Source organism: Paraburkholderia piptadeniae, from assembly GCF_900007165.1.
Taxonomy (GTDB): domain Bacteria; phylum Pseudomonadota; class Gammaproteobacteria; order Burkholderiales; family Burkholderiaceae; genus Paraburkholderia; species Paraburkholderia piptadeniae.
In genome coordinates, this window is sequence record NZ_CYGY02000002.1 from 57,122 (window position 1) to 137,992 (window position 80,871).

Annotated in this window: 71 protein-coding genes and 2 tRNA genes (1 of these 73 running past the window's edge); 25 read left to right on the top strand and 48 right to left on the bottom strand. The window is 61.8% G+C overall.

Annotated elements, in window-relative coordinates; genetic code table 11:
- From BN2476_RS00605 to gatC, 4 genes are all read right to left on the bottom strand, one after another.
- On the bottom strand, nt 1–68 hold the start of the coding sequence (locus BN2476_RS00605; RefSeq protein WP_087732285.1) for a PPK2 family polyphosphate kinase. The gene continues 769 nt to the left of window position 1, outside the view; only the first 68 of its 837 coding nucleotides appear in the window; its start codon is at nt 66–68; its stop codon lies off the left edge, out of view.
- A 159-nt stretch (nt 69–227) separates the two neighbouring features.
- Nucleotides 228–1,715, bottom strand: a complete 1,488-nt coding sequence (gatB, locus tag BN2476_RS00610) for an Asp-tRNA(Asn)/Glu-tRNA(Gln) amidotransferase subunit GatB (protein ID WP_087732225.1) — start codon at nt 1,713–1,715, stop codon at nt 228–230.
- Nucleotides 1,716–1,718: 3 nt separating this feature from the next.
- On the bottom strand, nt 1,719–3,221 hold the full coding sequence (gene gatA, locus BN2476_RS00615; RefSeq protein WP_087732286.1) for an Asp-tRNA(Asn)/Glu-tRNA(Gln) amidotransferase subunit GatA: 1,503 nt from the start codon (nt 3,219–3,221) through the stop codon (nt 1,719–1,721).
- Between the two features lie 156 nt (nt 3,222–3,377).
- Entirely contained in the window at nt 3,378–3,677 is a 300-nt protein-coding gene (gene gatC, locus BN2476_RS00620) for an Asp-tRNA(Asn)/Glu-tRNA(Gln) amidotransferase subunit GatC (protein WP_087732226.1), read from the bottom strand.
- Between the two features lie 377 nt (nt 3,678–4,054).
- Between gatC and BN2476_RS00625 the strand changes: the two genes are divergently transcribed.
- The 5 genes from BN2476_RS00625 (at nt 4,055) to rodA (ending at nt 10,588) form a co-directional block, all read left to right on the top strand.
- Entirely contained in the window at nt 4,055–5,098 is a 1,044-nt protein-coding gene (locus BN2476_RS00625) for a rod shape-determining protein (RefSeq protein WP_004189550.1), read from the top strand.
- Between the two features lie 119 nt (nt 5,099–5,217).
- Nucleotides 5,218–6,312 carry a rod shape-determining protein MreC gene (gene mreC, locus BN2476_RS00630; RefSeq protein ID WP_087732227.1) on the top strand — a complete coding sequence of 365 codons (1,095 nt, stop codon included), beginning with the start codon at nt 5,218–5,220 and terminating at the stop codon, nt 6,310–6,312.
- Nucleotides 6,309–6,821, top strand: a complete 513-nt coding sequence (gene mreD, locus BN2476_RS00635; RefSeq protein WP_087732228.1) for a rod shape-determining protein MreD — start codon at nt 6,309–6,311, stop codon at nt 6,819–6,821. The genes mreC and mreD overlap by 4 nt, the downstream gene beginning before the upstream one ends.
- Before the next feature lie 172 nt (nt 6,822–6,993).
- Nucleotides 6,994–9,429 carry a penicillin-binding protein 2 gene (gene mrdA / locus BN2476_RS00640; RefSeq protein ID WP_087732229.1) on the top strand — a complete coding sequence of 812 codons (2,436 nt, stop codon included), beginning with the start codon at nt 6,994–6,996 and terminating at the stop codon, nt 9,427–9,429.
- A 10-nt stretch (nt 9,430–9,439) separates the two neighbouring features.
- On the top strand, nt 9,440–10,588 hold the full coding sequence (gene rodA, locus BN2476_RS00645; RefSeq protein WP_087732230.1) for a rod shape-determining protein RodA: 1,149 nt from the start codon (nt 9,440–9,442) through the stop codon (nt 10,586–10,588).
- Between the two features lie 64 nt (nt 10,589–10,652).
- Here the strand turns inward: rodA and BN2476_RS00650 are convergent, their stop codons facing one another.
- From BN2476_RS00650 to def, 14 genes are all read right to left on the bottom strand, one after another.
- Nucleotides 10,653–11,372: a tetratricopeptide repeat protein gene (locus BN2476_RS00650; RefSeq protein WP_087732231.1), complete on the bottom strand. Its 720-nt coding sequence runs from the start codon at nt 11,370–11,372 to the stop codon at nt 10,653–10,655.
- Nucleotides 11,369–12,151, bottom strand: coding sequence for an HpcH/HpaI aldolase family protein (locus tag BN2476_RS00655; protein ID WP_087732232.1), 783 nt, complete (start codon nt 12,149–12,151; stop codon nt 11,369–11,371). Before BN2476_RS00655 ends, BN2476_RS00650 begins: the two co-directional genes overlap by 4 nt.
- 184 nt (nt 12,152–12,335) lie before the next feature.
- Nucleotides 12,336–12,779 (bottom strand): 6-carboxytetrahydropterin synthase QueD, encoded by a 444-nt coding sequence (queD, locus tag BN2476_RS00660; RefSeq protein ID WP_087732287.1) that lies wholly within the window; start codon nt 12,777–12,779, stop codon nt 12,336–12,338.
- Nucleotides 12,780–12,788: 9 nt separating this feature from the next.
- On the bottom strand, nt 12,789–13,421 hold the full coding sequence (queE, locus tag BN2476_RS00665; protein ID WP_087732233.1) for a 7-carboxy-7-deazaguanine synthase: 633 nt from the start codon (nt 13,419–13,421) through the stop codon (nt 12,789–12,791).
- 47 nt (nt 13,422–13,468) lie between these two features.
- A complete protein-coding gene (gene queC / locus BN2476_RS00670) occupies nt 13,469–14,200 on the bottom strand; it encodes a 7-cyano-7-deazaguanine synthase QueC (protein WP_087732288.1) in 732 nt (243 codons plus the stop codon).
- A 346-nt stretch (nt 14,201–14,546) separates the two neighbouring features.
- Nucleotides 14,547–14,622: transfer RNA gene (locus tag BN2476_RS00675), tRNA-Phe, on the bottom strand.
- Nucleotides 14,623–14,706: 84 nt separating this feature from the next.
- On the bottom strand, nt 14,707–15,396 hold the full coding sequence (gene esaR, locus BN2476_RS00680; RefSeq protein WP_087732234.1) for a response regulator transcription factor EsaR: 690 nt from the start codon (nt 15,394–15,396) through the stop codon (nt 14,707–14,709).
- The gene (locus BN2476_RS00685) at nt 15,397–17,811 is read right to left on the bottom strand and encodes a sensor histidine kinase (protein ID WP_087732235.1); all 2,415 of its coding nucleotides are present in this window, start codon (nt 17,809–17,811) and stop codon (nt 15,397–15,399) included.
- Complete coding sequence (locus BN2476_RS00690) at nt 17,801–18,391, bottom strand: DUF4390 domain-containing protein (RefSeq protein WP_087732236.1); 591 nt, start codon at nt 18,389–18,391, stop codon at nt 17,801–17,803. The genes BN2476_RS00685 and BN2476_RS00690 overlap by 11 nt, the downstream gene beginning before the upstream one ends.
- Nucleotides 18,388–19,812 (bottom strand): 16S rRNA (cytosine(967)-C(5))-methyltransferase RsmB, encoded by a 1,425-nt coding sequence (gene rsmB, locus BN2476_RS00695; protein ID WP_087732237.1) that lies wholly within the window; start codon nt 19,810–19,812, stop codon nt 18,388–18,390. Before rsmB ends, BN2476_RS00690 begins: the two co-directional genes overlap by 4 nt.
- 216 nt (nt 19,813–20,028) lie before the next feature.
- Nucleotides 20,029–20,886, bottom strand: coding sequence for a zinc metalloprotease HtpX (gene htpX / locus BN2476_RS00700; RefSeq protein ID WP_087732238.1), 858 nt, complete (start codon nt 20,884–20,886; stop codon nt 20,029–20,031).
- 104 nt (nt 20,887–20,990) lie between these two features.
- Entirely contained in the window at nt 20,991–21,632 is a 642-nt protein-coding gene (locus BN2476_RS00705; protein ID WP_087732239.1) for a LysE family translocator, read from the bottom strand.
- Nucleotides 21,633–21,734: 102 nt separating this feature from the next.
- Nucleotides 21,735–22,718, bottom strand: a complete 984-nt coding sequence (gene fmt / locus BN2476_RS00710) for a methionyl-tRNA formyltransferase (RefSeq protein ID WP_087732240.1) — start codon at nt 22,716–22,718, stop codon at nt 21,735–21,737.
- A gap of 4 nt (nt 22,719–22,722) precedes the next feature.
- Nucleotides 22,723–23,226 (bottom strand): peptide deformylase, encoded by a 504-nt coding sequence (gene def, locus BN2476_RS00715; RefSeq protein ID WP_087732241.1) that lies wholly within the window; start codon nt 23,224–23,226, stop codon nt 22,723–22,725.
- Nucleotides 23,227–23,471: 245 nt separating this feature from the next.
- Between def and dprA the strand changes: the two genes are divergently transcribed.
- From dprA to BN2476_RS00730, 3 genes are all read left to right on the top strand, one after another.
- Nucleotides 23,472–24,653 carry a DNA-processing protein DprA gene (dprA, locus tag BN2476_RS00720; RefSeq protein ID WP_087732242.1) on the top strand — a complete coding sequence of 394 codons (1,182 nt, stop codon included), beginning with the start codon at nt 23,472–23,474 and terminating at the stop codon, nt 24,651–24,653.
- A 52-nt stretch (nt 24,654–24,705) separates the two neighbouring features.
- On the top strand, nt 24,706–25,083 hold the full coding sequence (locus BN2476_RS00725) for a thioredoxin family protein (protein ID WP_087732243.1): 378 nt from the start codon (nt 24,706–24,708) through the stop codon (nt 25,081–25,083).
- Nucleotides 25,084–25,397: 314 nt separating this feature from the next.
- Entirely contained in the window at nt 25,398–28,052 is a 2,655-nt protein-coding gene (locus BN2476_RS00730; protein ID WP_087732244.1) for a DNA topoisomerase III, read from the top strand.
- Nucleotides 28,053–28,212: 160 nt separating this feature from the next.
- On the opposite strand, the gene BN2476_RS00735 is transcribed toward BN2476_RS00730, so the two are convergent.
- Both BN2476_RS00735 and BN2476_RS00740 read right to left on the bottom strand, forming a co-directional pair.
- The gene (locus BN2476_RS00735) at nt 28,213–29,304 is read right to left on the bottom strand and encodes a LysR family transcriptional regulator (RefSeq protein WP_087732245.1); all 1,092 of its coding nucleotides are present in this window, start codon (nt 29,302–29,304) and stop codon (nt 28,213–28,215) included.
- Nucleotides 29,305–29,637: 333 nt separating this feature from the next.
- Nucleotides 29,638–31,494, bottom strand: coding sequence for a phosphoenolpyruvate carboxykinase (GTP) (locus tag BN2476_RS00740; protein WP_087732289.1), 1,857 nt, complete (start codon nt 31,492–31,494; stop codon nt 29,638–29,640).
- Nucleotides 31,495–31,843: 349 nt separating this feature from the next.
- Here BN2476_RS00740 and BN2476_RS00745 point away from each other — a divergent pair, with 349 nt between their 5' ends.
- Nucleotides 31,844–32,857 (top strand): D-2-hydroxyacid dehydrogenase family protein, encoded by a 1,014-nt coding sequence (locus BN2476_RS00745; protein ID WP_087732246.1) that lies wholly within the window; start codon nt 31,844–31,846, stop codon nt 32,855–32,857.
- 45 nt (nt 32,858–32,902) lie between these two features.
- Here the strand turns inward: BN2476_RS00745 and BN2476_RS00750 are convergent, their stop codons facing one another.
- The gene (locus BN2476_RS00750; RefSeq protein WP_087732247.1) at nt 32,903–33,769 is read right to left on the bottom strand and encodes a patatin-like phospholipase family protein; all 867 of its coding nucleotides are present in this window, start codon (nt 33,767–33,769) and stop codon (nt 32,903–32,905) included.
- A gap of 56 nt (nt 33,770–33,825) precedes the next feature.
- Nucleotides 33,826–34,230, bottom strand: coding sequence for a PaaI family thioesterase (locus BN2476_RS00755; protein WP_087732290.1), 405 nt, complete (start codon nt 34,228–34,230; stop codon nt 33,826–33,828).
- 214 nt (nt 34,231–34,444) lie between these two features.
- Between BN2476_RS00755 and BN2476_RS00760 the strand changes: the two genes are divergently transcribed.
- Nucleotides 34,445–34,520: transfer RNA gene (locus tag BN2476_RS00760), tRNA-Lys, on the top strand.
- 87 nt (nt 34,521–34,607) lie between these two features.
- On the opposite strand, the gene BN2476_RS00765 is transcribed toward BN2476_RS00760, so the two are convergent.
- The 10 genes from BN2476_RS00765 to BN2476_RS00810 all read right to left on the bottom strand — a co-directional run bounded on the left by BN2476_RS00765 (nt 34,608) and on the right by BN2476_RS00810 (nt 43,468).
- Entirely contained in the window at nt 34,608–34,877 is a 270-nt protein-coding gene (locus tag BN2476_RS00765) for a DUF4148 domain-containing protein (RefSeq protein ID WP_087732248.1), read from the bottom strand.
- A gap of 192 nt (nt 34,878–35,069) precedes the next feature.
- Nucleotides 35,070–35,915 (bottom strand): anti-sigma factor family protein, encoded by an 846-nt coding sequence (locus tag BN2476_RS00770; RefSeq protein ID WP_087732249.1) that lies wholly within the window; start codon nt 35,913–35,915, stop codon nt 35,070–35,072.
- A complete protein-coding gene (locus tag BN2476_RS00775) occupies nt 35,912–36,430 on the bottom strand; it encodes an RNA polymerase sigma factor (protein ID WP_087732250.1) in 519 nt (172 codons plus the stop codon). Before BN2476_RS00775 ends, BN2476_RS00770 begins: the two co-directional genes overlap by 4 nt.
- Nucleotides 36,431–36,590: 160 nt before the next feature.
- Nucleotides 36,591–37,328 (bottom strand): anti-sigma factor family protein, encoded by a 738-nt coding sequence (locus BN2476_RS00780; protein WP_087732251.1) that lies wholly within the window; start codon nt 37,326–37,328, stop codon nt 36,591–36,593.
- A 186-nt stretch (nt 37,329–37,514) separates the two neighbouring features.
- Nucleotides 37,515–38,306: an ABC transporter substrate-binding protein gene (locus BN2476_RS00785; RefSeq protein WP_087732252.1), complete on the bottom strand. Its 792-nt coding sequence runs from the start codon at nt 38,304–38,306 to the stop codon at nt 37,515–37,517.
- Between the two features lie 23 nt (nt 38,307–38,329).
- A complete protein-coding gene (locus tag BN2476_RS00790; RefSeq protein WP_087732253.1) occupies nt 38,330–39,172 on the bottom strand; it encodes a carbon-nitrogen hydrolase family protein in 843 nt (280 codons plus the stop codon).
- A gap of 10 nt (nt 39,173–39,182) precedes the next feature.
- Nucleotides 39,183–40,337, bottom strand: coding sequence for a pyridoxal phosphate-dependent aminotransferase (locus BN2476_RS00795; protein ID WP_087732254.1), 1,155 nt, complete (start codon nt 40,335–40,337; stop codon nt 39,183–39,185).
- A 312-nt stretch (nt 40,338–40,649) separates the two neighbouring features.
- Nucleotides 40,650–42,041 carry an ATP-dependent RNA helicase DbpA gene (gene dbpA / locus BN2476_RS00800; protein WP_087732255.1) on the bottom strand — a complete coding sequence of 464 codons (1,392 nt, stop codon included), beginning with the start codon at nt 42,039–42,041 and terminating at the stop codon, nt 40,650–40,652.
- A gap of 15 nt (nt 42,042–42,056) precedes the next feature.
- Complete coding sequence (locus BN2476_RS00805; RefSeq protein WP_087732256.1) at nt 42,057–42,242, bottom strand: hypothetical protein; 186 nt, start codon at nt 42,240–42,242, stop codon at nt 42,057–42,059.
- Nucleotides 42,243–42,469: 227 nt separating this feature from the next.
- Entirely contained in the window at nt 42,470–43,468 is a 999-nt protein-coding gene (locus tag BN2476_RS00810; protein WP_087732291.1) for a helix-turn-helix domain-containing protein, read from the bottom strand.
- A 355-nt stretch (nt 43,469–43,823) separates the two neighbouring features.
- On the opposite strand from BN2476_RS00810, the gene adh reads away from it, so the two are divergent.
- Entirely contained in the window at nt 43,824–45,344 is a 1,521-nt protein-coding gene (adh, locus tag BN2476_RS00815) for an aldehyde dehydrogenase (protein ID WP_087732257.1), read from the top strand.
- An 80-nt stretch (nt 45,345–45,424) separates the two neighbouring features.
- Nucleotides 45,425–45,820 carry a DUF779 domain-containing protein gene (locus BN2476_RS00820; protein ID WP_087732258.1) on the top strand — a complete coding sequence of 132 codons (396 nt, stop codon included), beginning with the start codon at nt 45,425–45,427 and terminating at the stop codon, nt 45,818–45,820.
- Nucleotides 45,821–45,883: 63 nt separating this feature from the next.
- Here the strand turns inward: BN2476_RS00820 and eutC are convergent, their stop codons facing one another.
- The 3 genes from eutC to eat form a co-directional block, all read right to left on the bottom strand.
- Nucleotides 45,884–46,675, bottom strand: a complete 792-nt coding sequence (gene eutC / locus BN2476_RS00825) for an ethanolamine ammonia-lyase subunit EutC (RefSeq protein WP_087732259.1) — start codon at nt 46,673–46,675, stop codon at nt 45,884–45,886.
- Entirely contained in the window at nt 46,672–48,066 is a 1,395-nt protein-coding gene (locus BN2476_RS00830; protein WP_087732260.1) for an ethanolamine ammonia-lyase subunit EutB, read from the bottom strand. The genes eutC and BN2476_RS00830 overlap by 4 nt, the downstream gene beginning before the upstream one ends.
- Before the next feature lie 83 nt (nt 48,067–48,149).
- Nucleotides 48,150–49,553 carry an ethanolamine permease gene (gene eat, locus BN2476_RS00835; RefSeq protein WP_087732261.1) on the bottom strand — a complete coding sequence of 468 codons (1,404 nt, stop codon included), beginning with the start codon at nt 49,551–49,553 and terminating at the stop codon, nt 48,150–48,152.
- A gap of 391 nt (nt 49,554–49,944) precedes the next feature.
- Between eat and BN2476_RS00840 the strand changes: the two genes are divergently transcribed.
- Both BN2476_RS00840 and BN2476_RS00845 read left to right on the top strand, forming a co-directional pair.
- Complete coding sequence (locus BN2476_RS00840; RefSeq protein WP_235850647.1) at nt 49,945–50,499, top strand: AraC family transcriptional regulator; 555 nt, start codon at nt 49,945–49,947, stop codon at nt 50,497–50,499.
- Between the two features lie 95 nt (nt 50,500–50,594).
- Nucleotides 50,595–50,786 carry a hypothetical protein gene (locus BN2476_RS00845; protein WP_328590268.1) on the top strand — a complete coding sequence of 64 codons (192 nt, stop codon included), beginning with the start codon at nt 50,595–50,597 and terminating at the stop codon, nt 50,784–50,786.
- 79 nt (nt 50,787–50,865) lie between these two features.
- Here the strand turns inward: BN2476_RS00845 and BN2476_RS00850 are convergent, their stop codons facing one another.
- The 4 genes from BN2476_RS00850 to BN2476_RS45250 form a co-directional block, all read right to left on the bottom strand.
- The gene (locus tag BN2476_RS00850; RefSeq protein ID WP_087732292.1) at nt 50,866–51,768 is read right to left on the bottom strand and encodes an SDR family oxidoreductase; all 903 of its coding nucleotides are present in this window, start codon (nt 51,766–51,768) and stop codon (nt 50,866–50,868) included.
- Between the two features lie 151 nt (nt 51,769–51,919).
- Nucleotides 51,920–52,684, bottom strand: a complete 765-nt coding sequence (locus tag BN2476_RS00855; RefSeq protein WP_235850648.1) for a glucose 1-dehydrogenase — start codon at nt 52,682–52,684, stop codon at nt 51,920–51,922.
- A 235-nt stretch (nt 52,685–52,919) separates the two neighbouring features.
- Nucleotides 52,920–53,870 carry an AraC family transcriptional regulator gene (locus BN2476_RS00860; protein ID WP_218274491.1) on the bottom strand — a complete coding sequence of 317 codons (951 nt, stop codon included), beginning with the start codon at nt 53,868–53,870 and terminating at the stop codon, nt 52,920–52,922.
- Nucleotides 53,871–54,042: 172 nt separating this feature from the next.
- A complete protein-coding gene (locus tag BN2476_RS45250) occupies nt 54,043–54,288 on the bottom strand; it encodes a hypothetical protein (RefSeq protein WP_143810879.1) in 246 nt (81 codons plus the stop codon).
- Between the two features lie 77 nt (nt 54,289–54,365).
- On the opposite strand from BN2476_RS45250, the gene BN2476_RS00865 reads away from it, so the two are divergent.
- The 4 genes from BN2476_RS00865 (at nt 54,366) to BN2476_RS00880 (ending at nt 60,046) form a co-directional block, all read left to right on the top strand.
- Nucleotides 54,366–55,979, top strand: a complete 1,614-nt coding sequence (locus BN2476_RS00865; protein WP_087732266.1) for a flavin-containing monooxygenase — start codon at nt 54,366–54,368, stop codon at nt 55,977–55,979.
- A gap of 2 nt (nt 55,980–55,981) precedes the next feature.
- Nucleotides 55,982–56,914, top strand: coding sequence for a LipP1 family hormone-sensitive lipase (gene lipP1, locus BN2476_RS00870; protein WP_087732267.1), 933 nt, complete (start codon nt 55,982–55,984; stop codon nt 56,912–56,914).
- Nucleotides 56,915–57,090: 176 nt separating this feature from the next.
- Complete coding sequence (locus tag BN2476_RS00875; protein WP_235850649.1) at nt 57,091–58,506, top strand: DUF1254 domain-containing protein; 1,416 nt, start codon at nt 57,091–57,093, stop codon at nt 58,504–58,506.
- A gap of 148 nt (nt 58,507–58,654) precedes the next feature.
- Nucleotides 58,655–60,046 carry a DUF1254 domain-containing protein gene (locus tag BN2476_RS00880; RefSeq protein ID WP_235850650.1) on the top strand — a complete coding sequence of 464 codons (1,392 nt, stop codon included), beginning with the start codon at nt 58,655–58,657 and terminating at the stop codon, nt 60,044–60,046.
- 133 nt (nt 60,047–60,179) lie between these two features.
- Here the strand turns inward: BN2476_RS00880 and BN2476_RS00885 are convergent, their stop codons facing one another.
- The 5 genes from BN2476_RS00885 to BN2476_RS00905 all read right to left on the bottom strand — a co-directional run bounded on the left by BN2476_RS00885 (nt 60,180) and on the right by BN2476_RS00905 (nt 67,242).
- Nucleotides 60,180–61,622, bottom strand: a complete 1,443-nt coding sequence (locus BN2476_RS00885; protein WP_087732270.1) for an FAD-binding oxidoreductase — start codon at nt 61,620–61,622, stop codon at nt 60,180–60,182.
- Between the two features lie 17 nt (nt 61,623–61,639).
- A complete protein-coding gene (locus BN2476_RS00890) occupies nt 61,640–63,181 on the bottom strand; it encodes an acetolactate synthase large subunit (protein ID WP_087732293.1) in 1,542 nt (513 codons plus the stop codon).
- 238 nt (nt 63,182–63,419) lie between these two features.
- The gene (locus BN2476_RS00895; RefSeq protein ID WP_160111658.1) at nt 63,420–64,355 is read right to left on the bottom strand and encodes an alpha/beta fold hydrolase; all 936 of its coding nucleotides are present in this window, start codon (nt 64,353–64,355) and stop codon (nt 63,420–63,422) included.
- On the bottom strand, nt 64,345–65,664 hold the full coding sequence (locus BN2476_RS00900) for an MFS transporter (RefSeq protein WP_160111659.1): 1,320 nt from the start codon (nt 65,662–65,664) through the stop codon (nt 64,345–64,347). Before BN2476_RS00900 ends, BN2476_RS00895 begins: the two co-directional genes overlap by 11 nt.
- 114 nt (nt 65,665–65,778) lie before the next feature.
- Entirely contained in the window at nt 65,779–67,242 is a 1,464-nt protein-coding gene (locus BN2476_RS00905) for a sulfatase family protein (protein ID WP_087732273.1), read from the bottom strand.
- Nucleotides 67,243–67,352: 110 nt separating this feature from the next.
- On the opposite strand from BN2476_RS00905, the gene BN2476_RS00910 reads away from it, so the two are divergent.
- Nucleotides 67,353–68,276 (top strand): LysR family transcriptional regulator, encoded by a 924-nt coding sequence (locus BN2476_RS00910; protein WP_087732274.1) that lies wholly within the window; start codon nt 67,353–67,355, stop codon nt 68,274–68,276.
- Between the two features lie 210 nt (nt 68,277–68,486).
- Here the strand turns inward: BN2476_RS00910 and gyrB are convergent, their stop codons facing one another.
- The 3 genes from gyrB to dnaA form a co-directional block, all read right to left on the bottom strand.
- Nucleotides 68,487–70,958: a DNA topoisomerase (ATP-hydrolyzing) subunit B gene (gene gyrB, locus BN2476_RS00915; RefSeq protein WP_087732275.1), complete on the bottom strand. Its 2,472-nt coding sequence runs from the start codon at nt 70,956–70,958 to the stop codon at nt 68,487–68,489.
- A gap of 113 nt (nt 70,959–71,071) precedes the next feature.
- Nucleotides 71,072–72,175 (bottom strand): DNA polymerase III subunit beta, encoded by a 1,104-nt coding sequence (dnaN, locus tag BN2476_RS00920; RefSeq protein ID WP_087732276.1) that lies wholly within the window; start codon nt 72,173–72,175, stop codon nt 71,072–71,074.
- Nucleotides 72,176–72,430: 255 nt separating this feature from the next.
- Nucleotides 72,431–73,987 carry a chromosomal replication initiator protein DnaA gene (gene dnaA, locus BN2476_RS00925; protein ID WP_218274493.1) on the bottom strand — a complete coding sequence of 519 codons (1,557 nt, stop codon included), beginning with the start codon at nt 73,985–73,987 and terminating at the stop codon, nt 72,431–72,433.
- A gap of 385 nt (nt 73,988–74,372) precedes the next feature.
- Here dnaA and rpmH point away from each other — a divergent pair, with 385 nt between their 5' ends.
- The 4 genes from rpmH (at nt 74,373) to yidC (ending at nt 77,021) form a co-directional block, all read left to right on the top strand.
- Nucleotides 74,373–74,507 (top strand): 50S ribosomal protein L34, encoded by a 135-nt coding sequence (gene rpmH, locus BN2476_RS00930; RefSeq protein WP_004198824.1) that lies wholly within the window; start codon nt 74,373–74,375, stop codon nt 74,505–74,507.
- Nucleotides 74,508–74,533: 26 nt separating this feature from the next.
- Nucleotides 74,534–75,034 (top strand): ribonuclease P protein component, encoded by a 501-nt coding sequence (gene rnpA / locus BN2476_RS00935; protein ID WP_438942848.1) that lies wholly within the window; start codon nt 74,534–74,536, stop codon nt 75,032–75,034.
- Nucleotides 75,035–75,107: 73 nt separating this feature from the next.
- The gene (gene yidD / locus BN2476_RS00940; protein WP_087732277.1) at nt 75,108–75,338 is read left to right on the top strand and encodes a membrane protein insertion efficiency factor YidD; all 231 of its coding nucleotides are present in this window, start codon (nt 75,108–75,110) and stop codon (nt 75,336–75,338) included.
- A 30-nt stretch (nt 75,339–75,368) separates the two neighbouring features.
- Nucleotides 75,369–77,021 carry a membrane protein insertase YidC gene (yidC, locus tag BN2476_RS00945; protein ID WP_087732278.1) on the top strand — a complete coding sequence of 551 codons (1,653 nt, stop codon included), beginning with the start codon at nt 75,369–75,371 and terminating at the stop codon, nt 77,019–77,021.
- A 101-nt stretch (nt 77,022–77,122) separates the two neighbouring features.
- Here yidC and BN2476_RS00950 read toward each other — a convergent pair whose 3' ends face one another.
- On the bottom strand, nt 77,123–77,545 hold the full coding sequence (locus BN2476_RS00950) for a transcriptional regulator (RefSeq protein ID WP_087732279.1): 423 nt from the start codon (nt 77,543–77,545) through the stop codon (nt 77,123–77,125).
- A 358-nt stretch (nt 77,546–77,903) separates the two neighbouring features.
- Here BN2476_RS00950 and mnmE point away from each other — a divergent pair, with 358 nt between their 5' ends.
- Both mnmE and BN2476_RS00960 read left to right on the top strand, forming a co-directional pair.
- Nucleotides 77,904–79,304 carry a tRNA uridine-5-carboxymethylaminomethyl(34) synthesis GTPase MnmE gene (mnmE, locus tag BN2476_RS00955; RefSeq protein WP_087732280.1) on the top strand — a complete coding sequence of 467 codons (1,401 nt, stop codon included), beginning with the start codon at nt 77,904–77,906 and terminating at the stop codon, nt 79,302–79,304.
- Nucleotides 79,305–79,453: 149 nt separating this feature from the next.
- The gene (locus tag BN2476_RS00960; protein ID WP_087732281.1) at nt 79,454–80,680 is read left to right on the top strand and encodes a tyrosine-type recombinase/integrase; all 1,227 of its coding nucleotides are present in this window, start codon (nt 79,454–79,456) and stop codon (nt 80,678–80,680) included.
- The last annotated feature ends 191 nt before the right edge of the window (nt 80,681–80,871 follow it).

Genomic DNA, 80,871 nt, shown 5'->3' on the forward strand with positions numbered 1-80,871 from the left:
GACTTCGACTTGTTGCCGTCGTCGAAAAAGGGCACACGATATCCGTCGAGACCGTTCTTCTTTGCCATTGCTGTTTTCTCCTGTTTATCCTTCACGGGCGGCACGTCACGCCGATTGAAAAGCAAACGGGCCGTTGCGCCACTTTCGATGCGACAACAGCCCGTCATGGCCCGCGCGCGATACGCTGCGCGCAAGAGCCGATCCCGCTACCGATCCCAATGCAATGCTCAGCCCAGCTTCTTCCTCAACAGCTCGTTGACCTGCTGCGGATTCGCCTTGCCCTTGGTCGCCTTCATCGCCTGACCGATCAGCGCGTTAAACGCTTTCTCCTTGCCCGCGCGGAATTCTTCAACCGACTTCTGGTTAGCGGCGAGCACCTCGTCGATAATCGCTTCGAGCGCGCCTGTATCCGAAATCTGCTTGAGCCCCTTCGCTTCGATGATGCGGTCTGCGGCGGCTTCGTCGGTGGCCTTCTCTTCCCAGATCGAAAGGAAGATTTCCTTCGCGATCTTGTTCGAGATCGTGCCGTCGGCGATACGTTGCAGCACCAGCGCGAGTTGCGAGGCCGAAACGGGGCTGTCGGCGATGTCGAGGCCTTCGCGGTTCAGTTGCGACGACACTTCGCCCATCAGCCAGTTCGCCGCGACCTTCGCCTGGGCTTTGTCTTTATCTGCGCCGACTTTCGCCACCACGGCTTCGTAGTACTCGGCCATCGCCTTGCTCGACGTGACGACGCCGGCATCGTACGACGTCAGGCCGTACTGCTCGACGAAACGCTTCTGCATCGCAGCGGGCAGTTCCGGCAATTCGCCCTTCACGCGCTCGACCCACGACGCGTCGATCACGAGCGGCATCAGATCGGGATCGGGGAAATAGCGGTAGTCGTGGGCGTCTTCCTTGCTGCGCATCGAACGCGTTTCGCGCTTGTCCGGATCGTACAGACGCGTCTCCTGCACCACCGTGCCGCCGTCTTCGATCAGCTCGATCTGACGGCGCACTTCGTACTGGATCGCTTCTTCGAGGAAGCGGAACGAGTTCAGGTTCTTGATCTCGGCGCGCGTGCCGAATTCCTTCTGGCCGAACGGACGCACCGACACGTTCGCATCGCAGCGGAACGAGCCTTCCTGCATGTTGCCGTCGCAGATGCCGAGCCACACGACGAGACCATGCAACGCCTTCGCATACGCAACGGCTTCAGCGGCGCTGCGCATTTCCGGCTCGGTGACGATTTCGAGCAGCGGCGTGCCGGCGCGATTCAGGTCGATGCCCGTCATGCCGGCGAAGTCTTCGTGCAGCGACTTGCCCGCGTCCTCTTCGAGGTGAGCGCGCGTCAGGTTGATGGTCTTTTCGTACGCCGGGACACCGGCCTTTTCGTTCGCGGGCACCTGGATCGTGATCTGCCCGCCCTGCACGACGGGGATCTCGTACTGGCTGATCTGATAGCCCTTCGGCAGATCAGGGTAGAAGTAGTTCTTGCGCGCAAAGATGCTGCGCGGTGCGATCGTCGCGTCGATCGCGAGACCGAACTGGATCGCGCGCTCGACGGCGCCCTTGTTCATCACGGGCAGCACGCCCGGCAACGCCAGATCGACGGCGCAGGCCTGCGTGTTGGCCTCGGCGCCGAACTGCGTGGCCGCGCCCGAGAAAATCTTCGAGACCGTCGACAGTTGCGTGTGCGTCTCGAGACCGATGACGACTTCCCATTGTGTTGTCATAACTCAAACTCCCGCCGGCGCCTTGCGATGCCAGTCGGTGACGCGCTGGAACGCGTCCGCCACCTGGAGCATGCGTGCTTCGTTGAAATAGTTGCCGATGATCTGCAAGCCGACGGGACGCTGCGCATTCGCGCCCGCGCCGAAGCCGCACGGCACGCTCATGCCGGGCAGGCCAGCGAGGCTTACCGACAGCGTGTAGATGTCCGCGAGATACATCTGCACAGGGTCGTCGCCCTTCGCGCCGATATCCCACGCGACCGACGGCGCGACGGGGCCCATGATCACATCGCACTTCCTGAACGCTTCCTGGAAGTCCTGCGCGATGATGCGGCGGATCTTCTGCGCCTGCAGGTAATACGCATCGTAGTAGCCGTGCGACAGCACATACGTGCCGACCAGAATGCGGCGCTTCACTTCGGGACCGAAGCCTTCCGCGCGCGACTTCTTGTACATGTCGAGCAGATCGCGATACTCGGCCGCGCGATGGCCGTAACGCACGCCATCGAAACGCGACAGGTTCGACGACGCTTCCGCCGGCGCAATCACGTAGTAGACGGGAATCGACAGCTCCGTCTTCGGCAGCGACACTTCGACGAGCGTCGCGCCGAGCGCTTCGTATTGCTTCAATGCGGCGTCGATGGACGCGCGCACGTCGTCGGCGAGGCCCGCGCCGAAGTACTCCTTCGGCAGGCCGATGCGCAAGCCCGCGAGCGGCTTGCCGGCGGCATCGCCTGAGTTGTTCGCGCCCGACCACGCCTGGCCGAGGTAGCGCGTGTAGTCTTCGTGATCGTGCGTGAGGCTCGTCGAATCGCGCTCGTCGAAGCCCGCCATTGCGTTGAGCAGCAGCGCGCAGTCGGTGGCCGTGTGCGCCATCGGACCGCCCTGATCGAGCGACGATGCGAACGCGATCATCCCGTAACGCGACACGCGTCCGTACGTCGGCTTGATACCCGTGATGCCGGAGAACGAAGCGGGCTGACGGATCGAGCCGCCCGTATCCGTGCCCGTCGCGGCGGGCGCGAGGCGCGCGGCGACGGCCGCCGCCGATCCGCCCGACGAACCGCCCGGCACGGCCTTGCGATCCCACGGGTTCTGCACCGGGCCGAAGTGCGAATTCTCGTTCGACGAGCCCATCGCGAACTCGTCCATATTGGTCTTGCCAACGCACACCATGCCCGCGCGCGCGAGACGCTCGACGACGGTTGCATCGAACGGGCTCACGTAGTTTTCGAGCATCTTCGAGCCGGCCGTCGAACGCCAGTTGCGCGTGACGAACACGTCCTTGTGCGCGATGGGCAGGCCCGTCAGCGGGCCAGCGTTGCCCGCGGCGAGCTGGGCGTCGGCGGCTTGCGCCTGCGCGAGCGTCTGCTGCTCGTCGACGTGAACAAATGCGTTCAGCGCGCCATGGTCTGCGATGCGCTTCAGATACGTCTGCGCCAGTTCGACTGCGGAGCATTGCTTCGCGTCGAGCGCGGCACGCAGTTCGGTCAAGCTTTTCTCATGCATTGCGTTATTCCTGAAAAGCGCGACGGCGCGATGCGCCGCCGTGTTGGCATCCGGCCGCCCGCCGGCAGGCCGGGCCGAAAAAAGCGGGCCGTGTTGCGCGCGCAACGTCGCACGCGTGACACAGAACCCTGTGCTTAATCACGCCTGCTCGGGCGCTTACTCGATGACCTTCGGCACCAGATACAGGCCGTCCTGCACAGCAGGCGCCGGACGCTGGTATTCATCGCGATTCACGCTTTCGGTAACGGCGTCGTTGCGCAGACGCAGCGCCACGTCTTCGATCTGCTCGATGGGGTGGGCGAGTGGCGCGATGCCCGTCGTGTCGACCGCCTGCATCTGCTCGACAAGACCAAAGAAATCGTTGAGCTGCGCGAGCGTGTGCTGGGCGTCGGCATCGGGCAATTCGAGCCGTGCGAGATGGGCGATGCGTTTCACATCGGTCAGGGTCAAGGCCATGCAATCACCGGAATAGTGCGGTCTGCCGCAACGATGAAAAACGATGCTGCGACAGCAGGTTAGGTCATTGGAGCAGGCCCTCGAAATTGGGGCCGGCGACGGCAAAAAGTGCCGCTCGTTTCCTTTAAATCAAGCAAAATTATAAGGTATCATTACGCGTTCGACCCAAACCCGGACCGACTTACCAAGGCCTTTCTGGCATTTTCAGAGATCGCTGAACGACAGATCTGCTGCCTTGCTATAGCCTCCGGTGCGTTTTCCTCGCAGTTTCATGCTTTCCACGGCCGCAACGGCTGAACGTGAGGCTGCTAACTTTATTCCGCTGCCGCCCTATGCATACGATGCGAGGCCCGGCCCCCAGCGAGACAGGATTTTGAATGTTCGGTTTTTTGCGCAGCTATTTCTCCAACGATCTGGCCATTGACCTCGGCACTGCCAACACGCTCATCTATATGCGTGGCAAAGGTATCGTTCTCGACGAGCCGTCCGTCGTTTCGATTCGCCAGGAAGGCGGCCCGAATGGCAAGAAGACCATTCAGGCAGTCGGCAAGGAAGCAAAGCAGATGCTCGGCAAGGTGCCGGGCAACATCGAGGCGATCCGCCCGATGAAGGACGGCGTGATCGCCGACTTCACCGTGACGGAACAGATGATCAAGCAGTTCATCAAGACCGCGCACGAATCGCGCATGTTCTCGCCGTCGCCGCGCATCATCATCTGCGTGCCGTGCGGCTCGACGCAGGTCGAGCGCCGCGCAATCAAGGAAGCGGCACACGGCGCGGGCGCATCGCAGGTCTATCTGATCGAAGAGCCGATGGCGGCTGCAATCGGCGCGGGTCTGCCGGTGTCGGAAGCAACGGGCTCGATGGTCGTCGATATCGGCGGCGGCACGACGGAAGTCGGCGTGATCTCGCTGGGCGGCATCGTGTACAAGGGCTCGGTGCGCGTCGGCGGCGACAAGTTCGACGAAGCGATCGTCAACTACATTCGCCGCAACTACGGCATGCTGATCGGCGAACAGACGGCCGAAGCCATCAAGAAGGAAATCGGCTCCGCGTTCCCGGGCTCCGAAGTCAAGGAAATGGAAGTGAAGGGCCGCAACCTGTCGGAAGGCATTCCGCGCAGCTTCACCATTTCGAGCAACGAAATTCTCGAAGCGCTGACCGATCCGCTGAACCAGATCGTGTCGTCGGTGAAGATCGCGCTGGAACAGACGCCGCCGGAACTGGGCGCTGACATCGCCGAACGCGGCATGATGCTGACGGGTGGCGGCGCGCTGCTGCGCGACCTCGACCGTCTGCTGGCAGAAGAAACCGGCCTGCCCGTGCTGGTCGCCGAAGATCCGCTGACGTGCGTCGTGCGCGGCTCGGGCATGGCGCTCGAACGCATGGACAAGCTCGGCAGCATCTTCTCGTACGAGTAAGCTTGTCAGTCCCCATGTCGGCAACACGCACTGAAAGGCTGGCTCCGCCAGCCTTTGTGCGTTGTGCGCGCAATCTGGCGCGCTGAAGTCTCACCCATTTGCTCACGCTCCCGGCGACCATGGAATACAGTCCGCCGCCCCTATTCAAGCAAGGCCCCTCGGCTCTCGCACGACTGATTTTCTTCGTGCTGGTGGCGCTCGCCCTGCTCATTTCCGACGCGCGCTTCAATACGCTCGAGATCGTTCGCGGCGTGCTCGGCGCGGGCCTGTATCCGTTGCAGCGCGCGGCGCTCGTGCCGCGCGACATCTTCATGGGCGCCGCCGATCTCGCCGTCACGAGCGCGACGCTGCGCAATGAAAACGCGAAGCTGCGCACACGCAATCTGCAGTTGTCACAACAGGCCAATGAAGCCGCGCAGCTCGGCGCTGAAAATGCGCATCTGCGCAATCTATTGCAGCTGTCGCAAAAGATGACGACGCAATCGATTCCCGCCGAAATCCAGTACGACACGCGCGATCCGTTCACGCAGAAGGTCGTGATCGGTCGCGGCTCGCAGCAGGGCATCAAGGGCGGATCGCCCGTCGTCAACGAAGACGGCGTGATCGGCCAGGTGACACGCGTGTTCCCGATGCAATCGGAAGTCACGCTGCTCACCGACAAGGATCAGGCAGTTCCCGTGCAGATCGTCCGCACGGGCTTGCGCAGCGTGATCTACGGCACGCCCAAGGGCGACGCGCTCGATCTGCGTTTCGTGCCGATCAGCGCCGACGTGCTCGCGGGCGATGAACTCGTGACGAGCGGTCTCGACGGCGTGTATCCGCCGGGGCTACCCGTCGCGAAGGTCGTGCGCGTCGACAAGCAGGCGGATACGGCTTTCGCGCGCGTCGTCTGCCAGCCGATCGCCCCTGTGCGCGGTGCTCGCGATCTGCTTGTCCTGCACTACGAAAGCAACGTGCCGCCGCGTCCCGCCGACGAACCCGATCCAGCCGCCGCCGCGAAGGAAGCGAAAAAGAAGAACGCGAAAGCGCCGGAGAAGGGCAAGCCGGGCGAGAAAGACGCGAAGCCGGCGCAGGCCGCATCGACGCCCGCAGCGGCGGCAGTTCCGGCAAAACCCGCGTCGTCGGTCAAGCCCGCCGGCAAGGCAGCGACCGAGAAGAAGCCGTCCGCCGAAAGGAACGCGAAGCCGCAAGCCGCGCAAGGGGCCCAGCAATGAATCGCCCGCAGTACATCCTGCAGCCCGTCAATCCCTACTTCATCGCGTTCAGCCTGGCCGCCGCGTTCCTGCTGAACATGATGCCGTGGGGACGCCTGATCGGCGTACCCGATTTCGTCGCGCTCGTGCTGCTGTTCTGGAACGTGCATCAGCCGCGCAAGGTCGGCATGGGCATCGCGTTCATGCTCGGCCTGTTGATGGATGTCCACAACGCAAGCCTGCTGGGCGAACATGCACTCGCGTACACGCTGCTCTCGTATGGCGCGATCACGATCCATCGCCGCGTGCTGTGGATGCCGATCGGCGTGCAGATTTTCGCCGTGATGCCGTTGCTCGTCGTCGCGCAACTCGTGCCCTTCGTGATCCGCCTGCTGACGGGGGCATCGTTTCCGGGCTGGGGTTATCTGATCGACGGTTTCGTCGAGGCCGCGCTCTGGCCCATCGCGAGCATTCTGCTGTTGATGCCGCAGCGCCGTCCCGCCGATCCGGACGACACGCGGCCCATCTGACGGCGCGCCGCCCACTCGCTCATGAACGCGCATCTGTGTTGCCGCCTTCACGATCGTCAGGCGGCACAATACGCGTCGGGGCAAGACGAAGCGGCGCCAAAGCCGGCTGCGCATCGGCGCATGACCGTCGAACTGAATCAAACCGCATAACCGGCAGTCCCTGCCCAACCGCATGACCGAATTCAAGGACACCCAGCAGCAGCTCACGAAATTCCGCCTGCGCGTCGCGGCGGCGGGGCTGTTCGTGTTCGTCTGCTTCGGGCTGATTGCATTCCGCTTCCTGTTTCTGCAAGTCTGGCATTACAGCAAGTACTCGCTGCAAGCCGACGAGAACCGCATCTCCGTCGCGCCGATCGTGCCGAACCGCGGCATCATCACGGACCGCAACGGCGTTGTGCTCGCGCGGAACTACTCGGCGTACACGCTCGAAATCACGCCGTCGAAGCTGAACGACTCGCTCGACAACGTGATCGACAATCTGTCGACCGTGGTCAACATCGATGCGCGCGACCGCCGGCGCTTCCGCAAGCTGCAGGAGGACTCGAAGAACTTCGAGAGCCTGCCGATCCGCACGCGCCTCACCGATGACGAAGTCGCGCGCTTCACCGCGCAGCGCTTCCGCTTTCCGGGCGTCGAAGTGCGCGCGCGGCTGTTCCGCCAATATCCGCTCGGACCGACGGCGGCGCACGTGATCGGCTACATCGGCCGCATTTCGCAGCGCGACCAGGACCGCATCGACGATGCCAGCGATCAGAACGACAGCGATCCCGATCACTATGATCCGCGCCTCGATGCGAACAACTACAAGGGCACCGACTACATCGGCAAGATCGGCGTCGAGCAGAGCTATGAAACGGAGCTGCACGGCCTGACGGGTTTCGAGGAGGTCGAAGTCACGGCGGGTGGGCGGCCCGTGCGCACGCTCTCGCGCACACAGGCGACGCCGGGCAACAACCTCGTGCTGTCGCTCGATATCGGCTTGCAGCAGGTCGCCGAGCAGGCGTTTGCGGGACGCCGCGGCGCGCTGGTCGCGATCGAACCGTCGACGGGCGACGTGCTCGCGTTCGTGTCGGCACCGAGCTTCGATCCGAACGCATTCGTCGACGGCATCGACCAGCAGACCTGGGACGAGCTCAACAACTCGCCGGATCACCCGCTGCTCAACCGTCCGCTGCACGGCACCTATCCGCCCGGCTCGACGTACAAGCCATTCATGGCGCTCGCTGCGCTGACGCTGCACAAGCGCACGCCGCAATGGGGCTTCCAGGACCCAGGCTCGTACACGTTCGGCGGCCACACGTTCCGCAACGACGTGCCGCAGGGCCAAGGGTGGATCGACATGAACCGCGCGATCATGGTGTCGAACGACACGTACTTCTACATGCTCGCGCACGATCTCGGCGTCAATGCGATCGCGAACTTCATGAAGCCGTGGGGCTTCGGCCAGATAACGGGCATCGACATCGCCGGCGAAGCACGCGGCATCCTGCCTTCGACGGACTGGAAGCGCAAGGCATACCGCAAGCCCGAGCAGCAGAAATGGTACGAAGGCGAGACGATCAGCCTCGGCATCGGCCAGGGCTACAACTCGTACACGATCCTGCAACTCGCGCACGCGACGGCGACGCTCGCAAACAACGCCACCGTCATGAAGCCGCACCTCGTGAAGGAAATCGAGAATCCGATCACGCGTGCACTGCGCGCCACCGTGCCGAAGGACGACGGACGCATCGACGTGAAGCAGTCGGACATCGACGTCATCAAGCGCGGCATGGAAAACGTGACGATGAACCCGTCGGGCACCGCGTATCAGGTGTTCCGCAATGCCGCGTATCTGTCGGCGGGCAAGACGGGGACGGCGCAGGTGTTCTCGCTGCAAGGCCAGAAGTACCACGGTCACGCGCTCGCCGAAAATCTTCGCGACCACGCGCTCTTCATCGCGTTCGCGCCCGCCGACAATCCGAAAATCGCGCTCGCGCTGATCGTCGAAAACGGCGGCTGGGGTGCGCAAGCGGCGGGCCCAATCGCGCGTCGCGTGCTCGACTACTACCTCGTCGACCGCGCGAAGCCTGGCGTCGAGGCCGCAGCCGTCACGGCGGCTGCATCGGCGACGGAAGAAACGTCGGCGCCTGTCATCGGCAGCGCGCCGCCCGCGCCCAACGGCGAGATTCAGCCCGTGTCGGTCGCGGCCGGCTTCACGGCGCTGCCGCCGCCCGCGGGCGCATCGACGCCGCATGCCGCGCCTGCATCGGATGCGTCCGGCGCGAATGCGGCGGGCGTTGGGGCCTCAGGTGCGGTAGCGGCTTCGGCAGCGGCTGCGTCGGCTTCAGGTTCGGCCGCTGTACCCGTGCCCGCCTCGGCCGCCAAATCCGCGAAGTCCGCCAAGGCGCCGCGCGGCGCGTCGGCGACTGCCGCGCCATCGGCGGCGGCGTCGTCCGTCGCGACATCGACCACGGCTGCGGCCCCCATCAAGGCATCCGACGCGCGCAAGTCACCACACAAACCCCGCCCGGCCAGCGAATCGCGGCCGGCCACCGCTGCGCCATCGCGCAACGACGAATCGCAGGCTGCCCCACGCGGTCCTGTGTCCGGCGGCATCGACGAGTAAGGAGAAAGGCATGCAAATCGACAAGCGCGCCTGGCTCGATCGCATCAAGAACATGTTCGCGGGGTTCGATCGCCCGCTCGCACTGATCGTATTCCTGCTGCTGTGCGTGGGCATCGTGACGCTTTATAGCGCGAGCATTGACATGCCCGGACGTGTCGAAGACCAGTTGCGCAACATCATCCTGACGTTCGGGCTGATGTGGGTGCTGGCCAACATCCCGCCTACGACGCTGATGCGCTTCGCCGTTCCCATCTACACATTCGGGGTCGCGTTGCTCGTGGCCGTCGCGATGTTCGGCCTGACGCGGAAAGGCGCCAAGCGCTGGATCAACGTCGGCGTCGTGATCCAGCCGTCGGAGATCCTGAAGATCGCGACACCGCTGATGCTCGCGTGGTACTACCAGCGGCGCGAGGGCAATATCCGTTGGTGGGATTACATCGTCGGTCTGATCATTCTCGCCGTGCCCGTCGGCCTGATCGCGAAGCAGCCCGATCTCGGGACAGCCGTGCTCGTGTTCGCATCGGGGCTCTTCGTCATCTACTTCGCGGGACTGAGCTTCAAGCTGATCGTGCCCGTGCTGGTCGCGGGCGTGATTGCAGTCGGCGCGATTGCGACTTTCCAGGACAAGATCTGCCAGCCGGAAGTGCAATGGCCGCTGATGCACGATTATCAGAAGCACCGCATCTGCACGCTGCTCGATCCGACATCCGACCCGTTGGGCAAAGGCTTCCATACGATTCAGGCCGTGATCGCGATCGGCTCGGGCGGCCCGCTCGGCAAGGGCTGGCTGAAGGGCACGCAGGCGCACCTCGAATTCATTCCGGAGAAGCACACCGACTTCATCTTCGCGGTGTTCGCCGAGGAATTCGGTCTGGCGGGCGGCGTCGTTCTGCTGACGCTCTACATGGCGTTGATCGCACGCGGTCTGTACATCGCGGCGAATGGCGCGACACTGTTCGGCCGATTACTGGCCGGATCGCTGACGATGGCGTTCTTCACCTACGCGTTCGTGAACATCGGCATGGTGAGTGGGATTCTTCCCGTGGTGGGTGTGCCCTTGCCGTTCATGAGTTACGGCGGCACCGCACTGACGACGCTCGGTTTTGCGATTGGTCTCATCATGAACGTCGGACGGCAGAAGCGTCTGATGCAGAGTTAATCCGCGAGTCCTACGTCCTATTCGCATAGCAAAACGGCGCCTGAAAATTGTCAGGCGCCGTTTTTTATTGAGGCTTCGCTTCGTGCGACTCGCGCAGTTGCGCGCTTAGTTGCTGATACTTGAGCCGCGCCGCCGGATCGCCTTGCGCGGCCGCCGCCGCGTAATAGGCGCGCGCAACGTTCAGATTCTGCGGAACACCATCGCCGCCGCGCTCGTAGAACGAGCCTGTCACGTACTGCGCGGTCATGTCGCCGCCCTCGGCGGCCTTCTTGTACCACACGAACGCCTGCTGATTGTCACGCGCGGTGCCGCGTCCGTCGAGAAACTGGTTCGCGAGCGCCAGTTCGGCCTGAATGTGCCCTTGCTGCGCAGCCTTCAGAAACCATTGATGCGCCTCCACGGGATCGCGCGTGACGAACTCGCCGTCGTCGTACATCTTCCCGTACACGTATTGCGCATGCGACATATTGGCGTCAGCGGCCTTGCGCAGCCACTTCTTGCCTTCTTCGACATTGACAGGACCGCCTTCGCCGTTCAGCAGCATCATCGCGTAGTTGAATTCGGCGAGACGGCTGCCGCGCTGTGCGGCCTTGCGAAATTCGGCAAGCGCGGACGTAAAGTTGCCGGCGTTGTAATCGGCGACAGCCGTTTGCGTTTCCAGATCCGACGCGGGCGGCATCTTGCTCTGCGCATGCGCCGCCGCGCCCGCCGCCAATGCGGTCAATACGACAGCGCGAGCCGCGCAACCTGCTATGCGCGCTGCGCTCAACGACACCAGCTTCATGACCGAACCTCCTGCAATGCCTGTCGCGTGGTGCGCAACAGCCACATTACGTCGGCAGCGAGCGCGATGAAACGAAAGCCTTCCGACCGGTATTGCCGCGCGCTCGCGACATCCATGGCAAAAATGCCCGTCGCGACGCGCGCCCGATGCGCAACATCCAAAATGTGCTTCATCGCGTCCTGGACTTCAGGGTGTTTTGAATCGCCGAGATGACCGAGACTCGCCGCGAGATCCGCCGGTCCGACGAACAGGCAATCGATGCCCGGTGTCGCCGCGATCTGCTCCAGATGCTCGAGGGCGCGCGTCGATTCGATCTGTACGATCGTGGCAATTTGCGCGTTCGCGTTCTGCAAATAGTCGCGTCGCATTCCGTATGCCGCTGCACGAACCGCGCCTGCGACGCCACGCAGGCCGTCCGGTCCTTCGGCTGTCGCATATTGCGTTAGCCGGACCGCATGGGCCGCTTCGTCAGCCGTCTCGATGTTCGGAAACATCAGCGTGCGCGCGCCCGCATCGAGCACGCGCTTGACGAGCCACGGCTCGACGGCGGGCAAGCGAACGACGGGCTCCGTCGGCAGATGCGCTGCCGCAATTGCGCGCAATTGCCCCGTCACGTCGATGCTGTCGTTCGGCGCGTGCTCCATATCGATCAGCAGCCAGTCGAAACCGGCGTGCGCGAGCGCTTCGGCGGCGCTGTCGCTGCCGAGCGACAGCCACATGCCGAACAGCGGGTCGGGCTCTTTCAGGCGCAGCTTGAGTGGATTCGTGAACGTGCTCATTGCGCGCCTCCGTCGCCGTCGAACGCGGCCGAGCACAGACTTGAGCGAAAGACTACGCGGCCCGAACGGCCGACGTGAAAGGTGTCGTCATTGTGGCGGGCGTGGCGCCCGCTGCAAATCGCGGTGACCGGCATGTCTCGCTCCGTGTGATTATCGAAACGATCATACCTTGACAATAAACCGTTTAGTCGCGGACCACGTCGGCCCAGCAATTCGGCGTCTCATACAGACGCACTTTGTGCAGACGCAGATTGACGCCGTAGTGCGCGTCGTAGACGTTCGCGAGAATCTCGAACGCGGCGGCCGCGAGATTTTCGACGGTCGGAATGCGGTCGAGCACGACCGTCTTGTGACCAGCCATCGAATCCAGAAAACCGCGCACCTGCGTATCGCCTTCGTAGACGAGGAACGCGTGATCCCACTTGTCGACGAGATGCTCGTTCGCGAGCGCCTTCACGTCGGCGAAATCCATCACCATGCCGCGATCGGGCGCGCCTTCCGTTTCGACGAGATCGCCTTGCAGCGTGATTTCCAGCACGTAGCGATGCCCGTGCAGATTACGGCACTGGCTGCGGTGATCGGGAATGCGGTGGCCCGCATCGAATTCGAGTTTTCGGGTAATCGTCAGCACGGCAAATCAGGGAATGTTCAGGTACTTGTGAGTCTGCATCGACAGGCGCCACTGCGGGTGGCGCTTGCACCACTCGATCGCGAGCTTCGTATTGATGTCGCGCGAAGGGCCGTCCATCGGCTGCACGAGGAAATAATCGAAGTCGAGCTTCGCGTAGTCGGCGAGACGCTGGTTCTCCTGCGGCACCACCACTTTCAGTTCGTTGCCTTTGGTCTGCACGAGCGGCGCGTCGGCTTTCGGACTCACGCAGATCCAGTCGATCGTGTCGAGCACGGGCAGCGAGCCGTTCGTCTCGATGGCGATTTCGAAGCCGGCCGCGTGCAGCGCGTCGACGAACGGCTGGTCGATCTGCAACATCGGCTCGCCTCCCGTGCACACCACGAAACGCTGATCTTCACCTTCCGGCCACAACGAAGCGATCTTCGCGGCCAGCTCTTCGGGCGTGCGGAATTTGCCGCCGTTCTCGCCGTCGGTGCCGACGAAATCGGTATCGCAGAACTTGCACACGGCGTCGGCGCGATCTTCTTCACGACCCGACCACAGATTGCATCCGGCGAACCGGCAAAACACGGCCGGGCGCCCGGCGTTCGCGCCTTCACCCTGCAACGTGTAGAAAATTTCCTTGACCGCGTACGTCATGCTGCTTCTGCCTGATGCTCCGTGAAGCCTGTTGATGTCTCTTTCGCTTAGGCCGGTTCCGTGACCTGCTCGCCGTTCAGATATGCTTCGTACCCGCGCTTGCGCAAACGGCAGGCAGGGCACTCGCCGCAGCCGAATCCCCACGCATGCAACTCCGAGCGCTCGCCGAGATAGCAGGTGTGCGTTTCGATGCGGATCAGCTCGACCAGTGCGTCGCCGCCCAGCGTATGCGCGAGGCGCCACGTGTCCGCCTTGTCGATCCACATCAGTGGCGTCTCCAGCACGAAGCGGCTGTCCATGCCGAGATTCAGCGTGGCTTGCAGCGCCTTCATCGTGTCGTCGCGGCAGTCCGGGTAGCCGGAAAAGTCCGTCTCGCACATTCCGCCGACCAGCACGCGCAACCCGCGACGATACGCAATCGCCGCCGCAATCGTCATGAACATCAGATTGCGGCCGGGCACGAAGGTGTTCGGCAGGCCGTTCGATGCCGCGTGAATCTCGATGTCGCGCGTCATCGCCGTTTCGCTGATCGAGCCGAGCACGGACAGATCGATCATGTGATCGTCGCCGAGCCGTTCGCCCCACTCGGGAAACGTGCGCGCCACTGCGCTGCGGAAACCCTCGCGGCATTCGAGCTCGACCCGGTGCCGCTGCCCGTAGTCGAAACCCAGCGTTTCGACGGTTTCGTACCGATCCAGCGCCCAGGCGAGACAGGTGGCCGAATCCTGGCCACCGGAAAACAGCACCAGGGCGCTACTCTTGGCGTCTTTGCGGGTCACTGCCAAACTCCGTGTAGGTTGATGCCGCGCACAAGCAGTGCCTGGCGGCGCGCGGGCCGGCACCGATGCCGGCTCAAGCAGTATAGGCTGCGGCTTTCACGCGCCAAGCTGCCTGGATTTATACCGCCAATTGTCCGCCAAGGAGTTTCACGCCGCACGCCGCCTCGGACCTGAAACGAAAAAGGACTTGCGAAGAACACGTGGCAAGTCCTTGATAAAACGTGATTTTATCACGCGGAGCCTTGCGCCGCTCGCGGCGCGCCGCGCGATGTCCCGCGGCGAATCGGCATATCGTCCGCACATAGGAAAAGCCCCAGGAATCTTGCGATTTCCTGGGGCCGAATCCTGGTGGCCTGGGGCGGAATCGAACCACCGACACGCGGATTTTCAATCCGCTGCTCTACCAACTGAGCTACCGGGCCAACGAAGAAGCGAGAGTATAGCAAGCGATTTTCTGTTTCTCAAGCCCTTCCCGAAAAAACTTCCAACCGAAAAAGGCCCTCTGCCTACTCGCCTTTGTTCTTGCCGAGATCGACGCCCAGCTGCTTGAGCTTGCGATACAGGTGCGTACGTTCGAGCCCGGTCTTCTCCGCGACGCGCGTCATGCTGCCGTTCTCGCGCGCGAGGTGATACTCGAAGTACGCTCGCTCGAACGCATCGCGCGCGTCACGCAGCGGAATATCGAACGAAATCGACGCTGTCTGCGCCGACAGCATGCCGCCGCCCATGTTGTCCGCGGACATCATCGGCAGCGCCGCCGCCGATGCCACAGCCGACGCATTCGCAGCCATCGCCGGCTTGGCCGCCATGCCGCCCGCAGCGGGAGACGCGCTACCGCGCGCAAGCCCCTGCTCGACCGCCTTCAGCAGCTTTTGCAGCGCGATCGGCTTTTCGAGGAAGTTAAGCGCACCGATCTTCGTCGCTTCGACAGCGGTATCGATGGTCGCGTGGCCCGACATCATGATGACGGGCATCGTCAGAAGCGCTTGCGCGGCCCACTCCTTGAGCAGCGTTACGCCATCGGTATCGGGCATCCAGATGTCGAGCAGCACCAGATCAGGTGCCTGACGAAGCCGGTAGTCACGCGCCTCCTGTGCGTTTTCCGCGACTTCCACGACATGTCCCTCGTCGCTCAGGATCTCCGAGAGCAATTCCCGGATGCCCATTTCATCATCTACCACCAGGATGGTTGCCATTTACGCTGCCCTTGTCTGCACTGTTGCTTTTGTCTTTCCCTGCGGCGCGCTGCCGTGCACCGCCTGCGGCCCGCTTCCAGGCGCCGCAGCATTGTTATCTGCGAGTTGAAGGAAGAGGATGGAAATTTGCGCGCCTTCGATTACGTCGCCTGCTTTCAGACGATTGCGTATATCGATTCGTGCGCCGTGTTCATCGACGATCTTCTTGACCATGGCAAGTCCGAGACCTGTACCTTTGGCTTTGGTCGTCACATAAGGTTCGAACGCGCGCGTAAGGATGCGCGCGGGGAAGCCCGGACCGTTGTCCGACACGGTCAATCGCACTGCGACGCTCACTTTGCCGTCTGCATCGGGATCGCCATATTCTACTGTCCTCGTCTCGAGCAACACACGGGGGTGCTCGACATCGGCGACAGCATCCTGCGCGTTCTGAAGCAGGTTATGGATCACCTGACGCAATTGCGTCGCGTCTCCGCGTATAACGGGCAAGTCCGCCATTTCGACGACAATCGCGCTCTTGCCCTCTTCGATTCCGTACAGCGTGAGCACTTCGCTCACGAGTTCGTTCAGTTGCAGATTCGCGAGCACGGCAGGTGGCGTGCGCGCATAGTCGCGGAAATCGTCGACCATCTGCTTCATCGCCGCAACCTGATTCACGATTGTAGTAGCGCCACGTTTCAATACTTCGGCATCCGACGGCGCGAGCTTGTCGGAGAGCTTCATCTGCAAGCGTTCAGCGGAAAGCTGGATCGGCGTCAGCGGATTCTTGATCTCGTGCGCGAGACGCCGCGCGACTTCGCCCCATGCGATCGAACGCTGCGCGGAGATCACGTCGGAAATATCGTCGAACACGACGACATAGCCGGACGTCTCTTCATCGTCGCTGTCGTTGCCCGCCGCCGATACGAGCCGCGCGCCGCGCGCGAGCAGCGTCAGCGGATCGGTTTCGCCCGGTATTTGCAGGGCCATCTGCTGCTGCCAGTGTCCCGTGTCGTCCTGATCGCCGCCCGCTGCTTCGAGATCGGCAAACGCCTTGCGCACCATCGCGCCGAATTCGCTCAACACGCCAATGCGCTCGAGCGACGAACCGAGCATCGACGCGAACGGCTGGCGGAAGATGCGTTCCGCGCCGCGATTGACCGTCATCAAACGAAACTGCCGGTCGAACACGAACACGCCCGCTGTCAGGTTCGCGAGAATGCTTTCGAGGTAAGCCTTCGAATGTTCGAGCGCGACGCGGTTGGCCTCGACGGCTGCACGCGCTTCCGACAACTGCCGCGTCATCGCGTTGAACGACTGCGTGAGGAAGCCGAGTTCGTCGCGCGACTTGATTTCGCGCTTCGGCGTGTAGTCGCCTTCCGTCACTTCTTTCGTGCCCTGCGCGAGCAGGAACAGCGGCCGCGCAAGCTGATTGCCGAGCGCGAGAGCAAGCATCATCGCGATGAAGGTTGCGAGAAAGAGCGCGAGCGTCAGCGTGCCGATGTACATCTTGCGCAGGCCTGTGCGCCCGATCGCCTTCTCCTGGTACTCGCGATATGCGCGCTGTACGGCATCCGCATTGCGCGCCAATGTCTGCGACACCGGCTGCGTGAGTTGCAGGAAGCGCTCAGTGGGTTGCAGCAGCGACGCGTTGGTGTCGGGAATGCGCTGCACGATGCGCAGACGCAATGCACCCTTTGCGCCGCGCGCTTTGGGATCGCCGTCCACTTCGCCTTCGATCGACGCGAAGCCGCGGCCGCGCGCCTGATCGATCATCATCGGCGTGGGCAGGTCGCTCGGCACGAGCGATGCATAGTTGCTCGTCGCCTGCGCGACGACGTGCATGTCCGGCGCCGCGCCCGACATGCTGCGCGTCGGCTCGACGATCGTCGCGTCCTGCACGCCGAACTGATCGCGCAGACGCAGCAGAGTGAGCGTCGTCCCTGCGGAATCGGCGCTCGCGAGCTGCTCGGCCATCAGACGGCCCTTGGTCTGCAGATCGGACAGCGATGCGTCGAGCATCCCGCGTCCGAGATTCAGCCCCGACGTGAGCGCGGTTTCGACATTCACGTCGAACCACGACTCGATACTGCGCGACACGAACTGATACGACACGATGTAGATGATGCCGCCCGGCACCACGCCGACGAGCGCGAAGAAGAACGCGAGCTTCGCGAGCAGCCTCGTGCCGAATTTGCCCTTGCGTAATCGCGTGACGATGATCACCACGAGCACTGCGACGATCAGCATGAAGATCAGCGCAACCGCGACATTGGCCGCATAGAGCCAGCCATAGTAGCGGTCGAAGAACTCGGTGTTCGCGCTCGCCGCCGCGAGCAGCACGAGCAGCAGGACGGCCGTGACGGCCACCGTCGACACGAGCAACCGGACGACAATGCTGCTGACACTGGTGGCGCGGCGCACTTTATTTAGCACGTTCGGTCACCGTGAAAGTAAAACGCTTCCAGTCGGAAGCAAGGTTCCAGTCGCGGTTGTTGACCGCGTCGATCTGGAACGGCTTGGGCATCAATGCGATATCGAGTTGCATACGCACCGATGCGTTGTACGTTTCTCCCGCATGAACCTGGTTGCGATCGATCACGTGCCACGACGTGACATGCTTGATGACGGCCAGCGCCTCGTTGAGCGAGGCGAAGCCGAGTTGCAGGCCGCCCGTCGATACGCGGTACTCGCGCGTGAGCGGCTGGAACGATAGTCGAATGCTTTGCGATACGCTCACCGGCTGTTCATCGAACCAGTACCAGCGCGGCCGGCTCAGTTCGAAGTCCGTTGTGAAGTAAAGCGGTATGCCTTTGTTGACGGCATCTTCGAGATTGCTGTTCAGCTCGAAGTCGAAGCGCGCGTCGAGGCTCCACCCGCTGCCGTCGGATTGCAGGGACGCGCGCTGCACGGCGATCGATTCGGCACGCGCCGGTCCGGCTGCCGTGAGGCAAAGGGCTAGCGCAATCCAGAGCGCCGCCGCGAGCCGTAGCGGAAGAAAGCGTTTGATGATCACCGTTTCTGAAAGCGCGCGTAGAAGAATCCGTCGTGGTCTAAGCTCGAACCAGTGCTTTGTCCGGCGCGGGCGCCAGCCGAAACATCGGCGGGCGCGCGGGCGACTGCTGGGAGCAGTTGCCCCGGCGCGTCCAATCGTACCGCATCCGCGTGTCGGTTTCCAAACCACTCGGCCTGCAACTCGCCTTCTTCGGGAAAGATCGAGCACGTAACGTACAGCAATTCTCCGCCCGGTTTGACGAGCGGCCACAGCGCTTCGAGAATGCGGCGCTGTTCTTCGACGAGCGCGGGAATGTCCGACGCGCGGCGCAGCCAGCGAATGTCCGGATGGCGGCGCACGATGCCCGACGCGGAGCAAGGCACGTCAGCGAGAATGCGATCGAATGGCTGATCGGCGGCGTCGTGCCATTGAGTGGGATTGCCTGCGTCGCCGATGCGCACGTGCGCGTTCAGCTTCACACGCTGCAGATTTTCGCCGATACGCCGCGCGCGCGTCGCATCGCTTTCGAGCGCGATCAGGTCGATGTTCGCGAGTTCGAGCAGATGACCCGTCTTGCCGCCGGGCGCCGCGCACGCATCGAGCACGCGCATGCCGTCGCGCACGCCGAGCCATTGCGCCGCGAGCTGCGCACCCGCGTCCTGCACGGAGACGACGCCTTCGTTGAAGCCCGGAATCCGATCGACGGGCATCGGCGCGTCAAGACGCACCGCGTGATCGCCGATCTGTGTCGCCGGAATCTGATGCTCGCGCAACGTTTGCAGATACGCATCGACTGTCGCGTGACGCGCGCTCACGCGAAGCGTCAGCGGACCCTGGCTGTTGCCAGCGGTGAGAATGTCTTGCCACGCATCGGGCCATGCTTTGCGAACGGTGTCGATCCACCAGACGGGGTAGTTCCAGCGAGCGACTTCATCGTTCTGCGCGTCGGCCAGCAGCGATTCACGTTCACGCAAGAAGTTACGCAGCACCGCGTTGACCAGCCCCTTCGCGAACGCAAACTCGCGCCGCGCGCCGATCGTATTCACGGCCTGATCGACGACCGTGAACGGCGCGTAGGCAGCGTTGCTCTCTTCATCGACGAGCAACGCGAGCGCGCAGACCAGCACGTGTCCGACATGCGGCGGCGGTGCTTTGCGCACGAGCTTCGCGACTAGCCATTCGGCCGTGCCGAGCCGGCGCATCGTTCGGTACGCGATGTCTTGCACGGCGCCACGCGACGCCGCCGCGACACCTTCCGGCAGCGACATGAAAATCGAATGCAGGGCTGCGGGCAGTGCCGCGCCCAGGCGAACGGCGCCGACCGATTGGGCTGCGCAGTCGAGCGCGAAGGCGAGCGATTCAGGCGCGAGATGCAATGTCGACAGACGGGTGTCGCGCGAACGCGGCGGCGAAATGGGACGCTGAGAAGGCTTTCGGGTCATGAACGGGCGGAAAACGGGCGCTTACGGAGGGTGTCGCGCAAACGCCACATTGTAGCGTGACGCCGACCGGGGACTGGCGCGCTGGCCTTCGACGGTCTTTCGAAGCACGTCAGCGATGGCGCGGATTTCGAGCCAGAAAAAAAAAGGGGCGAGTCCAACTCGCCCTTTTTTGCGCTCCCGTCGCGGGATGCCCTGCAGAACGATCCCAGCGTTCGTTTATTCGAAGCGCCCCGTGCGTGCCATCTCCATCAGACGCGCAATGCGCTCCTCCGTTGACGGGTGCGTCGAGAACAGGTTCTGGATGCCACCGCCCGATAGCGGATTCATGATCATCATCTGCGCGGTGGCCGGGTGCGCCTCGGCCGTCGGGAACGGGATGCCGTTCGCGTAGCGGTGGATCTTGTCGAGCGCTGACGCGAGCGCCTGAGGGTCGCCCGAAATCTGCGCGCCGCCACGGTCCGCCTCGAACTCGCGCGCCCGCGAAATCGCCATCTGGATCAGCGCGCCCGCGATCGGCGCGAGAAGCGCGACGGCAATGCTCGCGATCGGGTTTGCCGGGCGGCCATTCTCGTCGCGGCCACCGAAGAACATTGCAAAGTTCGCGAGCGCGGAAATCGCGCCTGCCATCGTTGCCGAAATGGTCGAGATCAGGATGTCGCGGTGCTTCACGTGCGCCAGTTCGTGCGCCATCACGCCGCGCATTTCACGCTCGGACAGCGCGCGCAGAATGCCCGTCGTCGCGGCCACGGCCGCGTGTTCGGGATTGCGGCCCGTCGCGAATGCATTGGGTTGTTCTTCGTCGATCAGGTAGACGCGCGGCATCGGCAGATTGGCGCGCGTCGCCAGGTCGCGAACCATCCGGTAGAACTGCGGCGCGCTCGTTTCGTCCACTTCCTGCGCGTTGTACATGCGCAAGACCATCTTGTCCGAAAACCAGTACGAAAAGAAATTCATCCCGAGCGCGATCAGCAACGCGAGCATCATGCCGCGCTGGCCGCCGATCATGCCGCCAATCACGATGAAGAGCGCCGTGATTGCGGCCATCAGCATCGCGGTTTTCACCCAGTTGAACATATCCAGAACTCCTTGCCCGTCACGCGGATCTTTATTGATGCCGCCAATTCGCGGCGAACGATTGTAAGCGAACTGTTAGATATGGACGAGCGGGAAAAATTCAATCACCGCGTTGCTGTGGCGAGCTTGATGCCAAGCCCCACGAATGCACTGCCGACGCCGCGATCCAGCCACTTCTTGACGCCCGGCTTACCGGAGAACTTGCGCGTGACGCTGCCCGCAATCCACGCGACGAAGCTGTTCCATACCATGCTCATCGCAACGAAAACGACACCGAGCGTGAGAAACGCGAAGGTCTTGTGGTCGCTGCCTGCGGACACGAACTGCGGAAAGAACGACACGAAGAAAAGCACGACCTTCGGGTTCAGCACGTTGGTCCAGAAGCCTTGCAGGAAAAGCTGGCGCAGCGACTTCGGCGCGCCGGTCGCGCGCGCAGCGCCTGCCGCCTCGGCAGCTTCCGGCTTCATCAGGATGAGCCGCACGCCCAGGTAAATCAGGTAGATCGCGCCGACGAACTTGATCACGGTGAACGCGGTCGCGGACGCGGCCAGCAGCGCCGTCAGCCCAAATGCGCAGGCGAGCGAGTGCACGCAGCATCCCGCCGAAATGCCCAGCGCCGACATCAGCCCCGCGCCGCGCCCTTGCGCGACGCTTCGGCCGACGATGTAAGCGGTGTCGGGACCGGGCGTGACGTTGAGCAGAAAAACGGCGGCGATGAAGAACTCGAAATGGGTGATGCCGAACATGGAAACCTCTTCAGGCAGGGTTGCATCGAAGATTCTAACGCTCCGGACGAAGTCGGCGTGACCTGGCCGAATGGCAGATTGCGCCGCCCGATAACCTGTCGCTTATTGTGGCTGCACGAGGTCGAAATGCTGGCCGGCAGCAAGCGTCGACCCGGCCAGGAAATCACGCACGGCGAGGCGTTTGCCGCCGGGCTTTTGCAGTTGCGCGATGCGCAGCGCGCCCTCGCCGCACGCCACGACGATGCCTTCCGGCGTCACATCGACAATTGCGCCGGGCTCGGCGTTGCGTGGCGCTTCGACCGCGCACGCCGACCAGATTTTCAGCACCGTGCCGTCGAGCGTCGCCGCGCCGCCGGGGAACGGATCGAACGCGCGCACCTGCCGCGCGAGTTCCGCTGCAGGACGGCGCCAGTCGAGCGCCGCCTCGTGCTTGCCGATCTTCTCGGCGTAAGTCGCGCCATCGGCGGGCTGAGGCGTCGAAGCGAGCTTGCCGCTGCGCTCCAGTTCGATCAGCGCATCGACGATCAGCTTCGCGCCCGCTTCGGCGAGACGGTCGTGGAGCGTCGCAGTCGTATCGGTGTCGTGGATCGGCATGCGCACTTCCGAAATCATCGCGCCCGTATCGAGGCCCGCGTCCATCTGCATCAGCGTGATGCCCGTTTCCGCGTCGCCTGCCTCGATCGCGCGGTGGATCGGCGCGGCGCCGCGCCAGCGCGGCAGCAGCGAAGCGTGAATGTTGATGCAGCCGCGCGGCGGAATATCGAGCACTTCCTGCGGCAACAGCAAACCGTAAGCGGCCACCACCATCACGTCGTGCGGCGTGGCGCGCAACTGGTCGATGGCGGTCGCAGCTTCCGCCGGAAATTTGCCGCTACGGCGCAACGAGGGCGGCTGCGCGACTTCGATGCCGTGCTCCTGCGCATACCGCTTGACGGGGCTCGCCTGCAGTTTCATGCCGCGGCCCGCCGGACGGTCCGGCTGGGTGAGGACGAGCGGCACCGGAAAGCCGGCCTCATGAATCGTGGCGAGCGCCGCGGCGGCGAATTCCGGCGTGCCGGCAAAGATGACGCGCAACGAATGGCTCATGGCGTCACATTGCGTGCGCGAGCTTTTTCATCTTGCTCTTGATGCGCGTCTGCTTGAGCGGCGACAGATACTCGACGAACACGCGGCCCATCAGGTGATCCATTTCGTGCTGGATGCAGACGGCGAGCAGCCCTTCGCAGTCGATCTCGAACGTTTCGCCTTTCTCGTTCAGCGCGCGCACGCGCACTTTCTCGGCGCGCTCGACGTTGTCGTAGATGCCCGGCACCGACAGGCAGCCTTCCTCGTTGATCTTCTTTTCGTCGCTCGACCAGAGGATTTCCGGATTGATGAACGCGCGCAGCTCGTCGTGCGTGTCCGACACGTCGATCACGATCACGCGCTCGTGCACGTCGACCTGAGTTGCCGCGAGACCCACGCCGGGCGCGGAGTACATGGTCTCGGCCATGTCTGCAACGAGCTTGCGGATACGGTCATCGACCTTTTCGACCGGCTTCGCGATCTTGTGCAGACGCTTGTCCGGGTAATTAAGAATGTTGAGTAAAGCCATGGTCCTGAAATTGATTGGGCGCCGACGCAGTTGAACACAGTCGCGCAATAGCCATTCGGCCAGGTTGTTCGCCGATCGCGACACGCACACGATAGATGGTGACCGAACCGTATCGATTCAATGCCCAAACGCATGTCGGCCGGCGCGCGCGAACGCGGCGCAGCAGTGGTTTCGGTTTATTTCGGATGATGAAAATTTTAGCATGGCGACCGCCAGGCCGGTTGCCGTGCGCGAGGACGCAAGCGATGCAGACCCTTCCCCTCACTGACGACGAACTGTCCGCCTGGCTGCGGCTCGCGCTGGCGCCCGGACTGAAGCCGGCGGCACTCCGCCAGATGCTGACCGCCTTCGGCCTTCCCGACGCGGTGCTCGCGCAACCGTTCGCCGCGCTCGCTCAGGCAACCGACGAAGCCTCCGCCCGCGCCGCCCTTACGCCGCCCGCACTGGACTTCGCCACGCAACTCGATGCGGCGCGGGCATGGCGCGAATTGCCCGGCAACGCGCTCGTCACGCTCGACGATCCCGCCTACCCGCCTGCGCTTCTGACCATGCCCGATCCACCGCCGCTGCTATATGTAAAGGGACGCATCGAGTTGCTGCATGCGCGCGGCGTCGCGGTCGTCGGCAGCCGAAGCGCGACGCCGCAGGGTCTCGAAGACGCCGCCCGCTTTGCGCGCACGCTGTCCGACGCGGGATTGACCGTGGTGTCGGGGCTGGCCTTGGGCATAGACGGCGCGGCACATCGCGGCGCGCTTCAGGGACGCGGCAGTACGATCGCCGTCATCGGGACAGGCGCCGATCTCGTCTACCCGTCTTCGCATCAAGCTCTCTCGGAACAGATCGCCGAGCGCGGCGCGATCATGTCGGAATGGCCGCTCGGCACACCAGCCCGCTCCGCGCACTTTCCACAACGTAACCGGCTGATCGCGGGACTCGCGAGCGGCGTGCTGATCGTCGAGGCGGCCATGCGCTCTGGCTCGCTGATCACGGCGCGGCTTGCCAACGAAATGGGCCGCGACGTGTTCGCGATTCCGGGTTCGATCCACGCGCCGCTGGCGCGCGGCTGCCACCGGATGATCAAGCAGGGAGCGAAGCTCGTCGAAACGCCGGAGGATGTGCTCGAAGAGTTGGGATTCGCCATACCGCCGCCTGCGCCCGTGCCCGTGCCGGCGCGCCGTCTGCAGGCGCTCCCGCAGACGCCTTCCGCCGACGATTCCGCGCGCGGCGAAGGCGATGGCGCATTGACTGCCGAGGCCAGGCGCCTGCTCGACGCGCTTGGCCATTCGCCTGCGACGCTTGAAATTCTGGCCGAGCGCACCGAAATGGACGATACGCTGCTGCAAAGCACGCTGCTGCGTCTGGAGCTGACTGGCGAACTGTGTGCGCTGCCCGGCGGCCGATACGTTCGCGCTGCGCACGGTGCGTAACGCGTCGTGCTACATTCGCGCGAAATAACCATGTCACGCCGAAGGAACCGCCATGCCCGCGTTCAACCTGGACACAGACTCAAAACGGATCGCTGAGCGCGTCAATGACCGCGAGACGCTTTTCGTTGCGTGCCTGTGCGCGGAATGGTGCGGCACCTGCCGGGAATATCGCGCGGCGTTCGACGTGCTGGCGGACAAGCATCCCGAAATTTGCTTTGCGTGGATCGATATCGAAACGCACGCGGACCGTTTTGACGACCTTGATGTTGAGAATTTCCCAACAATTCTTATCGAGGACGGCACGACCACCCGGTTCTTTGGAACGGTATTGCCGCAAGCGTCGATCGTCGAACGGATGCTCGTCGATCTGACCGCGCTGCCGGGCGTCAAGGGCGCGCTGAAAATGCGCCCAGCGTTACTTGAAGCCTGATTCGTACCCGAAACGCAACAAATCAAGCCTGTTTGCGCTGCGCGCGGCCGCGGCGGCCGCCGGATCGGCACGGCGATTGCGGAAATCGCTGCCGGACGCGGCAAAAGTCGCACGACGTGCCTTCGAAAGGCGCACCTGACAACGGCCGTCACACGCTTGCCCAATCGATCTGCGCGCAATTATGATGACCCGCTTTTTTGGGCCCAGCGATTGCCGCTGCTGCGGCGTGTGCTATAAAGCGGTCGTTAATGGGTGCCAAACCCGGGCGGGAAAACCCGAGGTACCAACCCGAATCCATCAATTTATTTTCAGTCATGTCCAAAGCACTGATCATCGCCGAAAAGCCATCCGTCGCGAACGACATCGCGCGGGCTTTGGGCGGTTTTACCAAGCATGACGAGTACTTCGAGAGCGACGACTACGTTCTCTCGTCGGCGGTCGGCCATCTGCTCGAGATCGCCGCGCCGGAAGAATATGAAGTCAAACGGGGGAAATGGAGTTTTGCCAATCTCCCCGTTATTCCGCCCCATTTCGACCTGAATCCGATCGCAAAGAGCGAATCCAGGCTGAAGGCGTTGAACAAGCTGATCAGGCGAAAAGACGTCGACCGACTGATTAACGCATGCGACGCGGGGCGCGAGGGTGAGCTGATTTTCCGCCTGATCGCGCAGCACGCAAAAGCGAAACAGCCGGTGCAGCGTCTGTGGCTGCAGTCGATGACGCCCGCAGCGATCCGCGAGGGCTTCGCGCAATTGCGCAGCGACTCCGAGATGCAACCGCTCGCGGACGCCGCGCGGTGCCGCTCGGAAGCGGACTGGCTCGTCGGCATCAACGGCACGCGCGCGATGACCGCGTTCAACAGCAAGGGCGGCGGTTTCTTCCTGACCACGGTCGGGCGCGTGCAGACGCCGACGCTGTCGATCGTGGTCGAGCGCGAAGAAAAGATTCGCCGCTTCGTGCCGCGCGATTACTGGGAAGTGAAGGCGGAATTCGTCTGCGGCGCGGGCTTCTACGAAGGCCGCTGGTTCGACCCGAAGTTCAAGAAGGACGAATTCGATCCAGAAAAGCGCGATTCGCGTCTCTGGAGCCTGCCGGCTGCGGAAACGATCGTCGCCGCGTGTCGCGGGCAGCTCGGCAATGTGACGGAAGAATCGAAGCCATCGACGCAGCTGTCGCCGGCGCTCTTCGACCTCACCAGTCTCCAGCGCGAGGCCAACGGCCGTTTCGGCTTCTCCGCGAAGAACACGCTCGCGCTCGCCCAGGCGCTGTACGAAAAGCACAAGGTGCTGACCTATCCGCGTACCGACGCGCGCGCGCTGCCGGAAGACTACCTGGAGACGGTCAAGCACACGATGGAGATGCTCAAGGAGAGCAACAACTATCTGCCGCACGCGAAGCAGGTGCTCGACAAGGGCTGGGTGAAGCCGAACAAGCGAATCTTCGACAACTCGAAGATCAGCGATCACTTCGCCATCATCCCGACGCTGCAGGCGCCAAAAGTGCTGTCCGAACCCGAGCAGAAGCTGTACGACCTCGTCGTCAAGCGCTTCCTCGCCGTGTTCTTCCCCGCTGCCGAGTACCGCGTCACCACGCGCATCACGGAGGTCGTCGGCCATCATTTCAAGACCGAAGGCAAGGTGCTCGTCGAAGCGGGCTGGCTTCAGGTCTATGGCCGCGAAACGGGCGGCGAAGATGCGAACCTCGTCCCGGTGAAAAAGGACGAGAAGGTCAAGACGGACAAGATCGCCGCACAGCAACTGGTTACGAAGCCGCCCGCACGCTATAACGAAGCAACGCTGCTCTCGGCGATGGAAGGCGCGGGAAAGCTTGTCGAAGACGACGAACTGCGCGAAGCGATGGCCGCGAAGGGGCTTGGCACGCCGGCCACGCGCGCGGCGATCATCGAAGGGCTGCTCGGCGAAAAGTATCTGGTCCGCGAAGGCCGCGAGCTGATTCCGACCGCGAAGGCTTTCCAGCTGATGACGCTCCTGCGCGGCCTTAGCGTGAAGGAGCTGACCGCGCCGGAACTGACGGGCGAATGGGAATACAAGCTGTCGCAAATGGAGCGCGGCAAGCTGCCGCGCGACGCGTTCATGCAGGAAATCGCCCGCATGACGCAGACCATCGTCAAGCGCGCGAAGGAATACGATTCCGACACGATTCCCGGCGACTACGCGACGCTTCAAACGCCTTGCCCGAATTGCGGCGGACAGGTGAAGGAAAACTATCGCCGTTTCGCCTGCACGAAATGCGAGTTCTCGATCTCGAAGATTCCGGGCGGCCGGCAATTCGAAATCGAAGAAGTCGAGGAGTTGTTGCAGAAGAAGGAAATCGGGCCGCTGTCGGGTTTCCGCAGCAAGATGGGCCGGCCGTTTTCCGCGATTCTCAAGCTCTCGTTCGACGACGAAACGAAGAACTACAAGCTCGAATTCGATTTCGGCCAGGATCAGGGCGGCGAAGACGGCGAGGCACCGGATTTTTCCGAGCAGGAGTCCGTCGGCGCGTGTCCAAAGTGCCGCGGCAAGGTCTTCGAGCACGGCATGAGCTACGTCTGCGAGAACTCGGTCGCGAATCCGAAGACGTGCGATTTCCGCTCGGGCAAGGTCATCCTGCAGCAGGAAATCGCTCGCGAGCAGATGGCCAAGCTGCTGCAGGACGGACGTACCGACTTGCTGACGAATTTCAAATCGTCGCGCACGGGCCGCAACTTCAAGGCTTATCTCGTCAAGCAGAACGACGGCAAGATCGGCTTCGAGTTCGAAAAGAAGGAAGCGAAGGAAGCCGCGGCCAAAACGGCGGCCGCGAAGTCCGCGGGCAAGGCGGCGCCTGTCGCTGACGATGCGGAGGCCGCGAATGGAGCGCCCGTGAAAAAGGCCGCAGCAAAAACGGCCGCGGCCAAGAAAGCGCCTGCAAAGAAGGCCGCCACAAAGACGGCAACGAAGACCGCGACGCGCAAGACGGGCTCATAAGGCCCGCGCGGTTCGCGCCGCAATCGTCCGCGCAACAAAAAACGCAGTCAGCCTTAACAGGCGACTGCGTTTTTTTATCTTCCGCGATAACGTGCCGCGTCTTTGCGCGGCACTTACGCCTGTTCGCTTCAACAGGCGCGCATCAGTATCGGTCCCTCGGTCAGTGCGTGGACGAGACGACGCTGCGCGAACGGTTCATCGTGCGCGTCGACGGCTTCGCGGGAATATCGGCGTCCAGCAGGCTCGACAGCGGCTCGGCGCCATCGAACGCTTCGGGCGGCATCGACATAGTCGCGGATTCCAGCATCGCCGGCGTCCGGTCCACGCCATCCTTCACCCACTGCTCGCCAAGCTGGCTGTTCGGCGTCTGGTTGAAATGCTCGACGAGGTGATCGATGAACGTGCGCACCTTGGCCGGCAGGTGACGCCGGCTCGGATACGCGATGTTGATCTCTACCTGCGGCAGACGATAGTCGCTCAACAGACGCACCAGCTTGCCGCGCGTCGTATCGCGGCCGATCAGGTAGCTCGGCAGGATCGCGATGCCCATGCCGAGCAGCGCGAACTGACGCAGCATTTCCGTGTTGTTCGCGACGATCACGTTCGTCGGACGCACGCGCACTTCGCCGTCCGGACCCGTGAACACACGCTCGTCGCCCCAGTATTCAGACGGCAGCGACAGGCACGGATGCTCCAGCAACTGCTCCGGCCGCGTCGGCGTGCCGTGCTTCTCGAGATAAGCCGGCGTCGCGCAGACGGTCATGCAGCCCGTCGTCAGACGGCGCGTCACGATGCTCGCGCTGCGCATATGGCGCGCGATCACAACGCCCACGTCAAAACCTTCTTCAACGAGATCCACCTGACGATCGACCAGCGTCACATCGGGAATCACCTTGGGATAGCGCTCGGCATACGTCTGGAGCACGGGAGCGAGGTTATGCAGTCCGAACACGACGGGCGCGACGATGCGCAGCGTGCCGACGGGCTCGTGATTGCGCGCGACGACCATCTGCTCGACATCCTCTAGCTCGTCGAGAATCTGGCGGGCGCGTTCGAGATAAACCTGACCGGATTCGGTCAGAGAAAGACTACGGGTGGTGCGGTTGAGCAGTCGGGTACCAAGACGGCCTTCGAGATCGGCGACGTGACGGGTTGCGACTGCGTTCGAAATATCCATCGCGCTAGCCGCGCGGGCGAAACTTCCGAGATCCGCCACCTTGACGAATACTCGCATCGACTGCAAATGATCCATGGACAACTCCTGCCGTATTACAGCTCCCTCGGAACAGGAAGCACACTTGGAATTTTCCTACGACCAGGGAAATCCTGCAGAAGTTGCCCAAGATTCCGGAAATTTTATAAAAATTCGAGTCAATATCTTCGAGGGCGGAATGGCTAACAGTCGATTGTTTCTATTGCCGAAACAATTTGCTGCGTTGCGTCGAAAACGTCCAAAAAGCATGAATAGCGAAAGCACCCCGTCGGCGGCGCCGACAAGGTCGAAAGCATCGTCGCGGGGCCGAGCGAGGACGTAAAAAAGCCGCCCGAAGGCGGCTTGGTCGCATGTCAGTGAACGCTCACATGACTATGCGACGAACTTTTTCTCCAGCGCGCTTCGCGTATCTTGCAGTGCCGCAGGCAGCCCGTGCTTCAGCTTGTCGAACAGTTCGGCATGCAACTCCAGTTCCTTGCGCCACGCCGCGTCATCGACGGAAATTACCTTTTCGAACTGCTGGCGGGTGAAATCGAGTCCGTTCCAGTCGATGTCCTCGTAGCGCGGCGAAATGCCGAACGCGTGCTCCTCGCCCTGCGCCCTGCCTTCGATCCGATCCACCATCCAGCGCAATACGCGCATGTTCTCGCCGAACCCGGGCCACACGAATTTGCCGTCGTCGCCCTTGCGGAACCAGTTGACGCAGAAAATCTTCGGCGCGCGCACGCTCATCTGCTCGAGCTTTGCGCCCGTTTTCAGCCAGTGGCCGAAGTAGTCGCTCATGTTGTAGCCGCAGAACGGCAGCATCGCGAACGGATCGCGCCGCACGACGCCCTGCTGGCCAGCCGCCGCAGCCGTCGTTTCGGAGCCCATCGTCGCGGCCATGTAGACGCCTTCCACCCAGTCGCGCGCTTCCGTGACGAGGGGCACCGTCGTCGAGCGGCGCCCGCCGAAGATGAACGCGTCGATCGGCACGCCCTCGGGGTTTTCCCAATCGGCGTCGATCGAAGGACATTGCGAAGCGGACGCCGTGAAGCGCGCATTCGGATGCGCGGCCTTGCGGCCCGTTTCCTTCGCGATCGCCGGAGTCCAGTCGTTGCCCTGCCAGTCGATCAGGTGCGCCGGCAGTTCGTCCGTCATGCCTTCCCACCAGACGTCGCCGTCGTCGGTCAGCGCGACGTTTGTGAAGATGACGTTTTCCTTCAGCGTCGCCATCGCGTTGAAGTTCGTCTTTTCGCTCGTGCCCGGCGCGACACCGAAATAGCCCGCTTCCGGGTTGATCGCGTAGAGCCGCCCGTCCTTGCCCGGCTTGATCCACGCGATATCGTCGCCGATCGTCGTGATCTTCCAGCCGTTCATTCCTCGCGGCGGAATTAGCATCGCGAAATTGGTCTTGCCGCAAGCCGACGGGAACGCGGCCGCAACGTGATGCTTCTTGCCTTCCGGCGATGTCACGCCGAGCACCAGCATGTGTTCGGCGAGCCAGCCCTGGTCGCGGCCCATCGTCGACGCGATGCGCAGCGCAAAGCACTTCTTGCCGAGCAGCGCGTTGCCGCCATAGCCCGAGCCGTAGCTCCAGATTTCACGGGCTTCCGGGAAATGCACGATGTACTTCGTGTCGTTGCAAGGCCAGCGCACGTCTTTCTGGCCAGCCGCGAGAGGCGCGCCGACGGAATGAACACACGGCACGAACTCACCATGCTCGCCGAGCACGTCGTACACCTTGCGGCCCATGCGCGTCATGATCCGCATGTTCGTGACGACGTACGGGCTGTCCGTCAGTTCCACGCCGATATGCGCGATCGGCGAACCGAGCGGCCCCATCGAGAACGGCACGACATACATCGTGCGGCCGCGCATCGCGCCGTCGAACAGGCCGTCGAGCGTCGCGCGCATTTCGGCGGGCTCGATCCAGTTGTTGGTCGGACCGGCATCCTCGCGACGCTGCGAGCAGATGAATGTGCGGTCCTCGACGCGCGCGACGTCGGATGGATCAGAGCACGCGAGATAGGAATTCGGCCGTTTGGCCGGGTTGAGCTTTATGAGAGTGCCGGCTGCGACCATCTGCGCTGACAGGCGGTCGTATTCCTCCTGTGAACCGTCGCACCAGACAATCCGCTCAGGCTTCGCCAGCGCCGCGATGCGCTGCACCCACTCGATCAGTTTTTGGTGTTTGACCCAGGCAGGCGCTTCGACGGTTGGTTGGCCTGCAAATGCGGGATGATTCATCGAGCTGTCTCCGTTTTGGTAGAAGAAGAAAAACGGTGCTAGCCCAGCGACGCTGCATGCGAGAGGCGGCAATTCGCGCGCGAGATTTTTGTGCGCGCGATAGTGCAGGTCGTAAGGGCCTTTGCAGCCTGTCGCTGGCACGTGAAACCGTGTGTAAAGCGGCTTGCGTGGACATGCAACAAACTGTTAAAAACTGAGGAACTTGCCCTACCGTCGTGGCTCCGTCATAGCGGGTCCTTGTACGGTACGGCATTCAATACAAGCATCATGTGGTCCAGGTCACATGATGGGACACCCAAACAGATACTCCGTTCCGCACCCGCGTGGTGCGCCGCAAAACACATACGCCATGAAGATTGCCATCCTTGACGACTATCAAGACGCCGTCCGCAAGCTCGACTGTTTCCAACTGCTCGCCGACCACGAGGTCAAGGTTTTCAACAATACCGTGCGCGGCCTGGGTCAGCTCGCCAGTCGTCTGTCAGAAGTCGACGCGCTGGTCCTGATTCGCGAACGCACCCGCATCAGCTCGCAATTGCTCGACAAGCTTCCGCATCTGCGCATGATCAGCCAGACGGGGAAGGCAGGAAGCCATATCGACATGCCGGCCTGTACCGAACGCGGGATTGCCGTGCTCGAAGGCGTCGGGTCACCCATCGCTCCTGCCGAACTGACGTGGGCTCTCATCATGGCCGCGCAGAGACGGATTCCGCAATACGTGGCAAACCTTAAACAGGGGGCGTGGCAACAATCGGGCCTGAAAACATCGGCGCTGCCGCCGAACTTCGGTCTGGGTCAGGTGTTGCGCGGACAGACGCTGGGCATCTGGGGTTACGGCAAGATCGGCCGGCTCGTCGCCGGATACGGCAAGGCGTTCGGCATGAACGTGCTGATCTGGGGCCGCGAGCATACGCGCGAAGCGGCAGTCGCCGATGGCTACGCGGTCGTGGAAAGCCGTGAAGCGCTGTTCGAGCAGAGCGACGTGCTGTCGCTGCATTTGCGTCTGCACGACGACACGCGCGGCATCGTCAAACAGGACGATCTGTTGCGCATGAAACCAACCGCGCTCTTCGTGAACACGAGCCGCGCCGAGCTGTTGGAAGAAAACGCGCTGATCGGCGCGCTGTCGCACAACCGGCCGGGCATGGTTGCGATCGACGTCTACGAAAGCGAGCCGATCCTGCAAGGCTACAGCCTGCTGCGAATGGAAAATGTGATCTGCTCGCCGCACATCGGCTACGTCGAAAAGGAAAGCTACGAGCTTTACTTCGGCGCGGCGTTCAGGAACATTCTCGCGTTCGATCAGGGCGACACGTCGAGCGTCGCGAATCCGGAAGCGCTGCAGGGCGGCCGCCGGAAGTAAGTTGCGCGCGGCCCGTTCGCGGGCCGCTGCACTGACGTGGACGCTTCAACCGTGAGCGGCTGCGTCGAGCAGTTCCGGAATTCGTTGTAGAAAATGCTCACCGTCTGCGCGGCCGAGATTGTAGGCGTGCTGCATCTGTGACGGACTCGTATAGTCCCAGCTCGAAATCGGCACCTTGCACGACGGCTGGACATACAGCCGCTGCTGCGCGCCGTGCGACACGACGAACATCCGCGGACGCGGATAAACGCGCGTCACCATCACCAGCACGTTGCCGGGCGTCGGATCGAGCGCGCCGACGGGCACGTTGTCGACCATCCCGCCATCCAGCACGGGCCGCCCGTTGCGGCGCAGGACGGGCGTGAACGGCGGCGTGCAAGACGACTGGAGAATCAGGTCCGCGAGTTCGTCGACGCTCGCGCAATCCTGCGCGCGCACGAATTCCGGATGAAAACCGAGCGACTGACCGAGCGTCGGATGCAAGGTCTTGCGGATGTATTTCTCGATGTTGTACGCGATCAGTCCGGCGGCGACGGCGCTGCGCGCGCCGAGCCAGCGCGGCACATGCGACACGCCGATGCGTATTTCAGGCGCCTTCGCCAGCAGCGAAAACTTCTCGCCGTAGATGTCGAGCAACGCCTGACGGTAGATCCGGTAGTGCGGAAACACCGACTCGCCGCGCAGCAGATTGCCCCAGTACGCGTTCTTCGTGTTGTTGCGCAGCGCGTTTTCGTAATAGCGCATCACCCAGTCGGCGTCGCGCGTGTAGAGCATGCACGCGGTGGCCGCGCCCGCCGAGATGCCCGTGATCACGCGCGGTCTGATGTCCAGTTCCGGCTGAACGATGTCCCAGAAGCCTGCTTGCCACCAGCAGCGATTGCCGCCACCGGCGAATACGACCTGATCGAACATCCGTTGATTTCCTTCCGTTGCCGAGGCGCGCTGGCACCGTCGGCGGGCGCGCAGGCTCAGTCGAGCAGCGCGTAAGTCGTGGTGGCATGCACGGCCATCTTGCCGGCCTCGTCGAACAGCTCGACTTCGCCGAACACGAGATTGCGGCCCATCCGAAGCACGCGCGCCGTGATGACGACATCGCCCTTGCGGACGGCGCGCATGAAGCTGATGTTCAGCGAGACTGTCGTCATCGGCTTGAATCCGCCGAGCGCTGCGGAAATGGCGACGACCATCGCCGTATCGGCGGCCGCCATGAAGACCTGTCCGCAGATCACGCCGCCGCTGTGCCGCAGCTCGCCCGAAAACGGCAGCGTCAGCGTGGCGCTTTCGTCATCCACTTTTACTGGGGTCATCGACAACGCCCGCACCCACGGCGCGAGCACTCGATCGAGCAACGCCCGGACTTCGTTTTCGTCCATCATGATTTCCCGTTCGGGCCACGCGGAACGCCGCGTGGCATGGTGTCGCGACATGATACCGGGACGAACGCCCGTGCGCTTCAATGGTGCTTTCGGTGACTTTCGTGCGGTTCGCTCGGGCCCGGCGACCGCGAGGCCGCGCGAATTGTTTTTAAGAAATTTGCGAGATCCGCTTGCCAAGCTGAAAAAACTCCTGCATACTCTTTCTTCTGTTGGGGCGTTAGCTCAGTTGGTAGAGCAGCGGACTCTTAATCCGTAGGTCGAGTGTTCGAGTCACTCACGCCCCACCAAGGAATTCAAAAAGGCCGGTCTAGCGAAAGCTGACCGGCCTTTTGCTTTTCCAACCGTCTCTAACCGTTCCTCCGAACGGCTTCGATTCAATTCCCTGGTACCGCCGCATCCGAAGCCGCCTTCGCCATCCGGTTTGCGCTTTCGGCTTTCGCCATCGCCTGCTTCTTCAGATACTCGACCGTTCCTTGAAACGCCGGACTCACATCCGGATACGAAGCGTCCGTGACGAAGTTCAGCCCGTTCTGCTGCGCCTCGATCAATTCCTGATACACCTGCGCGCGCGTCTTGCCTTGCGCGAATACATTCGTCGAACCGAGGGCTGCGACGGATACGGCCAACATTGCGAGCATCTTCATTGCCAACTCCTTTGAAAAACGTGCGGTACGCACGGTGACAAACCACGCGTCACCGCGATCTATTCCCGTCGATCAAAAGAATTACCAACCGCAACGCACACTCGCTCTAATAATTACGTATCACTAACTACCAAAGAAAAAAAACGGCTGCATCCAAAGATGCAGCCGTGAACGGAATAAGCAGTCAAGCGATCAGCCCGGTGTCGCGCCCGTCAATTGCGCATAGACGTCGTGGGCGATCTGCAGCATTACATTGCGATCGATGCCACCCGACACCGCATATCCGAAATCGCCGTCGACCCAATAGAAGACATTCACCGGCCCTTCCTGATACAGCTTGAACGCAGTCGTATTCGCGCTCGCCTTGCGATGGGAAATGCAAAGCGTCACGCGCTCGCCTTTGGCGTTGTGATACATGAACTGCGCGACGGGCCCATCGTCGCCCGGCAATACGCGGCCGCCGGCAAGCTGGAATCCGCTCCTGGTGAGCATTGGCGGATGCACATCGGTGCCCAGCTTGTTCGCGAGGTACTGCACGAATTCTTCCTCGTGCCCCTCGCCGATATCCGTGGGCCGATCGACGGCGGGCATATACACGACATGCGCCAACGCTGCCTTTTGCGCAAAGACTTCGGAGACATCGGCACTCACTGGTCGCGTATTCGACGAACCCTGCGACGCCCCCTGTGACGAACTCGCCCACGGTGCGGGCAAGTCCTTGCCCATGTTCGTGCCGACGCCAATCCCGATCCCCAACACCAGCGCCGCTGCCATTCCCGCGAATTGCGGCCAATTGGCCGCACTCAGCCAGCGACGCTTCTCGTGCACACGCAAGCGCGCAGGCACCGGCTCGTTCAGCACGCGGTCATAGCGCTCATGGAACATGTTGTTCAGCGAGAAGTAATCGCTGACGCGCGCGGCCAACGCAGGGTTCATTTCGAGCGCGCGCTCCACTTCTTCACGGCGCTCGTCGGACAGCGTGCCGTCCGCATACGCGTGAATGTCTTCTTCGCTGATTGGAGTCTGCTGATCGCTCATCGCACCACCTTCAGTTTTGCGCCGGACTGAGCACCCGCCATCAACGCACGCAAACGCTCGCGTCCGCGCGAAAGCCTCGACATCACCGTGCCGACGGGAATGTCGAGCGCAATCGCCACTTCGGCGTAACTCATCTCCTCGAGCCCGACGAGCAACACGACTTCGCGCTGGTCCGCAGGCAGCCGCTGCAACGCGTAATCGAGGTCGCGCACTTCGAGCGAGCGTGTCTGCTCGCCCGACACGGCGAATTCGCTTTCGACAATGCTCTCGTCGTCGACGGAAACATGGACTGCGCGCGTCGACGACTTGCGCACCTGATTGATGAACACGTTGTGCATGATCGTGAAAAGCCACGCACGCAAATCCGTTCCGGCCTGGAACATTTTCGTGCGCGTCAGCGCGCGTTCGAGCGTGTCCTGCACGAGATCGTCCGCGAGATCGCGATTGCTGATCAGCGCCCTTGCATAACGGCGCAATCGCGGCACGTGTTCCATCAACTCGTTACGGATGTCCATTTCCTCTACCCATCAGGTATCGCTCGGCACGCATTCCGCCGCGCGCGTCGCCTCTTGATGCAGAGAACACAATCTGTTGAATTTTATTCCGCGCAGTTTTCAATGGCCTCACGCGCGCGTGCAAACAGACAAGCCGTGCGTGCGTTTGCTCGGCGTGTTGTCAGCGTATCGTCAGCGCATCGGCGGCGCGCATCAGTCCGTGCGTGGTTGCGCGTCCTGCCAGCACGTAGCGCTTGCCGTCGGTGGTCCACATCAGAAGCCGCACGTCGCCAACGCGTTGCGCGAACCAATGCGGTTTGTCGGCCGCGAACGGTGCCCACGACGAGACCAGCACGACGGCGTCACCGTCCGCGTTCCGGTAGTCGAGTATGTCGATACGCGCGAATGCGTTCGGACGACGCGTCCGCGCATCGACGAGCTTTAGCCCCAGCGGCGCAAGATCGGCGGCGTGCGGATCGTTCGGCACAACCACGGCCGCTCCGCCGCTCCGCTGACCCGAAGCGCGCATCAGCGCCATCACGGCCGTCGCGTCGAGCATTTCCGTCGATACACGCGACGCAAAAAACCACCCGCTCACCGACGATACGAGCAGCGCAACGCCAAGCAACGCCACGCCAACACGCCGCAGAAAGAACCTGCGCGCCTTCGAACGGAAATCGGCAGTCTGCGCACGGTCGGCGCGCGGCGTGCGAACGCGCTGCGCAAACGCGCCCTCAAAAACGTCCCGCATCTGCATGTTCAGATGCCGGTAGAACGCGATCCGCTCGGCCTCGCGCGGCCGCGAGCCCAGATATCTGCGCACGCGCGCCGCCCGTTCCGGCGGCAGGCTGCCGTCGGCGAACGCCTGCATATCCGCTTCGGTGAGCGGCGTGTCGGTTGGCGAACGAGTGCGGGACATGACGGTTCGGTCGTACAAAATGAGGCTCCTGTTGGGCTAACAGGACCTTTGCGGACTTTATTCCATCCGCTTTCGACGATTCATTCGTCAGACGTTAGGCAAAAAGAAACGCGCCGCATGACGGAAGCCATGCGGCGCACAATGCGAAAAATGCGGCACAAAAACGAAGCGGAGAACCGAAGCGTCTTACTTCACCGAAACGTCGATATTGCCGAAGTACTTCTGCGCGAGCGTCTTGACCGTGCCGTCCGCCTGCACCTTCGCGATGGCCGCGTTCAACTGGTTGCGCAGCGCCGTATCGCCCTTGCGGACGCCGAACGCGATGCCGCTGCCGAGAATCTTGTCGTCACGGACGGGCTGGCCGACGAACGCGTAGTCCTTGCCATCGGGACGCGACAGAAAGCCCGTTTGCCCCGCAGGCGCAAGTACGAGCGTTGCATCCAGACGGCCCGCGACGAGATCCGCATACACCTGGTTCTGGTCCTGATACGGCACGACCGCCACGCCGGCGTTCTCCCAGTGCTCCTTCGCATACGTTTCCTGAATCGACGCCTGCAACACGCCGACGCGCTTGCCCTTCAACGATTCGGGCGTCGGCAGCAGGCCGCTGTCCTTGCGCGCGATCAGCTGCGTCGGCACGCGGTAGATCACGTTGGTGAAGTCGATGGCCTGGCGGCGCTTTTCCGTCGCGTTCATCGCCGAGTTGATCGCGTCGAACTTGCGGCCTTGCAGCGCGGGAATCAAACCGTCGAACGACGTTTCGACCCAGCTGCACTTCAGATTTGCCGTCTTGCAGACCGCGTTGCCGATGTCGATATCGAAGCCCTGCAATTCGCCATTCGAGCCCTTCGATTCGAACGGCGGATATTGCGCTTCGAGCCCATAGCGCAGCGTCGTCGCATCGGCGGCCATCGCCGACGCCGTCGCAAACGATGCAAACGCGCACGCCAGCATCAGCAGATTCTTCACAAGCTTCATCGTTGATCTCCTTCCCTTTATTTTCAACGCACGTTAGACGGCGTAGCGATGCGCCGATGCTGAAGCACCGGCAGACGGTTGCGCGCTTCGTCGAGCGCAGCCTGGGTCAGCGTCGCGAGAGCGATGCCGGGTTCGTCGTCGTGACGTGCGAGCACTTCGCCCCACGGCCCGACGATCATACTGTGGCCAAAAGTCCGCCACCCGTTCGAGTGCGTGCCGCACTGACCGGACGCGAGCACGAAGGCCTGATTTTCGACGGCTCGCGCGCGCAGCAGCAACTCCCAATGCGCGAGCCCCGTCGTGTGCGTGAACGCTGCGGGCACGGCGATCACGTCGGCATCGGGCCCTGCGCGATACAACTCGGGAAAGCGCAAGTCGTAGCAGACCGACAGACGCAGCGTGCCGAACGGACCAGGCACCGTGCCGATGCTCTCGCCGCCGACCATCGTATCGCCTTCCGCGTGCTGCTCGGCGCCCTGATTGAAGCTGAACAGATGAATCTTGTCGTAGCGTGCCGCGCACCGCCCCGACGGATCGAACGCAAGCGATGTGTTGTACGCGTGCGTGCCGACCTGCGGACCCTGCGACGGCCGGATCGGCACCGTGCCGCCGATCAGCCACGCATTCGTCTCGCGCGCCAGTTCCGATAGCGCGTGTTGAATCGGGCCATCGCCGAATGCTTCTGCAAGAGCGACGCGCTGCATTTCGTCATCGCCGATCCAGCAGAAGTATTCGGGCAAGCAGATCAGCGTTGCGCCTTCGCGCGCCGCCTCGTGCACCCAACGACGCGCTTCGCCGAGGTTCTGCTGGACGTCCGCGCTGCTGCTCATCTGCACGACGGCTGCCTTGATCGATTCCTGCATCATCGCGTGGTCCTCAAATGGAGCGCAGACGGCGCGCGCCTTCGATCAGCGTGTCGTCGTCCTTCGAAAAACTCAGACGGATGAGGCCGCCATCCGTGCCGTCCGTATAGAACGCCGACAGCGGAATAGTCGCGACCTTCGCATCGCGGATCAGGCGCAGCACGAAGTCGCTGTCCTTTTCGTCCGAGAAGCTGCGAAAACGCGCGAGCATGAAGAAGCTGCCTTCGCTCGGCAACAGCTCGAAGGGCGAGTCGCGCAGTTCGCGCGTCAGCAGATCGCGCTTGTGCTGATAGAACTCGGAGAGGCCCAGATAGCTCTGCGGATTCGCGAGCGCTTCGACGAACGCGTATTGCATCGGCGTATCGGCGGAAAACACCATGAACTGATGGACCTTGCGGATTTCGTCCATCAGCGCGGCGGGTGCGAGGCAGTAGCCGACGCGCCAGCCCGTCACGTGATACGACTTGCCGAACGACGACACGATCACGCTGCGCTCCGCGAGCTCGCGATGACGCGCCATGCTGTGATGCTTCGCGCCGTCGAACACGACGTGCTCATACACTTCGTCGGAGAGGATCACGATATCCGTATTGCGCGTGACGGCCTTCAGGCGTTCGATATCGGCGTCGCTGAAGATCGTCGCGGTTGGATTGTGCGGCGAGTTGACGATGATCATCCGCGTCTTCGGCGTGATTGCGGCGGACACTTCGTCCCAGTTCACGCGGAAGTCTTGCGATGAGAGCTTGATCGCGATCGGCTTCGCGCCTTGCAGACGCACGATGGGCGCATAGCTGTCGAACGACGGCTCGAAATAGATCACTTCATCGCCGGGATGCACGAGCGCGCTGATCGTCGAGTACAGCCCTTCGCTCGCGCTTGCGATCACGGTCACTTCCGTGGACGGATCGTAGTGCACGCCGTACAGCGTTTCCACTTTTGCCGAAAGCACCGCGCGTAGTGCGCCGATGCCGGCCATCGGTGCGTACTGGTTGTGACCCGCGCGCATCGCCTTGGTCACGCCATCGACCAGCGCTTCGTCGGGCGCGAAATTCGGCGCGCCTTGCGACAGGTTCAGCGCATTGTGTTCGGCGGCCAGTTGACCGATGACCGTGAAGATCGTCGTGCCGACGTCCGGCAACTTCGAGCGGGCTTGCAAAGCGCTCTGCATGAAATTCCTCCTCCTCGCTGCAATCGGCGGGCCATGCGTGATGCGTCGGTCCCGTCCAGTTTGAACGATTAGGCAACAACGCGCGCGCGAGAACAATCGAAAGTTTGTCATGCGCGGCATGCGTTTCGCTCATGCGGCGAATGCTGCGGCGCGAAGCGCCAAAGCGCGCGAAGGCGCTTGCGCTGACGGAACAAGGTGGAATGCGGACGTCGCCAGGGTAATCCCGCAGGTATGAAGAGGCGTGATGCGAGGTTGAATTTGCAGCAGCTTGGCAGAAGAGAGAGCAGCGCTCGCCACGCGCTGCCGTCACGGTCATTCGTCCATCAGACGCACTTTCACTTTCTTGCCCTTGACCTTGCCGGCGCTCAGTTTGCGCAGTGCGTCACGGGCGATGCTGCGATCGACGGCGACGTACGTCGAAAACTCCGTCACGTTGATCTTGCCAATATGCGAACCGTTGAAGCCCGCTTCGCCCGTCAGCGCGCCAAGCACGTCGCCGGGGCGGATTTTTTCCTTGCGGCCGCCGAGTATCTGCAGCGTCTCCATCGGCGGCAGCAGCGGCTGGTCGCTTGCAGGCTTCAGTCCGGAAAGCGGATGCCATTCGACGTCGCGCCCTTGCGCCTCTTCGATGCCGCCCACGCGCCCCATTTCGTTCATGCTCGCGAGGCTCAGCGCCCAACCGTCCTGATCCGCGCGGCCCGTGCGGCCGATGCGATGCACGTGTACTTCGGGGTCAGGCGTCACGTCGACGTTGATCACCGCTTCGAGTTGCGCGATGTCGAGCCCGCGCGCGGCGACGTCGGTTGCAACGAGCACCGAGCAGCTGCGATTCGCGAACTGGATCAGCACCTGATCGCGCTCGCGCTGCTCGAGCTCGCCGTGCAGCGCGAGCGCGTGAAAGCCTTGCGCGCGCAGCACGTCGAGCAGATCGCGGCACTGGTTCTTCGTGTTGCAGAACGCGATCGTGCTCACCGGCCGGTAGTGGTTCAGCAACATACCGACGGCATGCAGACGCTCGTCCTCCGTCACTTCGTAGAAGCGCTGCCGAATCTTGCTGTTGTCGTGACGCTCTTCGAGCTTCACTTCCTTCGGGTTGCGCAAGAACTGCTGGCTCAGTTTCGCGATGCCCTCGGGGTACGTCGCGGAGAACAACAGCGTTTGCCGCTCCTTCGGACATTGACGCGCGACCTTCGCAATGTCGTCGAAGAAGCCCATGTCGAGCATGCGGTCCGCTTCGTCGAGCACGAGCGTGTTGAGTGCGTCGAGTGAGAGGCTGCCGCGCTCCAGATGGTCCATGATGCGCCCCGGCGTGCCGACGATGATGTGCGCGCCGTGTTCGAGGCTCGCAGTCTGCGGACGCATCGGCGTGCCGCCGCACAACGTCAGCACCTTGATGTTCTCTTCGGCGCGCGCGAGTCGGCGGATTTCCTGCGTGACCTGATCGGCGAGTTCGCGCGTCGGGCACAGCACCAGCGCCTGCACCGCGTAACGGCGCGCATCGAGCCGCGCGAGCAACGCGAGCGAGAACGCCGCCGTCTTGCCGCTGCCCGTCTTCGCCTGCGCGATCAGGTCCCGGCCGGCGAGCGCGATCGGCAGGCTCGCAGCCTGGATCGGCGTCATCTCGACATAGCCGAGTTGCGTGAGATTCGCGAGCGCCGCCGTCGAGAGCGGCAGTTCGCTAAAGGGACGTGCCTTGTCTGTCATGTCGTTGTGCAGGCGTCAGTTATACGGGCGGCCTTCGATCTGTTCGTAGACGATCGTGCCGTCGTCGGCGTCGAAACGCTCGACATAGTTGCGGGCGCCGCACATCGGGCAGCGAAACAGCAGACCCTGCCCTTCGTTCTTGATGACGACGTCGGACTGCTCCCACTGCGCGCCGCAGCTCTGGTTGATGCAAGTAAACACGTTGATTCTCCAGCTTGATCGGTTGAGCGCGTTCCGTCGCACGCGAAGAACGCGAATGCCTGCAAGGCGCTGATCGACCGGTCCACGCAATTCAGCACGGGACCGATACAGCGCAGCCTGCTATGTCTTCGATGAGGATGGTTGATCGGGCGGCGAAGGAAGTTCGCGCATTCCGCAATTTTAACGGATGCGCGCAGACGCGACCGGCAAGAACGTGCGAGATACGTTTAGTGAGTCAACAGCGCGTTCGCGGGCGCACGAACCGTTTTGAGCGTCTCTGAAGGAAGCAAGCCGAACAGCTTGCGATAGTCGGTAGCGAACTGGCTCAGATGCCAGAAGCCCCACGCCGCCGCGACGTCCTGCACCGTGCGCTCGCCGGGCGCGGCATCGCACAGATCGCGGCGCGCGCCATTCAGGCGGATCGCGCGCAGATAGCTCGCGGGCGCGAGACCCAGCACATCCTGAAAGCAGTATTGCAACGTGCGTCGGCTGACGTGCAGATGCTCGCACAACTCGGGCACGCCGACGGGACGCTCGCGATTCGCGAGCACATAGTCGCGCGCGGCGGAGACGATCGATTGTCTGCGCGGACGCGTGGGAATCGCGACGGACGCCGTCGCGCACAGATCGAACAGCGACGACATCACCGACGCTTCCAGGTTGCAGCGGGCGCGTGTCGAAAACGCGGCGCTCGCCGTGTCGTCGAGCGCGCTGCGCAACAGCGCGCAGAATCGTGCCTTGTTTTTCGCGTCGATCGGAAGGATGCCTGTGCGCGTGGCCTGAGCGACCATGTCGGCATGTTCGACGGCGGCCGCATGCCGATGCAGCACGTCACGGCATACGACCACGCCGAAGATCGCGTAGCCGCCCGGCGTCAGCAGTTCGAACTCGACGCCGCCGCGTTGAAACGCAAGCGCATCGTGGCCGATCGCATGCGAGTCGATGCGGCCCGTGCTCGCGTCGTCGGCGGGAATGCCGAACCAGTATGCGTCCTCGGGCACTTCGCAGGTCTGACGCAACGTCTGGCTCGTCGTCTCGCAGAACACGTGCATTGCATCGAGATGCAGGCCCGTCAGCTTCCCGACGAAGCGCCCTGCCGTGAGCTGATCGTAAGTCTGCGTCCAGCCGCGAAGATTGCGCGCCTGTTCATCGGCGTCGTGCGCGACGCTCGTTTCGACGCGGCACACGGGCACGCGCGAGAACGGAGAGGAAAGGTCGGTCGTCATATGGGCGTCGATGATGAACATGCACCTGCATGTGACATTGAACAAACAAGCGGACACCGACGCAAGTCCCATGCCAAAAGAACCCTCGCCGACTTTCCATTCCAATGCACGCGCGCTGTTCATTCGGTGAACACTCGCTGGTCAAACTGCTCATGGATGCAACGCGTGCGCTGAGCAATCTCGCGCGCATCGCGTGACGTGCATCGCGACAGTGCTGCGTGCACCGGCATCGGCGACGTGCGCGCACTCGTTGGCACGCTTCTGGCGATATGCACCCGCGGCAGCAGAAGACCGCCAGCCGGGTGAAATGCCCAAACGAATACATCGACTATCCGATCATGTGAGGAGCACGCAGATGAATCACGCAGAGATGAAGTTTCTGACCACCGAGTTTCCGTACAAGAAGCAGTATGAGAATTTCATCGGCGGGGAGTGGGTGAAGCCGGCGGGCGGCGAGTACTTCGACAACATCTCGCCGATTACGGGCGAGCCGTTCACGTCGATTCCGCGTTCACGCGAAGCCGACATCGAACTCGCGCTGGACGCCGCGCATCGCGCAAAAACGGCTTGGGGCAAGACCTCGACCACCGAACGCGCGAACATCCTCAACAAGATCGCCGATCGTCTGGAAGCAAATCTGCAGCGTCTCGCCGTCGCCGAGACGATCGACAACGGCAAGCCGCTACGCGAAACGATGGCCGCCGACATCCCCCTCGCGATCGATCACTTCCGCTATTTCGCCGGCGCGGTCCGCGCGCAGGAAGGCGGCATTTCGGAGATCGATCACGATACCGTCGCCTATCACTTTCATGAGCCGCTCGGCGTGGTCGGCCAGATCATTCCGTGGAATTTCCCGATCCTGATGGCTACGTGGAAACTCGCGCCCGCGCTCGCGGCCGGCAATTGCGTCGTGCTGAAGCCCGCCGAGCAAACGCCCGCGTCGATACTCGTGCTGGTCGAACTGATTCAGGATCTGCTGCCTGCGGGCGTGCTGAACGTGGTCAATGGCTTTGGTCTCGAAGCTGGAAAGCCGCTCGCATCGAACAAGCGCATCGCGAAGATCGCGTTCACGGGCGAAACGACGACGGGTCGCCTGATCATGCAGTACGCGAGCCAGAACATCATCCCCGTGACGCTCGAACTGGGCGGCAAGAGCCCGAACATTTTCTTCGCCGACGTGCTCGACAAGGACGACAGCTTCTTCGACAAGGCACTCGAAGGCTTCGCGATGTTCGCGTTGAATCAGGGCGAAGTGTGCACGTGCCCGTCGCGCGTGCTGATCGAAGAATCGATTTACGACCGCTTCATGGAGCGCGCGTTGAAGCGTGTCGCCGCCATTCAGCAGGGACACCCACTCGACGCGAAGACGATGATCGGCGCGCAGGCATCGAAGGAACAGCTCGAAAAGATTCTGTCGTATATCGATCTCGGCAAGCAGGAAGGCGCGCAATGCCTGATCGGCGGCGAGCAGAACAAGCTCGACGGCGAACTCGCGAAAGGCTACTACGTGAAGCCGACGGTGTTCCGCGGTCACAACAAGATGCGCATTTTCCAGGAAGAAATCTTCGGGCCTGTCGTCTCCGTGACGACGTTCAAGAACGAAGAGGAAGCGATCGAGATCGCCAACGATACGCTCTACGGTCTCGGTGCAGGCGTCTGGACGCGCGACGGTTCGCGCGCGTATCGCTTCGGCCGCGAGATTCAGGCGGGCCGCGTATGGACCAACTGCTATCACGCGTATCCGGCGCACGCCGCGTTTGGCGGCTACAAGCAGTCGGGCATCGGACGCGAGAATCACAAGATGATGCTCGACCATTACCAGCAAACGAAGAACTTGCTCGTCAGCTATAGCGACAAACCGTTGGGCTTCTTCTGAGCGTCGTGCTCCTGTTGGGCGAATCGCGTAATGCGGTTCGCCCGTCTTTTTTCAGCGGATCAAATGAGAGGGGAAGCGCGATGAATGACGAAGGCGTTGCGCGTGTCGTGGCAACCGATGCGGCCACCAAACTGATCCAGCAGTTGGGCGCCGAACACGGACCGATCATTTTTCATCAGTCGGGGGGATGTTGCGACGGCAGCGCGCCGATGTGTTTTCCTTCGAACGAGTTCATGGTCGGCGCATCGGATGTATGGCTCGGCACGATTGCAGGCGTGCCGTTCTATATGAGCGAATCGCAATACGAGTACTGGCAGCACACGCAGTTGATCATCGATGTCGTGCCGGGCAACGGCGGCATGTTTTCGCTGGAACGGCCGACTGGCCTGCGATTCCTCACGCGCTCGCGCCTTTTCGATGACGAAGAGAACGCGTGGCTCGACAAGCATCCTGTGAGCCGTGCCGACGCGCTCTGACGTTGCCTTCGCGAAGTGAACGCAGTAAGCGCCCCGGCCGTGATATGACGGCCGCGCGCTTTGCTACGTTCTCGAGGCGTCCGCGATCACCGATGCGGCTTCGGCCGTTTGAAGCAGCGCATCGCTATCGTCCTTTAGAACGACACCTGTCAGCCCCAAACGGCGCGCATGCGTCAGCAGATAGTGCAGCTTGTGTGCGGCGGCTTCGTAGTCGAGCCCTTCCGGTCGCACGTTCGAAACGCAGTTGCGTTGCGCGTCGCTGCATCCGACTTTCGGCGCATACGTCAGATAGATGCCCAGGCTATCCGGTGAACTGAGCCCTGGCCGTTCGCCGATCAGCATCACAACCAGCTTGGCCTTCAGCAACTCGCCAATTTCGTCGCCCAACGCGACGCGCGATTGACGCGCGACCACGACGGGGCCGATCTTCCAGTCCGCGAGCCGCTTCGTGATGGCCAGCAACAGAGGAATCGACTGCTTGGATGCCGCAAACGCGGATAGTCCATCGGCGATGACGAAGACCACTTCGGGCGGATCACCGCTCGCGGCATTGTTCAATAGATCGCGGCTTTCGTCCGAAAGACGCCGCCCCATATCCGGACGCCGCAAATAGTGCTCGCGATCCGGCGCGGCACTATGCACGTCGAGCGACGTGAAGCCCTGAGCACGCAATTGTTCGTGCAAGACATCGGCGTCGAGTGGATGATGCACGGCGTCGCGCGCCTGCGCGTGCGAAAGATTGAACGCCAGCAACGGCGCGGTCGGCAGAGAGTTGCCTGCGCGGCCCAATGCGATGCGCGCATTCGTGAAGGCACGCAGTGCCTGCCACGCGTTCTTTTCGATCGAATCGCTCATGCGATGCCCATCCATTCGCTTGCGCCTTCGAGAAGCGGTTGACGCGCGGGCGCATTGAGCAACGCGCCGCGCGCATCGATGATCTGCATCGACTCCAGCCACTCTTCGAACTCCGGCGCGCGACGCAAACCCAGCACGTCGCGCACGTACAGCGCATCGTGAAACGACGTGCTCTGGTAATTGAGCATCACATCGTCCGCGCCGGGAACGCCCATGATGAAGTTGATGCCCGCGACGCCGAGCAGCGTCAGCAGATTGTCCATGTCGTCCTGATCGGCTTCCGCGTGATTCGTGTAGCAGATATCGCAGCCCATCGGCACGCCGAGCAGCTTGCCGCAGAAGTGGTCTTCGAGACCGGCGCGCGTGATCTGCTTGCCGTCGTACAGATACTCGGGGCCGATAAAGCCGACTACCGTATTCGTCAGAAATGGATTGAACTGCCGTGCGACGGCGTACGCGCGCACTTCGCACGTCTGCTGATCGACGCCATGATGCGCATCCGCCGACAACGCACTGCCTTGCCCCGTTTCGAAGTACATCACGTTGTCGCCGACCGTGCCGCGCTTGAGCGACAGCGCCGCTTCATACGCCTCCTGCAATAGCGCGAGCGAAATGCCGAAGCTCGCGTTCGCTTTCTCGGTGCCGGCGATCGACTGGAACACGAGATCGACGGGCGCGCCCTTGTCGATCGCCGAAATCGTATTGGTCACGTGCGTGAGCACGCACGATTGCGTCGGCACCTGATAGCGCGTGCGGAAATCGTCGATCATCACGAGCAGATTCATGATTGCCGAAAGACTGTCCGACGCGGGATTGATGCCGATCACCGCGTCGCCGCAACCGTACATCAGGCCATCGATCATCGATGCGGCGATGCCCTTCACGTCGTCGGTCGGATGATTCGGCTGCAGACGCACCGACATGTGGCCCGGCAAACCGACCGTATTGCGAAAGCGCGTGACGACGGGCCGTTTGCGCGCCGCCAGGATCAGATCCTGATTGCGCATCAGCTTCGACACGGCCGCGACCATCTCGGGCGTGAGGCCTTTCGTGATACGCGTGAGCGCGGCCGTATCCGTCGAAGTGGACAACAGCCAGTTGCGGAATTCGCCTACGGTCAGATGCGCAATCTCCGCGAATGCTTCGGGCGAATGCGTATCGATGACGAGGCGCGTGACTTCATCGCTCTCGTATGGGATCAACGCTTCGTTGAGGAACGTGCGCAAAGGCACGTCGGCGAGCGCCATCTTCGCAGCGACGCGCTCCTCCTCGCTCGCCGCCGCAATGCCGGCGAGCTGGTCGCCGGAACGTAGCGGGCTCGCCTTCGCCATCAGCGTCTTCAGATCGGCAAAGCGATACTTGCGGCTGCCGATTGTCTCCGTGTAGCTCATATCGTCTACTCCGTCGCCGCAGCTACTGTGCGGCCTGTTGCGTGTACGTCAACGCGTCTGCTGCATTGGGTGCTCGCACGCGTTCATTCTTCGAGCAGCGCATCAGCCGGCGCGACTTCGCGTTGCTGACGCGTCATCAGGAAGTAGCCATATCCGAGCGCGACGAACGCAGCGAACACGAGCGCGACGAGCAGATTGAAGTAGATCATCGTCGCGAGCGAAATCACGGCTGCCACGAGTGCGAACGCCGGGAAATACGGAAACAGCGGCGCGCGAAACGGACGCTCCATGTCCGGATCGGTGCGGCGCAGCTTGAACAGCGCGAGCATGCTGATGATGTACATCACGATAGCGCCAAACACGGACATCGTCACGATATTCGCGGTGAGCGTCTGGCCGCCGAACTGGATCAACTCGTCGCTATAGATCGCGGCAATGCCGATCACGCCGCCCGCGAGAATCGCACGATGCGGAGTCTTGAAGCGCGGATGCACTTTCGACAGCCATTCCGGCAGATAGCCCGCGCGCGCAAGCGCGAAGATCTGCCGCGAATAGCCGAGGATGATGCCGTGAAACGACGCGACGAGGCCGAACAGTCCGAGCCACACGAGCATGTGCATCCAGCCGCTGTTCTCGCCGACGATGTATTTCATCGCTTGCGGCAGCGGGTCGTTGATGTTCGCGAGCTTCGTCCAGTCGCCCGCCGCGCCAGCGAACACCATCACGCCGACCGCGAGCACGACGAGCGTCAGAATGCCCGTGACATAGGCGATGGGAATCGAGCGCTTCGGGTTCTTCGCTTCCTCGGCGGCCATCGCGACGCCTTCGATCGCGAGGAAGAACCAGATCGCGAACGGAATCGCGGCGAACATGCCGTGGAACGCGCCCATGCTGAACGTGCCGGAGCCGGACCAGCCGCCCTTCGTGAAGTTCGACCACTGGAAGCCCGGCGACACGACGCCCATGAACACCAGCAGCTCGAAAATCGCGAGCAGTGTCACGCAGAGTTCGAACGCCGCCGCGATCTGCACGCCGACGATGTTCAACGCCATGAACACGAGATATGCGCCCATTGCCGCGTGCTTCGGTTCGAGGCCGGGAAACTGGACGTGCAGATACGCGCCGATCGCGAGCGCGATTGCGGGCGGCGCGAACACGAATTCGACGAGCGTCGCCGCGCCCGCGGTATAGCCGCCCGTCGGCCCGAAAGCGTGGCGCGCGTAGGCGAACGGGCCGCCCGCGTGCGGAATCGACGTCGTGAGTTCGGTGAAGCTGAAGATAAACGTCGTGTACATCGCGGCGATGAAAAGCGCGGTGATCACGAAGCCGAGCGTGCCCGCGCTCGCCCAGCCATAGCTCCAGCCGAAATATTCGCCGGAGATCACGAGCCCGACGGCGATGCCCCAAAGCTGCCAGGTGCCGAGCGTCTGCTTCAACTCGTGATGCGTGACGATGCCTTTGTGCTGGGTTGTCGACTCTGCTTTCATCGGACGCTCCCTTTTCGAAGTTGCCAGTTGATGGACCCGCGTCGTTGGCCTTCGAAGCGGGCCCGTTATCGACGGCATCTGGCGATGGTAGGAAGCCATAAATCGAGGTGTTATCGAAAATCGGCAAAGATGAGTGCCGTTGAGTGCTCACGCGAGCGGCTCGGGTTAAGTCATCGCTGAATAATGTGGGCCGGTGACGCGTCGTCTCTGCGGTCGGCACGCGACCTGTGCGCAGGGCTTGAAAAATCGCTGCTTGCTGTCGTGAACTTTGTCGCGCCTTCTTCTACGATTGATTGCCATGAGCAACCTCGGTCGTCGTGTGCGACATGCCGCGCGGCGGGGTATGGCAGTTTTCAGTCGTTCACGCGGGCGTTCAGCGCCGTCTTAGCGCATGCCGCTTGCGCAGTATCGGAATGCCGGGACGCATCGCCGGTTCCGGCCGTCTCTTGAGGTTCAAGGAGGTAATCAAATGACGATGAGAGATGTGGTGATTCGGGATATCGCGGGCTTCGACGTGCTGACCGTCGATCACGTCGGGCCGTATATGCAGATCGGCAAGGCGTTCGAAACGCTGATGGGCTGGCTGGCATCGCGTGGACTGCTGTCCGGCGAGATGCGGATGATCGGGATTTTCTACGACGATCCGACTGCCGTCGCCGAAAATGAATTGCGGTCGAAGGCCGGTGTATGGCTGCCTCGGGCCGTCGATGTTTCAGGCGGCGGGCCGGTCAGCGTCACGCCGATTGCCGGCGGCAAGTACGCTGTGTTGCGGCACAAAGGGCCTTACGAGGATATGGCGGCGGCTTATCAGTGGCTCTATGGCGAGTGGCTGGTGAACTCGGAACACGAGGCCGCGGACGCGCCTGTGTTCGAAGAGTATCTGAACAATCCGAAAGAGACCGCGCCGGCAAATTTGCTGACGGATATCTGTTTGCCGCTGGTTTAGGAATGGTTCGTGCTCTGTTGCATTGCGTCTAAGGTCGGATGCGTTGAGCGGGAGGCGAAATGCCACGGTATCGGGATGTGAGTGGCCGATCGGGCGTGGTCGCTTACGAAACCTCTCCAAATGCCATTCTTGTCGGGTTCAAGGACGGCAAGGTCTATCTGTACGACTACGCGACCCCGGGTTGGCAAGACGTGGAAAAAATGAAGCGCCTTGCTGTCCGTGGCCGCGGTCTGTCGACGTATATCTCGCAAGTGGTTCGCGATCGCTATGCCAAGAGGTTGCGGTGAGGCCCACGGCATTCACGCGGTTGGTCCATCGGGACGGCAACGCCCTTTCATGCGCCGCACGACAAGCCCCCATGCCTTTTTATCCCTGCAACGTAGCGACCACCTTCGCTCGCATTTCCTGATTTTCGTCGAAAGGATCGTGAGGATTGCGCAAAGCGATGATGTCATCAAACCGCCGACGCACGGCGGAGAGCGCATCCGGATGCGGGCAGATGTAAAAGCGCTGCTCGCGAATGCCGTCGAAGGTCAGCTGTGCCACCTGTTCCGCGCTGACCGTGCCCGCCCCTGTGCCCATATCGAGAATAGCCTGGGCCGCCAGTTGCGAACGATGAAGCGTCCCTTCGACTCCGAGCTCTGCCGGGCGGTTGCGTTGCGATCGGTTGATACCCGTGGCGACGAAAGAAGGACACAAGACCGAGCATTTCACCCTGTCGCTCACAAGACTCAGATCGTGGTAAAGCGATTCGGTCAATGCAACTACGGCGTGCTTGGAGACGGTGTAGGTGCCAAGCATCGGCGCCGTGACCAGTCCGCCAATCGACGCGGTATTGACGATATGCCCCAGGTAATCGCGATTTTTGTCAGCAGCCGCGAGCATCAACGGCGCGAAGATGCGGACACCATGGATAACGCCGCGCAGATTGACACCCAACACCCAGTCCCAATCCTTTTCCGAACTCTCCCAGATCAGTCCGCCAGATGCCACGCCCGCATTGTTGAAAAGCAGGTTGACTTCGCCGAATGCGGCAACGGCGGCGTCGGCCAAGGCTTGCACTTCGTCGGACCTTGAAATATCGGTGCGCTTGCCGATAACCTCGGCACCCGCTGCTTTCAGCTCGTTCACGGTTGCGTCCAGCGCGTCTGCCTGCACGTCGGCCAGCACGAGCTTCATGCCGAGAGAGGCGCCCAGGCGCGCAAATTCCCGACCAAAGCCCGACGCACCGCCTGTAATAACGGCGACTTTCCCTCCGAACTGAAGCATCCTGATCATCTCCTCGTGCGTATGCAATGGGGTGGCAAGAGCGGTAAGTTCGTACGCTCGTCGCTGACCATCTCGCCATATTTCGTCATTCAGACTGTTGATCGTGATCGGCGTGGCTGCAGGGACGCCAGATCACCTATGCTGCCGCGTGTCAGTGGCAGGCGTAACCGCCGTCGACCACCAGTTCGCTGCCGGTGACATACACGGAATCGTCGCTGGCAAGATACAGCACCGCGCCAGCCACCTCATCCGGCGTGCCGCGACGCTTGAACGGAATCTCGCCACCGATGCGCGAGCGCACGGTCAGTGCTTCGGCTTCGGACAAGCGGCTCGGTGCGCCGGAAAGCAAAGGCGTGTCGATATAGCCGGGATGCAGGCTGTTGACGCGAATGGCATAGCCTTTCTCCGCGCAATGCAGCGCAACGGATTTCGACAGGAATCGCACGCCGGCCTTCGATGCGCTGTAGGCCAGTGCCGCCGGTTCGCCGCAAATAGCGGTAATCGACGACATATTGATGATCGATCCGCCGTTCTCCTTCATAAGAGCGAGACCGTGCTTGCAACCGAGGAAAGCGCTTTTCAGATTGACGTTAAGTACCTTGTCGAAATCCTCTGCGGTGCAATTCTCGATGTTGTGCGACATGACGATGCCGGCGTTATTGACCAGCACATCGAGGCGGCCTTCGCTGGCGCGGATGTGCTCGAGCACCCGGAGCCAGTCGGCCTCCAGAGCGACGTCGTGAGAAAGAAAAGTGACCGACAGACCGGTGCGTCGCATTTCGTCCTCGGCCTTTTTGCCACCGGATTCGTTGACGTCCGTAAAGTAGATCTTCGCGCCTTCCTGCGCGAGGCGCCGCGCGAAGGCGAGTCCCATACCGGAGGCACCGCCCGTGACGAGCCCGATCTTGCCCTGCATTCTCATGGCTGTTCTTTCCCTTGAGTTGTATAGCTGAAGGTGGCGACAGCGAGCAAAATCTTTCTTCGTGCCTCGGGCTAACCAGATGACGATCGCATCGTGCTCTTGCTTGACGAGGCGGAGGATTGTTCTCGCAGACGAGGGCCAATGTTAAGTCGGCGTTTCTGCCCGCGTTATGGCATATCCGGACAGGTTGTTGTCCTATTCGGAGGCTCAGCAGCTTCCCGCCGCAAACTCACTCGGATTCGCGCACGCGGTTTCGGAACTCTTTTGGGGTAGTGCCCTTCCATCGTCTGTAGGCGCGAATGAAATTCGACGCCTCGCCGTAGCCGAGCGATTCGGCTACCTGTTCCACCGAAAGCGGCCCGGCAAGCAGTTCGTCGGCCAATGCTTCGCGGACTTCCTCCTGCAACTGCCGGAAGTTCGTGCCCTCTTCGGCGAGCCGTCGGCGCATCGTGCGCGATGTCATGTGGAACTCTCCCGCCAGCGCTTCCATGTCCGGCTGCTGCGCCGGAACGGCCACGAGCCGATCGCGCAACTGGCCCGCAAGACCCGTGCGCGCCTGTCGCCTGGTCAGCATGGCCTGGCACTGCGCTTCACAGTCACGAGCGACTTCTTCACTGGCGCATGGCAACGGTCGGTCGAGGTACTCCGAGGCGTCCTTGAGTATGCGGTTCGCGGGGGCGTCAAACACCGGCGTCATGCCAAAGAGCGCCTGATACGGTGTGACGTCGGGTGGCGCCGGTCTGCGCAAGGTGACACTGAAGACCGGCAGCGTGGTATTGAGCAAATCCCGCTGGATGTTTGCAATCGTCGCGCAATCCCGATCGACGATAAATGCCCGCACATCCGCAGGAACCCTGCTGTCATCGATGATGGTTTCCACCGTGCCGCCGATTACCTTCGAGCAGATATCAGGAAACGGGTAGGACAGTTCCAGGTAGCGTGAACCCATGGCCACTGCGCTGCGCAGCGTTGCACAGCTAAGCACGGCGAAACCAAAGACCCCATAGGTGGACAACCGGTAGCGCAGCCCGGCGTGGATACCGAGACCGGAAATATGTCCGAGCGCGCCGACCAGATTGCGGATCAACTGCAGTTCCTGCTCTGCCTGAACCTCCGCGCCGGAGTCGGCAAGCTGCGCCCAGGTCAATCCCGTTCCGTTCAGGCATCGATCTGCGGACATTCCATGATCCATGCCGAACTGAAGCAGCAATCGAACACTTGGACCGTTATGGCGGGGAACGTGACTGAGGTGACGCATAGGCGGGCGGGAGAAGGGACGTCCGAATCTGATAACTAATTGTCCCAATATGCCATAACGCCGTTCGGCAAGCTTACTTAGCATTGTTACCGAGTCAACAGCCCTCGCCCTTCAGCAGTATCCCGGCCTCGGCGCACCAGAGCTTGCGAGCAGCGACACCGCCGCCCGGCGCGTGCCGGGCACGCTGTTGCGCCCGTTCTTCTCGCGTTGAAACCCGACCATGCGAATGCGGGACGGCACCGATGTGCCGGATGGCGATGTTGCCGCCAGGTTCGAGATGTGTCCGCTCTGGCAGCAGCGAGGCGAATGCAATGGCGCTGTCGACGATAAGGCTGAACAAGGGTGCCCAAAACTGTCCGCTGCGGACGGCCGGACGCAACCGCGTGTCCTGCCGACCGCTTCCGAAGGAGACAAAACATGAAACATTTCGATGCAGTTGTCGTAGGCGCCGGTTTCTCCGGCTTGTACATGCTTCACCGGCTGCGCGAGCAAGGCCTCACGGTCCGCGTTTTCGAGGCCGGCACCGACGTTGGCGGCGTCTGGTACTGGAATCGCTATCCCGGTGCGCGTTGTGATGTGGAGAGCGTCTACTACAACTACACGTTCTCGGAGGAACTGATACAGGAATGGACGTGGACAAGCCGCTATCCGGATCAGCCGTCGATCCTGCGCTACCTGAACCACGTAGCCGACAGATTCCACCTGCGCAGCGACATCCAGTTCAACACGCGTGTGAAATCGGCTCACTATGACGAGCCGACGGGCCGCTGGCTCGTGAGCACTGACGATGGCCAGACCGTATCCGCGACCTACTTCATTTCCGGAGTCGGTTGCCTGTCGTCATCGAACACGCCGGACTTCAAGGGGCTCTCGGGCTTTACCGGCGAGCACTACCATACGGGCACCTGGCCTCACCAGCCCGTGGACTTCAGCGGCAAGCGCGTGGGCGTCATCGGCACCGGCTCAAGCGGCATCCAGGCCATCCCCGTCATCGCCGAGCAAGCGAAGCACGTGTATGTGTTTCAACGCACGCCCCAGTACACCACGCCCGCGCAGAACCATCCTTACGACGACAACTATATCCGGGAAACCAAGGCAAACTTTCCGGCGATCAAGGCAAAGCTGCTCCAGTCATGGGCTGGAACGAATATCAGGCCGGCGCCTGATCGCGTGACGCTGAACGACTCGCCCGAAGAGCGCCAGCGCCGGTATGAAGCGGCATGGGAAGAAGGTGGCTGGATGAACACCGGGTACAAGGACCTGATGACCAGCGTAGAGGCGAATGAAAAGCTCTGCGACTTCGTGCGCGGGAAGATCCGGAGCCTGGTAAAGGACCCGCAGACTGCCGACAGACTGATGCCGACCTACGTGTTCGGCTCCAAGCGGCCGGTGCTCGACACCAACTATTTCGCGACGTACAACCGCGACAACGTCACGCTGGTCGACGTGAAAGCAGCGCCCATCGTGGAGATCACGCCCGGTGGCCTTCGCACTGCACAAGCCGAATACGGACTGGACACCATTGTCTTTGCAACCGGATACGACGCCATTACCGGCCCGCTGTTTCGCATCGACATTCGCGGCAGAAATGGTGTCGCGCTGAAGGACAAGTGGGAGGATGGCCGCCAGATCCGCACGTATCTGGGCATCGCCAACGCCGGCTTTCCGAACTTCTTCATGATCACCGGTCCTCAAAGTCCGTCCGTGCTGACCAATATGGTGTTGTCCATCGAGCAGCACGTCGAATGGATTTCCGACTGCATCAGGCACCTTCGCGAGAACGCCATCGGTTCGATCGAAGCCACGCCGCAATCGGACGCGGACTGGAGCCAGCATGTGCGCACCGTTGCCGACAGCACGCTGTTTCCGCGCGGGGAATCCTGGTACAACGGCGCCAACATCAAGGGCAAGACGATGCCGTTCCCGATCTATGTCGGCGGCGTTCCGGCCTATCGCGAGATTTGCACCAAGGTGGCCGCGAACGGCTATGAAGGGTTCGTGTTGACGCCGGTGCCTGCGGAGACCGTGTGATCATGGCGCTCGATCCACAAGCGCGAGCTATCCTCGATCTCATGGCGGCGGCGGGAAACCCGCCGCTCGAAACGCGCACGCCTGAAGAAGCACGCGTCGCGGCATCGCGGCTGCAGGCACTGTCCGGCACTCCAGAAGACGTTGCCAAGGTGGAAAATCGCACGATTGCAGGGCCGGCAGGAGAAGTCCCCGTGCGCATCTATACGCCGCAAGGCGACGGGCCTTTTCCGGCATTGGTCTACTTCCATGGTGGCGGCTGGGTCATTGGCAACCGCGAAATCGTGGACGTCCCTTGCCGCCGCATCGCAAACCGCGCGGGATGCGTGGTGATATCAGTAGATTACCGGCTCGCGCCTGAACATAAGTTCCCGGCCGCCGTGGAAGATGCCTACGCCGTTACCGCATGGCTGGCTGCCAACGGCAGTAAGGTTGGCGTCGATGCCAGCCGGCTGGCGGTCGGCGGAGACAGCGCGGGCGGCAACCTGGCAGCAGTCGTCGCTCTGATGGCCAAAGACAAGGCAACGTTCGCCCTGCGTCATCAGGTGCTGCTCTATCCCGTCACGAATCACGATTTCGGCACCCGCTCGTACCGTGAAAACGGCGACGGTTATTACCTGACGCGGGCCGCGATGCAGTGGTTCTGGGACCACTACCTGGGCGATACGCGGAACGGCCGGCATCCGTACGCGTCACCGATTCTGGCCGACGATCACCGCGGCCTTCCTCCGGCTCTGGTCATCACCGCTGAGTATGACCCGCTGCGCGATGAAGGCGAAGCGTACGCGCAACGCCTGGCCGAGGCGGGCGTGCCCGTCCGTGCTAAACGCTACCCGGGCATGATCCACGGATTCTGCTGGATGCCGGGTGCAATCGAACAGGGCGTGCACGCACTCGACATGGCCGCGGCTACGCTGAAAGAAGCGTTTGCCGACTGATTCGTTCCCATTCGAACGTGTTCCGGTTCCTTCGGCGCACCTGTTGTGCGAGTCGCGCGAGTGGTGGCGTCCCGAGTGGGCGAGCCACGCTTGAGTTGTGAAAGCATCGACCGTATACCTGTATTCACAATATTGACAATTTCAACATGCGCCCGTCGGGTGTGATGGCTCACAACATGAAAGCTGTTCTGCTCTGTATCACCGCAAGTGCCATGTTCCTTGCGAACAATCTGGCATGTGCTGAGAACTATCCTGATCCTCAACTCACCGCTGTGACGACGCCGGAAAGCATCGCCAGGTCCAAGGAGATCGACGCCTATGCGCTGGGTGTTCTGGCCTACGAGTGGGGCTACCCTCTGGTGCGCATGGAAAGGGTGATACGCACCTATACCGATGTGCCGGCGAACAAGCCTGCCACCAGTTATCGCGCGCCGTTGAACCAGATTGGCTGGGCCACTGAACTTGCCACGCCAGCAGCGAAAGACATGCCGACGGCCAATAGCGATACGCTCTACATGAGCGCGGTCGTCACGCTGACCGAGCCATATGTGCTGAGCGTGCCTGATACAGCAGACCGCTACTATGTGATCAATGTGTTCAACATGTATCAGGACTGCGAGCACTATATCGGGCGCAGGGCGACTGGCACCAAGGCCGGGCGATTTGCGCTCGTTCCTCCGGGCTGGAAGGGCACGCTGCCGCCTGGCGTCACGCCGCTCAACGTGACGACCGACAAAGTCTGGCTGTGGGGGCGCATCCACGTAAAGCAGAGCGAGCCGCTGGAACCCGTAAAAGCGCTGCAGGCAAAGTTCGACCTTCGACCTCTCAGCCAGCTCGGCGACGCGAGCCATGCGGCACGAGCCGAAACATTGCCACCGCTTCCCTCTATCGCCGGAAACGATCTGGGATTCTTCGTGCATCTTGGTTACGCGCTCCAGCACGACCAGATCAAGAAGACGGATGAGGCGCTGGTTGCGCAGTTCGAGCGGATCGGCTTGACCCGCCAGGGTTTCGATCAGAAGTCGCTCTCGCCCGAGCAGATCGCCGGGCTCAAACGGGCGCTGGCCGACGCCCCGCTCGTGGTCAGTGCGTCGATCACCACGGTGGCGAGCAAGCGAAACGGCTGGGACTGGCTGCCGATCGATGACTTCGGATACCACTACCCGTTGCGTGCATTGGTCGCGGGGCCGTACCTGGGAGGCAACGCGTCGAAAGAAGCGATCTACCCCGTTCGTTTTACCGATTCGGAAGGCAAGCGCCTGAATGGCGCCAACAGGTACGAAATCACGTTCGACAAGGCGCCGCCCGTCGGTGCGTTCTGGTCGCTCACGGTGTACAACGCGGCGGACAAGATGCTCGTCGAGAATCCCATCCATCGTTACAAGGTGGGATCGGATACGGCTGGCCTCGTCACCAAAGCCGACGGTTCCTTCACGATCCCAGTGCAGCACGATGCGCCGCAAGGCCCCGACAAGGCGAACTGGCTGCCTGCGCCACAAGGCGATTTCTACTTGATCCTGCGGATGTTTCAGCCGGGTGAGGAAATCCTTGGCGGCGCCTACCCGTTGCCTCGGCTTCGCACGGTGAAATAGCGCAAGCAGGCTTGCTCCGACCAGGGCAATCAACATCTGACACAGGATTCCCATGTTGCGAACACCAAAGACTGTCGCATTGGCATTGCCGCTGGGGTTGGCTGCGCTTCTGAGCGCAGCAACTCCATCTTTTGCCGGGCAGACTTCAATGCCATCGCCACAGGCGAGCGCGACACCGGCTGGACCAGACGGAAACACCAGAATCACGGAAGCCTATGCGCGGCTCGTTGCGCGCGACGCATATTTCTGGTCCTGGCCATTGGTCAATATGTATAACCGGCGTCTTGCCTTTCAACATGCGCCGGAGCCGGGCCTCATCGGCGGGATTCTGCCCGTCGCGCCGCTCAACCACCTGTCGATGGCGCACGACTACATCGAACCGCAAGAGCGCGACATTGCGTGCCCGAATCAGGACGTCGTCTACGGCGTGGCCATACTTGCACTCGACGTGAGTCCCGTTGTGATTCAGGTGCCGGACTTCGGCAAGCGCTTCTGGGTGTACCAGGTGGGCGATATACGCACCGACAGCTTCGCCCGCATGGGATCGATGTACGGCACGAAAACCGGGTTTTATCTGATCGTCGGGCCGAACTGGCGAGGCAGCGTGCCCAAAGGCATCACGCGGGTATTCCGTGCGAATTCAGAAACTGCCTTCGTCGGGCCGCGCATATTCCAGGCGGATACGCGCGAGGACAGGCAGGCGGTGCAGGAGGTGATCCTGGGCATCGATGCGTATCCGCTTTCAGACTACGACGGAAAGATGAAGCGCCGCGACTGGCGCGCGCTGCCCACTTTCCCGAAGCGCGCGACAGCGGACAACAAGGGGGAGGTGCGTTGGGTCCATCCGGAAACGATCTTCGACGAGTTGCCGGCTGTGCTGCGCGACGCGCCGCCTCTGGCGGGAGAAGAAGGGCGTTACGCGCAGACGCTCGCGGTGATCGCAGCCGCGAACAAGGATCCGGCGCTTAAGAAGGCGATGATCGACGAGGCGCGGAAGGCGGAAGAGGAACTGATCGATCCTCTGCTGCAGTTTCGCAACTGGGGAGTCCAGTTGCCGTACAACTGGAGCACCGTCGATAACGGCGCACGCTTTGGCACGGACTACTTCACGCGAACGGCAGTGGCAAAGTCGAATATTCTGGTCAATGCCCCCAATGAGACAAACTACTTCTATCAGGACCTTGACGCGTCGGGTGCGCGCCTGAACGGGAGCAACGCTTATACCGTCACCTTCGAGAATGGTCGTTTGCCACCCACACGCGGTTTCTGGTCGATGACACTCTACGACGAGCATCACTTTTTCTCCCCCAATGTACTGAACCGGTATTCGCTCGGCACAAAGAACAAGGGGTTGAAATACAACGCAGATGGATCGCTGACACTCTATGTGCAAGCCGATTCGCCGGGCGCAGGCAAGGAAGCCAACTGGCTGCCCGCGCCGAAAGGTCAGGATTTCTCGCTCTTCCTGAGAAACTACTGGCCAGGCAATGCCGCCATGCAAGGCCAATGGTCACCGCCGGCTGTTGTCAGGATGCCTTGACGATCACCATTTCCATACACGCTCATTGGGTCGAGTCTTGGGTTTGAGCGGTTGATCTGCTCTATCCACACAAGGGAAAAAGCCGCTGCAAACCCTGTTAGTCGAACACGGTGGTCCTTCCACTGTGACGCGACTAAATCCCGCCCTGCTCGATATCGAAGACGCGCCCTGGATTGAGCACGCCTTTCGGATCGAGCACTTGCTTGAGCGAACGCATCACGTTCACTTCGGCAGGCGATCGAGACACACCGAGCCACGGCTTCTTTTCGATCCCGATGCAGTGCTCGGCCGACGCCGCACCACGCAACGCCTGCAACGGCGCGTAGACGAGCGCGTCGAGTTCGGCGCGCCGCTGGGCGTCCAGGTCTGGAACATTCACCGCGAGATGCACGTTGCCATCGCCGAGATGCCCGAAGGCCCACAAGCGCGCGCCTGGCCAACGTTCCGCGATCATAGACCGGAGGGTTTCGACGAAATGTCCCGTGTCGGCGAGACGCAGCGAAATGTCATATGCGACGAGCGGTCCGAATCGGCGCAACTGCGCGACGTCATCACGTAGCGCCCACAACGCCGCACATTCGCGTTCGTTTTTGCAGAATGTCGCGTCGACTACGATACCCGCGTCCAGCAGCGTACCGAGCGTGTCTTCGAATCGATCAGGCTGATGATCGTCTCCGACACTCGCCTCCACCAGCACATAGAACGGATAGTGCTGCGGCAACGGCGCTCGTGCGAGCGCCGGCGGCGTAGTCACCGCATGGTAAAAGTCCTGCCACATGACTTCGAAGGCAAGGAGGCGGCCGTCCATTGCATGATCGATCTGGCGCAGCAGCGTACAGACGGCCGCGAAGTCCGGAACCGCAACAAGCGCCACCCGTCGTCCCGCAGGAGGCTCGCACAGCCGCAGCACAATCCGCGTCACGATGCCGAGCGTGCCTTCGGAACCGATAAAGAGGTGTTTCAGGTCGTAGCCCGAGTTGTTCTTGACCAGCGCGTTCATCGAATCCAGGACGGTGCCGTCCGCCAGTACGACTTCGAGACCGCGCAAGTTGTCGCGCATCATCCCGTAGCAGATCACGCGATTGCCTCCAGCATTGGTCGCCACCATGCCGCCCAGCGTCGCGCTGCCGCGTGCGCCGATGTCGACCGGCAACAATAGCCCCGCCGCCGCGACCGCGTTCTGCGCTTGCTCGAGTATCACGCCCGCTTCGGCGACCAGCACGCGCTGCGTCGTATCGACCGCCTCGATGCGCTGCATGCGCTCCAGTGACAAGATCACTTCATGCGCTTGCGCATCGGTGCCGTGCACGAGGCCCGTCAGCCCGCCATGCGGTATGACGGACACCCCCGCTGCGTGGCAGGCGGCCAGCACGGCGCTCACCTCGGCCGTGCTGGCGGGACGCACAAGAACGCGTGCCTGTATCGATGTGCGGCTGCCCATACCGACATGGCGCGCACGCACATCGTCGTCCAGCAAAAGGCCAGACGAACCGACGATCTCCCGCAGTACATCGATCAGCGTAGCGAGCGCCTCGCGCGCGTCAGCACGCGGCTGTTCATTACCCAGCGTTGCCATGGTTGATCGCCCTCGCATCAGATGATCAGTTCGATCAGGAATGGACCCTTGCGCGCATTAGCCATAGTGAACAGTTCGGCGAACTGCGCCAGCGTGCCGGCGCGCGCCGCTTCCACACCCATGCCGTTAGCAATCTTGACCCAATCCAGATCCGGGCGCCCGATGCTGAGCATGTCCAGGGCGACCTGGCCCGGTGTCGCGCCAACACCTGCCAGTTCGCCGAGCAGAATCGCGTATTTCCGGTTCGAAAGCAGCACCACCGTCACATCGAGATTTTCGCGGGCTATGCTCCACAGCGCTTGCGGCGTGTACATCGCGGAGCCGTCGGCCTGCAATGCAACGACGCGGCGACCGGGTGCCGCAACCGCCGCGCCGAGCGCGAGCGGCAGGCCATCGCCGATCGCACCGCCCGTCACCTGCAACCAGTCGTGCGGCGCCGCGTGCATGGTGCCCGGATAGAAGGCATGACCGAACGTGACACTCTCGTCGACCACGATCGCCTGCTCGGGAAGTCGTGCACAGAGAATCTGCGCCACCGACTGTGAGGTAATCGGCCCGTCAGGAAGCTCATGGCTTGTGGGAGCCGAGTGAGGCGCCGAGATTCTCGGCACGTCTAGTTGTGCCGCCAGCTGCGCCAGCGCATCAGCAAGGTCCTGCTCTGCCCTGGCCAGCACGTGGACCACGGCATCGTCGGGATACGGACGCGAGGACTTGCCCGGGTACGCAAAAAACGTCGCCGGCGCAGGTGTGCCGACGAGGATCAAATGGCGGATTCCGTCGGTCCTGGCCCGAGCGGGATCGCCATAATACGGCAGCCGTTCGATTGGAAAGCGCCCACGGCCGCGCGCCACGCGCGCATTGGCCGTCGTGCACAAGAGACGTGCGCCGGTGGCGGCAGCAATGCTGTGCGCGTCGGCAAGCGGGGCCTCATCGAGCGCACGCCCTGCAAGCAACAACAAGGTCGGCTCGCCGGAGCGCAGCACGCGAGCGATTTGCTGCACGATATCCGGCGTTACCTTCGGCGCCGGGATCGGACCAAGTGGCGCAGCCACCTCGCCGCCCTCGTTCCAGCAGGCATCGGAAGGCAATATCAGGCTCGCGACCCCGCGCGGTTCTGCACAGGCGGCCTGCACCGCGGTGGCGGCCGCCGCGCCGACCGAAGCGGCTTCCGTGACCGTGCGCGTCCACACCGAGACGGGACGCGCCCAGCCCTCCGTATCCGACGTAAGGGGCGCATCAAGCGGCCGATGATAAGTCGCCTGATCGCCGACGATATTGATCACCGGCGATTGGGCGCGGCGCGCGTTGTGCAGGTTGGCGAGGCCGTTGGCGAGACCTGGCCCGCAATGCAATAGCGTGGCGGCGGGCTTCTGTGCAATGCGCGCGTAGCCATCGGCGGCACCCGTCACCACGCCCTCGAACAGGCCCAGCACACAACGCATTCCAGGAATCCGGTCGAGCGCCGCCACGAAGTGCATCTCGCTTGTACCCGGGTTGGCGAAACAGGTGTCGACGCCACATGCGAGCAGCGTTCTCACGAGGCTCTCTGCGCCGCTCATCGTCGCGGCCGTGTCGATCGGCTGCGGGTTCGACATATGCATGTTGTCCTCAGGGTGTTATCAGCGGTCGGCATTGATGCTGCGTCATCGGCGATGCGAAGCTGACGGTGAAATGGCAAATCCGAATGGGGCACGCTATGTCGATCTTCGAGAAATCCGATTGCCCCAATTCCATAAGCGTGTGCTCTCCAGCTGCGAGACCATTCGCGGGAGCCAGCTTCAGTACCTGCTGATCTTATTAGGCATGGCTATTCAATGCCCGCGGTAAATCTCGGGCGGTCGTGCATTCCGTTACAAAGCGGCGCACATGTGCGGCGACGGTTTCCGGCACCTCTATCGGCACGAAGTGGCCAATTTCAGGCAATTCCGAGTATTGCGCCGTGGGCACCAGCGCGTGCAGCGCTCGTCCCATGGCGATGTTGGCGATGGGGTCGGCGTCGCCCCAAAGAAACTGAACCCGCGCGCCCTCCGCCTGGATCGCTCCGACCCAGCGGTCCGTGTGCAGATACCGTTCGCGCACATAGCTGTAGATGTTCGGTATGCGAAGGTTGCCGTTCTTATGGACAAGAAGTTCGGTCATGACCTGCGCATCCTCCGCGCTTACGGCCTCGGCGTTGCCCATGTACCTCTTCAGATGTTCGACGTATCCGGACGCGAAGCCGGCCGCGATTCGCTTACCCTCGTCGAGAGTGGCGGGATTCTCCAGTGTCTTCTGGGTACTCGTCAGCGTCGCCATGCCCTTGAGGATGCTTCCGTTCAGAAACGTCGAGCTACGTACATCAAAGGAAAGGCGCCCCTCCTTCTTTCGCGCAAGCAGCTCCGCATGAACACTCGTACCCACATCGTGGCTGACCAGGTGAACCGCCGTAACGCCGAGTTTCTTGAGCAACGCTTCGACGACGTCGGCTTGCTGAAAGAGCGAGTATCCCCACGCCTCCGGTTTGTCGGACAGTCCGTATCCAATCTGATCGAATGCTATGCAGTCAAAGCTGTTCGCGAGACAGGCGACTGTGTTTCGCCAATCGAAGCACGACGTGGGAAAACCGTGGATGAAAAGAATGGACTCACCCACGCCACACCGGTGAATGAAGACCCTATGCTCATCGATCTGAATGAAGTTGCCGGAGCTTTGCCATGCCGTGGTTGCGGCTGAGAAGGAAGATTCAATTGTCATTTTGTATTTCCGGGTGTGAGAAGACATTGTCCGATTCGTGCTGATCACATCCAGTGACCGTGCGCTGGCGAACCTGTAAGGGAGCGGCGATCAGGCAACCAAGGATCATCAGCGCCCCAGCCATGCTCAAAGCCAGGGAAAAGCTCCCTGTTTGAGTCCGCACGAGGCCGAATAAATACGGTCCGACAACACCACCCAGGCTGCCTACTCCATGAATCACGCCAATACCCACGCCGAGCCATGTCGGTGGCAACACCTCGGAAGGCAACGCCCACAACGGTCCGAAACGGCCAGCCAACGCCCCTGTTGCCACGGCAAACAGGCATATCGTCGCCAATATGCTTCCGCCATCGAACCGTATCAGCAGCAGCGCGCAACCCGAGATCATCGTCGCGCCGATCATGTGCCACTTGCGCTCCCGTCGGAGGTCAGAGCTTCTGGCAACCAACGTCATCGTGAGCATGCCAAGGACAGCGGGCAGAGCGGCCACCAGTCCAACTACCCCAATAGGAAGCCCCGCTTCTTTGAGGACGGTGGGATACCAGACGTGAATCCCCCACTCCCCCACCAGGGCAAAAAAGTTGTATAGCGAAAGCAGGATGATGAATGGATGCCACATGACCGACAGGAGGGACTCTTGCACGGCAACAATGTCGCCAGTTTCCGCGTCCAGCGTTCGGACGAGTTGTTCGCGCTCTCCGCTATTCATCCAGCCTGCCTGTCGCGGGTGGTCATCGATGGCCCACCACCACACGATCACCCATAGCAGGCCCGGTATCCCCTCGATGATGAACATCCAGCGCCAGGTCGAGTGCGTCAAAATGAGCCCGGAAAGCGGACCTGTGATAATCGGCGCAATCACAAGGCCCAGCAGAATAATCGCGTTGGCACGTGCGCGCTCCGTACGAGTAAACCAGGCGCGGATCAGGACCAGCACACTCGTCAGCAGACCTCCTTCCGCGAGTCCCAACATGAACCGGTTGATCGCCAATTCGCGTTCGGTCGTGACGGACGCCGTGGTCAACGCAATGACGCTCCACAGCAGCATCAAAATAAAGATGACTTTCTTCGGGCTCCACAGATTTACGATTCGCCCGATCGGCACCTGCATGACGAGATAGCCCCAGAAATAGGCGCCTGCAGCGCGACCAATGGCGGTTGGAGTCATGCCAAGCTCCTCTCGCATCGAGGGAATGGCCATGCCCAGATTGCTCCGGTCGATAATCGCGAGGGTATACATGACCATCGCGACGCCAAGGATGCGGACCCAGCGGTTGCCAAACGAAAAACCAGGATTCACGACGGGCATGACCTCTCCATTTGAGCCGGATTCAGATGCCATTCTCTGCCCGGCGACCGACAATGAAAGCCGGGCCATATGCCGGCTTCGCTGCACTTTCCGGGCGCGACGCGGACTTGATGCTTACCCGCCTGAGCGAACGAATTCCGATGCGATGTTTTCAGGCACAGGCGTATAAGATTTTTCGGTAATCAGATTGGCCGTCACCTTTTCGGGACCGCCAAGGCTCTGGATCAATTCACGCTGCGCGAGATTTGCGCGCTTGTCGGCGTCTTCAGGGTCAACGATGCCGCGCAAGATCCGCTCTAGTTCCGTGACCACCGATGCATAGCTCGGGTCATCAGCAAGGTTGGTGCGCTCTTCCGGATCGTCCTCGAGGTCGAACAGTTCCGAGGAAAAGCCGACGTAATAGATGAGCTTGAAGCGCCCCTTGCGAACCATGTAGGACGCGGACGGCGACCCGCCGGCATGGTATTCGCTGAAGGCGATGCGCTCGATGTCGTCCGACAGGCCTGCGAGGTCGAAAAGAGATTTCCCGCGTGTCGCATCGCCTTCGAGGGACAACCCCGCCGCTTGAAGGATCGACGGATGCGCGTCGATCAGCGTGACGGGCGTATTGCACACTCTTCCAACGGGAACATCCGGACCAGCCACGATAAGCGGTATAGCGACGGCTTCCTCGTAGTGGTTCGATTTGCCCCAGAGGCCGCGAGCACCGGCGCTTTCGCCGTGGTCCGAGGTATAGATGATCCGTGTCGAATCGGCGAGGCCGGCCTGTTGCAACGCGCTCAGCACGCGCCCGATCTGCGTATCCATGAAACTGCAGAGTGCAAGATATGCCGCGAAGGCCTTTTTTTGCTGCTCGACGGTAGCGCGCCCGGAGGCAGCGAAGCGCTGCAACCAGGGATGAAGCTGGAAGCCTGATCCGGCCGCAAGTTTGCCCTCAGGCATCTCGTCGATCGGATAGAGGTCGAGAAATTCCTTCGGTGCGCATAGTGGATAGTGCGGCGTGACGAAGCTCACAAACAAGACCCAGTTGCCATCTTCGTTCGCGGCACGCTGCAACCAGTCGCACGCGACGTCGGCGATTCGCCGATCGTATCTGGTGTACTCGCTTTCGCCTTCGGCTGCGGACATTGGAATGCTCGCAACATGGCGGGCCTCTGACACGAAATCGGGAAATTGCCGGCGGATGGAAAGGTGCACCATGCCTATGCCATCCTTGATATGCATAGGCAAATGCTGACGATCAAGTCCAACCGGATCGCTCTGCTTGCGATAGTGGAGCTTTCCGATGGACTCCACACGAATCCTTGCCGCCCGGAGACGATGCCCCCAGCCCTGTATGCGGCCATCGTAGGCGATGGAATTGTCCCAGTACCCGATTTCATTGATGTAACGACCGGTGGCGAAACTCGCGCGCGCCGGTACACAGATCGGACAATTCGTGTAGGCGCTGGTGAAACGGGTTCCTCGTGCTGCAAGCACATCGAGGTTCGGCGTTTTCGCCAATGGATGACCTGCGCATCCGAGCATCCTTGCGTTGTGCTCGTCCGCCATCAGTATCAGTACATTGCTCGGCTTCATGTCCGCGTCACTCCCGTTTCAGGTGTATTGCTGAGGCCGAGTCTGTATGATCCGATCCGTGGCAACAATGCCATGTCCGGCATAAAGTCATTACCATTAGGAATGGGCCAATGGAAACCCGTGACCTCGAATTTATCCTCGCCGTCCACGCTCATGGCGGAATTGGTCGTGCCGCCGCAACTCTGGGAATTACTCAGCCGGCGCTGACTAAAGCAGTGAAGCGCCTCGAGGCAGAAGTGGGCTTGCGCCTCTTTGAGCGTAGCGCACGGGGTGTGAGTCCGACTTCAGCGGGCGCGCTCTTTATCGAACGGATTCGGGCTATCCACCGGGACTACGAAGATGTGCTCACGCAAATGCGTGCGATCCAATCGGGGACGCAGGGCATTTTGAGCCTCGGCTATTCACCCTCTGTTCCCGACACGATAGTGTTGGACGCCTGTCGCCAGTTGATCCTCGATCGTCCAGCAGCCCAGATTCGTCTCCGCCGGATGCTGGCGCCTGATCTTCTTGATTTACTTACGGAAGGATCACTGGATCTGGTGGTGGCCCCCGTGCCAAACCAGCGCGCAGCGGAGTTCGTTGTGCGGGAGCTTTTTACTGATGTGCTCACCGTCATCGCCGACGAGAAGCATCCGCTGTTACGCAAGCGGAAGCCAAAGCTCGCTGATCTGGTTGGACATGACTGGCTTTTACCAGGCTCTCATGTCGCCGTGCGGCAACACGTAGAAGCCGCTTTTCGTAAACAGGGCCTACCGCCACCTGTCTTGCGGATCGAGACAGATTTCAGCAGTCGCTCGTTCATTCATCTCGTTCGGAATACGAAATTACTCGGCGTCGCAAGTGCCGCACCGAAGCTGATGACAGTGGGGATTCGGCCGATCAGGTTGGACCCGCAAGAACTGGATCTGCGAAGGCACATCGCGATCTTGTCCAGAGCCGGAGCCTATATGTCACCATTGGCGCGGCGGATGATCTCCATTGTGGAACAGCATTCACGAGGAGTCCGCCCCACTTTGCGAGGCCGGTCAGAATAAACCGTGTCGCGGGACCAAAGGCGATTTGATCCCTATGAAATGAGTGCCGGCCGGCGCGGCGCGTCCGCCCCTTCGAGAGCGATGTCCGGCGAACGGATGCCTGCGGGCACTGACCGCTGATCAGGCACCGAGCAGGCTACGAGCGGTTCTCCGCCGCTTGAGCAGGACGCTCGAACGTTCGCCGCAACTGCAATCACACACGACAAAAACTCAAACGTCGATATTCCCCGCCCGCAACGCATTGCTCTCGATAAACGCCCGGCGCGGCTCCACCTCGTCGCCCATCAGCGTCGTAAAGATCCCATCCGCCGCAATCGCGTCCTCGATCTGCACGCGCAACAGACGTCGCACGTTCGGGTCCATCGTCGTTTCCCAGAGCTGTTCGGGATTCATCTCACCGAGTCCCTTGTAGCGCTGCTTCGAAATGTTCCGTTCTGCATCGGCGATCAGCCACTTCATCGCGCTCTTGAAGTCGCCCACGGCCATGCTGCGCTCGCCGCGCTTGATTACCGCGCCCTCGCCGATCAAGCCCTTGAACGTGTTGGCGGTATTGACCAGTTGCTGATAGTCGGCCGTCAGCTGGAATTCTTCGTCGATGACGCTGACCTTCACATTGCCATGATGACGGCGCTCGACGCGCAGCGAACGCAGTTCGCGCACCGGGTCGTACATCGCGATCACGTTGATCTCTGGCTTGAGCGGATCGTCACGCAGTTTGGCTTCGAGCGCGCGAGCCGATGCTTCCGTCGATTGCTCGCTCGACAGATCGATCGTCGCGCCATCCATCACGGCCTCGAGCGCAGCTTCGTCGTAAAGCTTGCTCAGACGATCTACGACAGCCTGCGCGAGCAGATAAGAACGAGCCAGTTCGCCCAACGCATCGCCTGCAATCGGCGTCGCGCCTTCAGACGAAATAAGCTCAGAGCCATTCAGAGCCAGGCGCAGCATATGCGCGTTCAACTCCGCCGTGTCCTTAAGATAACGCTCGTCCTTGCCCGCCTTCACCTTGTACAGCGGCGGCTGTGCGATGTAGATGTACCCGCGCTCGATCATCTCCGGCATCTGACGATAGAAGAACGTCAGCAGCAGCGTGCGGATGTGCGCGCCGTCGACGTCGGCATCCGTCATGATGATGATGCGGTGATAACGGAGCTTGTCGAGGTTGTAGTCGTCCTTGCCGATGCCGCAACCGAGCGCGGTAATCAGCGTAACGATCTGCTCCGACGACAGCAGCTTGTCGTAACGCGCCTTCTCGACGTTCAGCACCTTGCCGCGCAACGGCAGAATGGCCTGGAATTTTCTGTCGCGGCCCTGCTTTGCCGAACCGCCCGCCGAGTCACCCTCGACGATATAAATCTCAGACTTGGCAGGATCTTTCTCCTGGCAGTCTGCTAGCTTGCCCGGCAGACCGACGCCGTCCAGCACCCCCTTGCGTCGCGTCATCTCGCGCGCCTTGCGGGCAGCGTCGCGCGCACGCGCCGCATCGACGATCTTGCCGCAGATGATCTTCGCGTCGATCGGCGTTTCCAGCAGGAATTCTTCGAGCGCCTTCGCGACCACTTCTTCCACGGGCGCGCGCACTTCCGACGAGACGAGCTTGTCCTTCGTCTGCGAGCTGAACTTCGGCTCGGGCACCTTCACCGACAGTACGCACGACAGCCCTTCGCGCATGTCGTCGCCGGACGTCTCGACCTTCGCCTTCTTCGCGATTTCGTGATCGGCGATGTATTTGTTGATCACGCGCGTCATCGCCGCACGCAGGCCCGTCAGGTGCGTGCCGCCGTCGCGCTGCGGAATGTTGTTCGTGAAGCACAGCACGTTTTCGTTGTAGCTGTCGTTCCATTGCATCGCCACTTCGACGCCCACGCCGTCCTTCTCGCCGACGATATGGAAAATGGTCGGATGCAGCACGGTCTTCGTCTTGTTGATGAACTCGACGAAACCCTTCACGCCGCCGACGAACGCGAAATCGTCTTCCTTGCCCGAGCGCTGATCGGTGAGACGAATCCTCACGCCGTTGTTCAGGAACGAGAGTTCGCGGATACGCTTCGCCAGAATGTCGTAGTGATATTCGACGTTGCCGAAGATCTTCTCATCGGCCATGAAGTGCACTTCGGTGCCGCGGTTTTCGGTGTCGCCGAGAACGGGAATCGGCGACAGACGCTCGCCGTCCACTTCTTCGATCACGCGGTTCTGCGGCACGCCACGGTGGAATTCCATGAAGTGCTTCTTGCCGTCGCGGCGCACAGTAAGGCGCAGCCATGACGACAGCGCGTTCACGCACGACACGCCCACGCCGTGCAGGCCGCCCGACACCTTGTAGCTGTTCTGGTCGAACTTGCCGCCCGCGTGCAGCTCGGTCATCACGATTTCGGCGGCGCTACGCTTCGGGTCATGCTTGTCGTCGCGCTTGATGCCCGTCGGGATGCCGCGGCCGTTGTCGGTCACGGAAATCGAGTTGTCGGCGTGGATGATGACCTGAATGTCGTCGCAATGACCGGCGAGTGCCTCGTCGATCGAATTGTCGAGCACCTCGAACACGAGGTGATGCAGACCGGTCCCGTCCGACGTATCGCCGATATACATACCCGGCCGCTTGCGCACGGCTTCCAGACCTTCGAGGATCTGAATGGACGAGGCGCCGTAGCTGTTATCGGGTTGCGAATTGTTCAGTTCAGTCATGGATTTCTTCCGGTTCTGCGTTACTGCTTCGTTGCTGCTCGAGGCTTTTCAAAACGCCATAAAAACACCAAAGGGGCGCTGCGCCCCTTGATGTGTTCTTCGTGTTGGACGCGTCAGATGCGCATCGGCATCACCACGTATTTGAACTGGTCGTTCTCGGGAATCGTGATCAGCGCGCTCGAGCTGGCGTCGCCGAGGCTGACTTCCAGCATGTCGATCTTCAGGTTCGCGAGCACGTCGAGCAGATACGTGACGTTGAAACCGATGTCGATGCTGTCGCCCTGGTAGGCGATTTCGAGTTCTTCCTGCGCTTCTTCCTGGTCCGCGTTGGTGGACATGATCTTCAGCTGGCCTGGTTCGACGATGCAGCGCACGCCCTTGAACTTGTCCGACGTCAGAATGGCCGCGCGTTGCAGCGAGCGCTGCAGTTCTTCGCGGCCGATCACGAACGTGTTCTTGTGCGACTTCGGAATCACGCGCTGGAAGTCCGGGAACTTGCCTTCGACCAGCTTCGACACCAGTTCGACGCCGCCGAACGTGAACTTCACCTGTGTCGGCGCGATATCGATCTTGAGCACGTCGTCGATGTCTTCCAGCAGGCGTTGCAGTTCGAGAATCGTCTTACGCGGAATGATCACTTCCTGGCGCGCGAACGAGCCTTCGATCTTCATCGACGAAAAGGCGAGACGGTGACCGTCCGTCGCGACGGCCATCAACTGATCACCATCGACCACTAGCAGCATGCCATTCAGGTAGTAACGGATGTCCTGCTGCGCCATCGCGAAGTGGACCATGCCGAGCAACTGGCGGAACGTCTTTTGGGGAACCGCGAGGTTCGCACCGAAGTCTTTAGCTTGAGCGACCGTCGGGAATTCGTCTGCAGCGAGCGTTTGCAGCGCGAAACGGCTCTTGCCGGACTGCACCGTCAGACGCTTGTCGTTCAGCGTGAGCGTGACCTGCCCGTCGGGCATTGCGCGCAGAATGTCGAGGAGCTTTCGCGCCGCGACCGTAGTGGCCACGGACTCGCCGCCGACGCCGAAATCGGCATGCGTGGTGATTTGCAGTTCGAGGTCGGTGGACAGGAACGAGACGTCCGGGCCGTTCTTGGTAATCAGCAAATTGGCGAGGATCGGCAACGTATGACGGCGTTCGACAATGCCGCTCACGGTTTGCAGCGGCCTGAGGAGGTTATCGCGTTCGGTCTTGACCAGTTGCATAGAGTTCCTTCGTTGATGTGTCGGCCTGCGCGCCTTACCCGGCAATGTTGAAGCGCGCGGCCCCGGCCCCCCGCCGGCGCCGTACTGCGCCAGTCACGGCGTGAAATCCCGCCCGCTTTTGCCGGGCGGTTAAACCTGTATTGTGCCTGAAAATGGAAGCACTTCCCTAAATTGGGGGTGACTCGCGCAATAAACAGATTAATTTTTCCGACAGGTTCGAGGAACCCTTCGGTCAGATCCGGCCCCTTACCCCGTTCAGCCTTTCAGCGTCTGTTCCAGCACGTGCAGCTCGTGGTTCAATTGCGCGTCCTTGCCTCGCTCGTCGGCGATCTTGCGCACCGCGTGCAGCACAGTCGTATGGTCGCGCCCGCCGAACAGCTCGCCGATTTCCGGCAGGCTCTTCTGCGTCAGCTCCTTCGCCAGATACATCGCGATCTGGCGCGGCCGCGCGATATTGGCCGGCCGCTTCTTCGAATACATATCGGCGACCTTGATGCTGTAAAAGTCGGCGACCGTCTTCTGGATGTTTTCCACCGAAATCTGCCGGTTCTGCACGGTCAGCAGGTCTTTTAGCGCCTCCTTGGTCAGCTCGATCGTGATTTCGCGGCCGTGGAACTTCGAGTACGCGAGAATCTTGCGCAGCGCGCCTTCCAGTTCGCGGACGTTCGAACGCAGATGCTTCGCAACGAAGAACGCGACGTCCTCGTTCAGACTCACGCCTTCCGACTGCGCCTTGCGCATCAGAATCGCGACGCGCATCTCAAGCTCGGGTGGCTCGATTGCGACGGTCAGCCCGGAATCGAAGCGCGAGATCAAACGGTCGTCGATACCTGAGATTTCCTTCGGATACGTATCGCTGGTGATGATCACCTGAGCCTTGTTGGCGACCAGCGCTTCGAACGCGTAGAAAAACTCTTCCTGCGTACGGGATTTGCCCGAGAAGAACTGAATATCGTCGATCAGCAGCAGGTCGAGCGAGTGGTAGTAGCGCTTGAAATCGTCGAACGCCTTGCGCTGATACGCCTTCACCACGTCCGACACGTACTGCTCCGCGTGGATGTAGCGGATGCGCGCGCCGGGCTTGTCCATCAGCAACTGGTTGCCGATCGCGTGAATGAGGTGTGTCTTGCCAAGACCCACGCCGCCGTAGAGAAACAGCGGGTTGTACGAAATGCCGGGGTTGTCGGCGACCTGGATCGCGGCAGCGCGAGCCAGCTGGTTCGCCTTGCCGGTCACGAAGTTGTCGAAGGTGAGCACGGGGTTCAGCTTCGAGCGCTCGTACATCGAGTCGCTCTCGCCGCTCGCCGCTGGCGCGGCAGCACCCGGACGCCACGTGCGGCGCCCCGCCGCGGCCTCGTTCGCGTCGAGGCTGGGCAGATCGAGGTCGGCGGCATCGTCGGTCAGCTGGGCTGCGTTCGTGGGCGCGCCGAGGCCGCCCATGCCGCCCGCGCGGGCCGAATGGGCCGCTTGCACCGCGCCGACGGCGGCATCGACGGCCGCGGCGGCGCTGTTCGCGCCGACCGTCGACGGCCGCAGCGGCGCGGCAGGCACCGTGCGCACACCGGCTTTCGGATCGAGGACGAACTGGACGTCAACGGGGGAATGCCAGAAGTCGCGTGCAAGGTCGGTGATGCGACCGGAAAACTGGCTCTTGACCCAATCCAGCTTGAAACGGTTCGGCGCGGCGATGCTCAGGGTATTCGCATCGATGTCGAAGGCGACCGGGGCCAACGGTTTGATCCACGTCACGTACTGCTGGGGCGTCAATTCGCGCTCCAGCAGGGCGGAACAGTGTTGCCAGAATTCGTTCATCAAGTTGCTATCGTTATGTTTGCGACGCTTTTCCGCCGGCGCTCTGGTCGCGGGATACGCGACGAGGCCCGAAGCTGCCAGGCGGAAAAGCCCCAGACGCTTGTGCCACAAAGGTTTGCGGGGTCAAGCGGGCCGGGGCGGCGTGCAGGATTCTTGGGAAGTAAGGCGAGATTCTACCGCCAAAACGGCAGGCCAAGTGAGTTATCCACAGGGCCTGATCAAACAACACCCAATGACGCCCCCTGTGGATCATCTGCCTAAGCTATTGACGAGTCAGAGAAAACCGGTTTAAATAACGGGTTCCGCGAAAACCGATTTTCGAACCTCCGGCCATTGCACTTTCAGCGATGCTCGCGCGGTTATTTCTCAAACAAGTGAGAGCAACATGAAACGTACTTACCAACCTTCCGTGACGCGCCGTAAGCGCACCCATGGCTTCCGCGTTCGCATGAAGACCGCTGGTGGCCGCAAAGTCATCAACGCACGCCGCGCGAAGGGCCGCAAGCGCCTCGCCATCTAAGGCAGGCAGAAACGCGGTCAAGCCGAGTGCGCGCTGTGTCCGACACCCGTGACGCTGCGGGAACGGCAGACGCGCCGCATCAGAACGTCGTTCCGTTGCAGGCGTCCGCAGCCTTTCCCAAAGCCGCAAGGCTGCTGAAAACGGATGAATTCTCATCCGTTTTTCGTTTGCGCCCGTGGCGCCGCACGGCACACTTTGTCGTGTACGCGCGGCCGACAGGCAATGAAGCGCGCCTCGGCCTCGTGATCGGCAAGAAGTACGCGCCGCGCGCGGTCACGCGTAATCTGGTGAAGCGTCTGGCGCGCGAAGCATTTCGCGTGCGCCGCGCGGAATTTGGCGGCTGGGACGTGCTGCTGCGTCTGCATACGAAATTCGACCGGAAGGCGATGCCCAGCGGATCGTCGCCACCGTTGAAAGCGTTGTGCCGTGGTGAAATCGACGTGCTGCTCGACAAGGTGGCACGCGAAATCGCCCGGCGCGAGGGGGCGGCAACGCAACGGGCGGACACGCCGCCCACCACGCCATGACATCCGCACAGCCTCGAAGCGCCGCTGCCGTCCAGCGCTTCACAACGGGCGGTGCAGTCCTGCCGCACTGGTCATGCAAACGGTACTGATCGCTTTGCTGCGTTTCTACAAGATTGCCGTGAGTCCCATGCTCGGCAGTCGGTGCCGCTTTTATCCCTCCTGTTCGGATTACGCGCGCGAAGCAATCCAGTATCATGGCGCCGCGCGTGGTACTTACCTCGCCGCAAGGCGCCTGTGCCGCTGTCACCCGTTTTCGGCGGGCGGCATCGATCTTGTCCCGCCTCCAACTCCTAAGAAGCGCTGACGCGCTGTGCCATCGACACTGAGACAACGCATGGATATCAAACGCACCGTCCTATGGGTCATCTTCTTCATGTCAGCTGTCATGCTGTTCGACAACTGGCAGCGCGACCATGGACGCCAGTCGATGTTCTTCCCGAGCGCAACGCAGACGAAGACGGCGAGCACCGCCGCGCCGGGCTCGTCGACGACGGGAACCCAACCCGCCGAGCTGCCGCAGACGAACGCGGCCGCGCCGGAATCGACGGTACCCGCCGCGCAGCAGGCGCAGCTGGTTTCCTTCACCACTGACGTTTATCGCGGCCAGATCGACACGCGTGGCGGCACGCTGTCGAAGCTCACGCTGTTCAAGCCGGGCGAGGACAAGCAGCCCGCTCAGGTGATCACGCTGTTCGACCATACCGCCGATCACACGTATCTGGCGCGCACGGGCCTGCTCGGCGGTGACTTCCCGAACCACACCGATGTGTTCACGCCCGTTGCCGGTCAGCCGACCGACATGACGGGCAACACGCTGAAGCTGTCGTTCGAATCGCCGGTAAAGGGCGGCGTGAAGGTCGTGAAAACCTACACCTTCACGCGCGGCAGCTACGTGATCAACGTCGACACGAAGATCCAGAACGTCGGCTCGACGCCTGTCACGCCGACCGCCTACATGGAACTCGTGCGCGACAGCCAGCCCGTCGAGACGCCGCGCTTCTCGCACACGTTCATCGGACCGGCTGTGTACACGGAGCAGCATCACTTCCAGAAGATGACGTTCGGCGACATCGACAAGAACAAGGAAGACTACGCGAAGTCCGCCGACAACGGCTGGGTCGCGATGGTGCAGCACTATTTCGCGTCAGCGTGGATTCCGCAGCAGGGCGTCAAGCGCGACATGTACGTCGAGAAGATCGATCCGTCGCTGTATCGCGTCGGCGTCAAGCAGCCGCTGCAGACGATCGCGCCGGGACAATCGGTCGACGTGTCCGCGCGCCTGTTCGCCGGTCCGGAAGAAGAGCGCATGCTCGAAGGCGTCGCGCCGGGGCTGGAACTTGTGAAGGACTACGGCTGGGTGACGATCATCGCGAAACCGCTCTTCTGGCTGCTTGAAAAGATCCACAGCTATGTCGGCAACTGGGGCTGGGCAATTGTCCTGTTGACGCTGCTGATCAAGGCCGTGTTCTTCCCGCTGTCGGCGGCAAGCTACAAGTCGATGGCGCGCATGAAGGAAATTACGCCGCGCATGCAGGCGCTGCGCGAGCGCTTCAAGGGCGATCCGCAGAAGATGAACGCGGCTCTGATGGAGCTGTACAAGACTGAGAAGGTGAACCCGTTCGGCGGCTGTCTGCCCGTCGTGATTCAGATTCCGGTGTTTATCTCGCTGTACTGGGTGCTGCTGTCGTCGGTGGAAATGCGCGGCGCACCGTGGATCATGTGGATTCACGATCTGTCGCAACAAGATCCGTATTTCATCCTGCCGGTGCTGATGGCCGTCTCGATGTTCGTTCAGACAAAGCTCAACCCGACGCCGCCGGACCCGGTCCAGGCCAAGATGATGATGTTCATGCCGATCGCGTTCTCGGTGATGTTCTTCTTCTTCCCGGCGGGTCTCGTGCTGTACTACGTCGTGAACAACGTGCTGTCGATCGCCCAGCAGTACTACATCACGCGCATGATGGGGCAGAAGAAAAAGGCAGCCTGATCGGGAATTGGGATCGGACGTCGAATGATCCGATCCGAAGCCTGTAGAAAAAAGAAACCGCCCGGTTAGTGCCGGGCGGTTTTTTTGTGTCTGCGCTCTTCTTACGAGTTGTCGGCGTCGCCGTAGAGTTGCGCGATTAGCTCCTGCACGAGATAGCGATGATGCGGCGTCAGCGATTCGATCTTCGACGCCAGCTCAAGCGTCTCGGGCGAAAGCGGATATTTCTCGCCGCGCACCAGAGGCTTCGGGACATTTCTCGTCGATCCGCTCGGCGAAGGTCCATAGTGCAGCCAGTGGACATCCACTTCGAACCATTCGGCGAGCGTCCGAAGCTTGTCGTCGGTTGGAATCGTGCGGCCGCTCAGCCACTTGTGTACCGTCTGAGGCGAGACGGGCTGGTCGCCGTGATGGCGCAGATTGAAATGCAGCGCGAGATCGGTCCCGCCCTTGAGCTTTTCCGGGGCGCGTCTCATCGCGAACTTCAGTCGCTCGGCAAAGGCCGCTTTTTCTTCGAGGGTTGGCATCCGCAAATTGTGCAGTCCGACGCGCTACAGGTAGACAACCGTACACGCTACATTTAGCGTGTCCTAGATTTGCCTATCTCGTAGCAGCACACGATCGGATTCGTCCCTTTGAAGATTTTTAAGCCCGTAAAGCCTTTGTACGTAAGGATGAAACTACATGAACAGTCAGAATTTTTCCATATCGATACTGAACGCGGCTTAGCTCATATGAGATAAGCTCTGGCTCGCGGTCTGAGCGAGTGCAACGCATTGTCTGCGCGAGGCCACTTGGAGCGCGCGTTACAATGCCAGGCGTTCGGCGCGCCATTCGCGCACGTTTTTTTCCGGCCGTTTTCTCCCGCTTCTCCCGTTCTCCACCATGCTCGCCACCGATTCCGATCCCATCGTCGCCATCGCAACTGCCCCCGGCCGAGGCGGGATAGGCGTCGTGCGGATTTCGTTTGGCCGCGCAGGAGAAGCGGCCGCGCAACCGATGATGGAGGCGCTGACAGGACAAATGCTCGCGCCGCGTCATGCCAGCTATGTTCCGTTTCTCGACGATGGCGGCAACGCACTCGACCGCGGCATCGCGCTGTATTTCCCCGCACCGCATTCCTACACGGGCGAGCATGTGCTCGAACTTCAGGGACACGGCGGTCCCATCGTGCTTCAGCTGGTTCTGCAGCGATGCATCGACGCGGGTCGCGCGTTCGGCCTGCGTCTAGCGGAGCCGGGCGAATTCACGCGGCGCGCGTTCCTCAACGACAAGCTCGACCTGGCTCAGGCCGAGGCCGTCGCCGATCTGATCGAGGCGAGCACGGAAGCGGCCGTGCGATCGGCGGGGCGTTCGCTGGAGGGCGCGTTTTCGCGCGACATTCACGCGCTTGTCGAAGAGGTGATCACGCTGCGAATGCTCGTCGAGGCGACCCTCGATTTCCCCGAAGAGGAAATCGATTTTCTCGAAGCGGCAGACGCGCGCGGCAAGCTCGCGCGCATCCGCGACCGTCTCTCGCTCGTGCTCAGCGAAGCGCGACAAGGGGCGCTGCTGCGCGAAGGTTTGTCGGTCGTGCTGGCCGGGCAGCCGAATGTCGGTAAATCGTCGCTGCTCAACGCGCTCGCGGGCGCCGAGTTGGCCATCGTCACGCCGATCGCCGGCACCACGCGTGACAAGGTCGCGCAGACGATTCAGGTGGAAGGCATTCCACTGCATGTGATCGACACGGCTGGCTTGCGCGAGACGGAAGATGAAGTGGAAAAGATCGGCATCGAGCGAACCTGGGGCGAGATCGAGCGCGCCGACGTCGTGCTGCATTTGCTCGACGCGCGTTCTGGCGTGACGCCCGACGACGAATCGATCGCCGCACGCTTCCCGTCAGCCGTGCCTGTCGTACGCGTGCTCAACAAAACGGACCTGACGGACGTCGCGCCAGGCGTGGTTGGGCTGAACGGCATCGGCGATGCCGACTTGTGCGAGGTTCGGCTGTCGGCAAAGACGGGGCACGGGATCCACCTGCTGCGCGGCGAACTGCTGCGCATTGCGGGTTGGCAGGCCGGCGCCGAGAGTGTCTATCTGGCACGCGAACGGCATCTGATCGCGCTTCGAGCCGCTCAAGAACATCTGAGGCTGGCCGCTGAACACGCCGACCAGAATTCGCAGGCGCTCGATCTTTTCGCAGAAGAACTGCGGCTGGCTCAGGAGCAGTTGAACTCGATTACGGGTGAGTTCACCTCCGATGATCTGCTGGGTGTGATTTTCAGCAGGTTTTGCATCGGCAAATAGGCAAGACACGCGCTTGTTGATCCTGGCGTCGTGGTGCCATGCTGCAAGGTCGCTATCCCCAGTCGACAAGTTCGATGGCAAGTGCATTTTTGGGTACACGACAGGGTAAACTGCAGCTTCAACGTGCCCTGTGTACCCAAATCAAGTCGATGCCCAAGCTCGCGACACCACTCAGCGAATCCCAGATCCGCGCCTTGCAGCCACGCGAGGCGCGCTACAGTGTGGCCGACGGCAAAGGCCTCATCCTCGAAGTCATGCCGACCGGGAAGAAAGTGTGGCGCTTTCGCTATACGCTGAACGGGCATCGGCAACCGATGGTGACGATCGGCGACTACCAGTTGATGTCGTTGCGCGTCGCCCGGACGCGGGCGCTGAAATACGCGGAGATGGTTGCGAATGGTCTTTCGCCCGTATCGATGGCGAGGCAGGATCGAGGCGCCGAAAAGCGCGTCGACATATTGCGCGATGCCGCCGAGCTTTACGTGGCTTCCGAAATCGCCCGCAAGTCCGACGAGTATCGGCGAACCACGCAGCGCGCGCTTGATAAGGACATCCTGCCCGCGATTGGGCACAAGGCGTTCGCGCAAGTCACGACTGAGGATATCCAGTCGATCTGCGACGCCATCAAGCGCCGTGGCTCGCCACAGATGGCGCTGCACACGCGCAATGTCGTCAAGCGGCTGTACGCATTCCTGATCGCACGGCACCTCGCCGATGCCAATCCCGCCGAGTCCATTCCGGCCCGGACAATCGCCAACCAGGACGGCCGCACTCGTATCCTTTCCTCCGACGAGATCGGCGTCTTGCTGCGCGCCATTTACACCTCGGACATACGCCGGCCGTTGAAGCTAGCCCTGCATCTGCTCGTGCTGACAATGGCCAGCAAATCGGAATTGATCGAAGCGACGTGGCGTGAAATCGATCTCGACGCCGGTATCTGGACAGTTCCCGCCGCGCGCGCCAGCAACGGTCGCGAACGCCACATTTATCTTTCGACGCAGGCAGTAACGATGCTGCGCGAGTCGCGCGAATCGAAGGCGAGCCGCACGTACGTCTTTCCGTCGACTCGCGGAAACGAGGATCGCCCGATTGCAAAGGGCACGTTGAATCAGGCGGTCAAGACGCTGGGACTGAAAGGCGAGCATTTCGTGCTGCACGATCTTCGTCGCACCGCTTTGGGCCACCCTTGTGCCTTAATGCAGTCGACTGTGGGCTGGAGCGGTCAAGGCGAATCGGATAACGCTCCTATGCACGACCGTAATGGACGCGATCCGACTCAACACGAGATGCAACTGTGGGCGGATTTTGTGGATGCGCAGTTCGCCGAAGACGCGCAGGCATCGGTGAGATTGCCTCGAACGATCGACGTCAAATAGCTGACGTGACGCTATTGGTACACAGAATAAATGACCACGCCTAGCGATCCGCGTGTGCAGCCGTAGACACCAGATTACACGAGGTTTTAGTGTGAGTAGCTCTAGTGTCGCGAGTTAGAAATTCGTAGACAAAATCGCTTGACGCTAGCGAGGATGTCGTCGGCCGATTTGGTCCAGTTGAAAGGTCTCGG

Excerpts from the sequence above, each read along its gene's own strand:
- gatB (WP_087732225.1), bottom strand. The coding sequence starts at position 1,715 with ATGACAACACAATGGGAAGTCGTCATCGGTCTCGAGACGCACACGCAA.
- gatA (WP_087732286.1), bottom strand. The coding sequence starts at position 3,221 with ATGCATGAGAAAAGCTTGACCGAACTGCGTGCCGCGCTCGACGCGAAG.
- gatC (WP_087732226.1), bottom strand. The coding sequence starts at position 3,677 with ATGGCCTTGACCCTGACCGATGTGAAACGCATCGCCCATCTCGCACGG.
- BN2476_RS00625 (WP_004189550.1), top strand. The coding sequence starts at position 4,055 with ATGTTCGGTTTTTTGCGCAGCTATTTCTCCAACGATCTGGCCATTGAC.
- mreC (WP_087732227.1), top strand. The coding sequence starts at position 5,218 with ATGGAATACAGTCCGCCGCCCCTATTCAAGCAAGGCCCCTCGGCTCTC.
- mreD (WP_087732228.1), top strand. The coding sequence starts at position 6,309 with ATGAATCGCCCGCAGTACATCCTGCAGCCCGTCAATCCCTACTTCATC.
- mrdA (WP_087732229.1), top strand. The coding sequence starts at position 6,994 with ATGACCGAATTCAAGGACACCCAGCAGCAGCTCACGAAATTCCGCCTG.
- rodA (WP_087732230.1), top strand. The coding sequence starts at position 9,440 with ATGCAAATCGACAAGCGCGCCTGGCTCGATCGCATCAAGAACATGTTC.
- BN2476_RS00650 (WP_087732231.1), bottom strand. The coding sequence starts at position 11,372 with ATGAAGCTGGTGTCGTTGAGCGCAGCGCGCATAGCAGGTTGCGCGGCT.
- BN2476_RS00655 (WP_087732232.1), bottom strand. The coding sequence starts at position 12,151 with ATGAGCACGTTCACGAATCCACTCAAGCTGCGCCTGAAAGAGCCCGAC.
- queE (WP_087732233.1), bottom strand. The coding sequence starts at position 13,421 with ATGACGTACGCGGTCAAGGAAATTTTCTACACGTTGCAGGGTGAAGGC.
- esaR (WP_087732234.1), bottom strand. The coding sequence starts at position 15,396 with ATGGCAACCATCCTGGTGGTAGATGATGAAATGGGCATCCGGGAATTG.
- rsmB (WP_087732237.1), bottom strand. The coding sequence starts at position 19,812 with ATGACCCGAAAGCCTTCTCAGCGTCCCATTTCGCCGCCGCGTTCGCGC.
- htpX (WP_087732238.1), bottom strand. The coding sequence starts at position 20,886 with ATGTTCAACTGGGTGAAAACCGCGATGCTGATGGCCGCAATCACGGCG.
- BN2476_RS00705 (WP_087732239.1), bottom strand. The coding sequence starts at position 21,632 with ATGTTCGGCATCACCCATTTCGAGTTCTTCATCGCCGCCGTTTTTCTG.
- fmt (WP_087732240.1), bottom strand. The coding sequence starts at position 22,718 with ATGAGCCATTCGTTGCGCGTCATCTTTGCCGGCACGCCGGAATTCGCC.
- def (WP_087732241.1), bottom strand. The coding sequence starts at position 23,226 with ATGGCTTTACTCAACATTCTTAATTACCCGGACAAGCGTCTGCACAAG.
- dprA (WP_087732242.1), top strand. The coding sequence starts at position 23,472 with ATGCAGACCCTTCCCCTCACTGACGACGAACTGTCCGCCTGGCTGCGG.
- BN2476_RS00725 (WP_087732243.1), top strand. The coding sequence starts at position 24,706 with ATGCCCGCGTTCAACCTGGACACAGACTCAAAACGGATCGCTGAGCGC.
- BN2476_RS00730 (WP_087732244.1), top strand. The coding sequence starts at position 25,398 with ATGTCCAAAGCACTGATCATCGCCGAAAAGCCATCCGTCGCGAACGAC.
- BN2476_RS00735 (WP_087732245.1), bottom strand. The coding sequence starts at position 29,304 with ATGGATCATTTGCAGTCGATGCGAGTATTCGTCAAGGTGGCGGATCTC.
- BN2476_RS00740 (WP_087732289.1), bottom strand. The coding sequence starts at position 31,494 with ATGAATCATCCCGCATTTGCAGGCCAACCAACCGTCGAAGCGCCTGCC.
- BN2476_RS00745 (WP_087732246.1), top strand. The coding sequence starts at position 31,844 with ATGAAGATTGCCATCCTTGACGACTATCAAGACGCCGTCCGCAAGCTC.
- BN2476_RS00750 (WP_087732247.1), bottom strand. The coding sequence starts at position 33,769 with ATGTTCGATCAGGTCGTATTCGCCGGTGGCGGCAATCGCTGCTGGTGG.
- BN2476_RS00755 (WP_087732290.1), bottom strand. The coding sequence starts at position 34,230 with ATGGACGAAAACGAAGTCCGGGCGTTGCTCGATCGAGTGCTCGCGCCG.
- BN2476_RS00765 (WP_087732248.1), bottom strand. The coding sequence starts at position 34,877 with ATGAAGATGCTCGCAATGTTGGCCGTATCCGTCGCAGCCCTCGGTTCG.
- BN2476_RS00770 (WP_087732249.1), bottom strand. The coding sequence starts at position 35,915 with ATGAGCGATCAGCAGACTCCAATCAGCGAAGAAGACATTCACGCGTAT.
- BN2476_RS00775 (WP_087732250.1), bottom strand. The coding sequence starts at position 36,430 with ATGGACATCCGTAACGAGTTGATGGAACACGTGCCGCGATTGCGCCGT.
- BN2476_RS00780 (WP_087732251.1), bottom strand. The coding sequence starts at position 37,328 with ATGTCCCGCACTCGTTCGCCAACCGACACGCCGCTCACCGAAGCGGAT.
- BN2476_RS00785 (WP_087732252.1), bottom strand. The coding sequence starts at position 38,306 with ATGAAGCTTGTGAAGAATCTGCTGATGCTGGCGTGCGCGTTTGCATCG.
- BN2476_RS00790 (WP_087732253.1), bottom strand. The coding sequence starts at position 39,172 with ATGATGCAGGAATCGATCAAGGCAGCCGTCGTGCAGATGAGCAGCAGC.
- BN2476_RS00795 (WP_087732254.1), bottom strand. The coding sequence starts at position 40,337 with ATGCAGAGCGCTTTGCAAGCCCGCTCGAAGTTGCCGGACGTCGGCACG.
- dbpA (WP_087732255.1), bottom strand. The coding sequence starts at position 42,041 with ATGACAGACAAGGCACGTCCCTTTAGCGAACTGCCGCTCTCGACGGCG.
- BN2476_RS00810 (WP_087732291.1), bottom strand. The coding sequence starts at position 43,468 with ATGACGACCGACCTTTCCTCTCCGTTCTCGCGCGTGCCCGTGTGCCGC.
- adh (WP_087732257.1), top strand. The coding sequence starts at position 43,824 with ATGAATCACGCAGAGATGAAGTTTCTGACCACCGAGTTTCCGTACAAG.
- BN2476_RS00820 (WP_087732258.1), top strand. The coding sequence starts at position 45,425 with ATGAATGACGAAGGCGTTGCGCGTGTCGTGGCAACCGATGCGGCCACC.
- eutC (WP_087732259.1), bottom strand. The coding sequence starts at position 46,675 with ATGAGCGATTCGATCGAAAAGAACGCGTGGCAGGCACTGCGTGCCTTC.
- BN2476_RS00830 (WP_087732260.1), bottom strand. The coding sequence starts at position 48,066 with ATGAGCTACACGGAGACAATCGGCAGCCGCAAGTATCGCTTTGCCGAT.
- eat (WP_087732261.1), bottom strand. The coding sequence starts at position 49,553 with ATGAAAGCAGAGTCGACAACCCAGCACAAAGGCATCGTCACGCATCAC.
- BN2476_RS00840 (WP_235850647.1), top strand. The coding sequence starts at position 49,945 with ATGCCGCTTGCGCAGTATCGGAATGCCGGGACGCATCGCCGGTTCCGG.
- BN2476_RS00850 (WP_087732292.1), bottom strand. The coding sequence starts at position 51,768 with ATGCTTCAGTTCGGAGGGAAAGTCGCCGTTATTACAGGCGGTGCGTCG.
- BN2476_RS00855 (WP_235850648.1), bottom strand. The coding sequence starts at position 52,684 with ATGCAGGGCAAGATCGGGCTCGTCACGGGCGGTGCCTCCGGTATGGGA.
- BN2476_RS00860 (WP_218274491.1), bottom strand. The coding sequence starts at position 53,870 with ATGTCCGCAGATCGATGCCTGAACGGAACGGGATTGACCTGGGCGCAG.
- BN2476_RS00865 (WP_087732266.1), top strand. The coding sequence starts at position 54,366 with ATGAAACATTTCGATGCAGTTGTCGTAGGCGCCGGTTTCTCCGGCTTG.
- lipP1 (WP_087732267.1), top strand. The coding sequence starts at position 55,982 with ATGGCGCTCGATCCACAAGCGCGAGCTATCCTCGATCTCATGGCGGCG.
- BN2476_RS00875 (WP_235850649.1), top strand. The coding sequence starts at position 57,091 with ATGAAAGCTGTTCTGCTCTGTATCACCGCAAGTGCCATGTTCCTTGCG.
- BN2476_RS00880 (WP_235850650.1), top strand. The coding sequence starts at position 58,655 with ATGCCATCGCCACAGGCGAGCGCGACACCGGCTGGACCAGACGGAAAC.
- BN2476_RS00885 (WP_087732270.1), bottom strand. The coding sequence starts at position 61,622 with ATGGCAACGCTGGGTAATGAACAGCCGCGTGCTGACGCGCGCGAGGCG.
- BN2476_RS00890 (WP_087732293.1), bottom strand. The coding sequence starts at position 63,181 with ATGAGCGGCGCAGAGAGCCTCGTGAGAACGCTGCTCGCATGTGGCGTC.
- BN2476_RS00895 (WP_160111658.1), bottom strand. The coding sequence starts at position 64,355 with ATGACAATTGAATCTTCCTTCTCAGCCGCAACCACGGCATGGCAAAGC.
- BN2476_RS00900 (WP_160111659.1), bottom strand. The coding sequence starts at position 65,664 with ATGCCCGTCGTGAATCCTGGTTTTTCGTTTGGCAACCGCTGGGTCCGC.
- BN2476_RS00905 (WP_087732273.1), bottom strand. The coding sequence starts at position 67,242 with ATGAAGCCGAGCAATGTACTGATACTGATGGCGGACGAGCACAACGCA.
- BN2476_RS00910 (WP_087732274.1), top strand. The coding sequence starts at position 67,353 with ATGGAAACCCGTGACCTCGAATTTATCCTCGCCGTCCACGCTCATGGC.
- gyrB (WP_087732275.1), bottom strand. The coding sequence starts at position 70,958 with ATGACTGAACTGAACAATTCGCAACCCGATAACAGCTACGGCGCCTCG.
- dnaN (WP_087732276.1), bottom strand. The coding sequence starts at position 72,175 with ATGCAACTGGTCAAGACCGAACGCGATAACCTCCTCAGGCCGCTGCAA.
- dnaA (WP_218274493.1), bottom strand. The coding sequence starts at position 73,987 with ATGAACGAATTCTGGCAACACTGTTCCGCCCTGCTGGAGCGCGAATTG.
- rpmH (WP_004198824.1), top strand. The coding sequence starts at position 74,373 with ATGAAACGTACTTACCAACCTTCCGTGACGCGCCGTAAGCGCACCCAT.
- yidD (WP_087732277.1), top strand. The coding sequence starts at position 75,108 with ATGCAAACGGTACTGATCGCTTTGCTGCGTTTCTACAAGATTGCCGTG.
- yidC (WP_087732278.1), top strand. The coding sequence starts at position 75,369 with ATGGATATCAAACGCACCGTCCTATGGGTCATCTTCTTCATGTCAGCT.
- BN2476_RS00950 (WP_087732279.1), bottom strand. The coding sequence starts at position 77,545 with ATGCCAACCCTCGAAGAAAAAGCGGCCTTTGCCGAGCGACTGAAGTTC.
- mnmE (WP_087732280.1), top strand. The coding sequence starts at position 77,904 with ATGCTCGCCACCGATTCCGATCCCATCGTCGCCATCGCAACTGCCCCC.
- BN2476_RS00960 (WP_087732281.1), top strand. The coding sequence starts at position 79,454 with ATGCCCAAGCTCGCGACACCACTCAGCGAATCCCAGATCCGCGCCTTG.